At 46.9% G+C, this 103289-nt stretch carries 79 protein-coding genes and 1 pseudogene (1 of these 80 running past the window's edge); 58 read left to right on the forward strand and 22 right to left on the reverse strand.

What is annotated here, in order from left to right; translation table 11 throughout:
* From ACRYI5_RS07985 to ACRYI5_RS08000, 4 genes are all read left to right on the forward strand, one after another.
* Positions 1–733, forward strand: the end of a protein-coding gene (locus ACRYI5_RS07985; protein ID WP_448224913.1) for a UbiD family decarboxylase. 749 nt of this gene lie to the left of the window's left edge; only the last 733 of its 1482 coding nucleotides appear in the window; its start codon lies off the left edge, out of view; it ends in the stop codon at positions 731–733.
* Positions 734–752: 19 nt separating this feature from the next.
* Positions 753–1325, forward strand: a complete 573-nt coding sequence (locus ACRYI5_RS07990) for a UbiX family flavin prenyltransferase (protein ID WP_448224914.1) — start codon at positions 753–755, stop codon at positions 1323–1325.
* Positions 1322–1735 (forward strand): prenylated flavin chaperone LpdD, encoded by a 414-nt coding sequence (gene lpdD, locus ACRYI5_RS07995; RefSeq protein WP_407880749.1) that lies wholly within the window; start codon positions 1322–1324, stop codon positions 1733–1735. The genes ACRYI5_RS07990 and lpdD overlap by 4 nt, the downstream gene beginning before the upstream one ends.
* A gap of 162 nt (positions 1736–1897) precedes the next feature.
* The gene (locus ACRYI5_RS08000) at positions 1898–2746 is read left to right on the forward strand and encodes an aldo/keto reductase (RefSeq protein ID WP_448224915.1); all 849 of its coding nucleotides are present in this window, start codon (positions 1898–1900) and stop codon (positions 2744–2746) included.
* Between the two features lie 113 nt (positions 2747–2859).
* Here the strand turns inward: ACRYI5_RS08000 and ACRYI5_RS08005 are convergent, their stop codons facing one another.
* Positions 2860–3546 carry a YoaK family protein gene (locus tag ACRYI5_RS08005; protein ID WP_448224916.1) on the reverse strand — a complete coding sequence of 229 codons (687 nt, stop codon included), beginning with the start codon at positions 3544–3546 and terminating at the stop codon, positions 2860–2862.
* Positions 3547–3867: 321 nt separating this feature from the next.
* Between ACRYI5_RS08005 and ACRYI5_RS08010 the strand changes: the two genes are divergently transcribed.
* Positions 3868–6504, forward strand: coding sequence for a cation-translocating P-type ATPase (locus tag ACRYI5_RS08010; protein ID WP_448224917.1), 2637 nt, complete (start codon positions 3868–3870; stop codon positions 6502–6504).
* Positions 6505–6568: 64 nt separating this feature from the next.
* Here ACRYI5_RS08010 and ACRYI5_RS08015 read toward each other — a convergent pair whose 3' ends face one another.
* Both ACRYI5_RS08015 and ACRYI5_RS08020 read right to left on the reverse strand, forming a co-directional pair.
* A complete protein-coding gene (locus ACRYI5_RS08015; RefSeq protein WP_407880741.1) occupies positions 6569–7183 on the reverse strand; it encodes a cation transporter in 615 nt (204 codons plus the stop codon).
* Entirely contained in the window at positions 7173–7502 is a 330-nt protein-coding gene (locus tag ACRYI5_RS08020) for an ArsR/SmtB family transcription factor (RefSeq protein ID WP_407880739.1), read from the reverse strand. The genes ACRYI5_RS08015 and ACRYI5_RS08020 overlap by 11 nt, the downstream gene beginning before the upstream one ends.
* 177 nt (positions 7503–7679) lie before the next feature.
* On the opposite strand from ACRYI5_RS08020, the gene ACRYI5_RS08025 reads away from it, so the two are divergent.
* The 6 genes from ACRYI5_RS08025 to rihA all read left to right on the forward strand — a co-directional run bounded on the left by ACRYI5_RS08025 (position 7680) and on the right by rihA (position 13479).
* On the forward strand, positions 7680–8768 hold the full coding sequence (locus ACRYI5_RS08025) for a PfkB family carbohydrate kinase (RefSeq protein ID WP_448224918.1): 1089 nt from the start codon (positions 7680–7682) through the stop codon (positions 8766–8768).
* A gap of 259 nt (positions 8769–9027) precedes the next feature.
* Entirely contained in the window at positions 9028–9984 is a 957-nt protein-coding gene (locus ACRYI5_RS08030) for a PfkB family carbohydrate kinase (RefSeq protein ID WP_407880736.1), read from the forward strand.
* Between the two features lie 12 nt (positions 9985–9996).
* The gene (locus ACRYI5_RS08035) at positions 9997–10689 is read left to right on the forward strand and encodes a phosphoribosylanthranilate isomerase (RefSeq protein ID WP_448224919.1); all 693 of its coding nucleotides are present in this window, start codon (positions 9997–9999) and stop codon (positions 10687–10689) included.
* Between the two features lie 9 nt (positions 10690–10698).
* The gene (locus ACRYI5_RS08040; RefSeq protein WP_448224920.1) at positions 10699–11343 is read left to right on the forward strand and encodes a YczE/YyaS/YitT family protein; all 645 of its coding nucleotides are present in this window, start codon (positions 10699–10701) and stop codon (positions 11341–11343) included.
* Positions 11333–12490: an iron-containing alcohol dehydrogenase gene (locus ACRYI5_RS08045; RefSeq protein WP_448224921.1), complete on the forward strand. Its 1158-nt coding sequence runs from the start codon at positions 11333–11335 to the stop codon at positions 12488–12490. The genes ACRYI5_RS08040 and ACRYI5_RS08045 overlap by 11 nt, the downstream gene beginning before the upstream one ends.
* Positions 12491–12546: 56 nt before the next feature.
* Complete coding sequence (rihA, locus tag ACRYI5_RS08050) at positions 12547–13479, forward strand: pyrimidine-specific ribonucleoside hydrolase RihA (protein ID WP_448224922.1); 933 nt, start codon at positions 12547–12549, stop codon at positions 13477–13479.
* 278 nt (positions 13480–13757) lie between these two features.
* Here rihA and ACRYI5_RS08055 read toward each other — a convergent pair whose 3' ends face one another.
* The 4 genes from ACRYI5_RS08055 to ACRYI5_RS08070 form a co-directional block, all read right to left on the reverse strand.
* Positions 13758–14675, reverse strand: a complete 918-nt coding sequence (locus ACRYI5_RS08055; protein WP_407881434.1) for a magnesium transporter CorA family protein — start codon at positions 14673–14675, stop codon at positions 13758–13760.
* A gap of 26 nt (positions 14676–14701) precedes the next feature.
* On the reverse strand, positions 14702–15748 hold the full coding sequence (locus tag ACRYI5_RS08060) for a YdcF family protein (RefSeq protein ID WP_448224923.1): 1047 nt from the start codon (positions 15746–15748) through the stop codon (positions 14702–14704).
* A gap of 9 nt (positions 15749–15757) precedes the next feature.
* A complete protein-coding gene (locus ACRYI5_RS08065) occupies positions 15758–16912 on the reverse strand; it encodes a VanZ family protein (protein ID WP_448224924.1) in 1155 nt (384 codons plus the stop codon).
* Between the two features lie 129 nt (positions 16913–17041).
* Entirely contained in the window at positions 17042–17770 is a 729-nt protein-coding gene (locus ACRYI5_RS08070; protein WP_448224925.1) for an SDR family oxidoreductase, read from the reverse strand.
* Positions 17771–17919: 149 nt separating this feature from the next.
* On the opposite strand from ACRYI5_RS08070, the gene ACRYI5_RS08075 reads away from it, so the two are divergent.
* The gene (locus ACRYI5_RS08075) at positions 17920–18285 is read left to right on the forward strand and encodes a winged helix-turn-helix transcriptional regulator (RefSeq protein ID WP_407881429.1); all 366 of its coding nucleotides are present in this window, start codon (positions 17920–17922) and stop codon (positions 18283–18285) included.
* A 92-nt stretch (positions 18286–18377) separates the two neighbouring features.
* Here ACRYI5_RS08075 and ACRYI5_RS08080 read toward each other — a convergent pair whose 3' ends face one another.
* Positions 18378–18854 (reverse strand): MarR family winged helix-turn-helix transcriptional regulator, encoded by a 477-nt coding sequence (locus ACRYI5_RS08080; RefSeq protein WP_448224926.1) that lies wholly within the window; start codon positions 18852–18854, stop codon positions 18378–18380.
* Positions 18855–19021: 167 nt separating this feature from the next.
* Here ACRYI5_RS08080 and ACRYI5_RS08085 point away from each other — a divergent pair, with 167 nt between their 5' ends.
* The 5 genes from ACRYI5_RS08085 to ACRYI5_RS08105 all read left to right on the forward strand — a co-directional run bounded on the left by ACRYI5_RS08085 (position 19022) and on the right by ACRYI5_RS08105 (position 22478).
* Positions 19022–19948: an RluA family pseudouridine synthase gene (locus ACRYI5_RS08085; protein WP_448224927.1), complete on the forward strand. Its 927-nt coding sequence runs from the start codon at positions 19022–19024 to the stop codon at positions 19946–19948.
* Between the two features lie 61 nt (positions 19949–20009).
* Complete coding sequence (locus ACRYI5_RS08090) at positions 20010–20807, forward strand: TerC family protein (RefSeq protein ID WP_448224928.1); 798 nt, start codon at positions 20010–20012, stop codon at positions 20805–20807.
* Between the two features lie 51 nt (positions 20808–20858).
* Complete coding sequence (trxA, locus tag ACRYI5_RS08095; protein ID WP_407881423.1) at positions 20859–21185, forward strand: thioredoxin; 327 nt, start codon at positions 20859–20861, stop codon at positions 21183–21185.
* A 69-nt stretch (positions 21186–21254) separates the two neighbouring features.
* Positions 21255–21515, forward strand: a complete 261-nt coding sequence (locus ACRYI5_RS08100; RefSeq protein WP_448224929.1) for a hypothetical protein — start codon at positions 21255–21257, stop codon at positions 21513–21515.
* 84 nt (positions 21516–21599) lie between these two features.
* Positions 21600–22478: an alpha/beta hydrolase gene (locus ACRYI5_RS08105; RefSeq protein ID WP_448224930.1), complete on the forward strand. Its 879-nt coding sequence runs from the start codon at positions 21600–21602 to the stop codon at positions 22476–22478.
* Between the two features lie 72 nt (positions 22479–22550).
* On the opposite strand, the gene ACRYI5_RS08110 is transcribed toward ACRYI5_RS08105, so the two are convergent.
* Positions 22551–22988, reverse strand: coding sequence for a Spx/MgsR family RNA polymerase-binding regulatory protein (locus ACRYI5_RS08110; RefSeq protein ID WP_407881421.1), 438 nt, complete (start codon positions 22986–22988; stop codon positions 22551–22553).
* Between the two features lie 474 nt (positions 22989–23462).
* On the opposite strand from ACRYI5_RS08110, the gene ACRYI5_RS08115 reads away from it, so the two are divergent.
* The 3 genes from ACRYI5_RS08115 to ACRYI5_RS08125 all read left to right on the forward strand — a co-directional run bounded on the left by ACRYI5_RS08115 (position 23463) and on the right by ACRYI5_RS08125 (position 25479).
* Complete coding sequence (locus tag ACRYI5_RS08115; RefSeq protein ID WP_448224931.1) at positions 23463–24104, forward strand: hypothetical protein; 642 nt, start codon at positions 23463–23465, stop codon at positions 24102–24104.
* Positions 24105–24115: 11 nt separating this feature from the next.
* Positions 24116–24499 carry an HIT family protein gene (locus tag ACRYI5_RS08120; RefSeq protein ID WP_448224932.1) on the forward strand — a complete coding sequence of 128 codons (384 nt, stop codon included), beginning with the start codon at positions 24116–24118 and terminating at the stop codon, positions 24497–24499.
* Positions 24500–24624: 125 nt separating this feature from the next.
* A complete protein-coding gene (locus tag ACRYI5_RS08125; RefSeq protein WP_448224933.1) occupies positions 24625–25479 on the forward strand; it encodes a DUF6287 domain-containing protein in 855 nt (284 codons plus the stop codon).
* A gap of 59 nt (positions 25480–25538) precedes the next feature.
* Here the strand turns inward: ACRYI5_RS08125 and ACRYI5_RS08130 are convergent, their stop codons facing one another.
* The 4 genes from ACRYI5_RS08130 to trpX form a co-directional block, all read right to left on the reverse strand.
* Positions 25539–26300: a glycosyltransferase family 2 protein gene (locus tag ACRYI5_RS08130; RefSeq protein ID WP_448224934.1), complete on the reverse strand. Its 762-nt coding sequence runs from the start codon at positions 26298–26300 to the stop codon at positions 25539–25541.
* Positions 26301–26367: 67 nt separating this feature from the next.
* Positions 26368–27147 (reverse strand): ABC transporter ATP-binding protein, encoded by a 780-nt coding sequence (locus ACRYI5_RS08135; protein WP_407881415.1) that lies wholly within the window; start codon positions 27145–27147, stop codon positions 26368–26370.
* Entirely contained in the window at positions 27134–28036 is a 903-nt protein-coding gene (locus ACRYI5_RS08140; RefSeq protein WP_448224935.1) for an ABC transporter permease, read from the reverse strand. Before ACRYI5_RS08140 ends, ACRYI5_RS08135 begins: the two co-directional genes overlap by 14 nt.
* Positions 28033–29028 carry a tryptophan ABC transporter substrate-binding protein gene (gene trpX, locus ACRYI5_RS08145; RefSeq protein ID WP_407881412.1) on the reverse strand — a complete coding sequence of 332 codons (996 nt, stop codon included), beginning with the start codon at positions 29026–29028 and terminating at the stop codon, positions 28033–28035. Before trpX ends, ACRYI5_RS08140 begins: the two co-directional genes overlap by 4 nt.
* 448 nt (positions 29029–29476) lie before the next feature.
* On the opposite strand from trpX, the gene ACRYI5_RS08150 reads away from it, so the two are divergent.
* The 4 genes from ACRYI5_RS08150 (at position 29477) to nagE (ending at position 33417) form a co-directional block, all read left to right on the forward strand.
* Complete coding sequence (locus ACRYI5_RS08150; RefSeq protein WP_407881410.1) at positions 29477–29875, forward strand: fluoride efflux transporter FluC; 399 nt, start codon at positions 29477–29479, stop codon at positions 29873–29875.
* Positions 29872–30228, forward strand: a complete 357-nt coding sequence (locus tag ACRYI5_RS08155; RefSeq protein ID WP_448224936.1) for a fluoride efflux transporter FluC — start codon at positions 29872–29874, stop codon at positions 30226–30228. Before ACRYI5_RS08150 ends, ACRYI5_RS08155 begins: the two co-directional genes overlap by 4 nt.
* A gap of 73 nt (positions 30229–30301) precedes the next feature.
* Positions 30302–31171, forward strand: a complete 870-nt coding sequence (locus ACRYI5_RS08160) for a DegV family protein (RefSeq protein ID WP_407881407.1) — start codon at positions 30302–30304, stop codon at positions 31169–31171.
* A gap of 266 nt (positions 31172–31437) precedes the next feature.
* Positions 31438–33417: an N-acetylglucosamine-specific PTS transporter subunit IIBC gene (gene nagE / locus ACRYI5_RS08165; RefSeq protein ID WP_407881406.1), complete on the forward strand. Its 1980-nt coding sequence runs from the start codon at positions 31438–31440 to the stop codon at positions 33415–33417.
* Between the two features lie 60 nt (positions 33418–33477).
* Here the strand turns inward: nagE and ACRYI5_RS08170 are convergent, their stop codons facing one another.
* Positions 33478–33840, reverse strand: coding sequence for a VOC family protein (locus ACRYI5_RS08170; protein ID WP_407881404.1), 363 nt, complete (start codon positions 33838–33840; stop codon positions 33478–33480).
* A 199-nt stretch (positions 33841–34039) separates the two neighbouring features.
* Here ACRYI5_RS08170 and ACRYI5_RS08175 point away from each other — a divergent pair, with 199 nt between their 5' ends.
* The 4 genes from ACRYI5_RS08175 (at position 34040) to ACRYI5_RS08190 (ending at position 39392) form a co-directional block, all read left to right on the forward strand.
* Positions 34040–35584, forward strand: a complete 1545-nt coding sequence (locus tag ACRYI5_RS08175; protein ID WP_448224937.1) for an ABC-F family ATP-binding cassette domain-containing protein — start codon at positions 34040–34042, stop codon at positions 35582–35584.
* 702 nt (positions 35585–36286) lie between these two features.
* Positions 36287–38455, forward strand: coding sequence for a KxYKxGKxW signal peptide domain-containing protein (locus ACRYI5_RS08180; RefSeq protein ID WP_448224938.1), 2169 nt, complete (start codon positions 36287–36289; stop codon positions 38453–38455).
* Between the two features lie 36 nt (positions 38456–38491).
* Positions 38492–38803 (forward strand): phage tail assembly chaperone G, encoded by a 312-nt coding sequence (gene gpG, locus ACRYI5_RS08185; protein WP_407880101.1) that lies wholly within the window; start codon positions 38492–38494, stop codon positions 38801–38803.
* Between the two features lie 217 nt (positions 38804–39020).
* Positions 39021–39392 carry a hypothetical protein gene (locus ACRYI5_RS08190; protein ID WP_407880100.1) on the forward strand — a complete coding sequence of 124 codons (372 nt, stop codon included), beginning with the start codon at positions 39021–39023 and terminating at the stop codon, positions 39390–39392.
* Positions 39393–39524: 132 nt separating this feature from the next.
* On the opposite strand, the gene ACRYI5_RS08195 is transcribed toward ACRYI5_RS08190, so the two are convergent.
* The gene (locus tag ACRYI5_RS08195) at positions 39525–40178 is read right to left on the reverse strand and encodes an NAD(P)-binding oxidoreductase (protein WP_448224939.1); all 654 of its coding nucleotides are present in this window, start codon (positions 40176–40178) and stop codon (positions 39525–39527) included.
* Positions 40179–40363: 185 nt separating this feature from the next.
* Between ACRYI5_RS08195 and ACRYI5_RS08200 the strand changes: the two genes are divergently transcribed.
* The 3 genes from ACRYI5_RS08200 to recQ all read left to right on the forward strand — a co-directional run bounded on the left by ACRYI5_RS08200 (position 40364) and on the right by recQ (position 44725).
* Positions 40364–42331 (forward strand): M13 family metallopeptidase, encoded by a 1968-nt coding sequence (locus ACRYI5_RS08200; protein WP_448224940.1) that lies wholly within the window; start codon positions 40364–40366, stop codon positions 42329–42331.
* 172 nt (positions 42332–42503) lie between these two features.
* Positions 42504–42695 (forward strand): hypothetical protein, encoded by a 192-nt coding sequence (locus ACRYI5_RS08205; RefSeq protein WP_407880094.1) that lies wholly within the window; start codon positions 42504–42506, stop codon positions 42693–42695.
* Between the two features lie 236 nt (positions 42696–42931).
* The gene (gene recQ / locus ACRYI5_RS08210; protein ID WP_448224941.1) at positions 42932–44725 is read left to right on the forward strand and encodes a DNA helicase RecQ; all 1794 of its coding nucleotides are present in this window, start codon (positions 42932–42934) and stop codon (positions 44723–44725) included.
* A gap of 81 nt (positions 44726–44806) precedes the next feature.
* Here recQ and ACRYI5_RS08215 read toward each other — a convergent pair whose 3' ends face one another.
* Entirely contained in the window at positions 44807–45745 is a 939-nt protein-coding gene (locus ACRYI5_RS08215) for a DMT family transporter (RefSeq protein WP_448224942.1), read from the reverse strand.
* A 125-nt stretch (positions 45746–45870) separates the two neighbouring features.
* Positions 45871–46782: a proline-specific peptidase family protein gene (locus tag ACRYI5_RS08220; RefSeq protein WP_448224943.1), complete on the reverse strand. Its 912-nt coding sequence runs from the start codon at positions 46780–46782 to the stop codon at positions 45871–45873.
* A 159-nt stretch (positions 46783–46941) separates the two neighbouring features.
* Here ACRYI5_RS08220 and ACRYI5_RS08225 point away from each other — a divergent pair, with 159 nt between their 5' ends.
* From ACRYI5_RS08225 to ACRYI5_RS08240, 4 genes are read left to right on the forward strand one after another with little or no spacing between them, the layout of a single operon-like run.
* Positions 46942–47877, forward strand: a complete 936-nt coding sequence (locus tag ACRYI5_RS08225) for a DUF805 domain-containing protein (protein ID WP_448224944.1) — start codon at positions 46942–46944, stop codon at positions 47875–47877.
* Positions 47864–48829, forward strand: coding sequence for an ABC transporter substrate-binding protein (locus tag ACRYI5_RS08230; RefSeq protein WP_448224945.1), 966 nt, complete (start codon positions 47864–47866; stop codon positions 48827–48829). The genes ACRYI5_RS08225 and ACRYI5_RS08230 overlap by 14 nt, the downstream gene beginning before the upstream one ends.
* Before the next feature lie 18 nt (positions 48830–48847).
* Positions 48848–49174 (forward strand): hypothetical protein, encoded by a 327-nt coding sequence (locus ACRYI5_RS08235; RefSeq protein ID WP_407880083.1) that lies wholly within the window; start codon positions 48848–48850, stop codon positions 49172–49174.
* Positions 49175–49200: 26 nt separating this feature from the next.
* Positions 49201–49902 (forward strand): SDR family NAD(P)-dependent oxidoreductase, encoded by a 702-nt coding sequence (locus ACRYI5_RS08240; RefSeq protein WP_407880081.1) that lies wholly within the window; start codon positions 49201–49203, stop codon positions 49900–49902.
* Between the two features lie 32 nt (positions 49903–49934).
* Here ACRYI5_RS08240 and ACRYI5_RS08245 read toward each other — a convergent pair whose 3' ends face one another.
* Together ACRYI5_RS08245 and ACRYI5_RS08250 are read right to left on the reverse strand one after the other, a co-directional pair.
* The gene (locus ACRYI5_RS08245; protein ID WP_448224946.1) at positions 49935–50240 is read right to left on the reverse strand and encodes a hypothetical protein; all 306 of its coding nucleotides are present in this window, start codon (positions 50238–50240) and stop codon (positions 49935–49937) included.
* Positions 50241–50376: 136 nt separating this feature from the next.
* On the reverse strand, positions 50377–52806 hold the full coding sequence (locus ACRYI5_RS08250) for a Xaa-Pro dipeptidyl-peptidase (protein WP_448224947.1): 2430 nt from the start codon (positions 52804–52806) through the stop codon (positions 50377–50379).
* A gap of 435 nt (positions 52807–53241) precedes the next feature.
* Between ACRYI5_RS08250 and ACRYI5_RS08255 the strand changes: the two genes are divergently transcribed.
* From ACRYI5_RS08255 to ACRYI5_RS08275, 5 genes are all read left to right on the forward strand, one after another.
* On the forward strand, positions 53242–54873 hold the full coding sequence (locus tag ACRYI5_RS08255) for a peptide ABC transporter substrate-binding protein (protein WP_448224948.1): 1632 nt from the start codon (positions 53242–53244) through the stop codon (positions 54871–54873).
* A 402-nt stretch (positions 54874–55275) separates the two neighbouring features.
* The gene (locus ACRYI5_RS08260; RefSeq protein ID WP_407880077.1) at positions 55276–56376 is read left to right on the forward strand and encodes an ABC transporter ATP-binding protein; all 1101 of its coding nucleotides are present in this window, start codon (positions 55276–55278) and stop codon (positions 56374–56376) included.
* Positions 56373–57188 carry an ABC transporter permease gene (locus tag ACRYI5_RS08265; protein WP_407880076.1) on the forward strand — a complete coding sequence of 272 codons (816 nt, stop codon included), beginning with the start codon at positions 56373–56375 and terminating at the stop codon, positions 57186–57188. Before ACRYI5_RS08260 ends, ACRYI5_RS08265 begins: the two co-directional genes overlap by 4 nt.
* Positions 57178–58011 (forward strand): ABC transporter permease, encoded by an 834-nt coding sequence (locus ACRYI5_RS08270; RefSeq protein WP_448224949.1) that lies wholly within the window; start codon positions 57178–57180, stop codon positions 58009–58011. The genes ACRYI5_RS08265 and ACRYI5_RS08270 overlap by 11 nt, the downstream gene beginning before the upstream one ends.
* Positions 58008–59087, forward strand: a complete 1080-nt coding sequence (locus ACRYI5_RS08275) for an ABC transporter substrate-binding protein (RefSeq protein ID WP_407880073.1) — start codon at positions 58008–58010, stop codon at positions 59085–59087. Before ACRYI5_RS08270 ends, ACRYI5_RS08275 begins: the two co-directional genes overlap by 4 nt.
* A gap of 246 nt (positions 59088–59333) precedes the next feature.
* Here the strand turns inward: ACRYI5_RS08275 and ACRYI5_RS08280 are convergent, their stop codons facing one another.
* Positions 59334–60248 carry a DUF4097 family beta strand repeat-containing protein gene (locus ACRYI5_RS08280; protein ID WP_407880071.1) on the reverse strand — a complete coding sequence of 305 codons (915 nt, stop codon included), beginning with the start codon at positions 60246–60248 and terminating at the stop codon, positions 59334–59336.
* Positions 60249–60547: 299 nt separating this feature from the next.
* Between ACRYI5_RS08280 and ACRYI5_RS08285 the strand changes: the two genes are divergently transcribed.
* Both ACRYI5_RS08285 and ACRYI5_RS08290 read left to right on the forward strand, forming a co-directional pair.
* Positions 60548–62470 (forward strand): ABC transporter ATP-binding protein/permease, encoded by a 1923-nt coding sequence (locus tag ACRYI5_RS08285; RefSeq protein ID WP_448224950.1) that lies wholly within the window; start codon positions 60548–60550, stop codon positions 62468–62470.
* A 157-nt stretch (positions 62471–62627) separates the two neighbouring features.
* On the forward strand, positions 62628–63653 hold the full coding sequence (locus tag ACRYI5_RS08290) for a lipoate--protein ligase (protein WP_448224951.1): 1026 nt from the start codon (positions 62628–62630) through the stop codon (positions 63651–63653).
* A 51-nt stretch (positions 63654–63704) separates the two neighbouring features.
* On the opposite strand, the pseudogene ACRYI5_RS08295 reads toward ACRYI5_RS08290, so the two are convergent.
* A pseudogene (locus ACRYI5_RS08295) lies at positions 63705–64577 on the reverse strand (oxidoreductase).
* 174 nt (positions 64578–64751) lie between these two features.
* Here ACRYI5_RS08295 and ACRYI5_RS08300 point away from each other — a divergent pair.
* On the forward strand, positions 64752–65333 hold the full coding sequence (locus ACRYI5_RS08300; RefSeq protein WP_407880109.1) for a TetR/AcrR family transcriptional regulator: 582 nt from the start codon (positions 64752–64754) through the stop codon (positions 65331–65333).
* 2 nt (positions 65334–65335) lie between these two features.
* Here ACRYI5_RS08300 and ACRYI5_RS08305 read toward each other — a convergent pair whose 3' ends face one another.
* On the reverse strand, positions 65336–66235 hold the full coding sequence (locus ACRYI5_RS08305; RefSeq protein ID WP_448224952.1) for a LysR family transcriptional regulator: 900 nt from the start codon (positions 66233–66235) through the stop codon (positions 65336–65338).
* Positions 66236–66826: 591 nt separating this feature from the next.
* Here ACRYI5_RS08305 and ACRYI5_RS08310 point away from each other — a divergent pair.
* The 15 genes from ACRYI5_RS08310 to ACRYI5_RS08380 form a co-directional block, all read left to right on the forward strand.
* The gene (locus tag ACRYI5_RS08310; RefSeq protein WP_407880064.1) at positions 66827–68104 is read left to right on the forward strand and encodes a NupC/NupG family nucleoside CNT transporter; all 1278 of its coding nucleotides are present in this window, start codon (positions 66827–66829) and stop codon (positions 68102–68104) included.
* A gap of 193 nt (positions 68105–68297) precedes the next feature.
* Positions 68298–68852: a VanZ family protein gene (locus ACRYI5_RS08315; protein WP_407880062.1), complete on the forward strand. Its 555-nt coding sequence runs from the start codon at positions 68298–68300 to the stop codon at positions 68850–68852.
* Between the two features lie 168 nt (positions 68853–69020).
* Positions 69021–69752: a 16S rRNA (guanine(527)-N(7))-methyltransferase RsmG gene (gene rsmG, locus ACRYI5_RS08320; protein WP_407880060.1), complete on the forward strand. Its 732-nt coding sequence runs from the start codon at positions 69021–69023 to the stop codon at positions 69750–69752.
* 26 nt (positions 69753–69778) lie between these two features.
* Entirely contained in the window at positions 69779–70624 is an 846-nt protein-coding gene (gene noc, locus ACRYI5_RS08325) for a nucleoid occlusion protein (RefSeq protein ID WP_407880057.1), read from the forward strand.
* Between the two features lie 27 nt (positions 70625–70651).
* Positions 70652–71419, forward strand: coding sequence for a ParA family protein (locus ACRYI5_RS08330; RefSeq protein WP_407880055.1), 768 nt, complete (start codon positions 70652–70654; stop codon positions 71417–71419).
* A complete protein-coding gene (locus ACRYI5_RS08335; RefSeq protein ID WP_407880054.1) occupies positions 71409–72305 on the forward strand; it encodes a ParB/RepB/Spo0J family partition protein in 897 nt (298 codons plus the stop codon). Before ACRYI5_RS08330 ends, ACRYI5_RS08335 begins: the two co-directional genes overlap by 11 nt.
* Before the next feature lie 30 nt (positions 72306–72335).
* Positions 72336–72524, forward strand: coding sequence for a DUF951 domain-containing protein (locus ACRYI5_RS08340; protein ID WP_407880052.1), 189 nt, complete (start codon positions 72336–72338; stop codon positions 72522–72524).
* Positions 72525–72549: 25 nt separating this feature from the next.
* Positions 72550–73653, forward strand: coding sequence for a redox-regulated ATPase YchF (gene ychF / locus ACRYI5_RS08345; RefSeq protein WP_448224953.1), 1104 nt, complete (start codon positions 72550–72552; stop codon positions 73651–73653).
* Between the two features lie 22 nt (positions 73654–73675).
* Complete coding sequence (locus ACRYI5_RS08350) at positions 73676–74437, forward strand: DUF1129 domain-containing protein (RefSeq protein WP_448224954.1); 762 nt, start codon at positions 73676–73678, stop codon at positions 74435–74437.
* Positions 74438–74923: 486 nt separating this feature from the next.
* Positions 74924–75613: a response regulator transcription factor gene (locus tag ACRYI5_RS08355; RefSeq protein WP_407880047.1), complete on the forward strand. Its 690-nt coding sequence runs from the start codon at positions 74924–74926 to the stop codon at positions 75611–75613.
* A gap of 2 nt (positions 75614–75615) precedes the next feature.
* Positions 75616–76758, forward strand: a complete 1143-nt coding sequence (locus ACRYI5_RS08360) for a sensor histidine kinase (RefSeq protein WP_407880107.1) — start codon at positions 75616–75618, stop codon at positions 76756–76758.
* A 256-nt stretch (positions 76759–77014) separates the two neighbouring features.
* Positions 77015–79594, forward strand: a complete 2580-nt coding sequence (locus ACRYI5_RS08365; RefSeq protein WP_448224961.1) for a YhgE/Pip family protein — start codon at positions 77015–77017, stop codon at positions 79592–79594.
* A gap of 532 nt (positions 79595–80126) precedes the next feature.
* The gene (locus ACRYI5_RS08370) at positions 80127–80909 is read left to right on the forward strand and encodes an AzlC family ABC transporter permease (protein ID WP_407880105.1); all 783 of its coding nucleotides are present in this window, start codon (positions 80127–80129) and stop codon (positions 80907–80909) included.
* A complete protein-coding gene (locus tag ACRYI5_RS08375; RefSeq protein WP_407880044.1) occupies positions 80902–81216 on the forward strand; it encodes an AzlD domain-containing protein in 315 nt (104 codons plus the stop codon). The genes ACRYI5_RS08370 and ACRYI5_RS08375 overlap by 8 nt, the downstream gene beginning before the upstream one ends.
* A 674-nt stretch (positions 81217–81890) precedes the next feature.
* Positions 81891–103289 (forward strand): hypothetical protein (locus tag ACRYI5_RS08380; RefSeq protein WP_448224955.1); only part of this gene is annotated, 21399 nt, incomplete at its 3' end.

The raw sequence follows: 103289 nt of genomic DNA on the forward strand, positions 1-103289 counted from the left end.
GAATGGCATTACGGTTGATGAAAAGGCCCTAGCACGGTCTGAATTTACCATTGAAGGATTCATCATGCCAAACGAACGGATTCAAGAGGACATCAACACACAGACTGGAAAAGCGATGCCCGAATTCCCCGGTTACGATGGGGATGCGAATCCGGCCGTGCAGGTGATCAAGGTAACCGCCGTAACACACCGGAAGGATCAGCCGATTATGCAAACGGTCATTGGCCCCAGCGAAGAACACGTAAACTTGGCCGGAATTCCAACGGAAGCAAGCATTCTATCGTTAACGAGTCGGGCCATTCCTGGCAAGGTGCTCAACGTGTTTAACCCGCCAGCAGGTGGCGGAAAGCTCATGACGATCATGCAGATCCACAAAGAAAGCTTGGCAGATGAGGGGATTCAACGGCAGGCAGCGCTCCTTGCCTTCTCTGCTTTCAAAGAATTGAAGTCCGTGATCCTGGTGGATGACGATGTGGATATTTTTGATATGAATGATGTGATGTGGACGGTAAACACACGGTTTCAAGCGGATCAAGACATCGTGGTGTTACCGGGTATGCGCAACCACCCGTTGGATCCATCGGAACGACCTGAATATGATCCTAAGTCAATTAGAACAGCCGGAATGTCATCTAAGTTGATTCTTGATGGAACCGTTCCGTTTGATATGAAGGAACACTTTATTCGGGCCCAGTTTAAAGAGGTCGCCGACTGGCAAAAATATTTGAAGTAAGCAAACTGGAGGGTGTGCGATGAAACGAATTGTTGTGGGTGTGACCGGTGCGTCTGGCACAGTGTATGCAGTAGCGCTATTAAAGGCGTTACATGAAGTTTCGAATGTTGAAACACACTTAGTGATGAGCACGTGGGCGAAGAAAAATTTAGCGCTAGAGACGTCGTTATCATTGGCAGAGATGGAGGCACTGGCTGACTTCAATTACCATCCAAACGATCAGGGAGCAGCGATTGCCAGTGGGTCGTTTCTCCATGACGGGATGGTTATTGTACCAGCGAGCATGAAGACCATTGCTGGCATTGCCAGCGGATACGGTGAAAACCTGATTGCCCGTGCAGCGGATGTCACGATGAAGGAGCACCGACGGTTAATTATTGTTCCACGTGAAACACCACTGAGTGTGATTCACTTAGAAAACATGACACGGCTTGCTCGGCTAGGGGTTCAGATGATTCCACCGATTCCAGCGTTTTATAATCACCCGCACACCATTCAGGATCTTATCAATCATCAGACCATGAAGACCCTTGATGCATTGGGAATTGAAAATGACTTAGACACCCGGTGGAAGGGGCTTAGTGAAGGATGAACGAAACGTTTAGTGTAACAGCAGAAGACTACACGATCAGTGCCACCATCACCCAAATTGGCCCGGACGTTCTGATTGTAGTTACTGGTGGTGATCATCCCCACATTGGGGACGTCACAACGCTCACGGCAACGACGCCGGTTCAAACCGTTCGTTATCCGAGCCATGATGGTCGGTTTCACAAGGATGACTACGTGAGCGATCGAATCGTTAACCACGTCCAGCCAGTGTTGACCGGTAGTTGCACGGTTACCGCGGGCATTCACGTGGACCAAATCACCCAGGCGCAGATTAACGCCGCTGGACCAATGGGTGACCAGCTGGGCGCACAAATTGCCACATGGCTACGTGAACATCCCGTTGAAACGACGGCACCAGCGTACTACCGTGATGATGAACAACCGAAATAAAGCACGAAGAACGACATAACAACTTGTTGCCCACATGATGTTGAAAAAGACCCACCCGGCCGCGTAACGATTGGTTAGGCAACCGAGGGGTTACTCAGCGTCTTTTGGCGTCAAAAGCGTTATGATACACGTGTTCAAAGTTTGAAAGTGGAGGATGATTCAATGACTGTTGTAACAGAGACTTATTCGTTAAGTAACGGGGTTCAAATTCCGAAAGTTGGTTTTGGGACGTGGCAGATTCCCGCAGGCGAGGTGGCCTATAACGCCGTTGCTAACGCGTTGAAGCTGGGCTATCGGCACATTGATACGGCGAAAGCTTATCAAAATGAAGCAAGTGTTGGTCAGGCGATCCGCGATTCGGGGATTCCTCGATCAGACATCTTTTTGACGTCAAAGCTACCCGCAGAAACGAAAACGTATGAGGGTGCGTTGGCAGATTTTGAAGCAACGTTTGCTGCACTGGACGTTGATTACCTTGATTTATATTTGATTCATGCGTCGTGGCCATGGGGCAACATTGGCACGAACCATGATGCTGATAACGTCGCTGTGTGGCGCGCGATGGAAGAAATTTATAAGAGTGGCCGGGCAAAGGCCATCGGAGTTTCAAACTTTAATGTGCATGATTTGCAAAACGTGATGGCAACGGCAGAAATAATGCCGCAGGTTGACCAAATTCAGTACTACATTGGGTTTACAGAACCAAAGATCACGACGTTTGCTAAACAAAACGACATCTTGATTGAAGCCTACTCACCATTAGCAACCGGAGACCTCTTGGATAACGCCGTGGTGACGACAATGGCAGATAAATACGGGGTGAGCGTGGCACAATTAGCACTTCGCTTCTGCCTGCAAAACGAGGTGTTACCACTACCAAAGGCGACCAGTGAGGCACACATTGCGGCCAATAAGGAGCTGGACTTTGAAATTACGGCAGCCGACATGGCAACGTTGAATGACATGGCCGATCCAGCGCCAAGTCACTTCCACAACGAGACGCAAGGCTAATGTTGTGATATAAGTACAAAATAAAACGACTGACTTTCCAATGAGATTTTGGAAGGTCAGTCGTTTTTAGTTAAACAGACTAACTGAATTTTGGGTGATGTGCACGGTGACCATCATGAACGAATCACCTTTCGGTGGACTGCATGGGCGTAATAACCGGCGATAACGATAAGTGCAACGCAAGCGCCCCAAATGGTGTGTGGGCCCCAGAAACGCTGTAAAAGGGCGGAAATAACGGCCCCACCGGCAAACCCGCCGACAAGTTCAAAGAAGATGAGCGCGGTTGTGAGTTGTTGCTGGTCATGGTGGTAATGATATTCACCAATGGCGATCATGGCCTTTTTTAGGTTTCCGGTTGAGAACACGTTGTTATACGCGCGGCCCTCAATCTTACTAAACGCAGTTGTTTGCATGGCCATGGCTAATGCTAACGGTGGAACGATGAAAAAATTAGCAACACTGGTTGGAAGAAAGCCAACGATGAGGCAGACCAGAAATTCAATGGCCAGACTGGGAATCCGCCAGTAGTGCGTTTTATGACGGTGTTTAAAAATGGTCACCGTGAGGACGCCGATCGAAAAGAAAATCACGGTAATAAACTTCGTGAAGACCCCCGGCAAGTTATGTTTCGCAACGTCCACGCTTAAGAAAATGAGGTTCCCGGTTTGACCTGCTGCAAGGGCGCCCCCACGTTGGACGAATGTGTACGCATCAATAAACCCGCCAATCATGGTGAGGGTAACGGCGATCAACCGCAGTTGGTGAATTTGTGGTCCGTCAGTGTTATCGTGATTTGGCATTCTTAACTCCTTTAGATAAAGCAATGTTTCCAGTGTAGCATAGTCTTGAACCAGGGCGACGCTGGGTCAATCATTAGTCGCACCGTGGAATATGGCTTAGGGCAAGGATTTCGGTATTTTGGATTATGGTAATAATTGGCGTATGCTTAATAGTGTTTAAGCGGAACCGAAACGACATTTGAAATGAATATAAGCATAAACTTTGCGCGATGATTAGTTTAACTGTTAAAATGGAGACTAACGAGTCGTACATCTGCGCAACTGAGCGTTGTTATGTCGCGATCGATTCCACCGAAGCCAGCTACAGAAAGGACTGAGGCGATGAACCAGATTGCACAGGAAAAAACAAACCACCACTTCATCCGTCAAGGATTAAGTGAGCAGGCCGTGAGCGAGCGGCAGGCAGCCTATGGAAAGAATGAATTGCAGGAACCCAAAGCGCCAAGTATTTGGAAGAAGATTGCCGAACAATTAACAGAAGTGACGGCGATTATCTTACTGATTGCGGTCGCGTTGTCGACGTACATGGCTATCGCCTTAAACGGTGGGTGGACGAAACCGATTGTGATTGGTGCAATCGTTGTTTTGAACGTCGCAATTGGGTTGTATCAAGAGCAGAGTGCGGAGCGTGCACTAGCAGCACTTAAAGAAATGAGTGTCCCAACGGCGCGTGTTCGGCGGAATGGAAAAGAATTAGAAGTTCCTGCCGCAGACATCGTGGTTGGTGACGTGGTGCTTTTAAGTGCAGGAGATCGCGTACCTGCGGATGGAATTTTAGAAACTGTAACCTCATTGGCAGTGGATGAAGCCATCTTAACGGGTGAAAGTGAAGCGGCCGAAAAATCACTGACTGGCAACGGTGACGATGTGACCTCCATTGGTGATCAGGTAAACCGGGTGTTTGCCGGAACTGCCGTAACCCGTGGGTCAGGAACAATGATTGTTTCTGCCATTGGGATGAAAACAGAGCTAGGTCAAATTGCGGACTTACTAAACGCCACAAAACCGAAAAAGACGTTGCTCCAGAAACGGTTGTCTCGACTCACGTTAACGTTGACGGGCGTGGCCGTGATCGGCGGAATCATCATCTTCTTGTTGAGCATGCTGCAATCATTAGGCAGCACTGCTGATAACTTGATGATGGGAATTTCCTTAGCGGTTGCCGCGGTGCCGGAAACATTACCGGTCATTGTGACGATTAGTTTAGCCGTTGGGGTTCAGAAGATGGCCAAGAAGAATGCAATCATTCGTCAAATTGGTGCCGTTGAAACCATTGGGAGTGTTGATGTCATTGCGTCTGATAAGACAGGAACGTTGACGCAAAACAAGATGACCATTACCCGGTTATGGGCGCCTGGCGAAGTGGTTACCACAGTTAGTCAGGAACAGCCGTTATCACCAGCGGCCGAAACGCTGATGCGCTACTTTGGCTTGGCGACAAACGCGACCATTGTTGAAACGCCAGATGGCGAACAAACGGCTGGTGACGCCACGGAGTTAGCCATCGTGCGGATGCTTCAACAGCATAATATGTCCCGGGAAATATTTGAACAATCAGCACCCCGAATTGCTGAACGACCATTTTCATCAGCCGTTAAAACCATGTCAACGTTGCATGAGCTTTCTGATGGACGGTTCATGCTGATCGTCAAAGGGGCTGTTGACCGGTTGCCGGTTACTTTAGGAGCCCCAGATGAACGTGAGCTAACACGGGTCCATGATGCGTTTGCGCATGACGCACTGCGGGTGCTTTCAGTAGGTTACCGGGTCTTTGATGAAGATCCAGGCCGCGACCTTGAGGCCCTTGAGCATGACCTGACGTTTGCCGGTATCATTGGGTTGATCGATCCGCCACGACTAGAAGCAGCGCCAGCCGTTGCAAAGGCACGTGCTGCGGGGATCAAGCCAGTCATGATTACCGGTGATCACAAGGAAACAGCGCGGGCCATTGCGGAAGCAATTGGGATCTATGAGCAGGGCGACCTGGCTGTGACTGGTGCCGAGTTAAACAAGTGGGATGATGAAACGTTGGCAAAGAACGTTGAGCATGTGAGCGTTTTTGCCCGGGTGTCGCCAGAAGATAAGATCCGGATCGTTAACGCATGGCAGAGTCATGGCAAGATCGTTGCCATGACGGGTGATGGAGTGAATGACGCACCAGCACTGAAGGCTGCTAACGTTGGGATCGCCATGGGAATTACCGGGACGGAGGTGGCAAAGGGTGCCGCTGACATGATCCTGACGGACGATAACTTTGCGACAATCATTGACGCGGTTTCAACTGGCCGGACGATTTACCAAAACATCTTAAAGGCCGTTGAGTTCCTGGTTGGGGTTAACTTTGCCCAGATCTTCCTAATGTTAGGGAGTGTTCTGATGGGGTGGGGTGCACCACTGATTGCGGAACAGCTGCTACTGATCAATGTGTTGGCGGATGGAATTCCAGGCTTTTACATTGCTCGGGAACCAGGTGAAGCAAACGTGATGAACCAACCACCTGTGCCAAATGATCGAAGTATCTTTGCTGATGGATTAGGTGTGCGGATGGCCTGGCGAGCTGGAATTTACACGGTGTTAACGCTCGGAATCTACGCACTGGGTCGGTTTGGCCTAACTGCAAATCAGGCGGTCGTCGGGTCCACGATGCTGTTCGTTGTCTTGGCCATTGGGTCAATGATTGACATCTACCCAATCAAACGGCGCGAACCGTTGACGTGGGCGTCAATTAAAGCGAATAAATCATTGAACTGGGCATTGGCCGGTGCGGGGCTTGCCGTTATCGCAATTGCCGCCATCCCTGTTTTACAAACGGCGCTTGGGTTAACCAGTTTAACGCCGGGGCAATGGTTGGTTAGTCTTATTGCGATGGTGCTTCCGACATTGATTTTGGAGGGGCTAAAACGTCGATCCTATTCACGTTGGCCATTGATGGCAACACGTGAACTGGACCGTGACTAACATTGCTGAATAAGAGAAAATTAAAAGGCACTCATGGATTTTTCCATGGGTGCCTTTTACGGCGTTAATCTTCGTCCTGAAAGGCTTCCAGTGCTTCACGGGCAATAAAGTACACCAGCACCAATGCAGCAACTGAGTCTGCCCACCACCATCCAAGAAAGGTGGTTGCTAGGGCACCGAGTAAGACCGTGCCGGCCATGTAAGCACAAGTGAAGTTGCACATGCCGTCTTCGATGAGGGCGGCTGAGTGAAGTGATTGGCCAAGGCGTCGTTTTGCGACCGCGAGAATTGGCATAAAGAGTACGGAAACCACGGCGACAATAATTCCTAATAAACTCGTATCGGCGCCCTGATGATTCACGAGGTTAACGATGGAAATGATTGTGACGTAAGCGGCCAGAAGAAAGAGAACGGCACCGACCAACTTGGTTGAGCGAGCTTCTGCCCGGGCGATGGTCGCTTCATCCGCCCCATGACGTTCTTTTTGAAGCCGCCAGATGAGCGCACCTCCGGCAATGATTTCTAAGAGACTATCCAAACCAAAAGCAATAAGCAAGACGGAATGGGCAGCGAGGCCAGCGTAAACGCCGAGTAAAAATTCTCCGGCCATCCAGGCTAGTGAAATGATCTCTGTGGTTAGTGCGAGTCGTAACGTTATTTGGGTGGTGTTATTCACCATGGTGGCGCCTCCTAATGACGTGATCTGCATGGGCAAGGGCTTCGTTTAAGACGTCCATGATGTGTGGATCATCGAGTTGATAAACGTTGGTTTTGCCAACGCGGGTTGCGGTAATGAGCTGGTGCTTTTTGAGTAAGGCGAGTTGGTGTGAAACTGCAGACTGTTCTAGGCCAAGAGCTTCGCTCAACTCAGAAACGTTGGCAGATTGTTGTTCCAAAATGTTCAATAATTGCATGCGTGTGGGGTTACTGAGGAGCATAAAGATGGTGTGCGTTTCGTTAATGAGCTTGGTTGGTAACGGGTTTTGATCAATCAACATAAATGACAATCCTTTCATATGACTAATACATCATATAACGATTTTATCAGATAAACAAGGATTCTTATTTAGGAACTCGCCATAGCGGTCGCGGCAATGCTAAGATGTTAGGGAGACAATCAATTTATGTAAGAATAAACGCTAAAGGAAGCAATCAACAAGAGGTGAAGAACAGTCATGACAGAACGAGAAGCACAGATTCTGGCATGGATTAAACAAAATCCAATGATCAGTCAAAATGAACTGGCCGAACTCGCCGGTATTACGCGTTCTGGTGTCGCCGCTCATATCTCTAATTTAATGAAAAAAGGGTATCTGCGGGGGAAAGGCTACATTGTCACACCGCCAAGTTACGTGACCGTGATCGGTGGTGTCAACATGGATATCTTTGGCGTTGCGGATGCTAATATCGTGGATAAAAGCTCAACGGCTGGGCGTGTTTATTATGCAGTTGGTGGGTTGGGCCGGAACATGGCACTCAATCTACGCAAACTAGGACTTCCAAACTACTTTATTTCAGTTTACGGAGACGATAATAACGGTGAACAATTTAAGGCTGATGCGCTTGCAAATGACATCGATATTACGTATTCAAAGCAATTGGCAAATACCAATTCATCGACGTACCTGTTTGTTAATCAACCCAGTGGTGACCGGGTGGTTGGATTAGATGATATGACAATTAATGACCGGTTGACGCCTGACTTTTTGGCAGAACGATTAGATGTGATCAATAACTCAACGGTGGTGATCATTGACTCAAATCTCCCACAAGAAACCGTTGCTTGGTTATATGAGCATTGTACCCGACCGCTTTTTGCGAAGGCAGTGTCGGCCACAAAGGCGCCCCGGTTACGGCCACAGTTAGGCGCGTTAGATACACTTGTTTTAAACGCCCTTGAGGCGCCGGTCTTAGCGGATATAAGTGTCACGGATGAAACTTCTGCTCGGCGTTGTGGTGAGATTTTGCATCAACAAGGTGTTGAGAACATTTTTATCTATATTGATGCTCTTGGCATGTTGTATCAAAGCGGTGATCAGCAACGCTTTTACCCTGAGCAGGCCATTCATCAAATGAATACTAATGGTGCAGGCGCTGCGGCAATGGCAGCACTGGTGTGGGCGCGCCAGAATGAGCTCTCATTTGAAGAGACGGCACAAGTTGCGAATGCGGCAGCATATCTGAGCATGGAGAGCATTGACGCGGTTAATGCAGACTTGAATGTTGATCGATTAAGAGACAAACAACACCGACTCTTTGATTAGGTAACACTAAACGAGACCACTTTCTTAAAACGAAAGTGGTCTTTTTGTCGTGCAGTATTAAAGGCAACGCTTGTGAAATAATCGTTTAGGCTCAATGGGTTAAGCATTAGCGCGTAAGACAACATCAATTAAAAAATGATAACGCTAACATTCACTGTTGACAGGCGCTTTGATTAGATGTTACTTTAAACGTGTCAAATGTTTATACGAATAAACAAGTGTCAGTAAAGGCGATTTTAAGTGATGGAGGATAATTCTGATGAATCATTCACAAAGTGAGCCAACTGAAGGCTATGTTGTCGTTATTGGTGGCATGAATATGGATATTTTTGGAATGCCGCGTGAAAAGGTGGTTGAGCGAGATTCCAATCCAGGGGTTGTTGGAATGTCGGTCGGGGGTGTCGGGCAAAATATCGCTCAGAATTTGGCCCACCTAGATGTCCCCACGTATTTAATCACGGTCTACGGCGATGATTACAATGGGCAGTTGTTGGCAGCGTCCTGCGAAAAGCAACAAATTCATTTAGACTACGCGGAACAGGAAAAGGACCGCCATTCATCGACGTATATGTACATTACGGATGAAACGGGTGACATGTTGGTAGGCGTCAATGACATGGATATTTGTCAGCAGATCACACCAGCATTCTTGGAAAAGCGTCTATCATTTATCAACCAAGCAAGCATTTGTTTATTGGACGCAAATTTAAATCCTGAGACGTTGAATTGGATTGGAAACAATGTGACAGCACCGTTATTTGGTGACACGGTCTCAACGATTAAAGCGCACCATTTTGATGGGATTTTGGATAAGCTAATGGTTTTGAAGCCCAATGCACTTGAGGCATCGCTTCTGACAGGGATTGAGATCCATGACACTGCTTCAGCTCATGAAGCAGGACAAGCGCTCTTAGATCGTGGTGTCCAAAACGTCTTTATTTCACTGGGGGCCGCCGGAATTTTATGTGCAAATCATGACGAAACAACGCTTATTCGACCGTTTAATACAACGATTGTTAACGCGAATGGGGCTGGTGATTGTGGAATGGCCGCCATTACATGGAGTTACTTCACCGATCCACAACGGAAGCTTAATGAGGTGGGGCGGATTGCCCAGGCAGCTTCAAGTATCGCCTTAGAAAGTACGAAATCAGTTCCTGACATTACAACAACACAGTTGCAACACAAATTAACCAGCGATGTAGTCGCTAACTAAGGAGAAATAATAATGATCAAACAAATTTACTCACTAATTCAGTACGATGAGAGTGTTGCCACGATGGAAGCCGGCGCAGATAACATTGGGTTAGTCCCCATGCAACATGGTGGTGTGCCCGCACATCGCGTGCCAATTGACCGGGTTCATAAAATTTTTGACGAAGCAAAACGTCGTGGCGTGACGTCGGTTGCCATTATGCTGACAAACGATCCAGAAGAAATGCTGGACTTAGCGAAAGAAATTCAACCAGACATTCTCCACATTGCCGGCGATGGTTATGCAGCAGATGAAACGTTTGCCAAACGGCTTAAGGAAGTGGCACCGAACACCGAACTGATGCAAGCGGTATTAGTCGATAATGAATCCGCAATTGATCGTGCCAAACACTTTGCACCGTTCGTTGACTACATTTTATTAGACTCAGGTCTCGCTCATGATACGGGAATTGGCGCTAGTGGTGAAACACATAATTGGGACATTGATGCACGAATCGTTCAAGAAGTGGATGTGCCAGTCATTGAAGCTGGAGGAATGGGCCCTGAAAATGTGGGCGATGCCATTCGGAAAATCAAGCCGTATGGTGTGGATTCATTGACCCGGACCAGCATCAAATACGAAGGTGGAAACATGGAAAAGGACATTGATAAAGTTCGGGAGTTTTGCCAAAATGCGGACGCTGCTGCTCGTGAACTTGGTCTGTAGGCGATCGTTGTGAGTAAGCAACAGTTGACGCCAAAACGGATCCTCGTCGCACTAACGGGGATCTTCTTAGTTTGTATTGGCGTGGCATTTAACAACAATACACGCCTGGGTAACGTTCCGGTTGGAATCATCTACGATGGATTACGCGCAGCATTTCATATTCCGCGAGTTCAGCTGGGGATGGTCTCCAATGTATTTAACGTGGTGTTAATCGTGCTCTTGTTTTTGATTGGTCGGCGCTACGTTAACATCGGAACGGTAATGTACCTTGTCCCGTATGGACTTTTTATCAGTATTGGGTCGCATTTGTATCCATATTTGTTCACGAACACCGCGCTGTTGACCAGGCTTGGTGCTGGTGTCGTGGGGATTAGTTTGTACTATCTAGGCATTAGTCTCTTCGTGGCTGCTGATATTGGTGTTGACCCGTTTAACGGGTTCATGCTAACCATTCGTGATAAAACGGGGTGGAGTTTGCGACGAAGTAAGATGACGTTTGATGGCTGCTTAATGGTGGTCGGCGTCCTGCTTGGTGGTCAATTTGGGGTGATTACAATCGTCGCTGCATTAACGACTGGACCAGCAATTCAAGCTTTGAGTGGGTTGTTTCAACGACAATTATTTATCGAAGGGGCACAAAAAGATGGAATTTAAATTATTGCAGCAGGTTAAAGTTGTCACGACAGATCATTTGGATCAGACATTGTGTGAAATCATGGCGGCAACGGGCTATCAACGGCCGTTGTTTGTTATGGACCATTTTTTAACCCAGGTCGCTCTCGTTAAAGAAGCGGAGGCTGCACTAACAGCGGCTGGCATCGAAATCGCCATCTTTGACCAAGTGGTTTCAGATCCGTCAACGGCGGTGGTTGACGCGGGGGTCGAGGCGTTTGAAGCACACCATGCGGATGCGATTATTGCGATTGGCGGCGGGAGTTCAATCGACGTTGCTCGGGGAATTAATATCGTTCGAACAAATGGTGGTCGGATCAAGGATTATTTGGAACCATCGGCGGTTATAAAACCATGTCACGGCTTGATTGCTGTGCCAACAACTTCTGGAACAGGTAGTGAAATGTCGAACGCCTTGGTTGTGACGGATGAAGAAACACAACAAAAAACGGCAATTCTGGCTGATGGTGCGGTTAGTGAATATGCGGTATTGAATCCAGATCTGCTACTATCATTGCCCAAGAGTATGACAATTGCGACAGGGTTGGACGCCTTTTCTCACGCAGCGGAAGGCTATTTATCAAACTTGGCGTCACCAGTAACGGATGCAATCTGTGAGAAAGTGATGTTTCTTCTGTACAACTACTTGCCACGAGCCGTTAATAACGGACAGGATCGTGAAGCGCGTGAACGTGTGATGGTGGCCGCTACACTGGCAGGGTGGATGTTGAACAACGCAGGGACGAATGTTGGCCATTCAATTGCCCATGTTTTGGGATCAAAGTACCATATTGTCCACGGTGAGGCTGTAGCCTACGCGTTGCCAGGGGTGATGGCTTATGTCGGCCCAGTAATGCCACACAAAGTTCGTGAAATTGGTCAAATCTTGGGAGCTGTTTATCCTGAAAACGCACCAGAAGCGCAAACGACGCTTATTGCCGTTCGAGCGTACAAAGCGTTTCGTGACCAAATTTTGGGTCTTCATCCGTTTAGTGATTACAAGTTATCGTCTGCTGAGCTTTCCAGTAATGCGGAAGCTGTGGCTCATGAACGGTTTGCGGGGAACACGCCGCGTGAGGTAACGGTGGCAGGTGCGCAGAGTCTTTTAGCCACATTTGGTGAGCAGTGAGCGCAAAAATGGTTTAATAAAGATAACGTTGGGGACACTGAAGGGAGTCAGTTTTAATGACAAAAATTATTTTGGATTGTGATCCGGGGCATGATGACGCACTGGCCATGATGATGGCAATTGCTTCACCTAAAATTGAATTAGCGGCCGTCACTACATCGGCTGGGAATCAAACACCTGCTAAAACGTTGAACAATGCGTTGCGGCTATTGACGCTGATGAAGCGGCAGGACATTCCGGTGGCTGCGGGAAACCAGACCCCGCTGGTTCAACCATTGGCAACAGCGGGTAACGTTCATGGGGAAAGTGGGCTGGATGGGGCAGAACTGCCAGATCCGACGTTTGAACCCCAATCACGCCCAGCCATTGAATTAATGGCTGAAACGGTCCGAAATAGTCAGGAGCCGGTGACACTAGTGGTGACCGGGCCGATGACGAATGTGGCCCTGTTCCTACGGGTTTATCCGGAGCTTGCAAAGCAGTTAAAACAAATCGTTTATATGGGCGGGGCCATGGGGTTAGGTAACTGGACCCCATCCGTTGAGTTCAATATTTACGTGGACCCTGAAGCGGCCAAGATTGTCATGAATTCTGGGATTCCAATGGTGATGGCGCCGTTGAACGTCACACACCAGGCCCAAATTATGAAAGATGAAATTACAGCCATTGGTAAGATCAATAATCCGGTGGCCCATGCCTTTGAAGGACTGTTAAACTTCTTTGAACGCTACCATGAAGCGCCAAAATGGGGCTTCACGGGGGCGCAGTTGCATGATCCTTGTACGATTGCATGGTTGATTGACCCAACCATGTTTGAGGGGGAGCAACTCAACGTGGATGTTGAAACAAAGGGCGAACTGACGAAGGGTGAAACAGTGTGTGATTATTATGATCTGACGGATAAGCCGAAGAACACATTGGTCTTGTTAAAGATCGAGCGACAACGGTTTATTGATTTGATCATGGAATCGTTGAGGACGTTTAATTAAAAGAGAGCGCGCCGGCACACGAGTAGGATCACTCAGGTAACGTAAAAGGACGCTTATGGACGGGTTTTAGTCCATGAGTGTCCTTTTACGTTACTTGAGAAAGGGCCTGTGTGCCGGCGCGCGTTTGTGGCAGTTAGAACCAATAGTTCAGGATGGACGGTTTTGGTCCATGAATGCCACATTGTCGTTACCTGAGTCTTTCCGCGTTAGTAATTAAAAATCGCCTCACAGAGCTCTGTATAAGCTCCGTGAGGCGATTTTATGTAATTGCTTACCATTTACCGATCAAACAGCTTGTAGTGCTTCAGGATAAGGTAAACGACGTAGCCCAGCAGGGCAGTGATGGCGACGGTGATTTGCCATCCGAACTTGAGGTGCTCAAACGGTAAGGGGACGTTTTGCCCGAAGAAACCGGAAACAATCGTGGGCACCGTCATGATGACAGAATAGGCCGTTAAGAACTTCATCGTGTTATTCAAGTTGTTGTCAATCAGGTTAGAATAGGCGTTTGAGACACGTTCCACAACGTCAGAGGTCATCTGAGCCATTTCTAAACCTTGTTGAGATTCAACCACAATATCCATCAGGTGTTCTTCCTGGTCCGTACTAATCGGCACCACCGGAATCCGCTTGAAGTCTTGAAGCATGTCCGTGTTTGTTTTAAGCGAAGTCAGGTAGTAAACCAGACGGGTCTCAATGTCCATGAGTTCATTAATGGCGCTGTGCTCAGGGTTGGTTTTCAAACTGTGCTGAATTTTAGCCCGCTGGCGGTCTAACCCGTTGATTTGATTGAGATAGTTTGTGGTGAGTTTGTATAGAAGACCTAAAATGGCGTCAATTGGCTGCTGTTGTTCAAGTGGCGGTAATTTAAGGGCTGAGTTAGAGCTGATGACCAAATCTTGAACGTAATTTGTGGCGCCACTCGTAAACGTAAAAACACGTTTACCTTTAAACAAAAAGCCGATTGGGGCGGTGGCATTTTCCACGTCTTCATCTGTTAAGACGTTAAAAATGATGAGCGAAATGCCGGTTTCTTTATCGATTTCAACCCGGGCACGTTCATTGGGATCGGTTGCATAACCATACATTTCTTCTGTTAGCTTGTAACTTTGAATTAAACGCCGGTGTTCCGCGGCCGTTTCGTCCTGAACGTTGACCCATTCGAAGTTATTGTTGATTTCAATTGGTGTTAGCATAACGAGGCTCTTTTCTTGTCTTCCGGTTACCGGAAAAATAGTGGGATGGTAATGGTCAAAATAATGATAATGGCGAGGCTGACCAGGTGGCGTGTGCGACGGAGCCACGTCATGGCAGCGTATTCGCGCATCAAACCACGCCAGTAGTAATTTGACCGCGTGGGAGCAGCAATGCCGCGGCTCGTTAATTTCAGGCTAGCAGCAAAGACCGCGGCCCGAAAAATATGAAAGTTACTCGTTACAAATTCAATCGTTGGGTGCTGTTCGTGAATTTCATCAATGGCGTACTGAAAGTTTTCAAACGTACTGGTCGACTTTTGTTCCAACCGAATGGCGTCAGCAGGGTAACCACTTTTTTTGGCGTAGTCAGCCATTGCACTGGCTTCACTAACCGTTTCGTCAGCGCCCTGACCACCAGACATGATGAGAACCGGCCACGTGGACGTTTTATCGTGGGCTTCGCTAGCAACCGCAACGGCAGTATCGACACGCGCCTGAAGTAGTTTAGTCAACTCGTTTCCATGGTGCAAACCGCTACCAAGCACGATGACATAATGTTCGTCGTGCAGTGTCGTTTGCCGTGGATAGATCCAGACGGAGAGAAGGAAATCAGCAAGTGTGATGACCATGTATCCGCCAAGCAGAATCAGGGCCGTGTTGACAAAACGTAATGGTGTTAGCAAATGTGTCGGCCATGCGAGCATTGGAATAAAGGGCACTACGGCAAGCACCAGGGCAACAATTAGAGCGATAATCCCCAGTGTTTTGAGGTGCCGACGCCAAGCAGAAACGTGCCAGTTGAGAAGCATTAACCAATCAAAGAGGCCAAGCGCTAAAGCCAGGTAACCTAGTCCCATGAGGAGGCGCCAGCCGATGGTGTGCGTGTCTGACAACTGACTTAATAAAACGATCGGCATACCAAGCAGGATGACGGCCCCTAAGACCAAAAACCAGGCATTTAGTAACCGCCGGGGTTCGCGATGGAAGCCCACAAGGGTGAGAACAATGGCGAGCAAGAAGACAGCACCGGGAAAATAAATGAGAAACGTGGTTGCTTGAGAGAGTGTTAGCATAAAAGCTCCTTAGTGAGAACGATGAGTTGAACCATGCGGCGCGGTGGCGGCTGGGTCAAAGAGTGAGATGAGACGTGTTTGACTGAAACGTTCAAAGAACGGCGGGTAGCCGGTGATGATTTCAGCAAGAAGTAGGTCGATGATTAAACAACCTGCTAAGAGGATCGTGAATAATAATTGGGATGACTGAGCAACGTAACGCCCTGTTTGATCAAAGGAATGGCTAAGAAGCCAGCCAAGAAGAATGATGCTCCCGGTCCCTAAAAATTGGCGTAACGCAAGCTGAATCCAGGAAGGTTTGCGCCAGTTATTGCTACGAACTTGTAATTGAACGGCACGAAGCCCAAAGGTATAGCCGTTAAAGCGCCATTCAGGGAGGTAAAGAACCAGGCCAGCAATAATGATGACTAGAAGCAGTAATGACGGGTGATGACCGGTTCCACTGATGATGATTGCGCCAATGACGGTAAACGTACCGATAATGAGCCAATCAACGACCCCGGCAGTGAATCGACGAAGCCAGCCGACCGTTTTGGCCCGGTTGACGTTGGCCGAATTGATGGCCTCACGGGTGGGCAGTAGCCACGTCAATAGCGGGGCAAAGAGCCATCCCAGCAAGCCCCCAGAGGTATTTAAAATGAGATCGTCAACGTCGAATAGCCGGTATGGCCGAACGTAAAGTCCGTACAAACCGCTTAGCTGTGTGAGTTCGAAAAAGAGGCTGAGTAAAAACGAACACAGGATGGTGGTTAATAAATTACGTTTGTAATAGTAGTGAAGGTAAAATCCAAACGGAACGGTTAGCATGACGTTGAAAAAGGGCTGTTGAAAGCCGGCGGTATGTAACGTCGGGATCCACGTGGCGGGATTATGGAGCGAAAATCCCGTTGCCCGTAACGACTGCACCACAAGTAGGGGGTGCAGGTTATATTTAGGTGTTGTTAATAGCGCCACACTGGCACGCGATGGCAGAGGCAAGATAATGAGAAAGTAAGCACACAGTAGATAGAAGAAAAAACTGTAGCTAACGGCGATCTGCCAGCGTGAAATCGCGCCATCCCGATGGTAATGATAAATGAACAATGGAAGCGATAACCCCAGCGCAAGAAGTGGAAACACCACGATTGCGACATGAATGGGTTCTAAATATTGATGCCACATCATAAGGCCCCCAAACGAACAATAATTATGTGGTTCATTGTACCACGTGTGTTAATTAAAAGGACTGATTCCCTAAATGAGGAAATCAGTCCTTTTAATTAACAAATGATTTTTCTAATGGTCGTAAACGACTTAAGCGTCTTGCCGTGTTGCCGCGATGTCAACTTCACGAATGTTAACTTCTTGTGGCATGTCATACATGAACTTAACGGTTTCAGCAACATGCTTTGGATCAAGTGTCAGTCCGCCCATGGTTTCTTTCCATGCTTGGTAATCTGACAGTGCAGAGTCACTAGTGACGTGAGTTAATAATTCAGTTTCAGCGGCACCAGGGGCAACCATCATGACCCGCACGTTCTTTGCGGCGTTTTCTTCACGAATGGTTTCTGATAAACCGTGGACACCAAACTTAGAAGCAACGTACGCAGCGTGGTTCACGAACGTCTTCTTACCGGCGAGGGAAGACATGTTTAAAATGGTTCCGTGTTCACGTTCGCGCATATCGTTCAAGACGATTTGCGTCCCGTTTAGAACACCCATAACGTTGGTGTCCAGCATTGTTTGCCATTCCTTAGGGTCTTGGACCTGAACGTTCCCTAAGAGCATTAAACCGGCATTGTTGACCAATAAGTCGGTCTTACCGTACTTAGCTTCGGCCTTACGGATAGCAGCTTCAAACTGAGCGTAGTCAGTAACGTCAACGGTATCAACCATCGCGTTATCAAAGTCCTTTGCTAGCGCGGTTAATTTATCGATCCGACGACCAAGTAAGAGCATTGGAAAGCCATCGGCGTTGAATTGTTTAGCGATTTCGGCACCAAAGCCAGAACTGGCGCCTGTAATAACAACAAGTGGTTTCATTATTAAGTTCCTCCAAAATTTGGTTTGATAGATGATGTTTTAATCGGTCTCTTTTGACGATTATCAGTATAATGGCATACAATATCAAAGAAAAGTACGCACCTTAAGGTAACCACGGGCGGTTAAACTCGTTTTGAAAGGAAGACCTCATGCAAGCACGACCAACAGCGACGCAACCACAGTACCTCAATGAATTTGATGCCACGATGCAGATGATTCAGGGAAAGTGGAAAATCATGATTATGTACCATTTAGCTGAAGAGACCCACCGTCGCTTTGCGGACTTGCAACACCACATTGGGCAGGTCTCGCACAAAACGTTGACCAATCAGCTACGAGAATTAGAGGACGACGGGCTAATCAGTCGCCACGATTTTCAAACGGCCCAACCCCACGTTGAGTATGAACTGACAACAAAGGGCCAGTCTTTAATTCCGGTCCTGGATGCCATTTGCGATTGGGGCAACACGCACATTAGTGAGACGTTGATGGAACGGTCGTTGTGTGACGAATAAAATTGACCTAGAGGCACTAGTAATCAACTACCGAGACTAATGCGAAAGGGACGCTGTAATTAACTGAAATTACAGTGTCCCTTTTTGATGAATTAAAGTGGTTGACCAGAATGAATGGCTTCATTGATGAGAGTCAAAAATTTCATAAGTAATTTACGGTCGCCCTTACTGAACTGATCAGCGATGGTGTGGTACGTTGCCTTAGCACTGGCATCAACCATTTGGTATTCTTCAGCCAGTAATTGGCCAGCCTCCGTCAGTGTGAGGGTGGTGATTCGATGGTCCGCTTCATTTTGATGGCGGTTAACCAAATCCATAGATGTCAGTTTGTGGAGGGCTTTTGTAATGGCTGGCTTTGAAATTGCAAACCACGTTGCCAATAAACTGTTGGTAACCGGAACGTCGCTTGTCGCAAGGCGCTGTAAAATTTGGAGTTGGGTGAGGCTAAGCTGATAGGCGCTGATATGGGCTGCTGCCTTAGTCTGTTGCAATGTATTATCATTGGTTCGAACATTGATTAATGTTTGTCGTAACGTTTGTGCGACATCATCCGGCGTCACTTTTGCCATGTGAAGAGCCTCCCCTTAATTAGATTAAATGGTGGTTCAAAAGAACTTATTCACTATACCATTGGAACAACCGTATCGAAAGGGAAACTCCCCGCATTTTTGGTGAGCGAAGCAATGGCTAACAGTAAATGAATCAATGGAACAACTGAACAAACCTGAAAGGATTTATGATGACAAATGATCGCGCGACTAACCAGGCAACGTGGCAATCGAGCCACGTTGTTACCCCCACAGAGGCGGGTGTAACGGTTCGTGAATTATTAAGTTTATGGCTCATTCCAAAACGCCTTCAGCACTATTTGCGGGTGCGGCAGGATGTGCTTGTAGACGAAAAATATCGGCCGTACAGCATGCCAGTTGCGGCTGGTGATCATGTGACGTTAACCGTTCGGGCGGATGAGTTACAAACGCCGCTTCAAGCGTACGAACCGGATGAACGGATGAGCATCCCGGTGTTGTTTGAAAATGATGATTTGGTGGTTATTGATAAGCCAACTGGCGTGAAAAGCCACCCGAATCAGGCTGGTGAGCGTGGGACGGTCATGAACTATTTGACCACACAACTATCACCACAGGGCGTGGCGCCGGCCATGGTTCACCGGTTGGATATGGCAACAAGTGGGGCGATGATCGTGGCGAAGACCCCCCTCGTGGTCCCAATCTTAGATCGGTTGATTAGTGATAAACGGATTGATCGAACCTACGTTGCCTGGGTGGCCGGCCATTTTGACCACCAGACGGGAGCGTTTAGTGATGCAATCGGCCGTGACCCAGATGATAAACGCAAACGAATGTTGGATGGTGAGCGGCCACAGACCGCATTGACGCACTATGAGGTGCTGGATGAGACACCAACGGCAACGTTAGTGCAGCTCACGTTGGCAACGGGGCGAACCCACCAGTTACGGGTCCACCTAGCCGGAAACGGTCACGCCATTTTAGGTGATCCGCTGTACGCAAACCGTGAGGAACAGGAGCGAGCACCGCGGCTGATGCTGCATGCGCGTCGCCTGAACTTGTTGGTTCCGTTTACGGGGCAGCGTACGACGGTGACCGCACCACTACCACCGGATTTTGCGACATTCACCGGATAAACGGCTCAGAGTGGCGTCAAAAGTGGTAGACTGTAGCACGGAAAAGAAAGAGGGCCTTTAATTGTTGCACGGATTGAATCAGCTTTACGGCCCGTTTTTTGATGGTCATAACTGGGCGGCAGTCTTGACCAGTGGAAATGACTGGCTCATTATCTTGTCGCTTGTTATGATTGAATGTTTATTGTCAGTCGATAACGCGGTGGTGTTAGCCGCTCAGACGACATCGTTAACAAACCTGCAGGAACGTGAAAAATCGTTGTTTTATGGGTTATGGGGCGCCTATCTGTTTCGCTTTTTGATCATTGGGCTTGGAACGTACCTCATTAAATTTTGGTGGATCAAGGTGTTAGGGGCAGGGTACTTAGTGTACCTGGTCTATCGGTATTTTCACCACATGGTGACGCAGCAAAAGTGCCACCCGGTTGGTGAAAACGCACCGACAGTTGCACCACAAACACCGCGTCATTGGCGCGGCTTATCACCGTTTTGGGCGGTGGTCATTCAAATTGAGGTGATGGACATTGTTTTTTCCATTGATTCAGTTTTGACATCACTAGCCGTCTCAACGAATCCAGTCATTGTCCTGATTGGTGGACTGATTGGGATTTTATGTATGCGTGGTGTTGCGGAAGTGATCATGCGGGTCATGCGAACGATTCCCGAGTTAGAAACGATGGCTTACGTCCTCATCGCACTGATTGCGGTCAAACTGGTCCTCTCGATTCCACTGATTGGGATCGACCTGTCCGCGGGCCTCTTTGGCGGGGTGATTATTATCGCGACGGTGGTCACACTGATCGTCCACTATGTGCGGCAGTCACGAAAACGGCTCAAACAACCGGCCGTTCATCATTCTTAAGGCGATTATGTGTGGTATGATGGGTGAAAGAATTTTCAGGAGGACAAACCGATGGCACAAGCAGTAACAAGCCAGGAAGAGATTGATCAGGCAACCGCAACGGGGATTTCTGTGATTGATTTTTGGGCATCTTGGTGTGGCCCATGTAAAATGATGGACCCAATTTTGGACCAGCTTGAGGCGGAGTATGATGGGAAGATCAACTTCTTAAAGATGAACGTTGATGACCATCAGGCCATTGCCCAGCAGTATAAGGTGATGGGGATTCCAAGTCTGGTGATGTTTAAGGATGGAAAAGCCTTTGAAAAGGTAACGGGCGTTTACCCAAAGGAAAAATTGGACCATTACTTCGAGACAAAGTTGAAAGAAAAAGAGTAGAGCGAAACGACGAGCGTTTAGGCTCACTCCTCTAAGGCAAACAGGGCGCTTATGGACGGTTCTTTGTCCATGAGCGCCCTGTTTGCCTTAGAGGGGACGGAGGCTGCTCGTCGTTTCGCGTTTGCGGCAGCAAAAGTGGGAGCGATGACGGGTTCTTTGTCCATGAGGGCCCTGTTTGCCTTAGAGGGGACGAAGGCTGCTCGTCGTTTCGCGTTTGCGGCAGCAAAAGTGGGAGCGATGACGGATTCTTTGTCCATGAGGGCCCTGTTTGCCTTAGAGGAGACGAAGGCTGCTCGTCGTTTCGCGTTTGCGGTAGCAAAAGCGGTGTGATGACTTCTTAATTTTCATCAATGATTTAATGATTCGGCATTGGCGTGAGGTATAATGACGCCAGTACATACAGGAGTAAATGACATGGGTGAACAAAAACATGTGGTCGCGGTTCGGCCAGCAAAACAAGATCGGTTTATTCATTGGTTGATTGGGACACTGTGTGGTCTGTTATTGATTGCAGGAATTGTGATGAACTTTGAAGCTGGTGAACAAAAGCAGCTGGGGCACGTCCGGGTGACGTACAGTAAGACGCCAACGCTGTTTATTTCGGGAGACTACAGTAACTGGCTGACGTTTGGTCCGCTGATCGATCGGTTGGCACGTTATGACATCGGCCGGCCGGTTTGGACGATCCACGTTTCAAAAAGTGGGCATGCAACCATTGATAAAAAGGGTCCACTTGGAAACCATAATCCACTGATCCTGGTGCTCTTTGCGGACAATCACAATGCACAAAAAGAGGCCAAGCAACTGAGACCGATCATGAAACAATTAAAGCAGCAAGAGCACATCCAGACGGTGAATCTAGTGGGGCATTCATCAGGGTGTAACATTATTTACCAGTACTTGACGGGGCCAGCAGCTGATCACCGTGAGGATTACCCAACAACAGCGAAGTTCGTCAACATTGCGACGACGTATAGTAAGGCTGAACGGCGGGCCGTGACACGGTTTCCTCAGCACATTTCGGTGTTAAACATTGCCGGAAATGCGTTTAATACTGGGGGCGATTTTGGTGTTTCCGTTGAGGGTGACCAACAACTCGGAACCATGCTGACAGGGCGTGTGGATCATTACCAAACGCAGATTTTGTTTGGTGGAATCACCGTGATCCATTATTTACTGCACCAAAATCCCCGGGTGGATCGGGCGTTGGTGGACTTTCTGTGGAATTCACACTACACACCACAAACACGTTACCCACAAAATCCTAATGGTCGTTTATGGCAACAAAAATAACAAAAAGCACGTCACCACTGGTCATCAGGCAGTGGTGGCGTGCTTTTTTGCAAACAAGAGGGGGGATGGAAATTAGCTGTTTAAGCGGACAAGAATACTATTTAATTCCTGTTTTCGAAGACGACGGGGAATAAACGTCCCAAATTCGTCGTCGTTAAAACCGACCTGCAGCACCTTTCGCGTGTCATCAAACGCAATTGGCCAGCGCAGCATTTTCGGATTATCAATAATGACGTTTAACATTTCTTTGAGTGAAAGTTGTGTTAGGTCCATTTTTTTGCTTAGCGCCTGCATTGCGAGTGAGCGGGGAGCGACCAGCTCATCACAACCATTTTCACTGGCTGCTAAGAATTGTTTCAAAACGTCTGGCGAAAGATTTTCACGTGCCTTAACGGTTTTTTCAGCGGTCGTATCAATGGGATGTTCTTTGAAAGGAACCATGTTGTCCTTTAACCATTGAACGGCGCGGCGACATGAAGTGGATGAGCCAATCGTGTAAATGTGTAGCATATGCAGTCCTCCTTGAGTGTCAGGGAATTTGTTATGTTTACCATTTGCTGATAATAACTATAAGTTAATTTATATTAACTGTCAAACTGATTTTGCTAGTTTTTATTTAATTGAGTAATGTAACAGGGGGTTAACCGTTGTTATACCAACGTTTAGCGATAATAAAAAAATTTTAAAAATTATAACGAAAGTGTACAAAAATATCCGTTTTAGGGAAAATAGATGCACTTAGTCAACGATGTTGTTGTTATTGGTCGAAACAATCGTCAAACTGCAATGGGTCAAATAAGTAACCGGTTACAAAATGCTGGATTAGGGTCACTATAACTGCAAGCGGCTAAAAGGTCAATTAAATTAACTTATTCCAGTAATGGTTATTATTAGTAATTTATAAACAGTCTAAACAACGTGACTTACGGTTTTTTTAACGTTTGAAGCGATCGGGGATGATCAGAATTGTGCTAAAATGACGTTATGAAAAATGATTATGAAAACCAACAGGGAACGCGGATGAGCCGGCACAGTCAGCCGCCAAAAGTGGCGAATGATCCCGTTAAAAAATTGCGTCGTCCGCACGGATTCCTAAGCTTCTTAGTTGGGCTTGTTTTCCTAGTGAGCCTTGGCGTTCGGTTGACCGTTTTAAGCGAGCCGTTCATGGCACAAGCAGTGCAGTCACCAATGGTGGTTAATCAGGTTCATGATGAATTCGCAACCACACTGACGAATAATCACCTCCCAAGCAGTATCGCTTCGGACCGACTGATTAAAGCAACGCTCAAGACGGGTGTCCAGGAGACTTACGCCGGTGAAGACCTGAACTTTAATAATAAGACGATTAAGGCGGCCATCGCGGCAGACGTGAATCAACAGGCGTCCTCATTTGGCTTAGGAAGCAGCACTACGGTGGTTGATTCATTGACCAATTCTGTAAGTGGGACGGTGTTAGATCAACTAACGTCACGCTATCACAACCAGACGTTGTCCTGGTTTGCAGCAAATGTCCAAATGTTCCAATTTTTAACAACGGTGTTAACGTTTGTGAGTGGCTGCCTGTGGTTGTGGTTATTGATTAGTAATCATCGGCGGCGCCATGCACGGTCAGTGAACCGTCAATGAGGGGAGCAAAAATGAACTTAACGCAGAAACCTGGTTGTCCGTTCTGTGAAAAAACGGACATCATTATTGAAAATGACTTGGCTAAAGCATTTTGGGATATTCATCCGGTGAACCCTGGGCACACATTGATCGTGCCAAAGCGCCACGTGACGGATTGGTGGGGGCTTACCAATGAAGAAAAAGCGGCCATTGATGAGCTGGTTGTTGCAATGAAAGCGCAACTTGATGACCAGTATCATCCAGATGCATACAACATCGGCATGAACCTTGGTGCTGACGCTGGGCAAACGGTTTTTCATGCCCACGTTCATTTGATTCCACGGTATGAGGGTGACATGAAGGTCCCGTCTGGGGGCGTTCGGAACTTAATTCCGCGGAAAGTGCCGCGTAAATAATTAACGATAATTGAAAGCATCAAGCACAACTGGGAACCACGGACATTAAGCTGTGCTTGATGTTTTTGCGCGGCAACTGATAAAGCTGTGATTTCATAATTAAAAAAGATTGGAGAGCGTTCGTAGTGGCTAAGAAATATTTCGGGGGAACCACGCGTTCACCACATACGTATGAATTTTTCAAACAACGGCGGGATGACCCAAATTGGCAGGCAGACTTTTATGTCATTCGGGCACAACGGCGTCGACGGGCGGTAATCACCACCATGGTTGTTGTTGCTTTGGTCGTTGTGGGGGCGGGGGCCACGTTGTCGGTCACACACACGCAGGGGTTTGACACGATTTTTCATCGTGAAACGGCGAAGCAACAGAAAGGGATCGAAGTTGCTAAAGCAACAACGACCAGTGATGATAAAAAGACGACGGGTGAGTCCGCTCACCGCCACCAAAAGCAAGGTTCGTCAGCAAGTTCATCAGCAACAGTAACCGCAAGCTCATCAAGTGCGGTTACACCGTCGACAAAAGTGGCAGCAACTGCAAAAGCGACGTCACAAGCCGCAAAGGATTCTTCCATGGTAGCGGCGCCTGCAAAGACGCAAACTGCTTCAACGCAAGAATTAGTAGCGGCAGGTGATATTGATAGTGCAGCAATGGCACATGGTGACATGAGCTCGTTAGTGGGAACATGGAAGAACGGTGCTGGTTCTGTAGCGACAGTTCATGCTGATGGTTCAGTCCAGTATAATAATCCTGATGGTACGTCATACACTAATTATATGAATAAATGGCAGATGAGTTCATCAGGGGTCGGAATGCAAGTGGGTCCAGAGGGTCTTTTTGGTTACTATCTGGCGGCTTATCCAATCGGAGTTAAAAACCAGCCCGGAGATCAATCTGATACGAGCAAACCACGGCTTATTGGGACTCAAAATGCTGATAATTATTCTGCTGATAGCTATTACTACCGGCAAGGTCAATGATTTTTCAATCAAATAAGGGTTCGAAATCATCTAAGATTTCGAACCCTTATTTATTATGCTTATTGTTCTGGATGAAATGGTGTTGCGGTCAATCCCGTTGTTTGAAGGGCCGCGTCAATTTTATCCAGTGCTGCAAACTCGTTGGTCAATTTCTTGGCTGACAGAGCGTGGCTAGCGCTGTCACTGTAGGTCACGTAATGATACGTCTGTGTTGAATCGTACCAGGCCCCGTCAATTGTGGTGGCGTACTGCACGTTGAAAAGCTGGTCTTCCATCATGGCCAACTCAGTGTCGAAGCGCAGGTGGTGCGCGTTGATAACGTTAAGTGAGTAGCACTTGTTCCACAGGAAACCACGAATGTCGCCGCTGGGCTTAATGATGTCAGTCAGCAGTTCTTCTTGGCTAAGCTGACGGGCGAGCGGATCGTTAGTAATTGCTTTGATGAAGCCGCCGTCTGCAAAATAGCCACCACAAGCCATGGCGACCTGATGGGTCGTCATGTTATCAACGAAGCGCTCAATGTAGGTGGGTTCGCACCAGTCGTCGCTGTCGACAAAACACACGAATTTTCCGGTTGCCGTTGTAAGGCCACGGTTGCGGGCAGCTGAGACACCTTGGTTTGTGGATTGGGTCAAGACCTGGATCCGTGGTTCACGAGTGGCCCAGAACGCACAGATGGTGCCGGAGTCATCGGTTGAGGCGTCATCCACAAGCAGAAGTTCGATGTTCGCGTAGGTTTGGCGTGCGAGGCTGCCTAAGCAGTGGTCTAGCGTTGCTCGGGCATTGTGCACAGGAATGATAATTGAAACAAGCGGATTCATTTATGAACTGTCCTTTCAAACGAACTTTACCCCTAGGATACCTGATAAACGCGAGTTCCCGCAACGATTAGAGGGTTTCAAAAAAGCCAAAGAGTTGTTCGCGGGTCAATGCGGCCTTTTCGGCACCTGAAACGTCGACGGTGACCTTTCCGCCATTCAAAACGATGAGACGGTTGCCGTATTTAAGGGCGTCTTCAAGCCGGTGGGTGATCATTAGGCACGTGAGGTGATCGGCTGCGATGCGTTCATTTGTGGCCGTCATTAATTGCTCCGATGTTTTGGGATCTAACGCTGCCGTGTGTTCGTCTAATAGAAGGAGTTCAGGTTTACTCTCGACGGCCATTAGGAAGCTGAGTGCCTGCCGTTGTCCACCAGAGAGGGCCCCTGCGGCCGTGTCTAACCGGTTTTCAAGATTGTTGTTCATCGTGGCGGCCATCGTCTTGTAATCTGTCATGTGGCGGTGGAGGTGACGAGGAACAAGGCCCCGTCGTTGGCCCCGGTGTGAGGCTAACAGAAGGTTTTCAGCAACGGTCATCCGGGGCGCCGTTCCTAATTTAGGATCTTGGAAGACACGGGCGAGGAAACGGGTTCGCTGTTCTTCACTTTCATGTTTAATGGATTGGCCGTGTAGCAAAACGTCACCTTGATCTGCGGTGAGATTGCCACCAATAACGTTAAAGAGGGTGGACTTACCAGCGCCGTTTGAACCAAGAACAGTGATAAAGTCACCAGGATAAATGGCAAGATTCAGGTCGTTTAGAATCGTCGTTTCGTTAGCGGTGTGCGCGTTGACCACGGTGGAAACGTGGCTCAGTTCTAACAGTGGTTCAGAATTAGTTGTGGCCATGATGTGTGCTCCTTTCAACGAGGCGATCAAAGTGGAGAAACTGACGGAATCGCGGTAGTAATAAACAAAGCGCGAGGATGATTGCGGATAGTAAGTTTAGGTCGTTAGCAGAGAAGTTGAGTTGTAATACAATCAGTAAAGCAAAGCGGTATAAAATACTCCCTAGGGTAACGGCAATCAGGCGCTGGGTCAGGGATAACTCACCAAACGCAACTTCCCCGATGATAATCGAGGCAAGCGCAATGACGATGATCCCAATACCCATGTTAACGTCAGCATAGCCGTTATTTTGGGCCACAAGCGCACCGCCCATTGCGATGAGCCCGTTTGATAGCATGAGGCCCATAATGACCATCCGGTCTGTTTTGATGCCGACGGAGCGAGCCATGGTGGGGTTATCACCGGTTGCGATAAATGCTTGCCCCAGGTTGGTGTTAAGAAAGAAGACGAGTAGGCCGGTAACAAGGATGATCACAACAAGACCGACAAACACGCCATCAAAGTACTGTGGGAGTGATTCTAAGAAGTCGTTCTTGAAGAGGGAAGACTTACCAAGAAGACTCAGGTTAGCGCGCCCCATGATTCGTAAGTTTACGGAGTAGGCGGCGGTCATAACGAGGATTCCGGCCAATAAAATGGGAATGCGGCCCTTGGTGTACAGTAACCCAGTGATGAGGCCGGCGCCCATCCCAACCAGAAACGCACATAGCGTGGCCAACAATGGGTTCATGCCCCGGTAGATCAAGGCAACAGCGGTGGCAGCACCGAGTGGAAACGTGCCTTCAACGGTCATGTCGGGGAAATCGAGAATTCGAAAGGTGAGGAACAAGCCGAGACCCAGGATGGCCCATAAGAGCCCCTGGCCGATTGCGGATGTAATGAGTGTCATTTGTAAAGTTCCCCCTTTTGCTTTGCTTCATTAATGAGTGATTGCGGGATGGTGATGCCCAGTTGTTTGGCGACCTTTAGGTTAATGGTTAAGTCACCGTGGCGGACATATTCAATTGGTGTGGTTGCTGGTGTCTTTTTGTGTTTCAAGATGGCAACGGTCATGTCGCCGGTTAAGCGGCCCAGCTTATACTGGTTGACGGAGTAAGTGGCAAGTCCGCCCTGTTTAACCATGGTGTCAACGGCTGGAAAGACCGGAATCTTCTTGGCGTTAGTGTTGGCAACCAGGGTCTGCATCGCACTAGCTAACGTGTTGTCGGTCGGAACGTACACGGCGTCCACCTCATTAGCCATGGTTTGTGAGACCTGGTTAACGTCATTGGTGTTCGCAACAGAGTAGGCCTTTAAGGTGATGTGTTCCTTTTGACAAAGGGCCTTAAACTGCTTGTATTGCGCCGTTGCCGAGTCGTCGCTTGACGTGTAAATGATCCCGAGTGTCTTGAGGTTTGGTGTTAGCTTCTTGATCAAACCAAGTTGCTCAGCAAGCGGTGCCTGGTCGGAAACACCAGTGATGTTGCCACCGGGACGTGTGTTGTTTTGAACGAGTTTTGCACCTTTCGGGTCGGTGACGGCCCCTAAGACAACCGGAATCTTTGTGGTCGCATTAGCTAGTGCCTGAGCTGATGGGGTGGCAATCCCAATCGCGACATCGACCTGTTCATGAACAAAACGGGCGCTCATTGTTTGCAAGTTACTTTGGTCGCCCTCAGCGTTTTGAAAATCAATGTGAATGGTCTTCCCGGGGATGTACCCGTGGGCCTTCAGGCTATCGTCGATTCCACGATTGATGGTATCGAGGGCCGGATGGGTCAACAGTTGGAGAACACCAACCGTTGGAATTTTTTGTTGGGCGCGTTGTTGCTGTTTACCCTGGAAAAAGGCGACGCCGAGGAAAATGAAAATAATGGCAATGAGACTGTACAAGCGTTTCATAAGCAGGAACTCCTTTGAATAAAATGGGTGGTGGCGGTGAGAACATGAAAAAACGGCAGCTCACGTGTGCGAGCTGCCGTTAAAATAAAAAACACCGGGCTCACACAGGGGTTAATCCGTGCGCACTCGGTGATGAATTCACATCAAAGTTAGTCGGCACAGATGCAATCGAAGATCTGACTTCAGATTGCATCCAGCCACGATGGTGGTTAAGCAACCTGAATTACCGGCTTTGCCAAGTATTTAGTTGTTGAACGTGACTAATCACCATCATAACGAACTCCTTTTTGTAAGCTGTCTTTATACGTTGTAGTGTAGAGGAGCGCTTCAATCGTGTCAAATGTTTTTTTACAGATTGGTGAATTTCCCCGGGCGTTAGTTGTCATAACGGCGATTCTTGAGTAAGGTAGAGGGATGTCTAGCGTTAAAACAGAGGGGAAATGACAAAATGACACGACGAATATTAGCCGTCGGCGGATTTGCGTTTGTTGGTGGGTTCTTGCGGGAACTACTAGAACTAATGTGGCCGCTAACGACACAGTGGTACGGAACAACGATTGCGATTAACATTAGTGGCGCGTTTTTATTGGCCATGGTTAACTTTTGGTTGGCGAACCGCTTGCCATTACCTAGCGAAGTGATTTTAGGACTAGGGACCGGGATGATCGGTGCGTTCACCACGTTTTCGAGCTTTTCCTTAGAGTGTGTCAAACTGTTGCAGACTGGCCAATGGCTGGTCGTAACGGTCTACGTGCTGAGCTCCGTTATTGGCGGACTTGCGGCCGCAAGCGCCGGGCAACGGTTGGCACACTGGCTACTGGAACGGACGGAGGGTGATTGGCAATGATCCTAATGAGCGGACTGGCTGGCCTGGGCGCAAGCGGCGGCGCAATCCTTCGCTATTTGGTGATGCAATTTGAGAAACAGTTTAATCACCAGGTTCCCTTTCCATGGGCGACGTTTGGTATTAACTTAGTGGGAAGCTTGTGCTTAGGGGTGCTCATGGGGAGTACGTGGCCGCTGGCTATTAAGGTATTCCTTGGTGCGGGACTGTTGGGTGGGTTCACGACCTTTTCAACCATGGTTAATGAAGTGGTGTTGCTCATGCACGATCACCATCATGCGCTGGCCGTTGGGTATGTCGTCGCTTCACTACTTGGTGGCGTGGCATTAGCGGCGGTGGGATACCTGTGGCTGTGACTCTGTGTTTGCAGTTCCATCAGTCAATTGAGATAATGAATGAAACGACATTAAATGAAACTAGGTAATTGATATGAAAATTGCGGTGTTAACGGATAGTTCAGCGTACATTAACGCAGCAGATCAAGACCGTTACCACATTTATGTGATCAATGATCCAGTCTTGTTTGGGAATCATGTGTATCACGAAAATGTGGACTTAGATGCAAAGAAATTTTATGCCCTACTTAAAACAGAACACGTTGCGCCAACGACATCACAACCGTCAAATGGGGAAGTTCAACGGGTGCTAGACCAGGTTGTTGCCGATGGGTACGACACGGCCATTATCGTGGGCCTATCAAGTGGCATCTCCGGATTTATTTCAAACGTCGAAGCATATGCCCCAACGGTTGATAATTTGGATGTTCACATCTGGGATTCGCGGATCGCCTGTGCTGGGGCTGGAAATCAGGTTCTCCTGGCAGCTGCGCTTGCTGAAAAGGGCCACAGCGTTGATGAGATTTTTGCGCGCTTGGCCCAGTTACGGGAAACGACAAAGGTGATGTTTGTCGTGGATGATATGCGTCATTTAATGCGCACCGGCAGAATCTCTAATGGTCAGTCACTCATCGGGACGATGCTGCAAATTAAGCCAATGCTGGCGTTTACACCAGAAGGTAAAATTATTGCAACCGGCCGTGAACGACAAATGAAACGTGCATTTCTAAGCATTCAAAAGCAGTTTGCTGAGATTGTGGCGACAACAAATTATCCGCTGCGTGTGAGCATCGTGGATGCAAATAATGCAGATTTGAAGGCGCAGTGGTTAGCAGCTTCGCGGGCAGCGCAACCATCTGTGATCTTCGAGGATGGCATTATCGGACCACTGATTGGGGTCCACACGGGTGAAAAAGCGATGGGCTTTATTTACGCTCAGGATTGGCGCTCGTTGGTTGATTAAAACAACCACCATTGGATGAAGATAAAAATGAAAGGCGTGATTGGTATAGACGCCAATCGCGCCTTTTTTATGCGGTTTGAAACCAATGAAAACAAATGTGGTTAGCAGTGAAAATAAATGAAAAAAGTTTTCTGGACGGCAGGTCAAGGCGCACAAGGCCTCCGATTAATGGTATAGGTCAATTGTAGTAACTATATGCTTGCGTACCAACGATTAAACGGTATTATAAATACCATTGGTATGAAAATGACAGGAGAAATGAAAGCATGAAAGAGTATTTTCAACGGATGGGCCGTTCCTTAATGCTACCAGTAGCCACGCTACCGGCTGCCGCACTGTTAATTGGGATCGGTAACTGGATCGGTAAAGCAAACGCAGTGGGTGGCTTTTTAGTTAATGGTGGAACGGCAGTGTTAGATTCACTTGCGCTCCTTTTCGCCATTGGGTTAGCATTAGGAATGTCAGAACGTCAGGATGGCGCAGCGGCCGTTGCTGGGTTAGTGGCCTACATCATCCCGGCATACATGCTCGACCCAATCCACCTTGCCCCATTTTTGCAGATTAAAGTGAGTGCGGTAAACCCAGCGTTTACGGCGATTCACAATAACGTGCTGATTGGGATCATTGCCGGGCTGATCGCGGCGGCGTTGTATAACCGGTTTCATGCGACCAAGCTGCCAATGGCCCTGTCCTTTTTCTCCGGAAAGCGGAGTGTGCCGATCCTAGCAGCGGTTTCAATGATGTTCGTCACACTGGTTTTACTTTTTGTCTGGCCGGCTGTTTACGGTGCGTTGGTGGCATTTGGGACAACCATTTCGAAACTTGGCTGGGTTGGTGCTGGTCTTTACGGATTTTTCAACCGGTTGTTAATTCCTACTGGTTTACACCACGCGTTGAACGCGGTCTTTTGGTTTAATGTGGCTGATATTAATGACATGGGGAAGTGGCTTGCTGGTTCTGGAACTAAAGGGGTGACGGGCATGTACATGGCGGGCTTTTTCCCCGTCATGATGTTCGGACTGCCTGCTGGTGCCTACGCGATTTATCGCAATGCGCGGCCAGAAAATAAGAAAAAGACGGGTTCCCTCATGCTTGCCGGTGCGTTTGCCTCATTCTTTACCGGGGTGAGCGAACCGTTGGAGTTTTCCTTTATGTTTGTGGCTTGGCCACTCTATTTACTTCATGCGATCTTTACGGGGCTATCCCTGGCCCTAGCCGCTGCGATGCACTGGACGGCAGGTTTTTCGTTTAGCGCAGGGTTAGTCGACTTTTTATTAAGTACACGAATGCCACTGGCAAACATGCCGTTAATGCTTCTGGTTCAGGGGCTTGGCATGGCCGTGATTTACTACTTTGGTTTTGATTTTGCCATTAAGCACTTTGATTTAAAAACACCGGGTCGTGAAGATGATGACCCGTCCATGGCAAACGATGATGAACCAACGGACGCTACGGAAGATAAGTATCTCCGCCAGGGCCGGAAGATTTGGGCTGCCATTGGTGGAAAAAGTAACGTGCAACAGATGGGGAATTGTACGACCCGGTTGCGGTGGCAGTTAAAGGACACCGCGGTCGTGGACGCGGCCGCGATTCGAGCAACGGGAGCACCAGCTGTAAACGTACTTGATGAACATAACATTCAAATTATCATCGGGACAGAAGTTCAGTTTGTTGAAGACGCGCTGGAAGCCATCTATCGTGGTGAGGTTTCAGAAACGTTGGCAGTCGCTGATCCCGTGAGTTCAACGCCTGACGCAGGTGAGACGGTCGCACAAACGCCAATAACGCATGTGACGACACTGGCAGCCGTTGCTGATGGGAACATGGTTGACTTGAGCGCTGTTGCAGATGAAACGTTTGGCGGAAAGTTACTGGGTGATGGGTACGCCATTGAGCCGACAACGGGAACAATTGTGAGTCCGGTCGCCGGAACGATTTCCATGATTTTCCCAACCAAGCATGCGTTTGGGGTAACGACCACAAGTGGGTTAGAAATTCTCGTTCACGTGGGGATCAACACGGTGGAACTGGATGGGGCGCCGTTTACAACGCTTCTGGAAGCTGGGACGATCGTCAGTGCCGGTGAACCAATACTGACAGTTGACTTCGAGGCCATTCGGACAGCAGGAAAAGCGACGACGACCATGGTTGTGATCACAAACATGGATCATGTGGATGAACTAACGATGGTTGCACCCACGGCGGTTAAACGCGGTGCGGATGTTGCCACAGTCACAAGTCATTAAACTAAAAGACCGGCTGAACCCATATAATGAGGGTTTAGCCGGTCTTTCTTGAGTGAAGGCTTAATGTTTAGGTCGTTCCAGAATTTCAATCAAATTCCCTTCGAAATCATTAATGTAAACCGCCTGCAGGTCACCATCTGTTAGGGGGCCGGCGATGATTGGCACCCAGTAGTTTTGTAGGTGGCTGATTAACGCGTCAATGTTATCGTGAGCGTGAATAACGATATCAGGAGCGCTTTGATCGTTGTTTGCTGGGTGTTCGGGCACTGTGATAAAGGTGAGCGGTTGACCATTCACCAACACACTATCAGTTCCGTCGGGGAGGATGGTCTCTGGCAAGTCAAAGACTTCATGATAAAAGCGCCAGGCCCGTTTTGGATCACTGACATTAATGGTAAGTTGGCTAATAGTGCGGACATTCATGGGTGAAAAACCTCCAGCAAACGTATTTTGTCTAAGTCTAGCACACAGGTCCGGTCACCGCCATCGTTGGTCTTGCCTTGTGAAATGTGGTATATTATTAAACGCTGAAACAACATGAAAACTGGTTGGAACAGGCTTTATTCGTTAAGAATGCGCAACCGACTAACCAGTGGGACGAAGAAAAAGAGAGTAATTAATCATGAGCTTGTTAGAAGTAACGGGCTTATCCATGAGCTTTGCCGATAAAAACCTTTATGAAGACGCCAGTTTCCAGTTGGAAAAGGGTGAACACTTAGGTATCGTCGGGCAAAACGGGGCGGGTAAGTCGACGTTGATCAAAATCTTAACGGGAACACTGCTTCCCGTTGAAGGTGCCATTAAATGGCAAAAAAACGTGCGGATCGGTTATTTAGACCAGTATGCGGACATTCCGGAGGGGATGACGTTAATTGAGTTTCTGCACACTGCGTACGCTGAATTATATGCTAAGGACGCAAAGATGCAGCAATACTATGCTGACTATGCGGAGTCGATGGATGATGCGTTGTTAGAAAAGGCGGGACGGTTACAAGATGAACTGGCAGCCCGTAATTTTTATGACGTCGAGACCGAAATTGAACGGGTCATTACTGGACTGGGTTTAAACGAGATCGGTAAGGACCACGTTGTGTCAGAAATGTCCGGTGGCCAGCGGTCAAAGATTATTTTGGCTAAGCTGTTGCTAGAAAATCCAGACGTTATTCTGCTTGATGAACCGACAAACTATCTTGATGTGGCACACATTCAGTGGCTTGAAGATTATTTAAATGGTTATGAAGGGGCCGCCATGGTCATTTCACATGATTATGATTTCTTGGAAGCCGTCACGAATGCGATTTGTGACGTTTCCTTTGGGCAGATCACGAAGTACCGTGGTAGCTTCAAGAAGGCCATGAAGCAAAAGGAAGAGAAACGCGAATTCCAAGAAAAGGCCTACGAGAAACAGCGGGTCGTTATTGAAAAGAACGAAAAGCTGATTTCAAAGTTTAAGGCTGGTTCACACTCCAACATGGCGAAGTCACGTGAAAAGATGCTGAACCGGATGGAACGGATCGATCCGCCGTCAGATAACGTTCAGGCCCGGTTTGACTTTCCGTATCTTGATACGGGCTCACAAAACGCGTTGGTGGTTCGGGGATTGTCTGCTGGATACGAGCGGCCACTGTTAGCACCCGTGACGTTTACGTTGGGGACCGCTCAAAAAATTGCGTTTGCCGGGTTCAACGGGGTCGGGAAATCAACGCTGATTAAGTCGATCCTCGGCGAACTGACACCGTTAGCTGGTGAGGCAGAATTTTCACCCTCTGCAAAAATCAACTACTTCAATCAGGACTTGGATTGGGAAGATGATCGGTTGACACCACTTCAAATCATTCAAAATGAATTTCCGACAATGTTGCCGAAGACGATTCGGACAAAGCTTGGGGCTGCTGGAATCAATGCCGCCAATGTCATGAAGCCAATGAACTTGCTTTCGGGTGGGGAACAAACGAAGGTTAAGCTGGCCATCATGGAATTGACGCCATCAAACTTCCTAATAATGGATGAACCGACCAACCATTTGGATGATGAAACGAAGAATGCGTTGAGCGAGGCACTTCAAAAGTTCCGGGGCAACCTGATTATGGTTAGCCATGAAGTTGGTTTCTATGATGGATGGATTGGTGAAATCCTCAACGTTGAAAAACTGAGTTTACGTAAATAGATCAAATAAAGGCACTGACTAGTAATCCAGTCAGTGCCTTTTAAAATGGTTGGGTTAATCAACGGCGCAAACTCGGTCCGATGAATTGACATATTATATAGTAGAAACGGTCAATCATGTGTAAATGAATGATTAACTAGTTAAATTTATGTATTGACAAATGAAGTGGCGATTTTCGATGATTAAATTTATAAGTGATTCATACGATGAAGGATTTGCTGACCATTCACAGTGTTCGAAAAATAGTGAAGCGGGTAACTGGTTAATAAATAGAAATAAAATTCAGAAGGGTAAAAACCGCTTAGTAAAAGGTTTTTAGGGCGTTAAACCTCATGAGAATCATAGTTAACAAGGGGAATAACGTTCAAAAAAACTAAAAAGAATTAATTAAATAAAATAATAACAATTATGACCCGAAAATATACAGTCAACGTATTAAAATGAACTTTTTAACAAAGTTATATGATCTTTTTTTGTAATCGTTTTTATAAGATTTTTAATAAAGTGTGATTGTTTCTGTTATGCAACCGACCAAGTTGGGCCCCTGTTTGCTACGATAATCACGAAAACGGAACAACTTATAAACCGGATACATTTCGATAAATAAATTAACGCCAACGAAACTTTGTGTCAATTTAGTTGTTTACAAACAATCGTTAAAGAGAGAAAGTACGAGGTGAACAAGAAAGGGGAAAGTTTAAAATGTCATCAGATAATCGTAAGGTAACTCGTCCAGTTGTTAAGAGTCGGGTTAAAATGTTTAAATCAAAGAAGGGTTGGCTGTACGCACCATTATTCTTCATCGGTACAGCTGCCGCATTAGCAACGGGGGCTGTTTCAGCAAGTGCTGACACAACTGCAACACCTGCTGCTAGCCAACCACAAACGGAAACGGTCGTTAAAGCCGCAACCGACACAACTGCAACCGCAACATCAACGGCTGCATCACAAGCAACATCAGCTGCTGCAACTTCAACAGCTACTTCACAAGCAACATCAGCTGCTGCAACTTCAACAGCCGCATCACAAGCAACGTCAACGGCAACTTCACAAGCAACATCAGCTGCCACAGACACACAAAAAGAGGCTGCTTCGACTTCGACAGACCAAGCAACCTCTTCAACTACTGGCACAAACGCAACAACTGCTGAAACACCAGCAACGAATGCTACGTCTGGCTCAAATGATAGTGGTGTATCATCTGACTCAAACAGTGTAGCACTTCCTGACACAGCTGATGTTAACAGTTCCGTTACAACTGAAAATGTTGAAACGCCAGCAATTGCTGCTCCTTCAGCAACAACGTCACTTCCTGACACAGTCGCAACTGCTGCAAACGATCTGAAGAACTTCGATTTAATGCAACAAATTGCTAACGCCTTAGCTGGTGTTAACAGTGCCATCAAGGACGCTATCTCAAGTGTTTGGAATGGTGTTAAGGATTCCTTCACAAACGTTATTAACGATTTCAAAGCAATTCCTTCAGACATTCTTAGCGGAATCAAGAACGTAGCATCATCAATTTTTGATAACTCTAAGCAAGCAATCAGCGACATCTGGAGCGGAATTACTGCTTTACCAAATGCTATTATTACGGGAATCAAACAAGACTTATCAAACATCTGGGACGCTGTTAAGAGCATTCCTTCAACAATTTGGAACGGTTTTGTTAACCAATACAACGCTATCAAGGACATGATCACAACTGTACCTGGTCAAGCGTTGACAGTTGCTAAAGACTTGCTTGCACCATTGACTGCCTTCCCTAAGGCACTGTGGAATGCTAACAAGGATGTTTTACAGAACATGCTTTCATTACCTGGCACGATCTGGAACGATGGCTTAAAGGCTGCTTTACAATCTGTATGGACAACTTGGACTTCAACTATTCCTGGCGAATTTGAAACTGCCATCAAGGACACTGTTTCAGGTTTAGCTTCAGCTGTTAAAGACTTCAACACTATGATGAAGACAATCATCAGTGACAGCTGGACTGCTTTAACTGCTGTTCCTAAGGCAATTTGGGACGCCATGGTTGCTGTTCCTAAGGCAATCTTGACTTCACACAACGTTTTGACAAACGTTTGGAACGTTATCAAGGACACTGCTGCTAAGTTAGCAACGGATGCTAAGAACGTTCTTTCATCAATCAAGGATGCCATTTCAACTGTTTGGAACGACATTACTTCAATTCCTAAGGACATCGTAAGCGGGATTACTACCTTCTTCAAGAATGTTGCTGACGGAATTCAAAACGTTATCAACGCTGCTGCTAAGGGCTTTGACGATGTTGTTAACTCAATCATCGACTTCGCTAAGAACATTTTCAACAACATTGTAAGTGGGATCAACAACATCATCTCAGGAATTAACAATGGCTTAGCTGGAATTGTTAACGGAATCAAAGACATCATTGCTAGCGTAGGTTCAACATTGTCAGACATCTTAAACAAGATTTTGACAGCTATTGCCGGCTTGTTCAACAATGGTGGAAACACGAACAACAACGGTAACAATGGTAATAACGGAAACAATGGTAACAACGGTAACAATGGTGGAAACACTGCTGGTAACAACGGTGGTTCAACTACTGGTAACGAAAACAACGGCTCATCAGTTAACGCCGGAAACGGTGCTAACGTTATGACAAACGCTGCTAAGGATGTTGCTAGCGTTGCTGCTCCTGCTGCTCATGCAGTTGCTGGTGTTGCTGCTAACGTTGCTAAGACAGCCAACCAAGCTGCTAACAACGCTGCTTCTAACTTGCCAGAAACTGGTGAAGCTCAACAAGGTGCAATTCTTGGGTTGATCATGACCGCTCTGATGAGTGTCTTGGCACTGTTCGGCTTTTCAAAGAAGTACCAACACTAAAATTATTTTCAACAAATTAACTTAGGGTGACCAAAAATGACAGAAAAATTGACATTAACGGTTAACGGCGAAAAAAGAGTTTACGAAGCACCTGAAGAAATTTCTATGAAGACGTTGTATCAAGCAATGGAATTATCCGAACAAGTTGACGATAATACAAGTGCATTTGATCAACTCGACAAGCTTGTTGACATCGCTTTAGTATTAATTGACGCAGTTCCAACTAACCATTTAACAAAAGATGAATTGTTGGCCGGAATGTCAAGTCAAGATTTCGCGCAAGAACTTGTACCGTTCGTACAAGGTAGTATTGAACGGCTATCAAGTAAAATGAAAGCCAATCATTAATTGACTTAAACCAATAGGAAGACTGCTAACCGAAGCCTTTCTAAGAGATTACTGATACGGTTGTCGGTGACCTCGATGGGAACGAAAACGAGAATCCAACCAATTCTCGTTTTCATGTATCAGCAGCTTGTCCTGAATAGGACAAATGTGGGTGGTCCCCACCTGTTGATCATAATTAATGAGCGGGTTGAAACTTACGGGGAATGGAGATGAGCGGATGATTAACTACAAATCAGAAGTTGAAGCACCGGAATTAGCGAAGACGCTGGATTTCCTTGCACGTCAACAAAAGATTTCGACGTTAACACGCCAGTCGTCAGTTAACTTAAGAGAATTACTTCTCATTCAACTGATTTTTACGACGCCGGACCTGGAAATTAGTATGTACGCCAAGAAATTGAGTACCTCAATTAGCTTCGTGTCCATGATGATGACCAACTTCGTTCAGCGAAACTTAGTTAAAGTTAGTGGCGAACGCTACGATCGCCGCCGTAAGACCGTTCGATTAACGTCTCAAGGCGTTCTATACGCTCATGAAACGGCAGATATTTTGTCACAGATTGGGTCAATCTTACTAGAAGAAGCATAGACACTTGGCGGAACCGCCCACACATCATTGTGTGGGCGGTTTTGTTTTGTCTAAATAAAGAAGAATCAAAATAAAAACGATCGCTTTCCGATTTGGAAAGCGATCGTTTTGTTGATGATCACGATAAATGGCTTATTTAAAGGCGTCTGCTATTGGTGTGGTGCCATTACCGATGGTATAGTCTTGTCGACGTGTTTGTGGTGCCTGGAGTGCCGCTAAGATGGTCTTAGCAGCATCCGCCCGGGTAATCTTGGTGCCTTTTTCTGGGGTTGGGTTCACAACGAGTTGGCCCGTTGAAGGTTCATTAATCAACGTTCCAAACCGTAGAATCGTGTAATCCAAATCTGTGTGCTCAAGAAAGACATCGGCGTAATGTTTTGCAATCAGATAAGGATGAATGGGCGTATCAGCCCAGACTTCACGGTGATTACTGTAAATCGAGCTCACCATGATGTACCGTTTGATGCCCGCTTGTTGAGCAGCAAGCATTGTCTTGATGGCACCATCAAGATCAATCATTAGGGTTTGATCGTCACCAGTCTTACCACCAGATCCGGCGGAAAAGACGACGGTGTCAGCACCGCTTGTCTTAAATTGAACGGCCATCTCTTCTGGAAAGGCGTTGAGATCAAATGGTGTCGTGGTTACAAACTCGCTGGTGGGAAAATCAGCGGCTTGACGGTCGTCACGAATTCCTGCAATGACGTGTTCACCAGCATCAGCAAAATCCTGAATGGCGAGTTGACCAATTTGGCCATGGGCGCCGACAAAGAAAGTTGTGGACATAAGGAAAGCCTCCTGTAATAAAACGTTAATTAAATGGTTGATTACCAGCAGTGTAACCGTGAACCACTAGGAAGACAACTATTTACGGTTGAGGAATGCGTCGCCCTTTTGTTTCACCAACGAGGTTGCTATACTAAGGAAAGCTTTTAATCGTTTTTTAATTCTATAGAAATGAGGCACGGTTAATGACATTTGTGAATAATCGGATTCAAACATTAGTGGGCGGTGCAACCAGCGCCGATGAAGGTAGCGCATCCTTAAAGGATGACCTGTATTTAGGGGTTAATGGTGAGTGGTTACAAACGGCCACGATTCCTGATGACAAACCAACGACGGGTGGCTTCGCCGACTTGGCTGACAACATCGAAACCACGTTGATGAAGGACTTTGGTGAGATGCTGGCTGGAACAGTTGAACCCAATAATGTGCTCCTTGCAAACTTCATTAGTTATTACAAATTAGCAAGTGATTATCAAACGCGTGATCAAAAGGGGTTTAAACCCCTTCTGACGCTGTTGAAAACTGTTCAAGGGTTAGTGGACTACAAGGACCTTCAAACGCACCTGGTGGCGTTTTTGAAGGACGGTGTGGGTGCACCATTTCCAATTAGTGTGAGTCCCGATATGAAGGACACAAAGCACAACGCCGTTTACGCAGGGACACCATCTTTGATCTTACCGGACACAACGTACTATGCGGCCGGAAATGACGCTGCGCCACAGCTGATTGCAACGTTTAAGGCAATGATGACTAAACTGTTAACGTTAGCCGGACTACCCGAAACGGACGTCGCAACGATCCTGGATCAAACGGTGGCCCTGGACGCTAAGTTAGCGCAACACCAAAAGAGTAGTGAAGAAAAAGCGGACTATCCAAAGATGTACAATCCTCAGTCACTGACTGACTTTGGGCAACATAGCGATGTGATTGATCTGACGGCCTATGTTAACGAAGCGTTGGAAAACCGCGTAGAGCGGGTGATCGTCACTGATCCGAAATATTATGAAGCATTGAATACCGTCCTAACACCAAATAACTTTGAAGAGTGGAAGAGCTGGTTAATTGTGCAGCTTGTTCGGAGTTGGTCCGGTCATTTAACGGATGACGCCCGGGTGATTCGGGGCGAATATCAGCGGGCACTATCTGGAAGCAAAGCCGCGTTTAATCCCCAAAAGGGTGCTTATTACCTGGCTTACCACCAGTTCAACATGGTGGTGGGGGATTATTACGCACGTAAATACTTTGGTGCTAAGGCCAAAGCAGACGTCATGACAATGGTTCACCGGATGATCGACGTTTATAAGAACCGGTTACAAAAGAACGAGTGGTTAAGCGACGAAACACGGCGGCAGGCAATCGTAAAGCTTGATACATTGATTCCAAACGTTGGTTACCCAGATAAAATTGACCCATTGTATGCACGTTTCGTGGTCACCCCAAGTGAAGCGGGTGGCACGCTCTTTGACAATGCCCTGCGGTTTAATCGGTTAGCGGTTCAGGCAAACTTCGATGAGATCGATCAAGAGGTGGACCGGACGATGTGGGCGGACATGGACCCCGCAACCGTTAATGCTTATTACGACCCATCGAACAACATCATCGTCTTTCCGGCCGCCATTTTACAGGCACCGTTTTACAGTTTGGATCAGAGCAGTGCGGAGAACTTTGGTGGAATTGGGGCCGTCATGGCACACGAAATTTCCCACGCCTTCGATAATAATGGGGCCCAATTTGATGAGTACGGGAACATGCACGACTGGTGGACCGCGGACGATTTGGCCCACTTCAAGACCTTGACCCAGGCAATGATCGATCAATTTGACGGAATCAGTTTTGCCGGGAGCACGGTGAACGGTAAGCTCGTGGTTTCTGAAAACGTTGCGGACCAAGGTGGGTTAAGCTGTGCGTTAGAGGCCGCTAAGGAAGATCCAGACTTTTCTGCCCAAGCATTCTTCACCAATTGGGCAAAGGTGTGGTGCATGAAGGCAAGCCCAGCGTATGAACAGCTCTTGCTGAGCATTGATGTTCATGCGCCACACAAGCTGCGGGCAAACGTTCAGGCGCAAAACTTGGATGAATTTTACACGGCCTTCGATGTGCATGAAGGCGAAGGGATGTGGTTAGCACCAGATGAGCGCGTTCACATTTGGTAATTAATTAAGTGCATTGCGCGGTTTGACGATTTATAAGCGGCTAGACGCTGGCCTGCCGGGGTGAAACCGCAGTTTGACGGTGAGGAAAAGTTTACAAAACGGTGTGGATGGAGTAGCGTTAGCGTAACCAACAACCCCCTTGATAGTTAGCGGGGTTCATTTAAGGAGCGCTATGCCAAAGTTTAGGCTGAATCGAAATCAGGTGCAGCAACACGCCATTGTTAAAACAATCGACGTTCACTTTTTGTGGAACTTAGGTTCAACAATTCAGATGCTAACCGATCGTCAGTTATCAGAACTACACAACTATGAGCAGCGGCTTGACTACCAGGACCAGCAATGGGCACTGGCACACCGTGAGTAGCCGTGATCGATAACTAATTTTTGCCACAATGGACTGGTTAAAACGGTGCTTATTTTGGCGTGAGCGCGTAATGAAGAGTGATCACCATAAGGATTAAAACAACGGCATTTACGGCGTGGACTTTCCGTAAATGCCGTTTTTATGTGCAATGATTTTGGAAAAGGGCCGATCATTGTACTTTCTCAGAAGGCTTGTATAATTGAATGACAGACGAAGCGGATGAGAAAGAGGAGAACATGACTGAGACAGCCTTAAGTGTGCTAAAGGATAAGTTTGGGTACGACAGTTTCCGGCCTGGACAAGACACGATTATTAATAAAATCATGAACCATGAAAACGTCCTGGCCGTTATGCCAACGGGGGGTGGAAAATCCCTCTGTTACCAAATTCCGGCGTTACTTCTGCCAGGGCTGACAGTGGTTGTCTCACCGCTGATTTCCTTAATGAAGGATCAGGTGGACGCGTTAAACGAAAACGGGATCGCCGCAACGTTTATCAACAGTACGTTAGACTACCAAGAGATTGAATATCGTTTACAACAAGCTGCGTTAGATCAGGTGAAGTTGCTGTATTTAGCGCCAGAACGACTTGATGATGAACGGTTCTTGGCCGAACTGAGTGAGTTAAACATCGTGCAGCTTGCCATCGATGAGGCCCATTGTATTTCCCAGTGGGGTCATGATTTTCGGCCCAGCTACCTAAACTTGATGAACACTGTCCACCAGTTTCCGTCCCATCCAGTGGTGGTGGCGTTAACGGCCACGGCAACAAGCAAGGTGGCTGTGGACATTATGGCTCGGTTGAACATTGATCCGCAAAATGAAGTCAGCACGGGATTTGCCCGGGACAACCTGTCGTTTCAGGTGGTTAAGGGGCAGAATAAAGAAGCCTTTTTGCTGGAGTACCTGAAGGTCAACCCTAAGGCTGCTGGGATCGTCTATGCAAGTACACGTAAAGAAGTGGAACGGGTTAGCCAGCTCCTTCAACACAAGGGCATTGCCGCTGGCATGTATCATGGTGGTATGAGCGAATCAGACCGCAACCAGAGTCAAGAGGCCTTCTTATACGATCGGGTCCAGGTGATGGTTGCAACCAATGCATTTGGAATGGGGATCGATAAAAGTAACGTGCGTTTTGTTATCCACTTTCAGGTGCCCGGCAACCTTGAAGCGTACTATCAAGAAGCTGGCCGGGCTGGTCGTGATGGTTTGCCGAGTGAAGCCATTTTGCTGTACCAACCATCTGACCTTCAGGTTCAACACTTTTTCATTGATCAGTCAGACATGGACCCCACGTTTAAAACACGGGAATACCTGAAATTACAGGAAATGTCGCGGTATGCCAACACGGAGGGCTGTTTGCAGCAGTTCATTTTGAAGTATTTTGGTGAGGCGTCACCGGCTTGTGGACACTGTGGGAACTGTTTGGATGAGCGTGATCAGGTGAACATCACGGTGGATGCGCAAAAAGTTCTTTCCTGCGTGTTACGGATGCGTGAACGGTACGGAAAGGCCCTGATTGCTCAGGTCCTCACCGGCTCGAAAGTGCAACGGATCTTGAAGGAGCACTTCAATGAATTGTCCACATATGGGTTGATGAAAGAGCGGTCGCAAAAGGAAGTGAGCGACCTGATCGACTATTTGACGAGTAGTGGTTATTTGCAACAATTGGGTGGTGAGTACCCAACGCTTCACGTGAGCGACCTTGGGGGCAGCGTCCTGAAGGGACAAGCAAAGGTGCTTCGCCGCGGTGCAGTTAAAGCCAAACGAACGGTTTCAGTTGATGATGATCTATTTGAAAGTTTGCGCCAATTACGGATGGACTTTGCGGAACAGCAACACGTGCCACCGTACGTGATCTTTTCGGATAAGACATTACAAGCCTTTTGTGAGGATCTCCCGCAATCAACGTTGGCCATGCTAAGTATTAAGGGTGTGGGCCAAAATAAACTGGATAAATATGGTGAGGCATTCTTGGAAGTGATCCAATCACATCAAGAAACATCTGAAAGTGAGGATGTTGAAGCCTGATCAATCAAAAAAGCTGTCATCAAGATGGCGTTAGTGGCGAATCGCCGCTAACGGTCCTTGATGACAGCTTTTTTAATTTAGTTAGAATAATTTGATCAACAAGACACCAACGATCATGATCAGGAGCCCCACAATTTGGAGAAAGACGATCGGATTACGTTTAGCACCGAACAGACCAAACTGATCAACCACAAGCCCCCCAATGATTTGGCCAAACAAAACGATGACCACGGTTAGACCGGTTCCGATGATGGGCACCAGGTAGACGTTTCCAAGAACAAAGAGGGCCCCAATGAACCCACCAAACCAGATCCACCAGGGGTGGCGTGAAATCGCACCGACCGGGAGCCGAAGCCCGTGATTTTGAATGAGCACGGTGATGAGTAACAGCACCGTTCCAATCAGAAAGCTCACGTAAGCGCCCTGAATGGGTGAGTGGAGTAAATACCCAAGATGACCGTTAACGGCTGTCTGGCACGCTGCAAAGCCCCCAAAAACGATGCCTAGTAGTTGCCAAGCACCGCGACCACGATTGGGATGGTCCGCTGACCGTTGATACGTGCTTTTCCGACTTCGATCGGGTAACACAACGGCGCAAACGAAGCCGGCAATCATTAACAGGGCCCCGACCAACCGGAGCCACGTGATTGGGTAGCGGGTGCTGGCAAACCAACCGAAGCCGTCAATGAGCAACCCCATCAAAATTTCTCCGAGAATTGGCATGAGGACGGTTTGGATGCCCCCAAGTTTTGGGAACAGGAGGATGTTTCCGGTTAGATAAACAACCGCTAACACCCCGCCAAGCCAGATCCACCATGGTTGGCTAGCAATAAAGTGTGGTGCAATGATGAGTGAATGACTTGTTATAAGCAACAGGATCGTGAGTAAAATGGTCCCCATGAAAAATGACATGAAGGACGCGAAGTACGGTGACTTTAAGACCCCTTGTAACCGTGAATTAATGGCGGTCTCCATCGGTAGGGCAATCCCAATCGCGATGGCAATCGTAATGGCTAGCATGAAAAATCTCCCCTTTATAAAAGTGCTCATTCTATCGTAACACACTGTTAGCGGCGTAAAAAAAGACTAACTGCCAGTCATGCTGGCGGTTAGTCTTTTGGCGATTCATTTAATCATGTGGATGGTTAGTCATTAAAGCTGTCGTTTTCAACGTCCTTAATGAACTTAGCCAGGTGATCAAAGTAAACGGGAGCATTATCGATCATGTGGTGGTGGCCACCATCTGGCGTTGTTTCCAGGCGGGCATGCGGAATCAACTTCTGCATGGTTTTCGCGGTCTCAACGGGCATGGTTTCATGTTCACCAAACGTAATTAACGTTGGCACCGTGATGTCCTTTAAGCGATCACGGAAGTGCCAGTCCTTCAGCTTACCGGTGATGACAAATTCGTTATCACCCTGGAAAACGTTGTAAACGGGGGTTGCCATGGTTGAAATCAGGTGCGCAATGGCCGCTGGCTTCTTCCGGTCTACGTAGCCGTCGTTTAAGACGTCCACATCGGCTTGGTAACGATCGTTATCGTAGTCGTTCTTGGCTTCACATTCCTTCATGAAGGCCACTTCTTCTGCTGGTAAGGCGTCTTCACGAACCTTGTTGATGTTAGTCACGTATTCGTCAATCTCATCAACCATGGATGAAATGATGGCACCCTTCAAGTGGTCACCGTATTTGGCGGCGTATTCTTGAACAAGCAAGCCACCCCAACTTTGACCGATCAAGTAAAAGTTGTCGATGCCAAGCTTTTGCCGAACTTCTTCAACTTCTTCCAAGAAGTACTCATAGGTTAAGTATTTGTCAGAAGTTGCTTTATCTGAATAGTCAGGTTGGTCTGAATAAAATGACCCAAGTTGATCGTACATGTGAACGGTCACATTTAGGCCTTGCTTACCGAGTTCTTCGGCAAAGTTTTCCCAGTATTCGTGGGTCCCACCAGGGCCTCCGTGCAGACATAGTAAGTGAATGTCGCCAGTGCCCTGTGTGTTTGTCCATAAGTGATACCCGTTATCGAGCGTCATGATGGTGGTTCCTTGTTTCATGGGGTCAGCCTCCTTCGTGTAATGATATTAGTTTATCACGTTTTTAAACGACTGCCGCGTTTTGAGGGAAAAACGTGACATTTCGGGGAATAATTGTGCAATCTGCAACTAACTCCGCTAAAATAAAGCTATTCATTAGTGAGGAAAGGGTGTGCGGACATGAATGTCTGGGCAAATTATGCGGCCAGTTGGCGGGAAACCTTTAATTATCATGGCAAGACACGGCGACGTGACTTTTGGGCAGCCATGATTGGCATGGTGGTGATGACCATCGTGATGGCAACGGTGTTATCTGCCGGATTTAGTTTGAGCAACACAGTGGCGGTGCCGTTACGACTAGTATTAGACCTTTTTTACATCGCCCAATTTTTACCGTACCTAAGCATGTCGGTTCGTCGGTTACACAGCATTAATCTGCCGGGTCGTTACCAGTGGTTGATGGTGCTGCCAGGCGTTCACATGATCGTTTTGCATGCATTACCGGAGGCGACCAAAGATTCACGGGCGCCATGGTATCAGATGATGTCACCAGATGGTGAGCCAGTGCCGGCCGTTGTGGATCGAAACGGATACGTGCACGGGATCCTTGCAAACGCGTTTAGCATGATGTGGCATAACTTTTTCAACTTCAAACAGACGACGTCACGGGGCAACTATCTGTGGTCGCGACTGGCCTGGATGATTTTTTCCGTTGCCTATGGTGCAGTGTGGCTTGTCGTTGGCGTGTTTTGGATGATGGCCCGTGGGTTTGCGGTGCAAGCGGCTGGTGGAACAAGCCTTGATAATGCAACAGCGGGTAGTTTAATTGGATTAGCGGGCATTGTGTACTTATCATTATTAATTCCGATTTTATCGTTAACGGCACGCCGGTTACATGATCAGGCGCTGAGTGGTTGGTGGTCCGCCCTGATTTTAACGGGGAGCATCGGGCAACTGATCGTGACATTGCTGGCGATTTTACCCGCTAAAGCGGATCAACAAACGTATCCACCGGCTGACGGTGGTGTTTTGAAGCCAGTGGTTGAGCAACCATCCGTTGAAGTGTTTTATCCGACGAAGACCACAGTGGAGGCCCCCCACGATGAACAAGGTTAGTCGGTGGGTTGTTGTTGGCATTAGTCTTTGCGTCGGTTTACTGGGGCTAACGGCCTGCGGTAATCACCAGAAACCGTCAGCCACAACGGCATCACCAAAGCAAACCAACCTAAATTTTGCGGTGGGACCATCCATTGATGCCTTGCCGGTTTACGTTGCTGAGACTCAGGGCTACTTTGGGGCGCAGCATTTGCGGGTGAACTTAACAAACGTAGCGCAACCAGCCGACCGTGTCAGTGGTGTGAACACGGGCCAATTTAACGGGGCGATCAGCGGCCTGCCAGAATTCATGACCACAAGCGGCACGTCACCCACAGGAAAGGTGGTCGCCTCAGCAACCAATTATGTGGCGGTGATGACCACAACAGATACGGTCACCAAATTGACAGACTTAAAGCACGCAACGGTCGGAACCCTGGCTAATTCGACACAGGCTTACGCACTGAGTGAATTGCTAGATGAGCAAAAGGTCAACGCGAAGACGGTGGCCATTAAGACGGCTGGAAGTGAAACGGAATTAATGACCGCGTTGACAAACCAAACGGCGGGAGCGGTAACGTTAACGGATCCCAATGCAAGTCGCAGCCGCCGTGATGGCGCACGAACGATTGCCCAAACAACGGCGGGGCAGGCGGATACGGGGATCATCTTTTCACAACAGATGTTGACCAAGCACGCGGCTGCCGTCAAGGCGTTTATAACGGCCTATAATCAAGCAGTGGATTACATTAATGCGCACCCTGATACGATGAGTTACCAAGATGTTCTGGTTAATTCGTTGGGGTATCCGGGTGATAATTTAAGCGCACTAGCGTTGCCGCATTTTGAGCACGCAACCACGATTAAACATTCACGGGTGACGGCGGTTCGGGACTGGTTATTGACGACTAATTCTGGGTTAAACCTTGCACCAGTGAACGATTATCGTTCAACGATACTAACCACAAAATAAAGTGAGGATGTTAAACACATGATGAAGTTTTTTTCAGTTCTAGTGACCTTTGCCATCGCAATCTATGGAATCTGGGTGATCGTTGCGGCCCAACGAAAGTCGAGCCGGCCGGCTCAACAGTACCAACTGTGGTTATTGGTTGGGGGAATTATGATTTTGTGTCAGGTGCTGTTCAAAAGTGACCGGTTGTTAGGTGTTGTGTTGCTATTTGCCGGCTGTGTCGTGGTTTCGATCATTAATTACTTAATTGACAGAGGTGAACACGGGACCGTTAATTGGCGGAACCATAGTTTACGGGCATTGTTGGAATTAGTTTTGGTTGTCTGGGCAGCCTTAGCCGGATAATTAGCGGGTATAAAAGGAGAAGTTAGATGGCAAAGACGGTGTTAATTACCGGTGCGACTCGCGGCATTGGGTACGCATTGGCTGAAAAATACGTTGCAGACGGTGATTTGGTGCTGGTCGGAACCCGTGACTTAGACCGGGGGTTAGAGGCCATCGACCATTTGCGCGCTAATGGTGGTCAAGCACGGCTGCTTCAGATCGACTTGTTGGATCAGGGAAGTGTTATGCAGGCAGCTCAATGGGTCGGACAACAGTTTGGCCAGTTGGATCTGCTGATTAATAATGCGGGAATCTTTGATGACCACGATGTGTTAGCCAGTCATGAGGATGCAGAAAGTTTACGACAAACGTTTGACGTGAACGTTTTAGGAACGTACTTGGTCACGCAACAAATGCTGCCCTGGCTTCAGGCGGCTCACGGAATGGTGATCAGTATGTCAGATCAGCTAGCAACGTTCACAAACTTTGCGACGGAACAGCCAACAACGGGATTGGGGCAACGATTATCGCGGATGAGCGTTAATGCCATGACGGTGCTGTTCCAAAACGAACTGGCCGGTGCGGTGCAATTTCGCGCGGTGACACCAGGCGAAATTGCAAGTAGTCCGGCACGAAAGGGCGGCCAACCGGTTTCTGTGGCGGTTGATTTAATTCAACAAATTGACGCCCATAAGGCGACGGATTGGGATGGCAAGCTAATCGGTGTAAACGGCATCGTGGAATTTTAAAACAGAGCGAGCCAAGGCGCGTTTAGGCCCACTCAGGTAAGCAAAACCAGGCGCTTCATGGTGATTTTTCCATGGAGTGCCTGGTTTTGCTTAGATGAGCAGAGGTCTGCGCCTTGGCTCGCGTTTAGAAGCGGCAACGACAGGCACTTCATGGTGATTTTTCCATGGAGTGCCTGGTTTTGCTTAGATGAGCAGAGGTCTGCGCCTTGGCTCGCGTTTAGAAGCGGCAACGACAGGCGCTTCATGGTGATTTTTCCATGGAGTGCCTGTTTTTGTTTAGATGAGCAGAGGTCTGCGCCTTGGCTCGCGTTTAGAAGCGGCAACGACAGGCGCTTCATGGTGATTTTTACATGGAGTGCCTGGTTTTGCTTAGATGAGACGGGGGTCTGCGGCTTGGCTCGCGTTTAGAAGCAGATGAAAGTAAAGCACCGGCATTCTCTAACTTAGAGAATGCCGGTGCTTTTAAAAATGCTGTTAGTGGAGCGGAACATCCACATAACTATGATCTAACGCAATGGAGTAGCGCAAATCCTGGTTGCCACGAACTGTCATCCCAAAATCAGTTGCATACACAACAAGGCCAAGCTGATGACCCGCTGGCACACGGTAGAAGGTGGGCTGAAGTTCAATGTCGACATCGTAAAATTCATTGGGCTTGAGTTCTTCGTTTTGCCATGGGTGCCGGCGATTTTGAAGGTTGATGTGGCCCTTAGTAATCATCTTAAACGGAGTCGCTTGGCTCGCCAGCATGAATTCGCGAAGATTATCATCACGCCAGTGGAAGCCAAGATCGAGGCCATGAGGATCAAGGGTGGTTGGCGTTTCATTGAGGCGTTTAGCGTCACCATAATCGACCAGTTGGAAGCTCAAAAGGCCTAATGGCTGGTTAACCGCCACGGTAACGTGAACGGTGGGGTTACCGTCGATGACTTGTAGCTCATTGAGCTGTGCGGAGCGCATTAAGAGCCGATTTTGGTCGAGGGCGTTCTTAGTGGGCGTTAGCAAGTCCGTTTCCCAGGCGCTGTTGTGAGCGGCGTAGTGGGCAAACGTTTCTTCGGGTAACTGATCACTGAATGATTGGGCGCCGTGATTAGCTGGAACGTCGCTCAATTCGTCATTGGCAAAGTAATAACGGTGGGTAGGCTGGGTTTCGTTTGCCCAATCGGTCGCTGGCGTCCAGGTTTCTGGCGTGAGGTTATCCTGGATCAACACATCTGGGAGTTGTTCCACGGCGCCGTTATCCACTCCGTACAGTTCGTGGCTCAACCAGAGGTTCATCATGTCGGTAAAGTCGAGGGACCGAAAGGCGTTGATATAGATGTGTTGGCCTTGATGAAGAATGAGCTTTTTGGCGACGGGAACATGACGCAAACCAGCCCATAAACGCTCAACGTTACGTGGTTTGACGTTCCAGTCGTTTAAGCCGTGGACCATCACGATGTCTGCGGTGATGTTATCAATGTTCTTTCGATAATTGCGTTCATCCCAAAAGGCATTATAATTGCCGGATTCACGATCCATCGCGGTCGCCATTGCGGCCATTTGCGCATCGAAAAATGGTTTGATGGCGTAATAATCAGCGGGACGTTTCATCCGACTAAACGTTTCCACCGCGAGGACGTCAGCGTCTTCACCAGGAAACCCACCGGGGGCCACAACTAAGCCGTTTTCACGATAATAGTCATACCATGAAGAAATGGCGGCCTCAGAGATGATCGTTTTCAATCCCTTGACGCCCGTCGTGGCCGCCGCTGTGGCTAACGTCCCAAGGTAAGAGCGGCCGGTCATTGCAATGCTGCCATTACACCACCAGGCGGTGATGGCGATGTTATCCTGACGGTTAGTAAAGGCTTTACGTGAGCCGTTTAACCATTCAATAACGGCCGTTGTGGCTTTTGTTTGTTCCTCTGAACCACATGTTTGAACCCCGTCAGAATCAATGGTCCCAATGCCAGCTGCATAAACGACGGCAAAGCCACGGGCCAAGAAGTAATCGTTCAGGGTATAGCTTTTTTCACGCCCAAACGTTTCTTCAGCGACGGTCGTGTGACCAGCAACGCTCCGTGGTGCAGGGAGTGGATCAGGCGCCGCTACCGGCGCAAAGTCAGCCTCAGTTGTCGTGGACACCGGCTTTTGGGTTAGCGGCACGTTCATGTCGTGCATGAGTGCGTCGCCAGCCTCGTCGTTGACCCCTTGGTTGTACGGACTTGCGGTATAGAGGGCCGGGACCGTTAAACCAGTATTGGTGTCCAGTGGGCGAAGAATTTCGGCCTTTAGGAGGTCAAGATGACCGTCGTGATCGCTATCAACGTCACTTTCCACGTACACAACCTCGCGAATAAGGGTTGCCTGATCAAAAACTGGCTGGGCCTTTCCGTTAAAGAACAGTGGCTTTTCTGATGCAGGAAGATCATAAAACGGAACGAAGTAGCCGTTAACAGCAAGCTGGTCTAGGTAAGTTTGCCCGTTCTTGTTGTGGGTGGTGAGCAGTAAGTACCATGCAGCGAGCACATCTTCTTTTGTCCAGTCGGTGGTGGCGCTTGGGTGAACAGGCAATTGGATGCGGTTCATGGCGGTCAGTGGATCAGCAAGATCAAAGTCAACGGGCGTTAAAAACCCGAGAAGTTGCAGGGCAACTCGATAAAAGACGTCACTGGTAACCGGTTGTTCTTGGTCAAGCCAAGTCGCTAAATCCATTGTTGGTGTGGCCAGAAAGCCAGCGAGTTTAATGTCAAACGCGCTTCCTGTGGTCACATCAAGAAACGCTTTCCGTAAGAGTAATCGGTAAGCAAATGTACCTGTGGGGGTATGGGCAATAACATCGTCATAAAAGTGCACGTGCTGGAGCTCTGTAAGAGCGGTCGAATAATCGACGTCGAGGCGAGCAAATTGATTATTTTTCATGTGAATACTCCTTGAGGCAAAAAGATATAATTCATTATAGCGCTTTCTTTTTTGAAGCGGATCAGCTAACGATCGGAAAGAATTTTATTGACTTTTGCACTTATGTTCAGTAAGTTTAACGGTAGGAAATTACGGGAGGTAACCATGATGATGTCCACAATGAACCTTGTTGAATCTGCTACTTGTACACAATGTCTGTGTGCTTGTTTTAGTGTGGTTCAACAGGTGGGCATCTAGGTTACAGCGTCGTGGTTAATTAGACGAGGTAAACTAGGCTCGACCACTTGTTGGTCGGGCCTTTTATGTTGTCATTATGGAGGTTAAGCGAAGATGAAACGATGTTGTCTGAACGTGTGTAACCAGTTAGAACAGTGTGAATATTAATTATAGCCATCATTAAAAAATAATTCGTAAAGAAAGTACGGGGCGAAGAGTGTGGGACGTTTACAGTTAAAGAAAACCGGACGCATCATGAGTGTGGCTGCAATGCTTATCGTAGCGGCAGTTACGTTAGCAGCATGTGGCAATAATAAGCAGGCAACAACCAGTAAGAATAATTTTCGAATTGGGACCGTTGACGCATTAGCAACGTTGAACAGTAACAAATATTCTGACATCAGTTCTGGCGAAGCCATCCAAAACTCAATTGAGGGCTTGTACCGAATTGGTAAGGATGGAAAACCAGTGTTAGCGGGCGCAGAATCCGTGAAGGTATCACAGGATCAAAAGGTGTACACGTTTACGCTGCGAAAGAACAAGTGGACGAACGGCGATGACGTAACAGCCGCCAACTATGTGTACGCATGGCAGAAGGTGGTTGATCCCACAACAGGGTCACCAAACTCACAAAACATGGACGCATTGGCCAATGGTCAGGATGTTCGGCTTGGGAAAAAGCCCCTTTCTGATTTAGGGGTCAAAGCACTGGGCAAACGCACGTTGCAAGTGACGTTGGCAAACCCGATCACGTACCTGAACCAATTATTGGCAACGGCACCGTACGCACCACAGGATGAAGCGTACGTTAAGAAACAGGGGGCTGCCTACGGGACGAGCTCTGAACACGCCATTTACAACGGGCCGTTTAAAGTGACCGGTTGGACGGGAACAAACGACAAGTGGACGTTTGTAAAGAACAACGACTACTGGGGCGCCAAGGACGTGAAGATCAAGAAGATTTCCATGTCGACGGTTAAGTCTGAAAGTACCGCGGCAAACCTGTATCAATCAGGTAAGCTCGACTTTATTGATCTCGATAATGAATACGTCAAGCAGTATAAGGGGCGTGAGGGCTACCACAGTCGGAAAATTCCGGCCATTGGGTACCTTAACTTCAATACGAAGCGGGCGGCAACGGCAAACGTGCACATTCGGCGGGCGCTGGCAACGGGCTTCAATAAGTCGCAATTAACGAATAACGTGTTACAGGATGGGTCCACACCGCTGAACGGGATGGTTCCGGCTAACTTTGTTTCAAACGCAAACGGTGAAGACTTCCGGAAGTACAGTGGCGATTTGACACCGTACGACAAGAAGTATGCTCAAAAGGAATTTAAGGAAGGGCTCCGTGAACTAGGGAAGAAAAACCTCACGTTGGAATTCTTATCAGCTGATACACCAGAATCAAAGGCTGTCGCAGAATTCATGCAGAGCTCGTACGAAAAGACCTTGCCAGGATTGAAGATCAACGTGCGTGAAGTGCCGTTGAAGCAGCGGTTAAACTTCGGTCATAATTACCAATTCGACATCATTTACGGAATTTGGAGTCCTGATTACCAAGATCCTTACCAATTCATTACGGATGGTGGGGCATACCACTTGGATGATGACTACAAGAACCCAACGTACTTGAAGGACGTGGCGGAAGCGAACACGACTTACGCAACGAACCCAACGAAGCGGTGGGAAGTCTTAAAGGATGCTGAACATCAGATTGTAAAGAATGACGCGTTTGCGGCACCGGTCTTCCAGGGCGCTTACGTGTACATGCAACGACCAGACGTCAAGGGCTTAACGATTGATCCAAACGGAACGTCATTGTTCTTCCGCGACGTTTATATCAAGTAGGTTAGGAGAGCGATTAAAACGCCGTTTAGGCCTACTCAGGTAACGTAAAAGCGCACCTACGGACGGTCTTTGTCCGTGGGTGCGCTTTTACGTTAGATGAGAAGAGGTCTGACGGTTTAATCGCGTTTTCGGCAGTCAGAACTAGTACGGACGCTCTTTGTCCGTGGGTGCGCTTTTACGTTAGATGAGAAGAGGACTGACGGTTTAATCGCGTTTTCGGCAGTCAGAACCATTCAACGATGATCACTTGATCCTGCGCGGGGTCAGGTGGATTTATTACATGGCGTTAACACTTAACGGACGTCATGAAATTTGCTAGTTATTTACGTTATTTTCGGGTACTATGAAAGCCGATAGAAACCGCATGAGAGTGCAGATTTAATGGTGATGGAGGGAACACGCTTGGCAAAAACCATTATTGAATTTAAGAACATCGTGAAGCGCTACGATGACACCACGGTTCTTAAAGGGATTGATTTTGAAATTGAACAAGGAAAATTTTATACGCTCCTCGGCCCGTCTGGTTGTGGGAAAACCACAATTTTGCGGCTGATTGCGGGCTTTACGGATGCCACCAGTGGGGACGTCCTCTTTGACGGCAAACGGATCAACGACGTCCCGGCAAATAAGCGAAAAGTAAACACGGTCTTTCAGGATTATGCATTATTTCCGCATTTAAACGTTTTTGATAACGTGGCCTTTCCGTTGACCTTGCGTAAAGTGGCGAAGGCGGAAATGAAAACCCGGGTCCTGGATGCGCTAAAAATGGTGCAATTATCTGGTTTTGAAAACCGCGAAATCAACGAACTATCTGGCGGTCAGCAGCAGCGGGTGGCGATTGCGCGTGCCATCGTCAATGAACCGGACGTCTTGTTGCTTGATGAACCGCTGTCAGCGTTAGACATGAAACTTCGTAAAGAAATGCAGTATGAGCTTCGTGCATTGCAACAACGGTTGGGAATCACGTTTATTTTTGTGACGCATGACCAGGAAGAGGCCTTGGCCATGAGTGATGAAATTTTTGTGTTAAACAGCGGCCAAATCTTACAAACCGGAACGCCAGTGGACATTTATGATGAACCAATCAACCACTTTGTCGCTGATTTTATTGGTGAAAGTAACATTGTTCGTGGGCGAATGGTTCGTGATTACCGGGTCATGTTTGCCGGTAAGGAGTTTGATTGTGTGGACGCCGGGATGAAGCCAAATGAGCCGGTTGAGGTTGTCCTTCGACCTGAAGACTTAGACATCACCACGGTGGATCAGGGGATGCTGGATATTACGGTTGATACGCAGCTGTTTCGCGGCGTGTTCTTTGAAATTACCGGCCACGATGAAACGGGTAATCCGTGGCGCATCCAATCCATTCACCGAACGGAAGTGGGGGCTCAAGTGGGCCTGTTCTTTGATCCGGAGGACATTCACGTCATGCGGTTTAACGAGTCCGAGGAAGATTTTGATGCTCGGCTGGAAACGTATGAAGGTGAGGAATCAGACCGGTGAAACAGAATAAACTTTTTTATTACATTCCGTATGGCTTGTGGCTTGCACTGTTTGTGGTCGCACCGGTGATCCTGATTGTTTATCAATCATTTTTCAACGTTGCGGGGCACGCAACGTTAGGAAACTACGCCACGTATTTTCAGTCCAGTGTGTACCTGAAAATGACGTTTAACTCCGTGTGGTACGCCTTTTTGATTACGCTGATCACCCTTTTGATCAGTTACCCAACGGCGTATTTACTGAATCAATTAAAGCATAAACAGTTATGGCTTCTTTTGATCATTTTACCTACGTGGATCAACCTCTTATTAAAGACGTACGCCTTTATTGGCCTGCTTTCACGCAGTGGGTCCGTAGATAGTTTTTTGTCCCTAGTTGGGATTGGCCCAAAGCAACTCCTGTTTACAGACGCGAGCTTTTTGTTCGTGGCGACCTACATTGAAATTCCGTTTATGATTCTTCCAATCTACAACGCGATTGCAGAGCTAAAACCATCGTATGTGAATGCCAGCCGCGATTTAGGGGCCAGTCCGTGGCAAACGTTTAGTCGGGTCATCTTTCCGTTGACCTTGGATGGCGTGAAGGCAGGGGTTCAAGCTGTTTTTATCCCGTCACTATCACTATTCATGATTACCCGCTTGATTGGGGGAAACCGTGTGATTACGCTGGGGACTGCAATTGAACAGCACTTCCTGGTTACCCAAAACTGGGGCATGGGGTCCACGATTGGGGTTGTCCTAATTGTGGCCATGTTGCTAACGATGCTGGTTACTGGCGAACGGAGAAAGGGGGCCAAACGCCATGAAAAGTAAATTATCAGGGTGGGCGCGCACCTATCTGATCGTGGTCTTCGTCATTTTGTACGCACCGATTCTATTCTTGGTGCTGTACTCATTTAGCAAGGGCAACACGATGGGCCATTTTCAGGGCTTTACGTGGGCGCATTACCAAACGCTGTTTAATGACCCCCGGTTACTTCAAATCGTCTTAAACACGCTAATTGTGGCCCTCCTGTCGTCGTTATGCGCGACGATTGTCGGGACGGCGGGGGCATTGGCCGTTTATGAGACCCGGCACCGGGCCATTCGGCAAACGGTGTTATCGTTTAACAATATTTTGATGGTCTCACCCGACGTCATCATCGGGGCCAGTTTTCTGATTTTCTTCACGATGTTAGGGCTGCGACTGGGCTTTGTGTCAGTGTTGCTTAGCCACATTGCCTTTTCCATTCCGATCGTTGTGTTGTTGGTCCTACCAAAGCTAAACGAAATGAACGCCTCAATGATTTCAGCCGCGGCTGATTTAGGTGCAAATGCGTGGCAAACGTTGACACGCGTGATTTTACCAGCCATCATGCCCGGTATTTTAGCGGGTTTCTTCATGGCAATCACCTATTCGTTGGATGACTTTGCTGTCACGTTCTTTGTAACAGGAAACGGCTTCTCAACGCTATCCGTGGAAATTTACTCGCGTGCGCGGCAGGGGGTCGACCTTGAGATCAACGCGTTGTCAGCGTTGTGGTTCCTTGTTTCGTTAGTGCTCATTGCGGGGTACTATGTGTTTGGTCAGGCACACCAGAGCCGGAAGGTGAAGAACCGCTTGCGTAATGAACAAACTGAGGCGGTGATCAAATGAAACGGCTAATGAGTTTGGTGATTGCAGTTTTAGCAATTAGTGCAGGGCTAGCGGTGATGTCACAGCACCTCCAGCGGTCACAAGGTATCACGGGGACTGGCGACAACGTGCTAAACCTCTATAACTGGGGCGATTATATCGACCCGGCATTAATTAAAAAGTTTGAACATGAAACGGGGATTCACGTTTCTTACCAAACGTTTGATAGTAACGAATCAATGTTTACTAAGATCAAGCAGGGTGGCACCTCGTATGATTTGACCGTGCCGAGTGAGTACATGGTTCAGCGGATGAAGGCCGATCACCTGTTGAAAAAGTTGGATCAACGGCAGTTAACGGGGATGAACAACGTCTCGCCGCAGTTTAAAAATCTGGCGTTTGATCCGCACAATGAATACTCGGTTCCATACTTTTGGGGAACGCTGGGGATTGTTTATAACGATAAATTTGTGAAACCCGGGACCATTACCGGCTGGAATGATCTGTGGTCGCCACAGTTCAAGGACAACATTATGTTGGTGGACTCGTCCAGAGACATTCTGGGGATGGCGTTAATGGCCCAGGGTCACTCGGTGAACACGACTAGCACGACGCAACTAAACGCGGCGGAGCGCAAGCTAACGACGCTGACACCAAACGTGAAGGCCGTTTTAGATGATGAGATCATGATGTACATGGAGCAAAATGAGGCCGCTGTGGCCGTGACCTACTCTGGCAATGCAGCGGAGATGATCAGTAACAATGATCACCTGCACTATGTCATTCCGAAAGAGGGCACGAACCTCTGGGTGGATAGTTTTGTGATTCCAAAGACGGCCAAACATGTGAAGGCGGCTTACGCGTTCATCAACTTTATGAACCGACCAGAAAATGCTAAACAAAACGCGGCCTACGTTGGGTATTCAACGCCCAACAGTGCGGCAGAGAAACTGTTGCCAGCGGCGGTGCGTAACGATAAGGAATTTTATCCAAGCGCTAGTGTGGTGAAGAATACGCAGATCTATCAGGATCTGGGTGTGAAGGACACGGGATTGTATAACGATCTGTTCCTGCAATTTAAGATGTTTAGAAAATAAGGAGAGCGAACTGAAGCGCGTTTAGGCTCCCTCATCTAAGAGAAACACCCCCTTTATGGACGTTCTTTGTTCATGAAGGGGGTGTTTCTCTTAGATGAGTCGAAGCCTGCGCTTCTGTTCGCGTTTTCGGCAGTCAGAACAAGACTGGGTTAAGACGCTGTTTGAAGCGTAAACAAAAACGGTGGTTAAAACGGGGCCAATTAAGCCCGGTTTTAACCACCGTTTTTTTTATTGAAAAGCAAAAGGTTATCGTGCTTCTAAAGCGAGTGACCCAACAACCGTTAACATGCTGATCGTGATGTCTGAGGGGCCGCCGACAGCGCCCGTTTGATAACTGCGTTCGTTGTTTGCAAAGTGGGCCATTTCTGGTGTTTTTAAGCTTCCAATGGACGTTTCAAGGTTAAAACTGTAAGCCAACGCGCGGGGAACCTGTAAACGAACGGAACCAGCGGATGATTCGGCGGATAAGTTGCCGTCAACGTCGGTAAAGGCCAGCTTGGCGCTTCCACTAGTGACCGTGAACTTACCGTGGCCATGGGCATCGTTTAACTTTAAAGCCCCAGCAGCGCAGTGAATAGCGTAGGCCCCTTTGGTGTTCATGAGGGTCACGTTACCACTCATGGCGTCGATCGTGTACATGTCTGCGGTAAGATCTTCGCCCTGGATGTTGCCCGTCACGGAATCGATGGTCAAGCAGGTCATGGACAGATCAAGGAGGGTAATGGGCCCGTTTGTTGAACTGATGGCTAAACTTCGAAGGTGGTGTAGGTTCGTTAGTTTGATGGGGCCGCTAACAGAACTGATTTCTAACCGGCCGTGATACGCGGCGGGAATGTCGAGCTCAATACGGATTCGGAGGTTATCGCGCGCCGGTCTTGCGCCAGCATTGATGCTTAATGTGCGATCGTTTTCCTGCACATTTGCGTAGTAACTTTCGTCATCCACCAGCATGTATTCACGCATGGTGAGTTCACCGCGATCGGTTGACTGGACGACGATTTCTGCGGCTGAATAGTTGACCGTGATGTGGTCAACGGCTGCTAAACTTCGGGAAAAGGCGTTGACGAGAAGCGGCTTTTTTGTGTCCATGCCAATTTCAATGGCGACTTTCCCCTGATTATTATGTGCACGATGAATAAAAAAACTGCCGAACGATTTCATGGAGCTCCACCACCAAAATATGATTTTAACTGTATCCTAGCATTGCAAAGCGTTGCTGTGAATGGGTAGCGGGGCCACAAGTTAAGGTTCTAATAAAAGCTTAAACATCTTTAGTGAATTAAGGAAAATGCTTAAGTCCATGAATGGTTGTTTCACATATCTTTCCATCGGAAACAATTCTTTAAGAAAGTGTAACGTTGGGTGATTTATGACAAAAATCAATTGTTAAACGTGGGGGCATTTGGTAAGGTTAGAGCCAATTTGAAAGACCTACAAAAAGAAATTGAGAGGGTATAACCGTGAGCTTTTTAGAGTTGAAGGATATTCATAAATCCTACTACATGAGCAAAGAGCCATTCCCAGTCCTGAAAGGGATTAGTTTGAAATTTGAACGTGGCGAATTTGTTTCCATTCTGGGGGAATCTGGTGGTGGGAAGTCAACGTTGATGAACATCATCGGGGGACTGGATCACGCCTACGAAGGGGACGTACTGCTAGAAGGCAAGTCCATGCATGCCGCCAAGGAAAGTGACCTTGACAGCTACCGTCGGCAAACAATTGGGTTCATTTTCCAAAGCTTTAACCTGATCAGTCACTTAACGTTGCTGGACAACGTTATGGTGAGCTTGGAAATGACCAACTTGTCCCACCACGAACAGGTTGAACGGGCCACAAACCTGCTGAAACAAGTGGGTTTAGGCGACCACATCCACAAGTATCCTAACCAGATTTCAGGTGGTCAAAAGCAACGTGTTGCCATTGCCCGGGCGTTAGCCTCCGACCCTGACATCATCATTGCGGATGAACCAACCGGTGCGTTGGATTCACAAAACACCAAGGAAATCTTGGAATTGATGGACGGCATCGCTGAGAGCGGTAAGTTGGTGATCTGTGTTACGCATAGTCAGGACGTGGCGAACCACGGCACCCGGATCGTGCACATGGAAGACGGGAAAATCAACGAAGACCGTCAGTTGAAGGATCCGTTCCCTGTTGAAGGCCCACAATTGTCAACGAAGACTAAGCACCTGAGCTTCCGGTCAACGTTGAAGATGAGTTTGCAACACATGCGTTACAACACCAAACGGAACCTGTTGATCATCTTTGGTGGTGCGATTGGGATCTTCAGTGTCATCTTAATGCTGTCCCTTGGGAACGGGGTTAAGGGGTACATGAATGATCAAATTGAAAGTCAAATCAACCCAACGGCCGTTCAGGTCGCCAAGAAGACCAGTCAGGAAACGGTCAAGGCTGTGGAAGTGACCAAGGCTGACCGTGACCGGATGAAGAAGGTCAAGGGTGTCGATGACGTTGTGCCTGGTTACTACATCGCTAATGGGGCCCAGGTTGACTATAGCGGTAAGACGCAGCGGATGTTCCAATTCCAAACATGGAATAAGACGGAAAAAGCCTCTGACATTAAGACCGGTTCAAAGCCTGGTAAAAATGAGATCCTGTTAACCAAGGATGTCGCAAAGAAGTTGAACAAGAGTAACTACAAATCACTGGTTGGTAAGACAGTAACGTTCAGTGCGACGGCCATGGGCGATAACAACCAGCCAATTGCCATGACGCAGAAGTTGAAAGTTTCAGGAATCATCAACTCTGGGACACCAGCCGTTTCATACGGGACGTTAGAATCCATGTATAAGGCCAATAACGCAACGTTACGGCCAAACTTCGCAACGGTTGATACAAGTAACGTTCAGACGACTAAGTCCGTTCAGGACAAGATCAAGAGCATGAAGACGAACGGTAAGACCGCCTTCACCATTACGGGTGTTGGTGCGATCCTTGATTCGCTGAACACGTACATTTCACTGGCCTTCTACGTTCTGGCTGGAATTGCGGCAATCTCACTGCTGGTCTCAGCAATCATGATTATTGTGGTGCTGTACATCAGCGTTTCAGAACGGACAAAGGAAATCGGTGTTCTGCGGGCCCTTGGGGTTCGTCGTCGCGACATTCGAAACCTGTTCGTATCAGAAGCCTTCTTTATCGGGCTGTTTAGTGCTGTTGTTGGGATCATCCTCGCATGGTTGGTTGAACTGTTGATCAATCACGTGGCGGGTGCGGCCATTCACTTCAGCATCATCCAGATGACGGCCGGTTACATCACGTTTGGCTTACTGGCAAGCATCATCATCAGCCTGCTGGCAGCGATGGCACCATCACATCAGGCTGCCAAATTGGATCCAATCGAATCACTTTCAGCAGATTAAAACAGTGTGCGGTTAAACCCGGACAGATAACATGAATAGGGACGCATAGGTAACCGCCTATGCGTCCCTATTTGCGTTAGATGACAATACACTGGCAGGTGTTCCAACGCCCCAGAAAAGTCGTACAATGAGCCTATCAAACGTAAGGGGTGATCACATGCGGTACCTAGTGAGTCCAGGCCGTGATATTCGAGAAAACTTGGCAATTGAAACTTATTTGATGGAACATGCACAGTTGGATGAACCGATTTTATACTTTTACATTAATTCACCATGTATCATCGTGGGGCGGTATCAAAACGTTTTGGCAGAAATCAATCAGGCGTACGTGGACCAGCATGAAATCATCCTGACACGCCGGACTTCTGGCGGTGGGGCCGTTTATGATGACTTAGGAAACGTGAGCTTTAGCTTCATCACTAAAGACGATGGTGACGCGGTGGGGAACTTTAAACGGTTTACCGATCCTGTGATTCAGGCACTTCATGAGATGGGGGCTACAGGGGCTGCCATGACGGGCCGGAACGATCTCACGATCGATGGCCGTAAGTTTTCTGGGAACGCCATGCACGCCGAAAACGGGCGGTTGTTTTCACATGGAACATTGATGTACGACGTCGATCAATCGGTGCTGACGAAGGCGTTAAACGTTCCGGCAGACAAGATGGCATCAAAGGGAATCAAATCCGTTAGAAGTCGGGTCACAAACCTGAAACCGTTCTTTGATTCAGCTGAACAACACCTCAGCATTGAAGCATTTCGGGATACGTTAGCGAAGAAAATTCTCGGTGTTTCAGATTTGACAGTCGCACATGCTTATAAACTGGATGACGAAGCGTGGGCAGGTATTCATGACCTGGAGGACCGCTACTTTAAGAATTGGGACTGGATTTACGGCGAATCACCAGCCTTTAGTGTGACCCGCCGCCGTCATTTTGACGCAGGAACTGTTATGTTTGCCTTCGATGTAACGGCCGGTCACATTAAGGCGATGCAGATCACGGGTGATTTCTTTGGGCAGGCAGACATTCACGATGTCGAAACGGCATTGGTTGGCGTGCAGTATGATAAAGCCGCGGTAACGATGGTGTTTGATCAGCTTGATGTGCCCCGTTACTTTGGGCGCCTTCACGCGGATGAATTGGTGAGCTTGCTAACGGAGCAAGGGAAAAATGAATCATGATGATTGAAAAACGGTCCGCCAACACAAAATTTGTGCTGGCGGACCGTTTTTTTAATTGTTAGTGAGATGATCTTCAGTAGCTGTTGTGGCGGCATTCTGACGTGCCGTTGCCTTAGTTGCAAACTTGGTCAGCCGGTCGTACATCCGGTAGGACAGTTTCCGCGCGGCCACAACCGCAAGTTTGTCACCGAAACTGGCCTGGTAGCGACTCTTTGGATGCACGATGGTTGTCGTTTTCCACATGAGGTAACCAAGATCCTCTGGTGACCGGCTAAAACCAGCACCAGAGAGCATGCCAAACGATTCAGCGGCCTTCCGATAAGGGGAGTCTAGCGGCGTTACCTTCAAGAGGTTCTCGGCCGCGATGGCGCCCCAACTGGTGTTCGTTCCACCTGGTTCGATGATGATCACATCAATGCCGAAGTCGGCAACTTCTAGGCGGAGGGTATCACTAAGCGCCTCCAGTGCGTGCTTTGAAGCAAAGTACCAGCCACCAAGGGTTCCGTAAATTTGGCCACCAATAGATGAATTGTTGATGATTTTACCGTAATGCTGTTGGCGCATGGTTGGTAAGACTAGCTGGGTGAGGTTCATGGCGCCAAAAACGTTAACATCAAATTGTCGTTTAGCTTCGACAGAAGAAACGTCTTATAGCGCACCAAAACTCCCGTAACCAGCGTTGTTGATGAGGACGTCGATCCGTCCGGTCTCAGCCAATACTTGATCGACAAAGGCCTGGTTAGATGCCTCATCCGTTACATCAAGGTGGCACGTGTGGATGCCAAGTGCGGCAAGGTCGGCCATTTTATCGACGCGCCGTGCACCAGCGTAAACAGTGTAACCGGCGTGAAGAAATTGTTTAGCTGCGGCAGCCCCCATTCCGGAAGAAGCACCAGTAATTAAAGCGACAGGTTTAGGTTGCATGTGAATGAACTCCTTTTAAAAGAATAAACGTTCTTTTATTTTGCAGAAAAATAATCGATTTGAATAATCGACTTGATGAGGCCAGTATAAAAGAATAAACATTCTTTGTCAAATGCTTAACAATAAAAGATTTTATTGTTGACGGAGAATGGGAATTTTTTTATAGTGAATAATATGCGAGAGAAAAATGACGAAAGACGGCAGCGCATTATTGATGCGACCGCAACCATGATAATTACTGTTGGAATCAGTGGTGTCACGATGGCAAAGGTGGCAACCGCGGTGGGAATCTCCCAGTCCAACATCTACATTTACTTTAAAAACAAGGACGATTTGATCAAACAAACGTTTTTAAGCGCGAAGCAATTGATGATCGATTACCTGCTGGCGTATTTTGATGCGTCTGCTGGACCGTTGGTTAACATTGAAATGTTTCTTCGGTCGCTGTATCAGTTTGCAACGGATCAACCAGTAGCAACGTCTTTGATCGTTCAGATTGAATATTCGCCGATCTTATCCACGCTAGAAATGGATCACGAAGAAACGTTTCTTGATTTCAAATACATCGAAGACGAGGTTAAGAAAGGAATCGCCTCAGGTGAACTGCGCCCAATGAGCCCGAACGTGTTACTTGGGATGGGGCTGTCCACCATTGTGAGCTATGCACAGGCGATTCGGATGAACCAAGCGGATCCGGTTCGGTCACCGTTAAGCGGTGTGATTGAGATGATTATGGCTGGATTGAAAAGACCATAACGTTACCAGAGCAGGTCTGTTTGATAGCGGGCGGCCAAATGGGTGTGAATCGTAGCCAACATTTTGGCCGTGGTGGGCGTATTTGCCAGTGCTTGATTTGCCACCACACAGAGTGTTCGGTAATGAGGCTCGTCAAACGGGTAGATGTTTACGTTGCCGGAAATCCGTTGAAGGGCCAGGTTAGGCAAGACACCGAAGCCAAGTCCTGCTTCAACCATTGAGATGATCGAAGCGTCATCAACAGAATAAAACAGTGAATTTGGTGTTACATCATACCGGTCAAGGGTTAACTTGGTATCACGATCATAATCAGATTGCTGCAAAATAAACGTTTTATCGGCCACGTCGGCACTTGTCATGACGTGGCCGTTTTTTGGTGTGAAGTCGTTTGGGGTAATGCAGAAAATTTCATCCTTCACCAACGGATGAAGCTGAACCGCCTGCGTGATGGGGAGTGCGGAAAAGCCAATATCAAGGAGGCCCAAACGAACGCGTTCGGCGATGTCGTTAAACCGCCCTTGATAAACGCTAACGTTGATGTCTGGATACCGCTGGTGAAAATCACGAATGATTTCTGGCAGCCAGTTCAACATAACGGAGGAAAAGGCGCCAATTTTAACTGTCCCACTGGTCAGGCCGTTAATGTGGTCGGCTTCTTGAACAAGCCGCGCTTCCGCATTTAAAACGTCCTGGATGACGGGGTATACGGTCTGGCCGTTTGCGGTGAGGGTCACGCCAGTACGACTGCGAATGAACAGTGGAAAACCGAGCTGGGTTTCCAATTGATTGATCGAGTGACTGACAGCGCTAGGCGTAATGTTTAACGTTTCCGCAGCGGCAAGAAATGTCTGCTTTGCAACGACGGTCACAAAAACTTGGTAAGCAAATGAAGAAGCGGCCATGACAAACTCCTTTCCAGAGGGGACGTTACTTCGAGTGTAGCAGGAAGTTGTTAAAAGCAAAAGCAGCCGTCCTTTCCAAAAGTTACTGAGCATAGCTATGATGGAGTTAACTGTTGGACGACTGAAGAATTAACCATTACTGGTGGATGAACCGCAAATTTGGGGTGAATCCCTTTCTTGACGCAACGTAAAATGTTTAACCAAGTGAGAAAATAATTAAAATAATATTTAATGAGTCGATGTTCGGAAATTGCTGTTAGTAAACGGTTTCAATAACTTTTAAATTTCGTGAAACCGGTGTAAAAATTAAAATGTGCTTTGTGAAGTGAAACAATGTTTACACTTTGGCCGTTTAACGGTACTATTAATTGGTCGGGAAGAGCCGCCTTCTTGTGCCATTTATGGGTGGTTATTACACTGCCATTATTGCGTGAACTTTATTTATTTAGGTGGCTCGACAACTGAGGGAGGAGTGTGATTGTTGATATCAGCACCGCGGTTACCGCGGTGAAACCAGTAGCAGAGCTTAAATGGGCGCATTTAGACTCAACATATTATTTTCCATCATTTTAGAAAGAAGGACATATTCTGATGAATCCATATATTTTCATCAACATTGCGGGTGTCATTATTTACTTAGCCATCGCTTGGGCTTTGTCAAAGAACCGCTCAAAAATCAAGTGGCGTTCCGTTGGTATCATGGTTGTCTTAAACTTAGTCATTGCCTGGTTATTAACTAGTTTCAAAGCTGGTCAAGCCGGTGTTAAGGGCGCTGCCGATGGGTTTACATGGTTGGTTCAAGTGGCATACAAGGGGATTAACTTTGCATTGCCAAACTGGGTTGGGGCCACAGGGACTCATCCAGCACCAGTGAACTTCATTACGAGTTCACTGTTACCAATCCTGCTGATCGTGCCAATGTTCGACATCTTGACGTACATTGGGATTTTACCATGGATCATCAAATGGATCGGTCGTGGCTTAAGCTTCATTACGGGCCAACCAAAGTTCGAATCATTCTTCGCCGTTGAAATGATGTTCTTAGGAAACACTGAAGCATTGGCTGTTTCCAAGTTACAATTGAAGACGATGAAGGCTGAACGTGACGTTACCTTAGCCATGATGTCCATGAGTTGTGTGACGGCATCAATCTTAGGGGCCTACGTTCAAATGGTTCCCGGTCAATTCGTGTTAACTGCCGTTCCGTTGAACTGTATCAACGCATTGATCGTTACGAACATGCTGAACCCAATCGAAGTTACTCCTGAAGAAGACACCATCGCCAAGATTGGTGTTGTTGGTGGCGAAGACGACGAAAGTGCCGTTGCTGCTGAAGAAGCTGGGGACGTTCAACCAAACGGGAAGCGCGAACCATTCTTCTCATTCTTGGGTGACTCCATCCTTGGTGCCGGGACGTTGATTTTGATCATCACAGCGAACGTTATTGCGTTCGTTGCCTTGGCTGCCTTGATTGACCAATTGCTTGGTTTGATCTGGAAGCCATTATCATTGGAAAGTATCCTTGGTGTAATCATGTTCATCCCTGCTTGGTTGATGGGATTGAACTTCCATACTGCCTGGGACTTCTCACAAATGATGGGTCTTAAGTTAGTTACCAACGAATTCGTTGTCATGGGTGAATTAACGGGAAAGATCGAACATTTCCCAAAGCATTACCAAGCCGTATTGACAGTCTTCTTAACATCATTTGCCAACTTTGGGACAACCGGGATGATCATCGGTGCCTTCAAGGGAATGGTTGACAAGAAGAAGAACGACATGGTTTCTAGCAACGTTGGTTACATGCTATTATCAGGAATCTTAGTTTCATTACTCTCTGCTGGGATGGTCGGCTTATTCGTTTGGTAAGCTAGATCATTAGATATCGCAATTACATGATTCACAGATAAGGGCCGTCCGCTAAATGCGTGACGGTCCTTTTATGTTGGCGCACGGTGTGGCCGACTTATTTATAAATTTATCAAGACCATCCATGAAAACAGACAAAGTTTGGCGCACGCTGTAAGCTAGTGGTACAAAACTAACGAAGGGGGATTACGTAATGTTTGATGAACATGGCTTGCTCACGAGCACAATTTTAGTGATCCCACTAACAATTATTTTTATCTGCTGGGTCATTCAGGATCGGCGGCATGATCGAATGACGTTTGCACGGCTTACGTTTGAACTGGTTCTGTGCGGGTATCTGTGGCTGCTATTTGATATGACCCTTTTCCCAATTAATTTAAGTGCGAATGCTGAAACGTTGGCAGCGAGTGGGTACACGTTTCAGGGGGCGATTGCCACACATCCACTGGCGCTGTGGTACAACTGGCAACAGCCAACGAGCCTCTATCAAATCATTGGTAACGGGTTGATGTTGACGCCACTAACCTTGCTTGCAGGTGGACTGGCGCTGCAATTACGGCGCTTTTCGCGATCTGTGGCGTTAGCCTTCGGGACGTCATTATTTATTGAGTGCACCCAGCTAGTGATGAACTTCTTTAATTTGGGCGACCGGACGTTTGATTTAAATGATTTATTGCTAAACACAATTGGTGGGATAATTGGTTGGTTGTTGCTAACGGGTGGCCTCGCAATTTGGCGACGACTTTAATTTAAAAACGTAATTAAAATGTGATCTTAAATGACAACCGCGATGGCATGGTCTGACGGGGCGATAAGCCTTGTGAGTCGTGTTGCTGGCGGTTGTTTTATTGCGGTTTTTTAGGTAAACTGGTTAGGAACGTGAAACATGCAGTTGTTTCACATTGAAGGAGTAAATATGAATCCAGAACAGTTCGCCGCAGCTCTTGCTGATCACGGTGTTATCATTACGGACAAACAGTTAGCCCAGTTTGCCACGTACTTTAGTTTATTGATCGAAACAAACGAGAAGTTTAACCTGACGACCATTACGGCGCGTGATGATGTGTACCTTAAGCATTTTTACGATTCACTAACCGTTGCGTTGACCGTTCCAGAACTTCAAACACAAGCCGCCACGCTATGTGATGTTGGTGCTGGTGCGGGCTTTCCGTCGTTGCCGTTAAAGATTATGTTTCCCCAGTTGAAAGTCACAATCATCGATTCACTGAACAAGCGGATCGGGTTCCTTCAGGAATTGGTTGATACGTTAGGCCTAACCAACGTAACGTTGATCCATGATCGTGCTGAAACAGCTGGCGGGAAAAAGTCACCGCAACGAGAGGCATTTGATTACGTTACAGGGCGTGCCTTAGCGCGGATGAGCGTGATGAGCGAACTATGCTTGCCATTAGTTAAGGTGGGCGGACGGTTGCTAGCAATGAAGGCCAGTGGCGCCAATGAAGAGCTACGTCAGGCAACGTTTGCGATCCACACGTTGGGTGGCAAGGTTGGCGCACAGTATCAATTCGAATTGCCGGTGTCAGCTGACCCCCGGGAGATCATCGTGATCGATAAGGTTAAGGCAACGCCAAACCGTTACCCGCGGCGTCCAGGGACGCCAAATAAAGAACCACTGACCAATCAGTAAGTTTTTGTGAAAGGAACGGGGAGCCAATGGCATTTTCAATTTTTGGGAACCGCAGTAAGGATGACGAGACACCGCAACAAAGGGTGGAACAGATTCCGTTAGCTGCAATCATTCCGAACCGGTACCAACCACGCCGGATCTTTGATGAGCACGCGATTGCGGAACTTGCACAAACGATTCATGATCATGGCTTGTTACAACCGATCATTTTGCGTGAATACGAACCGGAAAAGTATGAAATCATTGCCGGCGAACGGCGTTTTCGGGCCGTTACATCGTTGGAGTGGACCACTATTTCTGCGATTGTTGAGAAAATGGACGATCAGGAAACGGCCTCACTTGCGCTGATTGAAAACTTACAGCGTGAAGAATTGACAGCGGTTGAAGAAGCACAAGCCTATCAACGGCTGATGACGCTCAATAATTTGACGCAAACGCAACTAGCTGCCGGGGTTGGTAAGAGCCAGTCAGCTGTTGCAAACAAGCTTCGGTTATTAAAGCTAAGTGACCCTGTTCTAGTAGCAATCAATGAACGGCGCTTGTCAGAACGTCACGGGCGCGCGTTACTGCCGCTGAATCCGGCACAACAACGGGAAGCACTTGGACAAATTGAGACTCACCACCTCAATGTTCAAGCGACGGAACGGCTCGTGCGGGACATGACAAACGATGAACCAGTGGCGCCACGGCGGCCTAAGAAACGGCTCCGGGGGCTCACCTCTGACACACGAATCGCAGTTAACACCATCAAGGAATCAACGAAAATGATTCGGGACACGGGGTTAACGGTGCACGTACATGAAGAGGCTACGGAGACGGGTTACCGAATTGTGATCGACCTGCCGAAAAATGGCCATGCTGATAAGAATTAACCAAAGGATATTGAGGAGTTAACGTTGATGGGATACGTAATTGCACTCGCAAATCAAAAAGGTGGTGTTGGGAAGACCACGACCAGTGTTAATCTGGGCGCGTGCCTCGCAAACCAAGGGCAACGCATTCTACTAGTAGATACGGACGCCCAGGGGAATGCTACCAGTGGGATCGGCATTCAAAAGGCCACGATTCAAAAAGATATTTATGATATTTTGGTCAATGAAACCCCCGTTTCGGAAGTTATTTTAGCAACGAATCACCCAGGAATGGACATTATTCCGGCCACGATTCAGTTGTCAGGTGCCGAAATTGAATTGACGAACTTAATGGCCAGAGAGACACGGTTAAAGGACGCCTTGCAAGAGGTGATCGATGACTACGACTTTATTTTGATTGATTGTCCACCGTCGTTAGGACTGTTAACAATCAACGCCTTTACGGCTAGTGATTCAATTTTGATCCCCGTTCAAAGTGAATATTATGCCTTGGAAGGGTTAAGCCAGTTGCTGAACACCATTAAGTTGGTTCAGAAGCACTTTAACCGGAGCCTGCGAATTGAAGGGGTTCTGTTGACCATGTTCGACGCGCGGACAAACTTGGGAGCCGAAGTGAACGCAGAAGTTCAAAAGTACTTTGGCGACCGGGTCTACAAGACCATCATTCCACGGAACGTGCGGTTGTCAGAAGCACCTAGTCATGGGCAGGCCATCATTGATTACGATCCGAAGTCTCGTGGGGCACAAGTGTATTCACAGTTAGCAGAGGAGGTCCTAGCAGCACATGGCAAGTAAAAATGCATCAGGTAAAGGATTAGGCCGTGGCATCGAAGCCCTCTTTCAGGACAATGACCTCAGTCAAAATATCAGTGAAGTAACCGCAGAAAACGTGCAGGAATTGGCGCTGGCAGACATTCGGCCAAATCCGTACCAACCACGACAAACGTTTGATAACAAGGCGTTAAAAGAACTAGCGAGCTCCATCGAAAAGTCCGGCGTGTTCCAACCAATCATCGTCCGGCAGCCAGATGCGAGTTTAAACCGTTATGAAATCATCGCTGGTGAACGGCGCTTTCGGGCCTCGAAGTTAGCAAACCGGCAGACCATTCCAGCGATTGTCCGTCCCATGGATGACCGTGAAATGATGGAAGTCGCCGTGCTGGAAAACCTTCAGCGTGAAGACTTATCACCACTGGAAGAAGCGGAAGCCTACCAAACGTTGATGAACAAGCTGAACCTGACGCAAGCAGAGGTATCTGCACGGTTAGGGAAGAGCCGGCCTTACATTGCAAATTACTTGCGGTTACTGGGATTACCAACACCAGTCAAGGAAATGTTAGCCAGTGAAGAACTGTCAATGGGCCAGGCGCGGACCCTTCTAGGGTTAAAGGATAAGCAGAAGGTTGTTGGTTTAGCACGACGGGTTGCCAAAAATGGCATGACGGTGCGTGAACTGGAAAAAGTTGTTGCTGAAATGAACAACGATAAGCAAGCAAAGCCAAAGCCCGCAGCGAAGAAATCGGCCTATGTCCGGGCTTCTGAAACCCAACTTCAGGAGAAGTTTGGAACAAAGGTTCAGATTTCAAACGGTACCAAGGGTCAAGGACACATTGAGATTGATTACATGTCAAATGATGATTTGGGGCGGATTCTTGAGTTGCTAGGAATTTCGCTCGATTAGTGAAGAAACAAGACAACGGAGGTATTCGTGATGTATGACAAAGGCGACGTTGTTGAAATGAAAAAGCCGCATCCATGTGGGACCAACGAGTGGGAAATTACGCGGGTCGGAGCGGACATCAAGATCAAGTGTCTTGGTTGTGACCACCTCATCATGATGCCGCGGCGTGAATTCGAAAAGAAACTTAAAAAGGTTTTACGCCGCGCGTCAGCAGAATAAATCGGAGAAAGTGTGAGTTGTAAACATGGCTTTAACAGCAGGAATTGTCGGCTTACCAAACGTGGGTAAGTCAACGCTTTTTAACGCAATTACCAAGGCCGGAGCAGAAATGGCCAACTATCCATTCGCAACCATTGAACCAAACGTGGGGATGGTTGAAGTCCCAGACGCCCGCTTGGCACGGATTCAAGAGATTGAACCAGCCGACAAGGTGATTCCAACAACGTTTGAATTTACGGACATTGCCGGAATTGTTAAGGGGGCCAGCAAGGGTGAAGGTCTGGGAAACAAGTTCCTTGAAAACATTCGCCAAGTGAATGCCATTGTTCACGTGGTTCGGGCATTTGATGATGACAACATCACCAGTGTAACCGGAACGGTGGATCCCTTAGAAGACATTGATACGATCAACACAGAACTGATCATTGCCGACTTGGATGCTGTCACCAAACGGTACGCCAAGGTGGAAAAGGCGGCGACAAACGCCAAGGAAAAGGATGCAATCGCTGAATACAGCGTGTTGAAGCAGATCAAACCGGTTCTTGAAGCCGGAAAGAGTGTTCGCACACTGGACTTCGACAAGGATGAACAAAAAGTGGTCGATGGCCTGTTCCTGCTGACGTCAAAGCCAGTGTTGTATGTGGCCAACATCGCTGAAGATGACATGGCTGACCCAGACGCCTCACCATATGTTCAACAAATTGCTGATTTTGCCAAGACGGAAGGAAGCGGTGTGGTTGCTGTTTCCGCCCGGACGGAAGAAGAAATTGCTGAAATGCCTGATGAAGACAAACAGGAATTTCTTGAAGCCGAAGGGGTTGAAGAACCCGGTTTGAACAAGTTGATTCGGGCTTCTTACAAGTTGCTGGGGTTGGAAACGTTCTTCACTGCCGGTGGTAAGGAAACGCGTGCCTGGACGTTCCGTGCTGGAACAAAGGCGCCGCAAGCTGCCGGAATCATTCATTCTGACTTTGAACGTGGCTTTATCCGGGCGGAAGTGATGTCGTTTGCTGATCTTGACGAACAGGGAACGATTCAAAAGGTCCGTGAAGCCGGTAAGTTTCGTGTCGAAGGTAAGGAATACGTGATGCAGGATGGTGACATCGTTGAATTCCGGTTTAACGTCTAAATAAAAGTGGGGAGAACTGATTGTGAGTGAAGAAAATCGCGAACGTAACGCGAACGCAAAGCAAGAACACCGGGGCCAGGCACGGACGGATGTCAGCCGCTACAGTGGGATTGGTTTGACAAAACGGAACGAAGAATTCATGTTCCAGCTGAACAAAATGTTAGACCAACGAAACTACACGGGTGAAAAGCGGAACACCCAGCTTGATGAAACGTTGACGAAGCTTCAGGAAGGCCAGAAGACGGGGCAAACAGCGAAACAGCTGTTTGGAACGCCAACGGCCTACGCTGAGGAGTTGATCAACGGGCCTGCTAAGCCTGGTGCCGTTAACGGTCAGGGTGAAATGGCTGGCTTTTGGCCAACGGCAGCTGACAGCATGTTGAGTATTCTGGCAATCTTTACAGCGATGTACGGGATCCTGGGTTACTTTTCAAAGGCATCAGCAGCACAATCTGGTCAAATGGGAATTGTGGGGATCATCCTGGTTTCCGCCGTCTTCGGTCTTGGCTGGGCGTGGTTAACACCAATCTTGAACCCAGCGAGTGGTCATCAACGGTTGCCGTTGTGGCGGATCTTACTCTACATGGCCGGCCTGTTAGTGGGGATTTTGGTGCTGTTTGCAGCAGTTAGCCTGTTACCACAAGCAATCAACCCAATCGTTCCAGCATGGCTGTACATCGTCATTGCATTGGCTTCATTTGGGGGTGACATGTGGATCCGGCGGCGTTTCAACGTGGTCGGTGGTATGTTCTCCGGTGCGGCTGGAAGAAACAGAAGAAGATAAGAGCAGAGCGAAACAAAGCGTGTTTAGGCTCCCTCAGGTAACACAAACAAGCACCTTATGGACGGTTCATGTCCATGAGGTGCTTGTTTGTGTTAGATGAGTCAGAAGCCTGCGCTTTGTTTCGCGTTTACGGCAGTAAACCGCTGGTGGCGGCCTTATGGACGGTTCATGTCCATGAGGTGCTTGTTTGTGTTAGATGAGTCAGAAGTCTGCGCTTTGTTTCGCGTTTACGGCAGTAAACCGCTGATGGCAGCCTTATGGACGGTTCGTGTCCATGAGGTGCTTGTTTGTGTTAGATGAGTCAGAAGTCTGCGCTTTGTTTCGCGTTTACGGGTGTTTGGTCGGTCGCTAAAAAGGGTCAAACCGCAAATCCTTGCACTTTCTTAATTTGTCCCCAGCGGAAAACTCTAGTAGAATGAACCCAAGGTAACCGCTCCGTTGTAGGACGTCGAGCGGGCTAAAGGAGTCAATTGGAGGATAATCTCGATGAAGATTTTAGTTGTTGACGATGATAAAGAAATCGCACAATTGTTGGAAATTTACATTAAAAACGAAGGTTACGAGCCCATCTCTGCTTACACGGGGAAGGACGCCATTACAAAGCTAAACACGAACCCAGACATCGGGTTGATGATCTTAGACATCATGATGCCTGAAATGAACGGGATCGAAGTGGTTAAACAGGTTCGGAAAGACTCACAGATTCCGATTTTGATCTTGTCAGCCAAAACGGGTGACATGGATAAGATTCAGGGCCTAATTTCTGGCGCTGATGATTACGTGACAAAGCCGTTTAACCCACTGGAAGTCATGGCGCGGGTCAAGTCACTGTTACGGCGGTCTGAAGATCACGTGACCTCAGATACACCAGACGTGTTAGATATCGGGCCACTGACGATCAACAAGGATTCACACGAAGTGAAGACGATTGATGGGCAAACCATTCAGTTAACGGCGCTTGAGTTTGGAATTTTGTACCTATTAGCGAGTCATCCGAACCGTGTCTTTTCTGCGGATGACATCTTTGAACGGGTCTGGCAACAAGAGTCGGTGGTGTCCGCTAAGACCGTCATGGTCCATGTGAGCCATCTCCGTGACAAAATTGAAGAAGCGACAAACGGCGAGAAGGTAATCGAGACCGTCTGGGGTGTTGGTTACAAGATTGAGGCACACTAATGATGAAGCTAACGCCACGTGAAAAGTGGTCGTTGATTTTTGAAGGGGTAGTAACCGTTGTGTTGCTGCTCCTTTTAAATCTATCAATTGTTGTTATTTTAAATGACGTTTTGCACTCGAACCCCGGAATTGCTGGCGGGGTCTACATGATTAAGAGCTCACTGGTGATTGGCGGCCGTTACATCTGGAGTTACCAGAGTTTGTTCATTGCGGCACTGGTGCTGGTTGACTGCGGGGTGCTGTCATGGCGACTGATTCGCCGGTATCACTTATACCAAATGAACCACATCATTGCGGAGTTACACTACATCTCCGAGGGCCATTTGGAACACCGAATTCGGTTTCGGTTGAGTAGTCGGTTGCAACGTGTTGTCGACTCGGTGAACTCCCTGGTTGATTCAGCCACGCAGTCCATGAATGATGAGCGGCAAGCAGAGCGATCAAAGGATGAATTGATTACGAATGTCAGTCATGACATCAGAACGCCTTTAACGTCGATTATTGGCTACTTAGGACTGATTGAGGATAAACAGTACCAAACAGACGAAGACCTGGTTAAATACGCGCATATTGCGTATTTGAAGGCGACCCAGATGAAATCACTGGTGGAGGACCTGTTTGAGTACCTTAAGATGCAGGGAACCGAAACGAAGCTCACAATGAACACGGTGAACTTTAGCCAGATGCTCGAACAGTTGGCGGCCAGTTATGAACTGGAAGCAAGCCGGAAGAACCTGACGATTACATCAACCACCACGCCGGATAACATCATGATGGAAGCTGATGCGGAAAAGATGGGGCGGGTGTTCAATAACCTGATTTCAAACGCACTAAAGTATGGCGAGGACGCGACGTTTATTGAACTAACGGCGCAGGCAACGGCGACGGAGGTCATTGTTCGCGTGTCAAACGATGGTCGAGAAATCCCAACGGCAGCGCTTAATCAGTTATTTGAACGGTTCTTCCGGGTGGAAGAGTCGCGGTCAAAGGAGACGGGTGGTACTGGCTTAGGGTTAGCCATTGCACAAAGCATTGTTGAACGTCATGGTGGGTACATTTTTGCAGAATCAGATCCAAATTTAACGAGTTTTGTCATTCACTTACCACTCCGACAAGATCAACCGTTAAAACGACCAGAAGGCTAATGGAAAGGGGCTAATCGCGTGGCGCTAATGAGTAAGCAGCCCACATGCGATTAAGTCCCTTTTGATTTGGCAAAAATGTAACCGCCCCCAAACGGGATTGGTGCTCAGAAGTGGTTGAGGTTTGTGGTCAATCAGTGTATATTGTGGACTTGTAATATCCGCAATGGCGGATTAGCACCACGGTGCGTAAGTGACTGAACAGCGGCGGAAAACTGCCGCGTCAATTCTAGAAAAGTAGAGGTGGCTCCAAGTGAAAATGGTTGCCAAAGAATGGAAGTTTATTGGCAAAAACCGGTTGATTTTGATTTCGGTTTTAGCAATTATGATCATTCCATTCTTGTACAGTATTTTCTTCCTGAAGTCTGTGTGGAATCCATATGGTGAAACGCAGCATTTGCCCGTTGCCGTTGTTAATAACGACAAGGCGGTCACATATCAGGGTCAGAAATTAGACGTCGGAGATCAGGCAGTGAAGTCTTTGAAAAAAGATCATCAACTGGGCTGGCGGTTTGTTTCTGAAAAGAAAGCAAAACAGGGCTTAAAGGACAAAAAGTATTATACGATCGTGACCTTCCCGAAGGACACGTCCAAGAATGCAGCGTCCGTTTTAAGCAAGAACCCCAAGAAAATGACGATTCAATATGAAACCAATGGTTCATTGAACTACATTGGGGAAGTTATCAGTCAAATTGGGGCGACCGGGCTAAACGAAAAGATCCGCCAAACGGTGATCAAAGCGTATGCCGACGCCACCTTTAGCCAAGTGAAAAAGGTTGGTAAGGGGATGACGCAGGCTGCTAACGGGGCAAAGACCTTGTCAAAGGGGCAAAAGACCCTTGGGACGGGAATTGACACGTACACGGCGGCTGTGAGCCAGGTCAATGACGGTGTTCAAACCATGAAGATGAGTGTCGGTCCATTAGCGAGCGGCGTTAACCAACTCGCTGACGGTGGGAACACACTGAATAACGGACTTCAAACGTTAAACGGGAGTACGGGTTCGTTAGCCAACGGGACCCAACAGTTGGCGACTGGTAGCCAGGCCGTGAATGCTGGTGCTCAGCAATATACAGCGGCTGTTGGTCAGTTGAATGATGGGTTGGGTCAGTTGTCTGCCAATAACGGCAAGATTACGGCTGGACTACAAAACATCCAGAGTGCGTCAGCACAGTTATCACAACTGCCAGCCATGTTAACAGCAATGCAGTCTGTTCATGATGCAACACCGGGTCTGCAAGCAAACATGGCTAGTTTACAGTCACAAATGGGTGCGCTTGATAAATTAGCAGCACTTAAAGAAAGTTTGGCTGGGATTAACGTAGCCGATCTGCAAAAGGGTGTGGCTAGTGCTAACAGTGGCTTGAACACGGTTCAAAGTGCTGCTGGAACGGCTAATGATTCATTTGATAAGATTGTTGCGGACATTCAAAACTCATCGCTGAGTGACGCTGATAAGCAGACAGCGATTGCTGCCATTAGTGGGGATGTTAAGACTGGTAAAACGGGTGCCTTAACAGCTCAGGCAGGAGCAAAGGCCGTTAATGATGGGCTGTCAGCTCAACTGACACCATTGATGTCACAAATGACGCCGGCACTGTCTGCAATTAACGGCATCGACACGAAGCAATTATCAAGCACGGCAACAACGACATTTGCTCAAGCCTCAGCCTTGCTGAACACGGCAAATGCGTTGACGAGTCAGGACACGATTAACCAGCTGAAGGCACTTGAAGTTCAGGCTGGCGGAATGTCAACGCAGTTAGCACAGTTACAAACGTATGTTAACGGTGTTGGAACTGCGGCAAACGGTGCGGCTCAATTAAACGCTCAATCCGGTGCGTTAGTTTCTGGTGCCAGCCAAGTGGCTAACGGAAACGCGCAGTTGAACGCTCAGGTGCCAACGTTAGTTAGCGGAGTTCAACAACTTGCTAACGGTTCTTACCAATTAGCTGGCGGATTGAACCAGTTGAACGGTCAAATCCCAACGTTGAGTAATGGGGTGGCGCAATTAGCTGATGGAACGTCACAATTGAACGCTAACTCACCAGCACTGAAGAATGGTAACAAACAGTTGGTTACTGGTTCTGTGAAGTTATCTGATTCATTGGGTGACGGTGCAAAGCAGGTCAACAGCATGCCATTATCAAGTAAGACATCTGACATGTTTAGTGCACCAACACAGCTGAAGCACAAGAGCTACAGTACCGTTAAGAACTATGGTCACGCCTTGGCACCATACGTGCTGTCAGTGGCTCTCTATGTTGGGGCAATCGTTTTCAACTTTGCCTACCCAATTCGGAAAATTTCGATGGAAAATCAAAGTGCGACGGCATGGTTCTTCAGTAAAGCTTCTGTCGGATTAGTGGTTGCGATTGTTCAAGCCTTGGTTGAAACAGGCTTCATGATGTTATTTGGACTAGAGGTTATGCACCCAGGCATGATGTTTGCTGTTGCAACGGCATTCTCTGTGGCCTCAATGTTCCTCGTTATGTTCCTGTCCATGTTGCTGGATAACCCAGGTCGTTTCATTGCGATGGTCCTTCTGATGCTGCAACTTGGTGGTTCAGGTGGGACATTCCCAATGCAAGTGACAAACGGATTCTACAACGCCATTCATCCGTTCCTTCCGATGACGTATTCCATCTTGGGATTGCGTGAAGGACTGACGGCGGGGTTAGGAGCTAGCACCGCGTGGAACGCAACTGGCTTGCTCTTAATGATGGCTGTGATCTTTGCGGCCCTTCTATGGGGAACAATGGTCTACTTGCAACACATCCACTTACAGGGCTTCTCACAGCTTGATGACAACCAAAAGTTACAAGATGTGGAAAAATAGTAAGAGCGAAACAAAGCACGTTTAGGCTCCCTTAGGTAACACAAACAGACGCCTCATGGACGATTTATGTCCATGAGGCGTCTGTTTGTGTTAGATGAGAAGAAGTCTGTGCTTTGTTACGCGTTTACGGCAGTGAGCCGTATGGACGGCCCTGTGGATTAAAGGATGGGCCACGATTTTCACGCAGTCCGACACATCAAGTCGCCGATTTAATGAATGACGAACGTTCTTAAATATGCTAAAAAGTTTGGTTTGCCTAATCGCATTATTCTAATTTCACCAAATAAAAGCGGTTACATTCGAAACGTCGTTCGGTAATCTGCCCCTGTATGGTTACAATGATGATTCAATCATGGTAAAATATATTCGCATTGTTTCACGGTTTTCATTTAATCTGACTGTTAATTAATTTAGGACCATGCTGGACGAAATGGTTTGTCTGACATGGCGTAAGCACGAAGGGTGCTTTAATAATGGAGGATGCATTTTGAAAAAGGAACAGGCGAACTGGCTGGCAGTGCTTAAGATCGCAATGCCGCTATGTTTAAGCTATATTCCCATTGGGTTAGCCTGCGGGGTGCTGTTACATGCCGGGGGACTAAACACTTGGTTGATTGGATTGCTATCGCTGATCGTGTATTCGGGTGGTGCACAGTTCTTAATTGCCACCATGCTGACGATTCATGCACCCATTTCTCAAATCATCATCATGCTGTTCTTCCTGGAATTACGTTATGCATTACTAGGGTCCAGTTTGTCACATTACCTGAAGAATTCATCACACCGGTTCTTACTGGGGTTTGCCTTTTCGTTAAACGACGAAAACTACGCGGTGAACTATTTAAAGTTTGCGACAGATAAATTCTGGACACCAGGCAACGCATTATTGGTGGAACATTACGCATTGTATACGTGGGCGCTATCAAACATCGTCGGGAGTTTAGTGGGCTCATCGCTAAAAATCAACCTTGTGATCGTTGATTTTGCATTGACCGCACTGTTCCTCTACATGGTAACCATGCAGGTTAAACGGCGCTTGACGTTGTTGACTGCAATACTCTCAGGGGTATTATCAGCGTTCTTCTGTGTGAGTCTTAAAAGCACACTGGGGATTGTTATTGCAACGCTTCTAGCGTCGACGGCTGGCTTTTTGGCCGATCGGGTCATTCGATCCATGGCACCAGACAGTGCGCTTTTATATAAAGTTCGTGGGCCGTCGGGAACACGTGAGATGATTAATGACCAAGAGCTAACAGAAGAGCGATTATTGTCCGAAGGCCAAGACAAAGCAAAGGAACACACTGATCATGAATGATTTGGCGTTGGTATTATTAGCGGGGGTCGCTGCATTCATTCCGCGGTACTTCCCAATGTTGTTTTTCTCCAAACGGAAAATTCCAGCTTGGTTCAATGAGTGGATGGGGTTTGTTCCAGTTTCACTTTTTACAGCATTGATCGTTAAACAAATTTTTGTGACGTCAACATATGTTTTCTCGCTGGGAAACATTGCGGCGATGATTTCTGCTGTTTTGGTCATTGTTATCGCGTACTTTACACGATCAATGACGTTGTCCGTTATTTTGGGGCTTTTGCTAATGTGGGCCCTGACCATATTTCTTTAAAATTTAAAAATCGTATTAGACGGCCTGTTTAAGTTAACAGGTCGTCTTTTTTCGTTTTAGAGTCATTGAGAGAATAATCCTTATTTTTCATAACCATTTACTCTTGTGTGCATTTATTTCAGTAAACTATTATAATAAATAACCATTTCGTATATTATAATTTTTCTCGAAAGAAAACGATTTTTTAATTAAAAAGACAAGATTAAATGTGCACAATTTGTTAGAATAGAAACATAGCAGGAAACCCCTGTTAACCATGTAGAGAACCTAACCAGTTCTCTCGGAATATAGTTGGATTGTTGATACGTTCCGTACAACCGTTTTTCTATGTTGACGTGCGAAAATTACTTTACAATGTAAATGATTTTATCAATATTGTTTATCATCGGTCTAACCAGCCGCTGATAACTCGATGCTATATCGGTCTAACCAGCTGATGTAACTGTGATTGATAAACTCAAATGGTACATTTGTTTAGCGATAATTAGACGGTGGTTAATTATTAAAGAACTGGTATTTGTGGATGATGTAAGTTGTTCACAATTAACTGGGTTACTCAATTCGGGGAATCTTTGCTTTCTTAAACAGGCTTCATGATTCTAGTAATCAAGCAAAGGGGGATGATTCATTGATGAGCTGATTGAATCTAAATCAGAAAGGGGTGACACATAATCTTGAAATCGAGAGACAAAGTTGGCCGCTTGATCACCACGGTGTTGGCGGTAGCCATCATCATGGGACCACTTGTTTCTAATCCTGCTGCACAACTGTACTCAAACGCGACAATGACTGCAAAAGCCGATTCGCGAACCAAAAAGAGTCCAGAAAGTGCTGTTAAAGACAGCGCTCGTGACGCAAAGAGCATTGCCTCTGGTGATGTTAAGAACGTCAAGGGCGGCGCCATTGTTACAATGACGATTACACCAAGTGAAACGAACTTCTTGAAGAAGAATGAGCAGATGACTGTTCATTTTGACAAGAAGAACGTGGACTTGGCTCATTTACGTTATTCAACGAGTAGTAACGCGCCATTCTCGTACAGTCGTAAAGACGGTACAGTAACATTAACGTTCAATCGTGATTTGCAGAAAGGGAATTACCAAATTACCTTCGCTGCACCAACGAAGAATGTCAAAGCAGAAACAAGTGTTGACGCAACGCTCTTAAACAAGCAGATTTCACTGAAACCAAACGTGATTAAGTCCGTTGCTCAAGCAGCAACACAACAGCAAAACCAATCGAATGCTGCTAACCAGAATCAAAACCAGAACCAAAACGAGAACGCAACAGCTTCTAACCAAGCCACAACGCCTCAAACTAGCAATGCATCGACTGGTCAACAAGGTCAGACAGGAAATTCTTCCACTAACCAAGAACAGCCTACTGCAAGTCAGGCTGCTCAATCGACGACGCCTCAGCAAAGTGCTCAACCAGCACAACAGCAACAACAGCAACAGGCGTCACAAAATCAGCAGCAAATGACGGCCCAGCAAGCAATCGATAAGATTATGGACCACACAACGATCACGCCAGGAACAACGCAGACCGGCCAAGACGCCAGTCAAGCAAGTTCACTGAACAACGTGACAACGAGTGCGCCCAACAAACCGTCACCAGCTGCCACGACAAGTGCAGCTACCACGCAACAATCAGCAACTCAAACAAAAACAACTACAGATACAAGTACAAGTACCACAACAACTGCGACACCTGTTGCACCTGTAGCGTCAACGTCAACGACAGAGAACACCACTTCTCAGCCAACGACACCAGCTGCTACGGCACCTGCAACAGCAACGCAACCAACGCAGTCGTCCACCACAACGCCTGCTACAAGCACGACAAAAGCACCAGCAGCACAAACAACTGCTTCTGCTTCACAAACACAAACGGCACCAGTCACAGCGACACCGGCACCAACTACGCCGACGTCAACGCAGACACCTGCCACACCTGTAACAACCACATCAACGAGCGAGAACACCACTTCTCAACCGACGACACCGGCTGCTACAACCGCGACGACACAACCGTCCACCACGACGACCGTGCCATCAACTGATTCAACTACATCGTCATCATCACCATCAGCAACTGTAACGCCGAACCAGGATTACGTTGCTAATACTGATCAGAATGGCCACACAGTTGTTACCACACCGGAACCAACTGTTTCCGACCCTCAGACGACGCTTGATCAACAGATTGCCGCTTCAAAGAACGGTGATAACAGTAATCAAACGAACCAACCGTCTAACGATCAGGAAGATTTGTTTACGCACATTCAGGGCCGAATCGACGGATTGACTAACGGTAAGTTTAACGACGCCGAGCAATCCCAGATTGTTAAGGCCTGGCCTGGGGTCCTGAATAACATTGCAACAGACATTAATGCCGGAAAGACGAACCAAGTTTGGTACTACTCAGTACCACTTGCCACTGGTCAAAACGCATTAGTCACGATTGATGGCACTAGTGATGAGATCAACCAAATTCTGAAGAGTTTTGGTGGTCAACTCAAACCTGGTGACTTTGATCAGGCTGAAGACATCTCTGTTCTGCGGAAGTCAAAGGTTTATGCTGACTACCAAAAGACGGCAGGGAATCAATCAATGTCTGCAGCAGATGCATTCACAAACCTGTTTTCACACCTGGCGATAACATTTACGAATGATTCAACAACGCCTGCTGGTACAATCATGGCACCAGCAGCAACGGCTCCGCAAAGTGTTTGGAAGACGTTCTTAGACGCATTTAAGCAAGCTAAGAATGGCAACAAAGATGGGGCAGCGACTACTAACACCACCACCGCAACGACGCAAAACTCTAGCGATGATAGTAACGCTTTGTTTAATCAAATTCAGAGTCAACTTAACAAGTTGGCAGCTGCCGGAACTTCTGTTGAACAACAAGAGATTCTTGCAGAATTGCCATGGATCTTGAATAATTTGAGTAGCCAAATGGCCAACAATTCCGCAAACCAACACTGGTTATACCGGATTCCGTTAACAACAGGTCGTTATGCAGACCTTAATTTTGACGGGACGACCGCGCAAGCAACGCAAATTATGAGTGCATTGGGTCAGAGTATGACACCTGGTGCATTTGATTCGGCAATTAACGTAACTAACTTACAAAACTCACCATTGTATAAGATCTACACCACAGTCGCAGGTTTCATTAACAACGTCAGCACGACGCTGAAACCAATTATTGACTCGATCAACAATGCGTTAGCACCCATCAAAAACTTCCTAACGGGGTTAATGGGCGGTAACTTTGACTTAAGTAAGTTGTTTAGTGCTGTCGGCAATAAGTTAGGGGCTTGGGTACAATCACTCGGGCAACAATTATCTAAAGTAGGGAATGACTTGAAGTCACTGGGAGCACGCTTATTACCAGGCGCACTCAAAGCTTTGACGGTTGTTGTTCCAGTTGCTTTGATTTTGCCAGTTATTTTGATGGCACTGCCTGTGTTATTACCTGTGTTACCGCTATTGGGTAATTTATTATTAATGCCCGCTTTTGGTTTGCTACTGCCTTTGGCATTGCCACTATTTGTTGGCGTGCTTGCTCCACTAGCATTACCAATTTTATTTGCTGGTTTACCATTATTGTTGCCATTGTTACTACCAGCATTGGTATTATTACCGATTACCTTATTTAACGTTGCAGCTTTACCAATTGCTTTAGGCGCTCTTGCTGTTCTGAACTTAGGCCGCATTATTCGTAATGCAGTACTTGTTCAATTGGCTGTTCAAACAGTAATCAATACTGCCTTAATTGGACTTACTGCGATTAATTTTGGTGTTATAAACACGTTATTGATCAAGCCAATCTTAGCCGTTGCAGGCTTACTTGGTGCATTGGCACTACCATTCTTGCTTGCTGTTCCAGCTGTATTATTAGCTATTCCAGCAGTATTATTGGCAGCACCACTCGCATTAGGTTTCGGGGCGTTCTTATTGAACACACCATTACGCATGCTTCGTCATGGATTAGAAGCTGCACTGTTAGCACCAGTATTAGCTTTACCACTAACACTGCTTGCTGGCGTGGCTAACTTGCTAAAACCAGTCGGACTGTCATTACTTGCGTTTGCCGCAATGAATGCACTGACCCGGATGTTTAGCCTTGGTTTGAATGCGTTTGATTCAATTGTTAATGCGATTAAAGCCGCACTGCGCATCGCCTTTGTTGGCGTGACAGCTGCCGCCTGGTTTGCATTACCAAGCATTGCACGTTTGATTTTATTCTTCACGCTGTTGCTACCTCTAGCTGGCTGGTTCTTACGTCGCTTCTTCCTTCCATTGAAGGTGATGGGTGACTTGATCAGTGCAGTGAAGGCGGGCATTAAGGCGATTTTACCAGTTGTTGCTGCTGCAACAGTTACAAATGTGATTTTAACCAGTGTTATGGGATTAAACGGCTTGTTTAACCTTGCTAACGCAACGTTGAAACCGCAACTGCTTAACTGGGGCGTTGCACTTCTGCTGACAGTATTAGCGTTCATTCCAATTAGCCTTGCCATGCTTGTTGGTGGCTTGCGGAGATTTGTCTTCCCAAGTCTATTGACACGTCTTGGTCGTGGCTTATTGGGTGGCTTAATGCTAATCCCAACTGGTTTGGCTTTATTCTTACCAGTTGTAAACTTAATTGCTGGCACATTACTGCTAGCATTGCCAACACTTCGTAAAGTTTCGAATCGTTTGCTTTTGCCATTATTCCTGCTCGGGGGCGTTTTGACCGCAGCAGTGACAAGCTTGATGACAACCATCACCAAACTTGTTGCCGCTCCAGTTAAAGCCACCGTTGCCGCCGCTGCCGGTACCGCGTTAATCACGGTACCGCTGCTACTGGCTTCGATGATTGCTCCCCGGATTGTTGCTTGGGGGCTTGCACTCCTTACAGCAATCAACTTGAGCATCGCATTGCGCGTTGCCCTTGGGATTAACGGTTTGCTGAAATATGCAATCAAAGCAATCATCAAGACCTTATTAGTTGGCGGACTACTATTAACAACACCATTGTGGATTGGACTGCCAGTCTTGCGCTGGATCCCATTGTTGGCCCTTGGGTTGACTGGGTTAAGTGTCCTAAACGATGGTTTGATTCAGATTCCATTACGAATGTTGACTAACCGCTTGTTACCACTTTTGGCCGGTGCTTTAGCAATCTTGCCATTAGTCCTTGTAACGCGTCCTGCAGTTAAGTTAGCCAGCGGACTTGGTGCCTTATTACTTGCACCGCTTGCGCTGCTGAACGTTGTCCTGCCGTTTCTTGTTGAACCAGGGAGGGCGCTTCTCAACGGCCTGACCTCGGGTCTGAGAATTTTGGCTCTCACTGCCTTTAACGCCGGCTTGCTGACGCTTGGTGGTGTTCTATTACGTAGCCTTCTTGCCGTTCTGGCCTTGGCTACCGTTCCATTCTGGTTCATCGCTCCTCTTGTTGCTCTTAATGCGCCTTTGCTCTTACTGGCTTTGCCTTTAGCAATCTTGCCTTTGAGTTTCTTCAAGAACCTTGTGATTGATCCTCTTTTAAAGACTGCTTTACTCTTGCCTTTAGTCTTCATGGCCATTAGTTTGGCTATTCTGCCTCTGACCTTATTACAAGCCTTAGGTGCAGCAGGGCAGGGGTTATCCAATGGGTTGGCTTTATTGTCTTCACCATTGTTGTACCTGTTAACCACGATTTTGCCAGCACTCTTTGCCGTACCTTTACGTCTTTTGGGTGATGGTTTAGCGCTCTTACTTGGTTTACCAGTCTTCTTGCTTGTTTCCATTCCATTATTGCTTGCTGCTTTGCTCTTGCCTGGCTTGATTGGCTTACCTGTCGCTGCTTTCTTAGCAGCCTTACCTGCCATTCCTGTTCTCCTTGGCTTAGCTGCCTTGAACGGTCTCCGTTTCTTGAATAATGGTTTATTGGATCTCCTTGGAATTGGTTTGCCATTACTCGGTGGTCTGGCTTTGGCCTTGCCAAACCTCTTAAACCCACTGGGAAACCTGATTAACGGCCTTAACTTCGGCTTGCCGTTGTTGATCGCCTTAAACGCACTTCGCAAGCTTTTAGCTGATTTATTCATCGGGATTCCGCTGCAATTGGTTCTGAACCTCTTGTTGCCGTTAGCAACCTTCTTGATGGCGCGGTTAGCCTTACCATTGCTTAATGCGTTGCTCTTCCCATTAACGTTGATCAACCTTGGTGTTTTGACCCGTGCCCTCCAAGCATTGCTTGTCACACCTGCCTTACACCTGTTGAACTTACTCGTTAGTCCGTTACTTGGCGCCTTGGTCGGCGGTCTTGCAACGCTCTTACCTCGTTTAGCTCACGCGATTTTCGTTCATGGTTTGCTCCTTGGCTTACCACTCTTTGGTAGCTTCTTACCTGCCTTACTTCACGCCTTCCTTGGCCGGTTCTTCCTGCCTCTTGGCTTGAAGTGGTTGGCTGGTTTGCCACTCCTTGCTGTGCTTGCTACTCAGGCTCTTTGGTTCCTTAATGGTGCCATCCATGCTTTGAACACCGCCTTGCTCGGTGCTTTGACTGCCTTAATTGGTAGCCAGATCGCACGACTCCTCGGTCGCACAGCAATTAACTTCCTTGCTGTTCCTTTCTTGTTGTTCGGAATTCGTCCTGTACGGTTCTTAAACAACTTGTTGGGCAGCTTGGCCTTAGTCTTTGCAGGTAACCGTCTGTTGCCTTTGGCACTGGCGCTTCTGCAACGACTCACTATGCAACTTGCTACGTTAGTTCACTTCGCTATTCGCGGATTGACTCACACTTTGAGCACGTTGTTCTTAGCCTTACCATTTGGACTGTTTAGCGTTTTAGGTACGCTTGCCGCACTTAACATGCTTAATGATCTCTTGGTTGGCGTACCCGTCCAGCTTTTACTGAACGTATTGCTGCCACTTGGCGTGCTGCTTAGTTTAGCTGTTCTCCTACCACTTGTTAGCCCATTAACGTTCGTTGCGAACGTTTTACTGGGCCTCATTCCTGGTCGGATTCTTTCCACCTTGTTGTTAGTTCCTGCATTGTTGCTCTTAAATCGTGCATTAGCTTGGCTTCCTGCCTTTCTAATTGGTGGTCTCTTAGCAACTTTGCTCCCACGCGCTCTTCATGCTTTAATTCATGAAGGCCTGCTGACTGGTTTACCTTTATTTGGTCTTCCAATCGCATTACTAGCAGCAACGTTATTGAACCACGCTTTGTTACCACTTGGTTTCAAGTGGTTATCATTACTACCATTACTTGGATTTGTCCCATTATTACTGGGCGCACAAGTTCTATGGTTGATTCGTGCCGTCCGTCACGCCTTTAACACATTGTTGTTAACACTCGTGAACACGTTACTGAATCATCTTATCTTAAGCATGTTGACCGGCCTTCCATTGTTAGCATTGGTTATGCTGCAAGGACTCTTTGGCCTTCGGCCATTCCATGCTTTAAACACTGTTTTACTGAGCATTTTGAACACGTTCTTACTGAACCGGGCTTTGCCATTACTGGCTGCACACCTTGTTAAACGGGGCATGCAATTAGTCGGTCTTGGTCACTTCCTGCTTCGGGCACTGTTCAACATTCCACTCGTTCTCTCACTGGCATTGCCAGGCATGATCGGCTTAGTTGGATTGCTCGGGTTCTTACTGGATATTCCGTTGGTCTTGAACCAGATTCTCTTAAACCACTTGTTACCACTGGCATTAGCCTTGGTAACTCGCGTTACCTTGCCACTCTTGACGACTTTGGCTCTGCCATTGATCTTCTTAGGTAGCATGTTACGGGGTCGGTTATTATCAACGTTATTCCTAACACCTCTGATGTTATTGGCAGTTAACTTATTGAGTTGGTTACCAGGATTATTGCTCGGCGCGTTGCTTGGTTTGCAACGGACGCTGCATGCTTTACTTCTGCAAGGCTTCCTTGGTTTGTTAGCCTTCGGTTTGCCTTTATTGGCTCTCGGAACTCAAGTATTGGGTGCTTTAGCAGCATTACCAATCTTCTTCCTCCAATTACTGAAGAACGCCTTTATCGTTGCACCTTTATTGGGTCTTGGTTTACCTCTTTTGACCGCTGCCATCGTTGGCGCCGTTCTCTGGGCCATCTCACCAATTAATTGGTTCTTGAAGTTAGGGGCGTTTGCGCTGGGCCTTGGCCTGTCGCTTTTGACCTTACCGCTGTGGTTATTAGCTCCTGGCCTTAACTTCTTACGGCGTCTCGCCGTCCTTGCTTTGGCCTTGTTATTGCCACTCGTATTATTCAATGGGCTTGTGATGGGCGCACTGAACTTGTTTAACACAGTTCTGTTCGGCTTATTCTCCATTCCATTGGGTATCCTAGTCGGAATCCTTGATTTACTTCGTCGGATGTTCAATCATTTTGTGATGAACACTTTAACGAACCTGACCTTATTCGGTTTAGGATTATTACTATTCACTGGTTTAAAGGTGCTTGTTGACATTGCGAAGACATTATTACACGTTGGCGTTCTTGCCTTTGTGATTTTGCCAATTTTGCTTGGTGCAACAGCACTTACGACCCTCGTATTATCATTACTGAACGGCCTAGTTACACTTGGTGCAACATTATTAAACAATGTCGTTCTTAACGGCTTGTTATTTGCTGCATTAGCCGGATTAGGCTTACTACCACTGATTGGTTCACAAATTATTTCAACAGGGGTTCGTGCATTTACACTGGCCGCTGTCCTAACGCTTGGCTTGTTCTTGGGCTTACTACGTTTGGGTAACCGTTTAGTATTGAGCTTTGTTTTAGGCTTGATCAACACGGCGACAAAAGCGGCTCGGAATATTGCCGGTGCATTGGCTGGTTTAGGGACAATCGGTACGGTTTTGGCGGCCTTAACGCCAGTTCCTGGTCACCTCTTACTTGCTGCTGTATTGTTTGGGTTGACTACGTTACCACTCGCATTATTCTTGATTACGTTGCCACTATCACTGTTGACTGGCTTGAACAATTTGATTGCTAAGGGCTTGGCATTACTGTCACTCTTGACGATTCCATTGAACTTGCTGAACACTTTGATTGCAGCCATCGTCATCAGTGGGGTGGTTAAACTTGGGTTAGACTTGCTTAACTTACCAATTCTATTGTTAACGCAAGCAGTCTTACTCGGTTTCATTGGTTTGCCGTTGTTGTTATTGAATGGCTTACTTAAATTAGGTGCTACGCTTGGTCTTGGCGCATTAGCATTAGGGACGAGTGTTCTTGTTCCGTTACTTGTCTTGAATGCCATCTTGTTTGGTCTATTCTCAGTGGCTCAACCACTGTTGGCGCTGATCTTACTTGGCTTGCCAAGCTTATTACCATTCTTTAACCTGAACATCTTCTTGCTGGGCTTATTACCACTGCTTGGTCTAGGAATCAACGGGTTGAAGTTACTCTTATTACCACTACGGATGTTAACTGACGGGCTTGGCTCATTACTGGCATTCGGTTTGACGCTTCTTGCCACACGTCTATTTAACAAAATGTTTATTATTCCTGTATTAACAGGGATTGAAACGCTGGCTTTGCTTGGTCTTCTTGGTCTATTAGCTCTACCATTGACGCTGTTGAACAATCTGTTATTAAGCCTCTTACCAGCCTTAGTTGCTGGTCAACTAGCGCGCTTAGTCCGTTTATTGTTCGGTGGTTTACCATTCTTCCTCGGAACATTATTGGTTATTTTGTTACCGTTAGTGATTAATGGGTTACTGACAGCATTAATTCCTGGGTTAAACCTGATCACAGTTCCACTTGGCTTGTTAGCATTATTGGCAATTCCATTGGCACTATTAGGGATGTTAGGTAACATCGTTAACGCTGTGTTAGTTGGAATTGTCGTTAAACACGCAATCCGGTTATTACTTAACCTGCTTGCTGACGCGTTGGTATTGGCAACGCTACCGCTCATTTTGGTTGGCGGATTGCCACTAGCAATTTTGGCCGTTCTAGCAATGAGTGTCCTTGCACCATTAGCAGGTCTCTTGTTAGCACTCGGCATGATTTTGTTACCAATTGCTTTGTTGATGTTATTGGCACTGCCATTCGTGATTTTCTCAATGCTAGCCTTATTACCAGTATTCTTACCGGTCTTGCTAGTATTGATTCCATTACTTTTGCCACTGTTATTACCAACAATGTTATTGGGCTTCTTCTTTAACCAAATTCTCTACTGGTTCTTGTCACCAATCTTCTTGCAGATCCTAATCGATCCAATTACAGACCTCAAAGCTTTCATCATTAGTCTGTACACGATGTTCATTAACCCAATTTTCTATTGGGCATTTGCTATCATCTGGATTCCCGTTACGATCTACACATTTATTGGGATGTTTGTTAACTGGTTAAACCCACTAAACTGGTTATTTAGAGGTCTAGCCACTGCAGCATTACTTGCCTTACCAACACTGCTTGTCTTAGCATTGCGTGCATTCATCCACCTCCGAATTGGCGTCTTATTAACGCTGAATCCATTGGCTGGAATCCCTGCATTCCTATTGCTTGGCCTTGCACGAGTAGGGACGTTGTTACTGCTTAATGCATTCGTCATCAATACTTTTATTGCAACATTGCCACTGACAGTTTATCTTTTTGCTGTTATCGTCCTCGACTTTATCATCGTCTTCGCTAACGCATTGTTAAACTTAGGAATCAATGTGCCAAACGTATTAACAGTTTGGATCATCGTACCGTTGGAAACGACGTTGGGTGTGACGTTCACACTGTTTAATATCGTTGCAATGTTGGCCCTTGATGCACTACTAACGATTCTGTCAGTACCAGTTATCGCTGGGACGACACAGTTAGCCTTATTATTGGCCACACTTGCTAATCCGTTAGCAGCGTTAGCTGCAATTGGCCGGTTTGCAGTCATTGGTTTGTCATCTGTAGTTGCATTTCTTGCAGGTGTCTTCGCCATTGCTGAAACATGGTTGCCAGCAGTATTTAATGCCGCAACATTCTTGTTCTACTTGATCTTCGCTAATCCAATGTGGATGTTGGCTCAATGGACCGGTTTAATTCCAATTATCGGTTGGGCTGTTCAATTGGTCACTGACTGGATTTACATGCCAATTGGTTACTGGGGAACTGCTGTTATCGCTGTCTTCTCGTTCGCATTGTACTTCCGTTTGATCATTCCACTCGTATTCTCTAGCGTAGTGGGCGTTATCATGCTTGCTTCGATTCTTCCAGTTGTTTTATTAACACTGCCAATTGCTTTACTGGGAACGTTAGCCTTCTATGGTTTAACAAACCTGGTTGCAGGAATCGGAACCTTACTATTCTTGATCATTCCTAGCATTATTATTGGTTTACCTGCATTAGCTGTGATTCTGTGGTTCTTAGCACCGATTTTCCTCCAATTGCTGGTTAACCCAATTACAGATATGAAAGCATTCTTCATCAGTCTGTACACAATGTTTATTAATCCTGTCTTCTACTGGGCCTTTGATGGCATCTTTATTCCAGTAACGATTGGATCATTTATTGGAATGTTCATTAACTGGTTGAATCCACTTAACCTGTTATTCAAGGGCTTGTCATTGGCTGCTCTGTTGGCTCTGCCAACACTGCTGTTCTTGGCGGTTCGCGCGTTATTCCATCTGCAATTAAGTTCATTATTAACGTTAAACTTATTTGCTGGTGTGCCTGCCTTCTTCACGATTGGTCTCGCGATGTTAGCAGGGTTCAACATGTTAGGACTGTTCTTCTTGAACACGTTCATTGCAACATCACCAATTATTGCTTACATGTTTATTGTCATCGTGATCGATGCGATTCTGGTCTTTGCAAACGCCTTATTGAACTTAGGAATTAACGTTCCAAACGTTCTAACAGTTTGGGTCATTGTTCCATTACAAGCTAACCTAGGTGTTCTGCTTACGATGATCAACATCGTCGCAATGTTGTTGCTCGATGCTGGTGCTGCCATTGTTACTTTGCCAATTTTTGTTGGCTTACTACAATTAGGACTAGTATTGGCCGCTTTGGCAAACCCACTAGCTGCATTAATTGCAGTTAACCGGTTTGCAACAATTGGGATCGCTTCAATTGGTGCTTTCTTGCTCGGTGCGTTCATGTTAGCTGATACATGGTTACCAGTCGCATTTAACGGCATCGCATTCCTTTGGTACCTGATTTTGGCTAATCCAATTTGGATGTTGGCTCAATGGACGGGGTTAATTCCAATCATTGGTTGGATCGTTCAATTAGTCACTGACTGGATTTACATGCCAATCGGTTACTGGGGGACTGCATTAATTGTAGTAGTCTCATTTGCACTTTGGCTTCACACGATGGTGCCACTCGTATTCTCTGCTGGTATCGGGATGATGTTGTTATTGGCAACGTTGCCAGTGATTTTACTGGTACTGCCAGTTGCACTTATCGGTGCGCTTCTTTTTGCAGGCGTAACGGCATTGAATACACTATTACCAATGCTCTTAGTAGCTATTCCAACTGTGATTATTGGAATTGCTTCACTGATTTTGATCACATGGTTCTTAGCCCCAATTGCATTACAATTGATGGTTAACCCAATTACAGACTTCAAGGCATTTATTGTTGCTCTGTACACGATGTTTAATGATCCAATTTACTTCTGGGCCTTTTCAATTTTCTGGATTCCTGTAACGATTTACTCGTTTGTCGGGACCTTTGTAAATTGGCTAAACCCACTTAATTACTTGTTCCTTGGCGTATCACTGTTTGCTTTGTTGGCGCTGCCAACATTAGCTTTGGCAGGGATTCGTGCCTTCGTACATTTACAACTTAGTTCACTATTAACACTGAACTTCTTTGCCGGTGTACCTGCATTCTTGATGCTCGGGATTGCTGGTTTAACTGCGATAAACTTATTTGCAACGTATGTTCTAAACACGTTTATCGCTACTTTACCATTGGTAATTTACCTGTTTGCCGCTCTTGCAGTCGACTTTGTTGTCGTCTTTGCAGACGCATTCCTTAACCTGGGGATCAATGTACCAAACGTGTTAACAATATGGGTCATGTTACCGTTAGAAGTAACACTAGGTGTCGTATTGACACTGTTCAATGTTGTACTCACGTTGATTCTTAATGGTCTTGTCACTATTTTGGCATTGCCAATCTACGCTGGATCATTGCAATTAGGTCTACTGTTGGCAGCATTGGCAAACCCATTAGCAGCGCTTATTGCTATTAACCGTTTTGCCATCGTTGGGTTATCATCAGTTCTAGCATTCTTTGCCGGGATTTACATGGTTGCTCAAACTTGGTTACCAGCAGTCTTTAATATGGGCACCTTCCTGTGGTACCTGATTTTTGGGAACCCAGCATGGATGCTTGCTCAATTAGTTGGATTGATTCCAATCATTGGTTGGATTGTTCAATTGATTACCGACTGGATTTACATGCCAATCGGTTACTGGGGGACTGGGGCACTCGCTGTTCTATCCTTCTCACTGTACTGGCGGTTTGTAATGCCACTCATTTTCTCAGCAGTTATTGGGATGATGAGTTTAGTCGCAATTCTGCCAATCTTCTTGCTTGTCTTACCAATTGCGTTAATTGGAACAGTTGTATTCTTTGGGGCCACTGCATTATTGGCCGCACTTGGAACATTGTTGCTTACAATTCCTGGTGTAATTATCGGTATTGCAGCGTTGATCCTGATTGTTTGGTTCTTGGCGCCAATTACGTTACAACTTCTTGTTAACCCAATTAGGGACATGGAAGCCTTCGTTATTAGTGTCTACACGATGTTCATTAACCCAATTTTCTACTGGGCCTTTGCCATCATGTGGATTCCATTAACCTTTGGATCATTTATTGGAATGTTTGTTAACTGGTTAAATCCATTTAACTACCTGACAATTGGTCTAGCCTTAGTTGGCTGGTTATCATTACCTGTTTTACTATTCTCAATGATTCGGGCGTTTGTTCACTTACGGGTAGGGGCGTTATTAACGTTGAACCCAATCGGTGGCTTACTTGCTTCGATGACTTTGGGAATCGCCCAATTGGGTGCCATTCTGTTGCTAAACGGATTCTTCTTGAACACGTTTATTGCAACTGTCCCATTGGCCATTTATCTTGTTGCTGTCATCATCATTGATGCATTGATTGTCTTCTTTGATGCGTTTGCCAACTTAGGGATCAATGTGCCAAACGTCATCACTGTTTGGGTCCTTGTACCGTTAGAAACATCGCTTGCTGTCTTCTTTACGTTAATTAACATCGTAGGAATGCTGCTTGCAAATGGTGCATTGATTGTTGGTTTACTACCAATTATCGTAGGATCGTTGCAGCTTGGCTTAATGCTGACGCTTCTTTCCAACCCATTAGCAGCTATCATCGCTGCTAACCGGTTTATGGTTATTGGGCTATCATCTGTCATCGCATTTATTGCGGGGATCTACATGATTGCTCAAAGTTGGCTGCCAGCTGTCTTTAACATTGTTGCCTTCATTTGGTACACCGTTTTGGCCAACCCGGTATGGATGTTGGCTCAATGGATTGGTTTAATTCCAATCATTGGGTGGATTGTTCAGTTGATTACTGACTGGATTTACATGCCAATTGGATACTACGGAACTGCCTTGATTGCAGCAACCGGGTTTGCATTGTTCTTCCATACTGTCTTACCGCTTGTCTTCTCAGCTACACTTGGGATTATGATGTTGCTGTCTGTATTGCCAGTTGCATTATTACTTTTGCCAATTGGGTTGATTGGAACGGCATTGTTCTTCGGTGCAGTTGATTTAATCGCTGCTGCAATTACGTTACTGCTTGCAATTCCTGGTACTATCATCGGGGTTGCCGCTTTGATCTTAATTGTTTGGTTCTTCGGACCACTGTTCTTACAGTTGACAACGAATCCAATCGAAGACTTTAAGGCATTTATCTTAGCAACGTATACAATGTTTATTCATCCAGTTCTCTATTGGGCTTTCTGGATTATCTGGATTCCGTTAACGATTAACTCCTTTATCGGAATGTTCCTTAACTGGTTGAACCCATTGAATACCATTAATTACATCATTAGTTGGTTTGGGTTGTTTGGCGGTCCAATAACTGCCTTGCTAACATTCCTCTTTATTGATGCCGTTAAATTTGGCTCATTGATCCTGCCGTTTAACTTTAACTTTGCAAGTAGCTTGGTCAGTTTCGTTGCGATTACTGCTAGTGAAGCATTGTTACTATTAACGTTTATCAACATTGGGATCATTCGGCCAGCATTGATGATCAGTTTGCAATTGATTACCATTGTTAACTTGGAATTAGTAATTGCGTTCATCGTTGTCTTCTTGAATGCATTTGCTAACTTAGGGATTAACACACCGGTTACGTTAACCATGTGGGTCTTAGTACCGTTGTTCATTATTGTGCCAGTCTTCCTGACATTGATGAACTTCATCGTAATGATGTCGCTAGATAACGTTACATTGTTATGGTCATTGCCGTTAGCCGGTTTGGGAATTGCAGTCGGGCTGTTAGGCGGAATGCTTGCACACCCACTGATGATTCCAGTAATTCTCTTAACACAAGCATATCTGGGACTAGTTACACTCGGAACATTCTTTGCTGGAATGTTTATGCTTGCTGAAGAATGGTTGCCACATGGGTACTCATTATTAGCTTCAATTTGGTACCTGATTTTCTCTAACCCATTATGGATGCTCGCTCAATGGACTGGATTAATTCCAATCATTGGTTGGGCCGTTCAATTGGTAACCGACTGGATCTACATGCCAATCGCTTACTGGGGTGCCGGAATCATTGCCGCTTTGTCATTCTCCATTGTTGTTATGGGTGTGTTCTGGCAAGCATTCTCAGCCAATATGATTGGCTTGTCATTACTTGTTCCATTAGCACCACTAGCGATTTTGCCGCTATTAATGATTACACCATTGCTGCTTTCCATTCAGTTAGGGATGTGGTTAGCTTCAACGATTTTGATTAAATTAGCCTTCGGGTTGGTTGATCTATCGTTTGAACTGATTCCACTCTTGACACTTGCAATTAGTTTATTAGCAGTAGCAGCGTTAGCTTTGCCATTACTGTTAGTCTTTGGACCACTGTTATTGCTAGGCTTGCCACTATTGTTACTGGGCTTACCATTGCTTGTGGTACCAGCACTCTTACTTGCAGTGCCAGTACTCTTGCTTGCATTACCATTGTTACTACTGACGGTCTCATTATTGACAGCACCACTTCATTTATTAAATGATGTTATCTCTAAGGGACTTGCTGTTTTGACAACGTTACTTGCAAATGGTCTTGGCTTATTACCGTTAGACCTACTGAACTTGGCAATCTTGAACTCGATCTTAGCGTTGAACGTTTTGACGCTCATTGCTAACTTGATTCCTGGATTGCTTCACAAACTTGTTACAGTACCATTATGGTTATTGTCACTTGTTGGCTTACCACTGTTGTTATTAAAGCCGTTTATTAAGCTGGACTTACTGAACAACTTGATTGCGTCAACTCTTTGGAAGACGCTCGCTTTATTAGCAACGTGGCCAATCTTCAAAGCAGTTACAACGCTGATTAATGGGTTACTTGATTTGATCAGAATTCCATTACGAGCATTGCTGATTGGTTTACCAGTATTCTTAGGTGCATTGTTATTGAATAACATGGTCCTTGGACCAATGCTAAACATTTTATTGCCGCTGGTTACGGCGTTAACTGTTGGCGGGTTATTAACAGCACTGAATGTTGTGCAAACATTATTGGCTGGCTTTAACTTTGCGCTTAGCGCACTGGGTCTAATCTTACCAATTCTGAACCTTGTTAGAAGAGCTGCCTTCTGGGCATTACTTGGTTGGCAACTCTTAACAGCACCGTTGCACCTCCTGACTAACTCATTATTATTAGCCGGTCCTGCATTGTTAACTGTTCTGAATGTGCTGTTAGGTAACGCACTTGCAAAGTTGTTATTACTGCCAATTGTGAACTTGTTATTGCCAGTTCTAGCATTCTTAGCAACGTTACCATTGAAATTACTGTTTGACGCACTTGCATTACCACTCATTTTAAGCGCAGGGTTATTGTTGCCATTGCTGGCGGCACATGCACTTAGCTTGTTGAAACTCTTGCCAGACCTCGCAACCTTGTTTGGCAACCCAGTCTTGCATGCATTAATGAAGGTCACTAAGTTACTCTTGTTGCCATTGTTCTTACTAACATGGCCATTAGTACTTACCCTTGATTTAGCTGATAAGTTGTTGTCTGCAAACAACCGCTTACTCATGTTGCCATTCAAGATCGGGAACTTATTGAAGGATCTGCTTGGCCCATTATCATGGTTGCCACTGAACCTGTTGAACAACGGGTTGGCAAACATCTTACGGCCACTGGTTGCCTTAGCAATCCTTGGTTTACTTCTCTTACCAATCGGTCCAATTAAGTGGTTACCAATCTTAGCACTGGTACCTGTTTGGTTGAACTTGTTAGGGAAGGGCTTAAAGACATTTGCTAATGGCCTCGGCGATTTAGCACTTGCCGCAACGTTACCATTACTGGCTGGTGCACTTGCGTTAGCGATGACGCCATTAATCAGTACATTGTTGACGTTACCAGCGTTTGTACTGGCACTGAAGGCCTTGACTGATTTAAACTTCACGTTATTCAAGACACTCTTGCCAGCGTTGATTCTGGGTACGCTCGTTGCACTGAATGGTGGATTAATTAACGCATTACTTGGTTTGCCACTCCTCTTACTACAAGGGTTAAAGGCATTAGTAACAGGCAACTTATTACTCTTGCTTGGCTTACCTGGTCTTGTACCATTCCGCAACTTGTTGTTAGCGGGGATGTTCATTCTTGGCTTCCTCCCAGCACTGATTAACGCATTGGCTTTGCCATTTGAACTATTTGTTAAACCAGTTCTTGATTTAATTCGGAATATCGCTTTGCCGCTTTTAACCTTTGTGACTTTGCGTGGATTAACACGGTTGCTTGGATTCGGTCCAATTAGTAAGTGGCTGAACCCATTGACTTGGATTAAGTCATTAAATGCCATGTTATTACCAGAATTACTTTTAGGTCTGTTGACTGTACCAGTTCTTCTGGCAGCCTTACCAACTCAAGGTCTCTGGTTGGCTCGCGTGATCACATACGCACTGGCAACACCATTATTGATGGCGTTGGCAACGTTACTGACACGTTCGTTAGCGCGTCACCTTGGTCGCTTCTTGACACTTGCTGTCGGCGGTCCGCTGTTACTCTTCGGATTACGGCCACTGTTGGCACTGAACACCGCCATTAAGAGCCTTGTTAAGGGCGCTGCTTTGAACCGGATCGTGCCACTTGTTCTTGATAACCTTGTTAAGAACATGATGCGGATTGGTTCAACCTTCGTCTTCGTTCTTCGTGGTTTGCGTCACCTTGGCGAAATGCTTCTTGGCTTCGTCATCGCACCAGGTGTCCTTGGATTGTTCGGGATGGTTCGGACCATTAACGACGCTGTTGTGGGAATCCCACTGGCCTTGTTACTGAACCACATCGTTCTTCCATTGATCACTTGGTTTGCACTTCGGATTATGTTGCCATTGCTTTCACCATTAGCCTTCTTGGCTAACTTCGTGATTGGCGGACTGTTAGGTCGCTTCCTCACGACGGTATTGGCATTACCACTTGTTTGGTTGACTAATAGCTTGCTTCAATGGTTACCAGGATTGTTGTTAACTGGTTTGACAACGATCATGCCACGGTTGATTCATGCCGTTCTAAACGACTTATTGATCGGACTACCATTATTTGGTGGTTTAACCATCTCAAGTCTTGGTCAATTACTTCGTTGGTTATTGTTACCACTTGGCTTCAAGTGGTTGGCTTTGATCCCAACGCTCCCACTGTTACTTGTCCTACCATGGACAATTCGCACGGTCCTTCACGCACTCAACACGTTAGCCTTAACGTTGTTGAACACGCTGTTAGCCCACGGATTGTTCAGTACTTTGACAAATGTGCTTGGATTACCATTAATGATCTTGTTTGGATTGTTTGGCCTACGGCCATTACGCTTGCTTAACAACTTGTTGAGTGCGGGCCTGCACACCATCTTATTCAACTTGATTGCACCATTTATCTTGAGTGGATTGGCTAAACACGTGCTGCGGTTGCTTGGTTTTAACCGCTTCCTGCTTCACGGATTACTCAATCTGCCAATGTTCATCTTCAACTTGCCAAACATCTTACCAGGATTCCTTGGTAACTTGGGCTTGCTGAATGGGTTAGGGGATCTGTTCTTCAGAATCCCAGTTCAACTCTTGTTGAACCGGATCTTGCCACTCTTAACATGGTTAGGCACACGACTCTTACTGCCAGGTTTGAACTTGCTGATTGGTTTGCCATTGACAATGCTGATCACCATGCCACTTGGACGTGTATTGTCGACGCTGTTCTTAACACCATTGTTGAAGTTAGGTAACGATCTGTTGAGTCTGTTACCAGGTCTGTTATTCGGCTTGGCAACGATGTTGCCACGTCTCTTAACTGGACTGCTTGTTCAAGGACTGACTGGATTACCACTATTTGGTGCCTTACTGCCAACATTGCTCGGGCTGGTTACCCGTCACGCATTGTTGCCACTCGGCTTCAAGTGGTTAGCCTTGATTCCGTCCTTACCATTACTGTTACCTGCACTTTGGCTTGGGCTTGGGTTACAACATGCGTTGAACACGTTGTTACTTGTCCCATTAAACGCCGTACTCGCAACTGCCTTGATTAACGGACTGAACCATGGTTTGATCAACTTAATCGTCGTTCCATTCACTCTGTTTGGCTTACGGCCATTACACTTGATCAACACATTATTAGGGACATTTGGTTTAGCTTGGTTATTGAACCGTGCCATTCCAACACTCCTTGGTGGATTAGCCGGCTTGCTGGTTGGTCTCACCGGATTAACGTTCTGGACACTTCGTGGCTTGAACAATGGGCTTCAATTTATTGGCTTGCCAGGGATTCTTGCATTAGCTGCGGGCCTTGGTTTCCTCAATTCATTGCTCTGGTTAATTGTTGGATTACCACTTAGTTTTGTACTGAACGCAACCTTACCACTGATGACTTGGTTTACCCTTCGCGGCTTGAACCGGTTAGTTGGGTTACCGTTGACTGTGATCACCCTTGGTCTTCTTAACCGGATCATTTTAACCGCACTCACATTGCCATTAGTAGTGCTTGCTGGACAATTACTTGGTGGTTTAGCACCAGCTATGTTAGGTGGATTTACCGTTGCCGGTTTACGCTTACTGATTAGCTTGTTAACACCATTAGTTGCTCTCGGCTTACCACTCTTGGCACAATTACCATTAGCGTTGGTAGATACCATCGCTAAGTGGTTGCTCTTACCATTCGGCTTCAAATGGCTGTCATTCTTACCTGGTTTAATTGGTATGATTGGAAGCTGGTTGTTGTTACCACTTGGTTTCAAGTGGTTGGCATTAGCACCACTGTTCAACCTTGGCTTACCATTATTGTCCGGGTTACCACTACTCATTAACGGCTTGTTCTTACTGAACACGTTACCTGCTAGCTTACTAGCCGGCCTCCTGTTTGGTCTCCCAGCTGCTTTACTTGGTGGACTACTCGCACCAGCATTGGCATTACCATGGTTGCTGTTCGGCTTCCACCCATTGACAAACCTATTCACCTTGTTGAATAGTTTGCTTCTGACTGGCTTGGTAAACTTATTATTACCAACGCTGATCGCTCTGGGTCAAAAAGCTTTGATGAACTTAGCTGGTTTAGCATTGCCATTACTGAACTTGTTAGGAACATTAATTCCACTTGGATTGTTAGCACTAACCTTGTTTAACTCACTGGTTAAACCAATCCTTAACCTTGGCCGTCAACTTCTTCTCGGATTAGTTGCGCTACCGTTAACATTGCTTGGGTTAGCTAAAGCAATCTTCGATACGATGATTCGCTTACCATTACAAACGTTCTTACTGTTTGCTTTGCCACTTGGTTTAGCGACATTGAATTTTGTTGGTTTGTTACCATTGAACTTGCTCAATGTGGTAGCTATTGGCTTACCATTGCTTGGGCTGTGGGCGCTGAATTCTGTTCTTCGGTCCTTGGCACCTGCACTGTTCGGAGCGTTCTTGGCAAACGTCTTAAAGAATTTGCTGAACCGTTTGGGACATGTGATTAACGGGTTGAACTTCTTGCTTGGAAACCCACTTGGCTTCTTGTTTAACTTACCGATGCTTACCATTGGTGGTTTACTTGGGCTAGGAAAAGCATTACAGAACTTGATTCCAAACTTATTCAAGAACTTGCTGATCCTAGGCGCCTTGGATAACCTCGGAACATTCCTGTATGTGATCGGTTTACCAGTTGTTCTGTTCTACCCACTGATTGCCGCATTACGGTTGATTCCAACCATTGCGATGATCAAGACATTACTTGACCCATTGTTACAACTGATGATCAACGTTCCGTTGCTTGGATTAGTTAACTTGTTGGCACCCGTTCTGGTTGCTAGTTTGCTCTTACCAATCTTTGTCAACGCACTGGTTAAGTTAACACCACTGGCTGTCTTCCTTGGTTTATTCCCATTGTTAGACTTGCTGGACGCAATGGCATTACCAGTAATCGCTGGCCTCGCTGGTTTTATCGGCTTGTTGCCAATCATCGGTTTATTGAACAACATGCTCTCTGGCACAAAGATCATTGTGTTACCAATCATTATCAGCATCTTGGTTCCGGTCTTCCTATTACCACTTGGTTTAGGATTACCACTTGTCCTCGTTGGTTTCGGCTTACCACTTGTTGGTTTAGTACTACCGTTACTTGGATTGATTTTAGGATTCTTTGGATTAGGGTTACCATTCCTTGGTTTATCATTACTGTTGCCAGTTCTTAGTTTGTCACTATTAGTGACATTGCCGCTGGTTACGGCAGTGTTGCCAATCTTGGTACTGGTATTGGCACCAGTTCTGCTAATTGGTTTTAACTTCGTGTTCTTGCCAATGATTCTACCTGGATTCTTTGCAATCTTAGTACCGATCCTGTTACCACTTGTGCTCGTCGTTGGCCTCCCTGTACTGGGAATCAATGTGTTGCCACTCCTT

It is taken from the genome of Furfurilactobacillus sp. WILCCON 0119 (assembly GCF_053471565.1).

Excerpts from the sequence above, each read along its gene's own strand:
- ACRYI5_RS07990 (WP_448224914.1), top strand. The coding sequence starts at position 753 with ATGAAACGAATTGTTGTGGGTGTGACCGGTGCGTCTGGCACAGTGTAT.
- lpdD (WP_407880749.1), top strand. The coding sequence starts at position 1,322 with ATGAACGAAACGTTTAGTGTAACAGCAGAAGACTACACGATCAGTGCC.
- ACRYI5_RS08000 (WP_448224915.1), top strand. The coding sequence starts at position 1,898 with ATGACTGTTGTAACAGAGACTTATTCGTTAAGTAACGGGGTTCAAATT.
- ACRYI5_RS08005 (WP_448224916.1), bottom strand. The coding sequence starts at position 3,546 with ATGCCAAATCACGATAACACTGACGGACCACAAATTCACCAACTGCGG.
- ACRYI5_RS08010 (WP_448224917.1), top strand. The coding sequence starts at position 3,868 with ATGAACCAGATTGCACAGGAAAAAACAAACCACCACTTCATCCGTCAA.
- ACRYI5_RS08015 (WP_407880741.1), bottom strand. The coding sequence starts at position 7,183 with ATGGTGAATAACACCACCCAAATAACGTTACGACTCGCACTAACCACA.
- ACRYI5_RS08020 (WP_407880739.1), bottom strand. The coding sequence starts at position 7,502 with ATGTTGATTGATCAAAACCCGTTACCAACCAAGCTCATTAACGAAACG.
- ACRYI5_RS08025 (WP_448224918.1), top strand. The coding sequence starts at position 7,680 with ATGACAGAACGAGAAGCACAGATTCTGGCATGGATTAAACAAAATCCA.
- ACRYI5_RS08030 (WP_407880736.1), top strand. The coding sequence starts at position 9,028 with ATGAATCATTCACAAAGTGAGCCAACTGAAGGCTATGTTGTCGTTATT.
- ACRYI5_RS08035 (WP_448224919.1), top strand. The coding sequence starts at position 9,997 with ATGATCAAACAAATTTACTCACTAATTCAGTACGATGAGAGTGTTGCC.
- ACRYI5_RS08045 (WP_448224921.1), top strand. The coding sequence starts at position 11,333 with ATGGAATTTAAATTATTGCAGCAGGTTAAAGTTGTCACGACAGATCAT.
- rihA (WP_448224922.1), top strand. The coding sequence starts at position 12,547 with ATGACAAAAATTATTTTGGATTGTGATCCGGGGCATGATGACGCACTG.
- ACRYI5_RS08055 (WP_407881434.1), bottom strand. The coding sequence starts at position 14,675 with ATGCTAACACCAATTGAAATCAACAATAACTTCGAATGGGTCAACGTT.
- ACRYI5_RS08060 (WP_448224923.1), bottom strand. The coding sequence starts at position 15,748 with ATGCTAACACTCTCTCAAGCAACCACGTTTCTCATTTATTTTCCCGGT.
- ACRYI5_RS08065 (WP_448224924.1), bottom strand. The coding sequence starts at position 16,912 with ATGATGTGGCATCAATATTTAGAACCCATTCATGTCGCAATCGTGGTG.
- ACRYI5_RS08070 (WP_448224925.1), bottom strand. The coding sequence starts at position 17,770 with ATGAAACCACTTGTTGTTATTACAGGCGCCAGTTCTGGCTTTGGTGCC.
- ACRYI5_RS08075 (WP_407881429.1), top strand. The coding sequence starts at position 17,920 with ATGCAAGCACGACCAACAGCGACGCAACCACAGTACCTCAATGAATTT.
- ACRYI5_RS08080 (WP_448224926.1), bottom strand. The coding sequence starts at position 18,854 with ATGGCAAAAGTGACGCCGGATGATGTCGCACAAACGTTACGACAAACA.
- ACRYI5_RS08085 (WP_448224927.1), top strand. The coding sequence starts at position 19,022 with ATGATGACAAATGATCGCGCGACTAACCAGGCAACGTGGCAATCGAGC.
- trxA (WP_407881423.1), top strand. The coding sequence starts at position 20,859 with ATGGCACAAGCAGTAACAAGCCAGGAAGAGATTGATCAGGCAACCGCA.
- ACRYI5_RS08100 (WP_448224929.1), top strand. The coding sequence starts at position 21,255 with ATGAGCGCCCTGTTTGCCTTAGAGGGGACGGAGGCTGCTCGTCGTTTC.
- ACRYI5_RS08105 (WP_448224930.1), top strand. The coding sequence starts at position 21,600 with ATGGGTGAACAAAAACATGTGGTCGCGGTTCGGCCAGCAAAACAAGAT.
- ACRYI5_RS08110 (WP_407881421.1), bottom strand. The coding sequence starts at position 22,988 with ATGCTACACATTTACACGATTGGCTCATCCACTTCATGTCGCCGCGCC.
- ACRYI5_RS08115 (WP_448224931.1), top strand. The coding sequence starts at position 23,463 with ATGAAAAATGATTATGAAAACCAACAGGGAACGCGGATGAGCCGGCAC.
- ACRYI5_RS08120 (WP_448224932.1), top strand. The coding sequence starts at position 24,116 with ATGAACTTAACGCAGAAACCTGGTTGTCCGTTCTGTGAAAAAACGGAC.
- ACRYI5_RS08130 (WP_448224934.1), bottom strand. The coding sequence starts at position 26,300 with ATGAATCCGCTTGTTTCAATTATCATTCCTGTGCACAATGCCCGAGCA.
- ACRYI5_RS08135 (WP_407881415.1), bottom strand. The coding sequence starts at position 27,147 with ATGGCCACAACTAATTCTGAACCACTGTTAGAACTGAGCCACGTTTCC.
- ACRYI5_RS08140 (WP_448224935.1), bottom strand. The coding sequence starts at position 28,036 with ATGACACTCATTACATCCGCAATCGGCCAGGGGCTCTTATGGGCCATC.
- trpX (WP_407881412.1), bottom strand. The coding sequence starts at position 29,028 with ATGAAACGCTTGTACAGTCTCATTGCCATTATTTTCATTTTCCTCGGC.
- ACRYI5_RS08150 (WP_407881410.1), top strand. The coding sequence starts at position 29,477 with ATGACACGACGAATATTAGCCGTCGGCGGATTTGCGTTTGTTGGTGGG.
- ACRYI5_RS08155 (WP_448224936.1), top strand. The coding sequence starts at position 29,872 with ATGATCCTAATGAGCGGACTGGCTGGCCTGGGCGCAAGCGGCGGCGCA.
- ACRYI5_RS08160 (WP_407881407.1), top strand. The coding sequence starts at position 30,302 with ATGAAAATTGCGGTGTTAACGGATAGTTCAGCGTACATTAACGCAGCA.
- nagE (WP_407881406.1), top strand. The coding sequence starts at position 31,438 with ATGAAAGAGTATTTTCAACGGATGGGCCGTTCCTTAATGCTACCAGTA.
- ACRYI5_RS08170 (WP_407881404.1), bottom strand. The coding sequence starts at position 33,840 with ATGAATGTCCGCACTATTAGCCAACTTACCATTAATGTCAGTGATCCA.
- ACRYI5_RS08175 (WP_448224937.1), top strand. The coding sequence starts at position 34,040 with ATGAGCTTGTTAGAAGTAACGGGCTTATCCATGAGCTTTGCCGATAAA.
- ACRYI5_RS08180 (WP_448224938.1), top strand. The coding sequence starts at position 36,287 with ATGTCATCAGATAATCGTAAGGTAACTCGTCCAGTTGTTAAGAGTCGG.
- gpG (WP_407880101.1), top strand. The coding sequence starts at position 38,492 with ATGACAGAAAAATTGACATTAACGGTTAACGGCGAAAAAAGAGTTTAC.
- ACRYI5_RS08190 (WP_407880100.1), top strand. The coding sequence starts at position 39,021 with ATGATTAACTACAAATCAGAAGTTGAAGCACCGGAATTAGCGAAGACG.
- ACRYI5_RS08195 (WP_448224939.1), bottom strand. The coding sequence starts at position 40,178 with ATGTCCACAACTTTCTTTGTCGGCGCCCATGGCCAAATTGGTCAACTC.
- ACRYI5_RS08200 (WP_448224940.1), top strand. The coding sequence starts at position 40,364 with ATGACATTTGTGAATAATCGGATTCAAACATTAGTGGGCGGTGCAACC.
- ACRYI5_RS08205 (WP_407880094.1), top strand. The coding sequence starts at position 42,504 with ATGCCAAAGTTTAGGCTGAATCGAAATCAGGTGCAGCAACACGCCATT.
- recQ (WP_448224941.1), top strand. The coding sequence starts at position 42,932 with ATGACTGAGACAGCCTTAAGTGTGCTAAAGGATAAGTTTGGGTACGAC.
- ACRYI5_RS08215 (WP_448224942.1), bottom strand. The coding sequence starts at position 45,745 with ATGCTAGCCATTACGATTGCCATCGCGATTGGGATTGCCCTACCGATG.
- ACRYI5_RS08220 (WP_448224943.1), bottom strand. The coding sequence starts at position 46,782 with ATGAAACAAGGAACCACCATCATGACGCTCGATAACGGGTATCACTTA.
- ACRYI5_RS08225 (WP_448224944.1), top strand. The coding sequence starts at position 46,942 with ATGAATGTCTGGGCAAATTATGCGGCCAGTTGGCGGGAAACCTTTAAT.
- ACRYI5_RS08230 (WP_448224945.1), top strand. The coding sequence starts at position 47,864 with ATGAACAAGGTTAGTCGGTGGGTTGTTGTTGGCATTAGTCTTTGCGTC.
- ACRYI5_RS08235 (WP_407880083.1), top strand. The coding sequence starts at position 48,848 with ATGATGAAGTTTTTTTCAGTTCTAGTGACCTTTGCCATCGCAATCTAT.
- ACRYI5_RS08240 (WP_407880081.1), top strand. The coding sequence starts at position 49,201 with ATGGCAAAGACGGTGTTAATTACCGGTGCGACTCGCGGCATTGGGTAC.
- ACRYI5_RS08245 (WP_448224946.1), bottom strand. The coding sequence starts at position 50,240 with ATGAAGCGCCTGTCGTTGCCGCTTCTAAACGCGAGCCAAGGCGCAGAC.
- ACRYI5_RS08250 (WP_448224947.1), bottom strand. The coding sequence starts at position 52,806 with ATGAAAAATAATCAATTTGCTCGCCTCGACGTCGATTATTCGACCGCT.
- ACRYI5_RS08270 (WP_448224949.1), top strand. The coding sequence starts at position 57,178 with ATGAAAAGTAAATTATCAGGGTGGGCGCGCACCTATCTGATCGTGGTC.
- ACRYI5_RS08275 (WP_407880073.1), top strand. The coding sequence starts at position 58,008 with ATGAAACGGCTAATGAGTTTGGTGATTGCAGTTTTAGCAATTAGTGCA.
- ACRYI5_RS08280 (WP_407880071.1), bottom strand. The coding sequence starts at position 60,248 with ATGAAATCGTTCGGCAGTTTTTTTATTCATCGTGCACATAATAATCAG.
- ACRYI5_RS08290 (WP_448224951.1), top strand. The coding sequence starts at position 62,628 with ATGCGGTACCTAGTGAGTCCAGGCCGTGATATTCGAGAAAACTTGGCA.
- ACRYI5_RS08300 (WP_407880109.1), top strand. The coding sequence starts at position 64,752 with ATGCGAGAGAAAAATGACGAAAGACGGCAGCGCATTATTGATGCGACC.
- ACRYI5_RS08305 (WP_448224952.1), bottom strand. The coding sequence starts at position 66,235 with ATGGCCGCTTCTTCATTTGCTTACCAAGTTTTTGTGACCGTCGTTGCA.
- ACRYI5_RS08310 (WP_407880064.1), top strand. The coding sequence starts at position 66,827 with ATGAATCCATATATTTTCATCAACATTGCGGGTGTCATTATTTACTTA.
- ACRYI5_RS08315 (WP_407880062.1), top strand. The coding sequence starts at position 68,298 with ATGTTTGATGAACATGGCTTGCTCACGAGCACAATTTTAGTGATCCCA.
- rsmG (WP_407880060.1), top strand. The coding sequence starts at position 69,021 with ATGAATCCAGAACAGTTCGCCGCAGCTCTTGCTGATCACGGTGTTATC.
- noc (WP_407880057.1), top strand. The coding sequence starts at position 69,779 with ATGGCATTTTCAATTTTTGGGAACCGCAGTAAGGATGACGAGACACCG.
- ACRYI5_RS08330 (WP_407880055.1), top strand. The coding sequence starts at position 70,652 with ATGGGATACGTAATTGCACTCGCAAATCAAAAAGGTGGTGTTGGGAAG.
- ACRYI5_RS08335 (WP_407880054.1), top strand. The coding sequence starts at position 71,409 with ATGGCAAGTAAAAATGCATCAGGTAAAGGATTAGGCCGTGGCATCGAA.
- ACRYI5_RS08340 (WP_407880052.1), top strand. The coding sequence starts at position 72,336 with ATGTATGACAAAGGCGACGTTGTTGAAATGAAAAAGCCGCATCCATGT.
- ychF (WP_448224953.1), top strand. The coding sequence starts at position 72,550 with ATGGCTTTAACAGCAGGAATTGTCGGCTTACCAAACGTGGGTAAGTCA.
- ACRYI5_RS08355 (WP_407880047.1), top strand. The coding sequence starts at position 74,924 with ATGAAGATTTTAGTTGTTGACGATGATAAAGAAATCGCACAATTGTTG.
- ACRYI5_RS08360 (WP_407880107.1), top strand. The coding sequence starts at position 75,616 with ATGAAGCTAACGCCACGTGAAAAGTGGTCGTTGATTTTTGAAGGGGTA.
- ACRYI5_RS08365 (WP_448224961.1), top strand. The coding sequence starts at position 77,015 with ATGGTTGCCAAAGAATGGAAGTTTATTGGCAAAAACCGGTTGATTTTG.
- ACRYI5_RS08370 (WP_407880105.1), top strand. The coding sequence starts at position 80,127 with ATGCCGCTATGTTTAAGCTATATTCCCATTGGGTTAGCCTGCGGGGTG.
- ACRYI5_RS08375 (WP_407880044.1), top strand. The coding sequence starts at position 80,902 with ATGAATGATTTGGCGTTGGTATTATTAGCGGGGGTCGCTGCATTCATT.